The sequence below is a fragment of the Psychroflexus maritimus genome (assembly GCF_011089875.1).
In the GTDB taxonomy this organism is placed as follows: Bacteria; Bacteroidota; Bacteroidia; order Flavobacteriales; family Flavobacteriaceae; genus Psychroflexus; species Psychroflexus maritimus.
Genome location: NZ_JAANAS010000013.1, coordinates 1 through 88,619 on the forward strand (window position 1 = coordinate 1; position 88,619 = coordinate 88,619).

General features: G+C 33.3%; 72 protein-coding genes, 1 tRNA gene, 2 pseudogenes and 1 riboswitch. Of the genes and pseudogenes, 49 read left to right on the plus strand and 26 right to left on the minus strand.

What is annotated here, in order from left to right; translation table 11 throughout:
* Nucleotides 1-29: 29 nt before the first annotated feature.
* Nucleotides 30-1,214: an IS110 family transposase gene (locus G7034_RS01690; protein ID WP_166399234.1), complete on the minus strand. Its 1,185-nt coding sequence runs from the start codon at nucleotides 1,212-1,214 to the stop codon at nucleotides 30-32.
* A gap of 448 nt (nucleotides 1,215-1,662) precedes the next feature.
* On the opposite strand from G7034_RS01690, the gene G7034_RS01695 reads away from it, so the two are divergent.
* The 7 genes and pseudogenes from G7034_RS01695 (at nucleotide 1,663) to tnpA (G7034_RS01725) (ending at nucleotide 7,377) form a co-directional block, all read left to right on the plus strand.
* Nucleotides 1,663-2,736, plus strand: coding sequence for a 2Fe-2S iron-sulfur cluster-binding protein (locus G7034_RS01695; RefSeq protein ID WP_166399235.1), 1,074 nt, complete (start codon nucleotides 1,663-1,665; stop codon nucleotides 2,734-2,736).
* 381 nt (nucleotides 2,737-3,117) lie between these two features.
* Nucleotides 3,118-4,095, plus strand: a complete 978-nt coding sequence (paaA, locus tag G7034_RS01700) for a 1,2-phenylacetyl-CoA epoxidase subunit PaaA (protein ID WP_394351931.1) — start codon at nucleotides 3,118-3,120, stop codon at nucleotides 4,093-4,095.
* Between the two features lie 211 nt (nucleotides 4,096-4,306).
* A complete protein-coding gene (gene paaB, locus G7034_RS01705) occupies nucleotides 4,307-4,591 on the plus strand; it encodes a 1,2-phenylacetyl-CoA epoxidase subunit PaaB (protein WP_166399236.1) in 285 nt (94 codons plus the stop codon).
* Nucleotides 4,592-4,610: 19 nt separating this feature from the next.
* Nucleotides 4,611-5,366 (plus strand): 1,2-phenylacetyl-CoA epoxidase subunit PaaC, encoded by a 756-nt coding sequence (gene paaC / locus G7034_RS01710; RefSeq protein ID WP_166399237.1) that lies wholly within the window; start codon nucleotides 4,611-4,613, stop codon nucleotides 5,364-5,366.
* A gap of 250 nt (nucleotides 5,367-5,616) precedes the next feature.
* Nucleotides 5,617-5,997, plus strand: a complete 381-nt coding sequence (locus tag G7034_RS01715) for a GxxExxY protein (RefSeq protein ID WP_166399238.1) — start codon at nucleotides 5,617-5,619, stop codon at nucleotides 5,995-5,997.
* A 265-nt stretch (nucleotides 5,998-6,262) separates the two neighbouring features.
* Entirely contained in the window at nucleotides 6,263-6,763 is a 501-nt protein-coding gene (paaD, locus tag G7034_RS01720) for a 1,2-phenylacetyl-CoA epoxidase subunit PaaD (RefSeq protein WP_166399239.1), read from the plus strand.
* Nucleotides 6,764-6,945: 182 nt separating this feature from the next.
* Nucleotides 6,946-7,377 (plus strand): annotated as a pseudogene (gene tnpA, locus G7034_RS01725) (IS200/IS605 family transposase).
* Between the two features lie 267 nt (nucleotides 7,378-7,644).
* Here the strand turns inward: tnpA (G7034_RS01725) and G7034_RS01730 are convergent.
* A tRNA-Arg gene (locus G7034_RS01730) sits at nucleotides 7,645-7,718 on the minus strand.
* Nucleotides 7,719-7,779: 61 nt separating this feature from the next.
* On the opposite strand from G7034_RS01730, the gene G7034_RS01735 reads away from it, so the two are divergent.
* Complete coding sequence (locus G7034_RS01735; RefSeq protein WP_166399240.1) at nucleotides 7,780-8,292, plus strand: adenine phosphoribosyltransferase; 513 nt, start codon at nucleotides 7,780-7,782, stop codon at nucleotides 8,290-8,292.
* A gap of 123 nt (nucleotides 8,293-8,415) precedes the next feature.
* Here G7034_RS01735 and pheT read toward each other — a convergent pair whose 3' ends face one another.
* Complete coding sequence (pheT, locus tag G7034_RS01740; RefSeq protein ID WP_166399241.1) at nucleotides 8,416-10,842, minus strand: phenylalanine--tRNA ligase subunit beta; 2,427 nt, start codon at nucleotides 10,840-10,842, stop codon at nucleotides 8,416-8,418.
* A gap of 282 nt (nucleotides 10,843-11,124) precedes the next feature.
* Here pheT and G7034_RS01745 point away from each other — a divergent pair, with 282 nt between their 5' ends.
* Nucleotides 11,125-13,533, plus strand: coding sequence for a TonB-dependent receptor plug domain-containing protein (locus G7034_RS01745; RefSeq protein ID WP_166399242.1), 2,409 nt, complete (start codon nucleotides 11,125-11,127; stop codon nucleotides 13,531-13,533).
* Here G7034_RS01745 and G7034_RS01750 read toward each other — a convergent pair.
* Nucleotides 13,530-15,863, minus strand: coding sequence for a hypothetical protein (locus tag G7034_RS01750; RefSeq protein WP_166399243.1), 2,334 nt, complete (start codon nucleotides 15,861-15,863; stop codon nucleotides 13,530-13,532). The genes G7034_RS01745 and G7034_RS01750 overlap by 4 nt on opposite strands.
* Nucleotides 15,864-16,173: 310 nt before the next feature.
* On the opposite strand from G7034_RS01750, the gene pdxH reads away from it, so the two are divergent.
* The 6 genes from pdxH (at nucleotide 16,174) to G7034_RS01780 (ending at nucleotide 22,532) form a co-directional block, all read left to right on the plus strand.
* Nucleotides 16,174-16,818 carry a pyridoxamine 5'-phosphate oxidase gene (gene pdxH / locus G7034_RS01755; RefSeq protein ID WP_166399244.1) on the plus strand — a complete coding sequence of 215 codons (645 nt, stop codon included), beginning with the start codon at nucleotides 16,174-16,176 and terminating at the stop codon, nucleotides 16,816-16,818.
* Nucleotides 16,819-16,972: 154 nt separating this feature from the next.
* Nucleotides 16,973-17,461: a SixA phosphatase family protein gene (locus G7034_RS01760; RefSeq protein ID WP_166399245.1), complete on the plus strand. Its 489-nt coding sequence runs from the start codon at nucleotides 16,973-16,975 to the stop codon at nucleotides 17,459-17,461.
* Nucleotides 17,462-19,531 (plus strand): polyphosphate kinase 1, encoded by a 2,070-nt coding sequence (gene ppk1 / locus G7034_RS01765; RefSeq protein WP_166399246.1) that lies wholly within the window; start codon nucleotides 17,462-17,464, stop codon nucleotides 19,529-19,531.
* 12 nt (nucleotides 19,532-19,543) lie between these two features.
* Nucleotides 19,544-20,440: a Ppx/GppA phosphatase family protein gene (locus tag G7034_RS01770; protein ID WP_166399247.1), complete on the plus strand. Its 897-nt coding sequence runs from the start codon at nucleotides 19,544-19,546 to the stop codon at nucleotides 20,438-20,440.
* 3 nt (nucleotides 20,441-20,443) lie between these two features.
* Complete coding sequence (locus G7034_RS01775) at nucleotides 20,444-21,028, plus strand: PH domain-containing protein (RefSeq protein ID WP_166399248.1); 585 nt, start codon at nucleotides 20,444-20,446, stop codon at nucleotides 21,026-21,028.
* The gene (locus tag G7034_RS01780) at nucleotides 21,015-22,532 is read left to right on the plus strand and encodes a PH domain-containing protein (protein WP_166399249.1); all 1,518 of its coding nucleotides are present in this window, start codon (nucleotides 21,015-21,017) and stop codon (nucleotides 22,530-22,532) included. Before G7034_RS01775 ends, G7034_RS01780 begins: the two co-directional genes overlap by 14 nt.
* Nucleotides 22,533-22,575: 43 nt before the next feature.
* Here the strand turns inward: G7034_RS01780 and G7034_RS01785 are convergent, their stop codons facing one another.
* The 7 genes from G7034_RS01785 to G7034_RS01815 form a co-directional block, all read right to left on the minus strand.
* Entirely contained in the window at nucleotides 22,576-22,911 is a 336-nt protein-coding gene (locus G7034_RS01785; protein WP_166399250.1) for an acyl-CoA-binding protein, read from the minus strand.
* Between the two features lie 2 nt (nucleotides 22,912-22,913).
* On the minus strand, nucleotides 22,914-23,564 hold the full coding sequence (locus G7034_RS01790) for a phosphatidylserine decarboxylase family protein (RefSeq protein ID WP_166399251.1): 651 nt from the start codon (nucleotides 23,562-23,564) through the stop codon (nucleotides 22,914-22,916).
* The gene (locus tag G7034_RS01795) at nucleotides 23,554-24,372 is read right to left on the minus strand and encodes a phosphatidate cytidylyltransferase (RefSeq protein ID WP_166399252.1); all 819 of its coding nucleotides are present in this window, start codon (nucleotides 24,370-24,372) and stop codon (nucleotides 23,554-23,556) included. The genes G7034_RS01790 and G7034_RS01795 overlap by 11 nt, the downstream gene beginning before the upstream one ends.
* A 1-nt stretch (nucleotide 24,373) precedes the next feature.
* Entirely contained in the window at nucleotides 24,374-24,985 is a 612-nt protein-coding gene (locus G7034_RS01800) for an LUD domain-containing protein (protein ID WP_166399253.1), read from the minus strand.
* Nucleotides 24,986-25,213: 228 nt separating this feature from the next.
* Complete coding sequence (yajC, locus tag G7034_RS01805; protein ID WP_166399254.1) at nucleotides 25,214-25,510, minus strand: preprotein translocase subunit YajC; 297 nt, start codon at nucleotides 25,508-25,510, stop codon at nucleotides 25,214-25,216.
* A 3-nt stretch (nucleotides 25,511-25,513) separates the two neighbouring features.
* The gene (locus tag G7034_RS01810) at nucleotides 25,514-25,996 is read right to left on the minus strand and encodes a DUF1573 domain-containing protein (RefSeq protein ID WP_166399255.1); all 483 of its coding nucleotides are present in this window, start codon (nucleotides 25,994-25,996) and stop codon (nucleotides 25,514-25,516) included.
* A gap of 49 nt (nucleotides 25,997-26,045) precedes the next feature.
* On the minus strand, nucleotides 26,046-26,987 hold the full coding sequence (locus tag G7034_RS01815; protein ID WP_166399256.1) for a transcription antitermination protein NusB: 942 nt from the start codon (nucleotides 26,985-26,987) through the stop codon (nucleotides 26,046-26,048).
* Nucleotides 26,988-27,153: 166 nt separating this feature from the next.
* On the opposite strand from G7034_RS01815, the gene G7034_RS01820 reads away from it, so the two are divergent.
* From G7034_RS01820 to G7034_RS01830, 3 genes are all read left to right on the plus strand, one after another.
* The gene (locus G7034_RS01820) at nucleotides 27,154-28,413 is read left to right on the plus strand and encodes a mechanosensitive ion channel family protein (RefSeq protein WP_166399257.1); all 1,260 of its coding nucleotides are present in this window, start codon (nucleotides 27,154-27,156) and stop codon (nucleotides 28,411-28,413) included.
* 72 nt (nucleotides 28,414-28,485) lie between these two features.
* Nucleotides 28,486-29,916, plus strand: coding sequence for an MltF family protein (locus G7034_RS01825; RefSeq protein WP_246166714.1), 1,431 nt, complete (start codon nucleotides 28,486-28,488; stop codon nucleotides 29,914-29,916).
* Nucleotides 29,885-30,520 carry a hypothetical protein gene (locus G7034_RS01830; protein ID WP_166399258.1) on the plus strand — a complete coding sequence of 212 codons (636 nt, stop codon included), beginning with the start codon at nucleotides 29,885-29,887 and terminating at the stop codon, nucleotides 30,518-30,520. The genes G7034_RS01825 and G7034_RS01830 overlap by 32 nt, the downstream gene beginning before the upstream one ends.
* Here G7034_RS01830 and G7034_RS01835 read toward each other — a convergent pair.
* Both G7034_RS01835 and G7034_RS01840 read right to left on the minus strand, forming a co-directional pair.
* Entirely contained in the window at nucleotides 30,517-31,134 is a 618-nt protein-coding gene (locus G7034_RS01835) for a tetratricopeptide repeat protein (protein WP_166399259.1), read from the minus strand. The genes G7034_RS01830 and G7034_RS01835 overlap by 4 nt on opposite strands.
* Nucleotides 31,135-31,214: 80 nt before the next feature.
* A complete protein-coding gene (locus G7034_RS01840; RefSeq protein WP_166399260.1) occupies nucleotides 31,215-32,135 on the minus strand; it encodes an FKBP-type peptidyl-prolyl cis-trans isomerase in 921 nt (306 codons plus the stop codon).
* Nucleotides 32,136-32,214: 79 nt separating this feature from the next.
* On the opposite strand from G7034_RS01840, the gene G7034_RS01845 reads away from it, so the two are divergent.
* From G7034_RS01845 to G7034_RS01860, 4 genes are all read left to right on the plus strand, one after another.
* On the plus strand, nucleotides 32,215-32,601 hold the full coding sequence (locus G7034_RS01845; RefSeq protein WP_166399261.1) for an RNA-binding S4 domain-containing protein: 387 nt from the start codon (nucleotides 32,215-32,217) through the stop codon (nucleotides 32,599-32,601).
* Entirely contained in the window at nucleotides 32,588-33,175 is a 588-nt protein-coding gene (locus tag G7034_RS01850) for a class I SAM-dependent methyltransferase (protein WP_317163713.1), read from the plus strand. Before G7034_RS01845 ends, G7034_RS01850 begins: the two co-directional genes overlap by 14 nt.
* Entirely contained in the window at nucleotides 33,172-33,666 is a 495-nt protein-coding gene (locus G7034_RS01855; RefSeq protein ID WP_166399263.1) for a phosphoribosyltransferase family protein, read from the plus strand. Before G7034_RS01850 ends, G7034_RS01855 begins: the two co-directional genes overlap by 4 nt.
* 108 nt (nucleotides 33,667-33,774) lie before the next feature.
* Entirely contained in the window at nucleotides 33,775-37,218 is a 3,444-nt protein-coding gene (locus G7034_RS01860) for a methylmalonyl-CoA mutase family protein (protein ID WP_166399264.1), read from the plus strand.
* 291 nt (nucleotides 37,219-37,509) lie between these two features.
* On the opposite strand, the gene G7034_RS01865 is transcribed toward G7034_RS01860, so the two are convergent.
* The 6 genes from G7034_RS01865 to G7034_RS01890 are packed head-to-tail and all read right to left on the minus strand — an operon-like array spanning nucleotide 37,510 to nucleotide 43,637.
* Entirely contained in the window at nucleotides 37,510-38,841 is a 1,332-nt protein-coding gene (locus G7034_RS01865) for a DUF58 domain-containing protein (RefSeq protein ID WP_317163714.1), read from the minus strand.
* Nucleotides 38,841-39,938 (minus strand): AAA family ATPase, encoded by a 1,098-nt coding sequence (locus G7034_RS01870; RefSeq protein WP_166399265.1) that lies wholly within the window; start codon nucleotides 39,936-39,938, stop codon nucleotides 38,841-38,843. Before G7034_RS01870 ends, G7034_RS01865 begins: the two co-directional genes overlap by 1 nt.
* Complete coding sequence (locus tag G7034_RS01875) at nucleotides 39,938-41,113, minus strand: DUF4350 domain-containing protein (protein ID WP_166399266.1); 1,176 nt, start codon at nucleotides 41,111-41,113, stop codon at nucleotides 39,938-39,940. The genes G7034_RS01870 and G7034_RS01875 overlap by 1 nt, the downstream gene beginning before the upstream one ends.
* The gene (locus G7034_RS01880; protein ID WP_166399267.1) at nucleotides 41,106-41,807 is read right to left on the minus strand and encodes a hypothetical protein; all 702 of its coding nucleotides are present in this window, start codon (nucleotides 41,805-41,807) and stop codon (nucleotides 41,106-41,108) included. The genes G7034_RS01875 and G7034_RS01880 overlap by 8 nt, the downstream gene beginning before the upstream one ends.
* Entirely contained in the window at nucleotides 41,807-42,679 is an 873-nt protein-coding gene (locus tag G7034_RS01885; RefSeq protein ID WP_166399268.1) for a hypothetical protein, read from the minus strand. Before G7034_RS01885 ends, G7034_RS01880 begins: the two co-directional genes overlap by 1 nt.
* Nucleotides 42,663-43,637, minus strand: a complete 975-nt coding sequence (locus G7034_RS01890; RefSeq protein WP_166399269.1) for a stage II sporulation protein M — start codon at nucleotides 43,635-43,637, stop codon at nucleotides 42,663-42,665. Before G7034_RS01890 ends, G7034_RS01885 begins: the two co-directional genes overlap by 17 nt.
* 36 nt (nucleotides 43,638-43,673) lie before the next feature.
* Here G7034_RS01890 and G7034_RS01895 point away from each other — a divergent pair, with 36 nt between their 5' ends.
* The 8 genes from G7034_RS01895 (at nucleotide 43,674) to G7034_RS01930 (ending at nucleotide 51,679) form a co-directional block, all read left to right on the plus strand.
* Nucleotides 43,674-44,381, plus strand: a complete 708-nt coding sequence (locus G7034_RS01895) for an RDD family protein (RefSeq protein ID WP_166399270.1) — start codon at nucleotides 43,674-43,676, stop codon at nucleotides 44,379-44,381.
* A gap of 1 nt (nucleotide 44,382) precedes the next feature.
* Entirely contained in the window at nucleotides 44,383-45,003 is a 621-nt protein-coding gene (locus tag G7034_RS01900) for a trimeric intracellular cation channel family protein (protein ID WP_166399271.1), read from the plus strand.
* Nucleotides 45,004-45,126: 123 nt separating this feature from the next.
* Nucleotides 45,127-45,870, plus strand: coding sequence for an autotransporter domain-containing protein (locus G7034_RS01905; RefSeq protein WP_166399272.1), 744 nt, complete (start codon nucleotides 45,127-45,129; stop codon nucleotides 45,868-45,870).
* Nucleotides 45,871-46,204: 334 nt separating this feature from the next.
* Nucleotides 46,205-46,690: an acetyl-CoA carboxylase biotin carboxyl carrier protein subunit gene (locus G7034_RS01910; RefSeq protein ID WP_166399273.1), complete on the plus strand. Its 486-nt coding sequence runs from the start codon at nucleotides 46,205-46,207 to the stop codon at nucleotides 46,688-46,690.
* Nucleotides 46,691-46,714: 24 nt separating this feature from the next.
* Nucleotides 46,715-48,157, plus strand: coding sequence for an acetyl-CoA carboxylase biotin carboxylase subunit (accC, locus tag G7034_RS01915; RefSeq protein WP_166399274.1), 1,443 nt, complete (start codon nucleotides 46,715-46,717; stop codon nucleotides 48,155-48,157).
* A 19-nt stretch (nucleotides 48,158-48,176) separates the two neighbouring features.
* On the plus strand, nucleotides 48,177-49,718 hold the full coding sequence (locus G7034_RS01920) for an acyl-CoA carboxylase subunit beta (RefSeq protein ID WP_166399275.1): 1,542 nt from the start codon (nucleotides 48,177-48,179) through the stop codon (nucleotides 49,716-49,718).
* Nucleotides 49,719-50,037: 319 nt separating this feature from the next.
* Nucleotides 50,038-50,217, plus strand: a complete 180-nt coding sequence (locus G7034_RS12060; protein WP_166399276.1) for a DUF4372 domain-containing protein — start codon at nucleotides 50,038-50,040, stop codon at nucleotides 50,215-50,217.
* A gap of 589 nt (nucleotides 50,218-50,806) precedes the next feature.
* Nucleotides 50,807-51,679, plus strand: coding sequence for a PPK2 family polyphosphate kinase (locus tag G7034_RS01930; RefSeq protein ID WP_166399277.1), 873 nt, complete (start codon nucleotides 50,807-50,809; stop codon nucleotides 51,677-51,679).
* A 219-nt stretch (nucleotides 51,680-51,898) separates the two neighbouring features.
* Here the strand turns inward: G7034_RS01930 and G7034_RS01935 are convergent, their stop codons facing one another.
* On the minus strand, nucleotides 51,899-53,422 hold the full coding sequence (locus G7034_RS01935) for a GH3 family domain-containing protein (RefSeq protein ID WP_166399278.1): 1,524 nt from the start codon (nucleotides 53,420-53,422) through the stop codon (nucleotides 51,899-51,901).
* A gap of 234 nt (nucleotides 53,423-53,656) precedes the next feature.
* Here G7034_RS01935 and trxB point away from each other — a divergent pair, with 234 nt between their 5' ends.
* The 7 genes from trxB (at nucleotide 53,657) to G7034_RS01970 (ending at nucleotide 61,062) form a co-directional block, all read left to right on the plus strand.
* Nucleotides 53,657-54,643 (plus strand): thioredoxin-disulfide reductase, encoded by a 987-nt coding sequence (gene trxB, locus G7034_RS01940; RefSeq protein WP_166399279.1) that lies wholly within the window; start codon nucleotides 53,657-53,659, stop codon nucleotides 54,641-54,643.
* Nucleotides 54,644-55,244: 601 nt separating this feature from the next.
* Complete coding sequence (locus G7034_RS01945) at nucleotides 55,245-56,183, plus strand: CPBP family intramembrane glutamic endopeptidase (protein WP_166399280.1); 939 nt, start codon at nucleotides 55,245-55,247, stop codon at nucleotides 56,181-56,183.
* 55 nt (nucleotides 56,184-56,238) lie between these two features.
* Complete coding sequence (locus G7034_RS01950) at nucleotides 56,239-57,339, plus strand: AMP-binding protein (protein WP_166399281.1); 1,101 nt, start codon at nucleotides 56,239-56,241, stop codon at nucleotides 57,337-57,339.
* A gap of 120 nt (nucleotides 57,340-57,459) precedes the next feature.
* Nucleotides 57,460-58,221: a peroxide stress protein YaaA gene (gene yaaA, locus G7034_RS01955; protein WP_166399282.1), complete on the plus strand. Its 762-nt coding sequence runs from the start codon at nucleotides 57,460-57,462 to the stop codon at nucleotides 58,219-58,221.
* Nucleotides 58,222-59,124, plus strand: a complete 903-nt coding sequence (locus tag G7034_RS01960) for a PAS domain-containing protein (protein WP_166399283.1) — start codon at nucleotides 58,222-58,224, stop codon at nucleotides 59,122-59,124.
* A gap of 205 nt (nucleotides 59,125-59,329) precedes the next feature.
* Complete coding sequence (locus G7034_RS01965; protein WP_166399284.1) at nucleotides 59,330-59,506, plus strand: Lacal_2735 family protein; 177 nt, start codon at nucleotides 59,330-59,332, stop codon at nucleotides 59,504-59,506.
* A gap of 362 nt (nucleotides 59,507-59,868) precedes the next feature.
* Nucleotides 59,869-61,062 (plus strand): hypothetical protein, encoded by a 1,194-nt coding sequence (locus G7034_RS01970; protein ID WP_166399285.1) that lies wholly within the window; start codon nucleotides 59,869-59,871, stop codon nucleotides 61,060-61,062.
* Between the two features lie 446 nt (nucleotides 61,063-61,508).
* On the opposite strand, the gene G7034_RS01975 is transcribed toward G7034_RS01970, so the two are convergent.
* Together G7034_RS01975 and G7034_RS01980 are read right to left on the minus strand one after the other, a co-directional pair.
* Nucleotides 61,509-62,570, minus strand: a complete 1,062-nt coding sequence (locus tag G7034_RS01975; protein ID WP_166399286.1) for a YncE family protein — start codon at nucleotides 62,568-62,570, stop codon at nucleotides 61,509-61,511.
* A gap of 17 nt (nucleotides 62,571-62,587) precedes the next feature.
* Nucleotides 62,588-64,429, minus strand: a complete 1,842-nt coding sequence (locus tag G7034_RS01980) for a TonB-dependent receptor (protein WP_166399287.1) — start codon at nucleotides 64,427-64,429, stop codon at nucleotides 62,588-62,590.
* A 33-nt stretch (nucleotides 64,430-64,462) separates the two neighbouring features.
* Nucleotides 64,463-64,678: riboswitch (cobalamin riboswitch) on the minus strand.
* 476 nt (nucleotides 64,679-65,154) lie between these two features.
* Here G7034_RS01980 and G7034_RS01985 point away from each other — a divergent pair.
* The 5 genes from G7034_RS01985 (at nucleotide 65,155) to G7034_RS02005 (ending at nucleotide 71,458) form a co-directional block, all read left to right on the plus strand.
* The gene (locus G7034_RS01985) at nucleotides 65,155-66,924 is read left to right on the plus strand and encodes a TonB-dependent receptor (RefSeq protein WP_166399288.1); all 1,770 of its coding nucleotides are present in this window, start codon (nucleotides 65,155-65,157) and stop codon (nucleotides 66,922-66,924) included.
* Between the two features lie 80 nt (nucleotides 66,925-67,004).
* Nucleotides 67,005-68,189 (plus strand): hypothetical protein, encoded by a 1,185-nt coding sequence (locus tag G7034_RS01990; protein WP_166399289.1) that lies wholly within the window; start codon nucleotides 67,005-67,007, stop codon nucleotides 68,187-68,189.
* Between the two features lie 79 nt (nucleotides 68,190-68,268).
* Nucleotides 68,269-69,621, plus strand: coding sequence for an oxygen-independent coproporphyrinogen III oxidase (hemN, locus tag G7034_RS01995; protein ID WP_166399290.1), 1,353 nt, complete (start codon nucleotides 68,269-68,271; stop codon nucleotides 69,619-69,621).
* 19 nt (nucleotides 69,622-69,640) lie between these two features.
* On the plus strand, nucleotides 69,641-70,477 hold the full coding sequence (locus tag G7034_RS02000) for a universal stress protein (protein WP_187349847.1): 837 nt from the start codon (nucleotides 69,641-69,643) through the stop codon (nucleotides 70,475-70,477).
* Nucleotides 70,478-70,621: 144 nt separating this feature from the next.
* Nucleotides 70,622-71,458, plus strand: coding sequence for an alpha/beta fold hydrolase (locus G7034_RS02005; RefSeq protein ID WP_166399291.1), 837 nt, complete (start codon nucleotides 70,622-70,624; stop codon nucleotides 71,456-71,458).
* Nucleotides 71,459-71,610: 152 nt separating this feature from the next.
* On the opposite strand, the gene G7034_RS02010 is transcribed toward G7034_RS02005, so the two are convergent.
* The 3 genes from G7034_RS02010 to mnmA are packed head-to-tail and all read right to left on the minus strand — an operon-like array spanning nucleotide 71,611 to nucleotide 74,106.
* Nucleotides 71,611-71,919, minus strand: a complete 309-nt coding sequence (locus G7034_RS02010; protein ID WP_166399292.1) for a YbaB/EbfC family nucleoid-associated protein — start codon at nucleotides 71,917-71,919, stop codon at nucleotides 71,611-71,613.
* A gap of 54 nt (nucleotides 71,920-71,973) precedes the next feature.
* A complete protein-coding gene (locus G7034_RS02015; protein WP_166399293.1) occupies nucleotides 71,974-72,918 on the minus strand; it encodes an NAD(P)H-dependent flavin oxidoreductase in 945 nt (314 codons plus the stop codon).
* Between the two features lie 12 nt (nucleotides 72,919-72,930).
* Nucleotides 72,931-74,106 carry a tRNA 2-thiouridine(34) synthase MnmA gene (gene mnmA / locus G7034_RS02020; RefSeq protein ID WP_166399294.1) on the minus strand — a complete coding sequence of 392 codons (1,176 nt, stop codon included), beginning with the start codon at nucleotides 74,104-74,106 and terminating at the stop codon, nucleotides 72,931-72,933.
* Between the two features lie 273 nt (nucleotides 74,107-74,379).
* Here mnmA and G7034_RS02025 point away from each other — a divergent pair, with 273 nt between their 5' ends.
* From G7034_RS02025 to tnpA (G7034_RS02055), 7 genes and pseudogenes are all read left to right on the plus strand, one after another.
* Nucleotides 74,380-76,257: a DNA topoisomerase IV subunit B gene (locus G7034_RS02025; RefSeq protein ID WP_166399295.1), complete on the plus strand. Its 1,878-nt coding sequence runs from the start codon at nucleotides 74,380-74,382 to the stop codon at nucleotides 76,255-76,257.
* A gap of 137 nt (nucleotides 76,258-76,394) precedes the next feature.
* On the plus strand, nucleotides 76,395-79,004 hold the full coding sequence (locus G7034_RS02030) for a DNA gyrase/topoisomerase IV subunit A (RefSeq protein ID WP_166399296.1): 2,610 nt from the start codon (nucleotides 76,395-76,397) through the stop codon (nucleotides 79,002-79,004).
* Between the two features lie 79 nt (nucleotides 79,005-79,083).
* Entirely contained in the window at nucleotides 79,084-81,996 is a 2,913-nt protein-coding gene (locus tag G7034_RS02035) for an FAD-binding and (Fe-S)-binding domain-containing protein (protein WP_166399297.1), read from the plus strand.
* A gap of 141 nt (nucleotides 81,997-82,137) precedes the next feature.
* Nucleotides 82,138-84,771 (plus strand): valine--tRNA ligase, encoded by a 2,634-nt coding sequence (locus G7034_RS02040; protein ID WP_166399298.1) that lies wholly within the window; start codon nucleotides 82,138-82,140, stop codon nucleotides 84,769-84,771.
* A 59-nt stretch (nucleotides 84,772-84,830) separates the two neighbouring features.
* Complete coding sequence (locus G7034_RS02045; RefSeq protein WP_166399299.1) at nucleotides 84,831-85,172, plus strand: phosphomannose isomerase type II C-terminal cupin domain; 342 nt, start codon at nucleotides 84,831-84,833, stop codon at nucleotides 85,170-85,172.
* A gap of 70 nt (nucleotides 85,173-85,242) precedes the next feature.
* Nucleotides 85,243-87,039, plus strand: a complete 1,797-nt coding sequence (locus G7034_RS02050; RefSeq protein ID WP_166399300.1) for an SLC13 family permease — start codon at nucleotides 85,243-85,245, stop codon at nucleotides 87,037-87,039.
* A 108-nt stretch (nucleotides 87,040-87,147) separates the two neighbouring features.
* Nucleotides 87,148-87,533 (plus strand): annotated as a pseudogene (gene tnpA / locus G7034_RS02055) (IS200/IS605 family transposase).
* Between the two features lie 66 nt (nucleotides 87,534-87,599).
* Here the strand turns inward: tnpA (G7034_RS02055) and G7034_RS12010 are convergent.
* A complete protein-coding gene (locus tag G7034_RS12010; RefSeq protein ID WP_166399301.1) occupies nucleotides 87,600-88,022 on the minus strand; it encodes a DUF6252 family protein in 423 nt (140 codons plus the stop codon).
* Nucleotides 88,023-88,619: the final 597 nt, after the last annotated feature.

An 88,619-nucleotide genomic window follows, 5' to 3' on the forward strand; every position in this document is an offset into this window, starting at 1 on the left:
AGGTACTATCTTTAAATCCAAACATTTTTTTAATTTTCAACCATAATTTTTTTATCTTTGATTTTACCGAGAGGAAGCATACTTTGATCACTCACTGGATGTTTACCTTGTATAGCCAAACTTTTTGTTTGGCTATTTTTTTCGCCTCTTTCAGAGGCGTACCGAGAGGAAAGCTCCTTCTCCTCCTCTTGGATATTTTTATTTCCTTTATTTTGATAATTAATATCAAAGGGTTCGTTTTTTTTCCACAAGTAATAAATTGTTAACAATAATTTTTTTTGAACAGCGACAATACCTTTCATTTTGATGCCTGTTCTTTCATAAACTCTAAGGTAAAGGTTCTTAAAAACTGTCCCTTCTGAACCTATTGCTATTAACGATGGCATGTGTAAAATTCGTCTAATCCTTGAGTTTCCCTTTTTCGATATTTTTGTCTTGCCTTTATGAGAACCTGATTGATTTTCTACAACATCATACCCAGAATAACTCACTAGTTGCTTGTAATTTTTAAACAGATTAAATCCATTTGTTTCTGCTATAACAGTAGCTACAGAAAGTATTGATAATCCTCTAACTGTGCAAATATTCTCTACTTTTAATTTTAGCTCCTCATCACTTTTTATGACTTCTTCGATAGCAATTTCTGTCTTTGTTTTTTGCTTTTCTAAGAAACGTATATGGCTTTTCATTTGCTTAATCACATGCTTGTTTGATAAAGCTGATTGTTCTTCTGCATGTAGCTTATTCTTTTCTACCGTAATCGATTCCTGAATGGATTGATACTGTCGTGTTAAAGACCTTAGGCTTACAAAAACATCTTTAGGTCTAATCCATTGAGATAAATTTTGTTCTGCCCCCATTTGTGCCAAACCTTTAGCGTCTATTTTATCATTCTTACTTTTTAAGCCAATAGATTGTAAATACTTTTTTGCTTTGTTTGGTAAAATAATAGAAACTCTATACCCTGCATCATCTAGATAATAAGCAAGTTCTTCGTGATAAACACCAGTAGCTTCTAAGCTAACAACTATTGGAATAGACTCTTTTTTTGTCCATTTATCAATCCATTTTACTAGCTTTAAAAAGCCTGCTTTTGAATTAGAAACACTACAAGAAGACTTAACCTTCACGCTTTGATTACAGTCTATCGTGCTTATACAAGCATCTACTTTTTTACTTGACACATCAAGACCTACTGAAAATTTTAAATTCATAATAAAAGTATTTTTTGCGTAATAATCATTAAAATTTTTCTCTAAGACTTTGCTCATGTAATACAATATCTATAACTAAATTATAGTATTTAGGTACTATTGAATCTTTAAGAAAAAGACTAGGATAGATTTGCCTTTATCAGCATTATCAATCAATGATTGTAACTAGCCCGCAAACAATTTGCTACCCTAGCTTTAATGATTTAACTGTTTAAAAATACAAAGATATGAGCCCGTAAAGTCTGAGCTTAGTAAAACACAAGCCCCAAAGCGACCGGTAGGAAGCTCTTGGGGTGAAGATGTTTTGCTTAGTGAAGGCTGCGGACTTGTAATGAATAGCGGGTTCTTGGCTCCTGAAATTTCTGCACCGTAAAGTTTAACAGCTTTTTTTTGATTGGTTAACTAACAATTGTTAGTTTTGTAAGTGTAGATTTAAATAAACGACTAAATGGCAAGGTTTTATCCTTTAAAAGTGAAAGATATATATAAAGAAACGGAGGATTGTTCGGTGGTTTCGTTTGAGGTTCCCGAGGAATTAAAAGAGGAGTTTCAATACCATCAAGGGCAACATTTAACTTTGAAAAAGTTGATTAATAACGAGGATGTTCGACGATCGTACTCGCTTTGTTCAAGTCCGGTTGAGGGCGAATGGCGAGTAGGAGTGAAGCAAATTTTTGAAGGAAAGTTTTCTAGTTTTATTAATCAGGAGTTGCAGAAAAACGACTTGTTGGAGGTGATGCCACCCTCTGGTGATTTTGGTGTTGATTTGCAGCCAGAAAATTCAAAAAATTATGTGTTTTTTGCTGCAGGAAGTGGAATTACTCCGGTACTTTCTATGATAAAAACACATTTGGCGAAAGAGCCGATGGCTAATTGTCAGCTGTATTACTTGAATAGAAACGCAAAATCCATTATCTTTAAAGAGGAAATTGAACAGATTAGAAATACGTATTTTGGAAGGTTTGAAGTTAACTACTTTTTAACGCGCGAACAACGTGATATTGAACTATTTAATGGTAGGTTCACGCCTAAAAAAATACAACAATTGGCTTCTACAATTTTAGATGTAGAATCGGTTGACGAATGTTTTATTTGTGGTCCTGAGGAAATGATTTTTATGATTCGTGATGAATTGTCTAAGCTAGGATTGGACAAAGCTAATATTCATTATGAATTATTTGTAACAGGACTATCTGAAGCGGATAAGAAACGAGCAGAAGTGGCCATGGCAAAACGAAAAGATGGTACTAAAATTACTATTTTAGATGGTGGTAAAGAGTTTCATTTTGATATGACCAAGGACTACGACAATATTTTGGATGCGGCCTTAGCCGCTGGCGCTGATTTACCTTTTGCCTGTAAAGGCGGGGTTTGTAGCACCTGTAAGTGCCAGGTTAAAAAGGGTGACGTAGAAATGAAAATTAATTACGCCCTAGAAAAAGATGAGGTAGCCAATGATTTTGTGTTGAGTTGTCAGGCTATTCCTACTTCAGATGATGTGGTGTTGGATTTTGATGTGTAATTAGAATTAAGTATTGCGTACAAACTGTTAAGTTTAGGATATTGAGATATAGTTATCTAGTGATGGGCTTATAGTAGAAGAAATGAGATTATACTTGTTTTTTTATTGTGCTTTGTGTTAATCTTAACCACTTAGCGAGAATATCTAGATGAACTGATAGAAGATGAGAAATTAGAAACTAGAGATTAGAAAGTTGTAGTAACATATTTATAACTCTGTGTTCTTTGCGAATTTCTTAGTGAGCTTTGCGTGAAATAAGTCTTCGTGACTTAGCGAGAAACAGTAATAAAATACAGAAAAGCTTGATAGTTAAAATATTAAATAAAAAATTGAATAAATAAAATATAATTTTGTATATTATTGATTATTAAATAAAAAGCTATGGAAAATCAAGAAAAAATGAATAAAGAGAAGTTGAAGAGCATGGAAGCGATTTTTGAAGCTAAAATTGCTAATGATGAGAAAATAGAGCCTAAAGACTGGATGCCTGAAAAATACAGGAAAACCCATATAAGGCAAATATCTCAGCATGCACATTCTGAAATTGTAGGCATGCTTCCTGAAGGAAATTGGATTACAAGAGCGCCTTCTTTACGAAGAAAAGTGGCTCTTTTAGCTAAAGTTCAAGATGAAGCAGGGCATGGATTATACTTGTATTCGGCTTGTGAAACTTTAGGAATTTCGAGAGAGGAAATGTATGACCAGCTCCACTCTGGAAAAGCTAAATATTCGAGCATTTTTAATTATCCAACGCTTACATGGGCTGATATGGGAGCTATTGGTTGGTTGGTTGATGGTGCCGCAATTATTAATCAGGTGCCATTGTGTAATACTTCATTTGGTCCCTATGCTAGAGCTATGGTGCGTGTATGTAAAGAAGAAAGCTTCCACCAAAGACAAGGTTACGAAATTATGATGACGCTCTGCAACGGCACACAAGAGCAAAAAGATATGGCGCAAGATGCTTTAAATCGATGGTGGTGGCCATCTTTGATGATGTTTGGCCCAACCGATGATGAGTCAACACACACAGAGCAGTCGATGAAATGGAAGTTAAAGCGTAAAACCAATGACGAGTTACGTCAGCAGTTTATTGATCAAACTGTTCCCCAAGCTGATATACTTGGACTAACTGTTCCAGACCTTGATTTAAGATTCAATAACGATACAGGTCACTACGATTTTGGGAAAATTGATTGGGATGAATTTTGGCAAGTAGTGAAAGGTCACGGTAGGTGTAATAAAGAGCGTATTTCGGCAAGAAAAAACGCCTGGGATAACGGAAAGTGGGTACGTGATGCCGCCGTAGCTTATGCCGAAAAGCAATCCGATAAAGAGGAAGTGAAGAAAGCGGTTTAAATTGAATTTATTACGAATTACTAAGAAATGAGATATTAGAGATGAGATTTAAGAAGTTAGAAAATAGAGATTAAATAATCTTTGCGTACGCTGCGACTTTGCTGTAATAAAAGCACAAAGTGCTGAGTACAAAGTATTATAATTTGAATATTATAAATTTCTTAGTGTTCTCTGATTGAAAAATAATGACAATTATTAAAAACAAAATAATATGAATAAAAACTGGCCCCTTTGGGAAGTATTTGTACGAAGTAAAAACGGCTTAGAACATCGGCATTTTGGAAGCTTACGTGCCGCAGATGCAGAAATGGCATTAAACAATGCGCGCGATGTTTACACCCGTAGAAGTGAAGGCGTAAGTATTTGGGTTGTTGAATCTAAAAATATTAAGGCTTCTAATCCAGAGCACAATGGCGAGTTGTTTGAGCCAGCAGCCGATAAAGCCTACAGGCATCCAACCTTTTATAATTTGCCTGATGATATTGAACACATGTAAGTTCGGAAAATAAGAAAAAATGACAAACGAAAATTTAATTCAATACCTCTACGGAATTGCTGATAATTCCTTAATCCTTGGACAACGCTTAGGTGAACTTTGTGGTCACGGTCCAACTTTAGAAACAGATATTGCTTTAACCAATATTTCATTAGACTTATTTGGTCAAGTAAGAAGTTATTTTCAGTATTTAGCTGAATTATCTAAAGATGACTTAACTGAAGATGACCTTGCATTTCTTAGAAAAGAGCGTGAATATAAAAACCTACTTTTAGTAGAGCAACCCAATACTGATTTTGCATACATCATTGTAAGGCAATACTTTTTTGATGTTTTTCACTATATGCTTTTAGAAAAGTTGCAAGATTCTAAAAATGTAAATCTTCAAGGCATAGCTAAAAAAAGCATTAAGGAAGTTGCTTATCACCAACGATTCTCAGGCGATTGGCTTTTGCGTTTAGGTGATGGTACTGAAGAAAGTAAGCAAAAAGTTCAGCAAGCGGTAAGTGACTTGTGGGTGTTTACAGATGAGTTATTCCATGTTACAAAAGATGATGAAGCTGTAATAAAGGCTGGTCATGGAGTTGATGTTCGTTTGTTGAAAGATGATTATTATGCAAAAATCACCAATCAGCTTAAACAAGCTACTCTAGAAGTTCCAGAAACTAAATACTTCCAGAAAGGCGGAAAACAAGGAATTCACTCAGAACACATGGGTTACATTTTAGCAGATATGCAATTCATGCAACGTGCTTATCCTGATATGAAGTGGTAGGTTTTTTAGTATTCGGTACAAAGAATTAAGTACAAAGAAAATGATGGTATAAGAGGATTGAATGGTAAGCCTCTAGTCAGGCAGATAGTTTTGTGGTTATAGTGAATTCACCACAGAGACACGGAGTGCACAGAGTTCAATAGACTTAATAAAGTTAATTTGTATTGTAAAATCTTCGTGTCCTTTGTGCCTTTGTGGTTTTAAAGGAGGTGTTTTAACCACAGAGACACGGAGAAAAAATTAAGTAAAAATGACAGAAAATCAAATTTCATCCGAAATTATAGGAGCAGCCATTGAAGTTCATAAACAGTTAGGACCAGGTTTATTGGAAAGTGCTTATGAAACTTGTTTGGCATTTGAATTACGAAAAAAAGGTTTTAAAGTTGAGCGGCAGCTTGCTTTACCATTAATTTATAAAGATGTAAAATTAGATGCAGGCTACCGAATTGATTTGCTTGTTAATGATAAAGTAATTATTGAAGTGAAAAGTTTGGACGCATTGGCACCAATTCACACAGCTCAAATTCTTACGTATTTAAAACTAAAGGATATAAAACTGGGGCTATTGATTAATTTTAATTCGGTGGTGGTTAAAGATGGGATAAAACGAGTGATAAACGGTTATTTATAAGCATGGAGAAGTAAAATAAGCCTTTGTGGTCTTCGTGTCTTTGTGTTTAAATAGGTTGGTTGAGCACCACAGAGACACAGAGTACACAGAGAAAGAAAAATTACTTTAAAATCGAAGTTATATTGAATTTATACACTAATCTTTGTGCTCTTTGTGCCTTTGTGGTTTTAAAGGAGTTGTTTTAACCACAGAGACACGGAATGCACAGAGAAAGAAAAAGAATCAGATAAATCGTAAAAAATCGAAATTATAAATATCTTGAAAGATGAACACAACACAAGACATAGACCCAAAGATTTATTCTATTTTAAAGGATGTCTCCGATCCGGAGATTCCTGTATTGTCGATTGTTGATATGGGAGTTGTTCGTTCTGCAAAGCTTTTAGAAAATAACCGAGTAAAGGTAGAAATCACACCAACTTACAGCGGTTGCCCCGCCATGGATGTGATTGGTGATGATGTAAAAAAAGCCTTTCAAGATAAAGGTTATCAAGCCGAAGTAAAACTTATTTTATCGCCAGCCTGGACCACCGATTGGATGACCGATGAAGCAAAACAGGCCTTAAAAGAATACGGGATTGCACCACCTATGGATGCTACTTCAGATAAAGAAGCCTTACTTGGAAACAAGAAAATTATTGAATGTCCTCAATGTGGTTCTACAAACACTAAATTAGTAAGTCAGTTTGCATCTACCGCTTGCAAAGCTATGTTTAAATGCGAAGATTGTAAAGAGCCGTTCGATTATTTTAAGTGTTTGATTTAATTATACATTAAATCAATTGCGGTGCACTTAATTTAAACTTGGTTGTTGAATAAATTTTCATCAGCGAAAGCACATCCTGAAATACTGTGGAAATCTGTGCAATTTATTGGTCTCAAAAATAGTTAAAACTAGGGACTTTAGTGCATCTCGGTTTAGCTTCTAAAAACACTTACCTTTGTTATATGAATAATCAATGGGTAAATGGATATATTGTTTCGAGATTAACAGTGCACTTGGTTTGGAGCACCAAGTATTGCTATTCAGTTTTAAATGGAGATATTTAGAAGTGTTGACGTGAGATTCTGATTCAATTTTGTGATGCCGAAAGTATTAGTATATTAAAGGCAGTTGTTAATAAAGATCATATTCACATGCATGTAGAGTATCGCCCCTCGCAAGACATCAGCACTTTAGTAAAAAAGCTAAAAGGCAGAAGCTCAAGAAAACTCCAACAAAAGTTTCCAAAATTACAAAAGCGCTATTGGGGCAGCTATTTTTGGGCAATAGGTTTGGGATGTTAGAGTACGGGCAACATAACTGATGAAATGGTAAGTGAATACTTGGAGCATCATCGGAAATCAGGTAATGACTCAGATAATTTTATACTTGAGTAATCACGTACAGCTGAATTTCAGTCAGGATAAAACCTATGGACTTCAAGTCCAAAGTGGTTTAGTTCCATCCTTCACTTACAAAAGCTTAGCGCTTTTATTTTTAAGCAGGATTAGATATCCTGAAAGAGTTCACTGCTGGAAATACAAAACCACTGCTTTCGCAGTATTGGTTTTTATTTTCATCCTTCACTTACAAAAGCTTAGCGCTTTTGACGTTTGTATGAAAATAAAAACCACACTTTTTCAAGTGTGGTTTTGTGCTTGTCGTGACCTCGGCAGGATTCAAACCTGCAACCTCTTGAGCCGTAATCAAGTGCGCTATTCAGTTGCGCCACGAGGCCTTTTTTTGAGTTGGCAAATATAAGCTAAATTCGTATATTGACAAATTTTAAGCACAGAAATATGAAAGAAATTCAGCATTACATAAGAGAAATTAACGACTTCCCTAAAAAAGGAGTGGTTTACAAAGACATAAGTCCGCTTCTTGGAAACATAGAGGCTATGCGCTTGGCCGTTGATAAGTTAATTGCAAACTTGCCTCACCAAAACATCGATAAAGTGGTAGGGATTGAGTCACGTGGATTTTTCCTTGCTACATTGTTAGCAGACCGGCTTAATGCAGGCTTCGTACCAATCAGAAAACCAGGAAAACTCCCTTACAAAACTTATCAGCAAAAATATGATTTAGAATATGGACATGACCAACTTGAAATTCATCAAGATGCTATTCAGATGGGAGAGAAGGTATTGATTCACGATGATGTGTTAGCAACAGGAGGTACTGCTGAAGCAGCTGTGAAGTTAGTTAATCGTTTTGATGCAGCTATTGTTCAGCTTAATTTTATAATTGAAATACCATTTCTAAACGGGAGAGAAAAAATAAAAAAACAGCAGGTTTTTGTTCTTCAGGATTAAGCCATATAAGTGATGATTAAATTTAGGTACTTGATAAATTTTAAATTTAATTGTAATCAAAAAGGAGAACTAATTGTATAATTAATTCTCCTTGCTATTAAGCGTAATTGATAGGATAACTAATTATCTTAAACTAGCTCCTAACTGTTTTTCAAATTGTTGTTGAAATTTAGACATTAATTTATCTACCTGCTTGTCGGTTAAGGTTTTATTTTCATCTTGGAAAATAAATTTAATGGCATAACTTTTCTTTCCTTCAGGGAGGTTTTTTCCTAAATAAACATCAAACAAATCGACTTTTTTAAGTAGTTTCTTACCTAATTTAAGCGCAATTTCTTCTAATTCATTAAACCTTATATGTTCGTTAAGAAGTAATGCAAAATCTCTTCTAACGGCAGGGTATTTGGGTATTTCTTCAAAAGTAAACTGATTGGTTTTTGATGCTTCTAACATTTCGTCCCAATTAAAATCGGCAAAAAGGACTTCTTGTTCAATGTCAAACTTCTTTAAAATTGATTTTTGAACAGTACCAAAACTCACCAATGCTTTCTTGTTATAGAAAATTGTAATAGCCTCGTTAAATACACTTGATTTGGCAGTTTTAATTGTTGTTGATTTGATGCCTAATCTTTGTAAAATACTTTCAACAATCCCTTTAAAATAGAAGAAATTAGTTTTTTCTATTGCATTAGTCCAAGATTCTGGATTTTTATTACCGGTGACCAGCAAGGATAAATGCTTAGGTTCTTCGTATTTTTCAGTGTATTTGTGATAGGTTTTTCCGAACTCAAAAAATTTGAGATTTTCATTTTTACGATTCAAGTTATAGGCAATGCTTTCTAATCCAGAAAACAGCATGCTTTGTCTCATTACTGCTAAATCTTGACTAAGCGGATTTAGCATTTCTACTTGATTTTCTGCACTAATTGTGTTAGAAAATTCTGTGTATTTAGCTGTGGTTAAAGAGTTAGACATAATTTCAGAAAACCCTTTACCTACCAATTGTTGTGCAGTTATCTGCTGTATTTTATGATCATCAAATTTATTAGTCAATGAAACAGAAACATTAAACTTTTCATTTAATGGAATATTATTATAGCCATAAATTCTTAATATTTCTTCAATAACGTCAACTTCTCGTTGAACGTCAACCCGGTATGCAGGAATGGTTAAACCTAAACCACTTTCAGTTACATTATTCACTTTAATTTCTAAAGAGGATAAAATGTTTTTAATAACATTAGTGTCTATTTCGTGACCAATCAAATCATTGATTTTTTTGAAACTTAAAAACACCTGAAAATCTTCAATTTTTTTAGGGTATAAATCGTCAATATCACTGCTCACTTTTCCGCCAGCAATTTCCTGAATTAATATAACAGCTCTTTTTAAGGCATATTCAGTGATGTTTGGGTCTATACCTCGCTCAAACCTAAATGAAGCATCGGTATTTAATCCGTGTCTTTTAGCTGTTTTTCTTACACTTACGGGGTCAAAATAGGCGCTTTCTAAAAATATAGAGCTGGTATGTTGGGTAACTCCAGAATCTAATCCACCAAAAACACCAGCAATGCAAAGTGGTTTTTCTTCATCGCAAATCATTAAATCATCTTCGTGAAGTTCACGTTCTACTTCGTCAAGAGTAATAAATTTCGTTCCCTTTTTTAAAGTTTGAACAACAATTTTATTTCCTCTTATTTTATCTGCGTCAAAGGCATGAAGTGGTTGCCCTAATTCATGCAAGACGTAATTTGTAGCATCAACTATGTTATTGATTGGTTTTAGACCAATTGCTTTTAATCTATTTTGAAGCCATGTTGGCGAGGCTTTTACGCTAACCCCAGAAATAGTTATTCCAGCGTACCTAGGTGCCAATTTGCTTTCTTTTACTTCTATGGCTATTTTTCTACTCCTTTCTTCTACATGAAAATTACTTATGGCCGGAGTATTGAGCGGTGTATTTTTATCTAATTGAATTAATCCAGCACGCAAATCTCTAGCTACCCCCCAATGACTCATCGCATCAGCGCGGTTTGGAGTTAGTCCAATTTCAAAAACTTGATCAATTTCAACTTCAAAAATATCTTTTAGGGGAGTTCCGGGCTGAAAGTCTTCAGCTAAAACCATAATTCCGTCATGACTTTCCCCAAAGCCTAATTCGTCTTCGGCACAAATCATCCCATGGCTAGCTTCACCTCTTATCTTTCCTTTCTTTATTTTCCAAGCTTCGCCTTTTTCATCATAAAGTGTTGTACCAATAGTAGCTACAGGAACTTTTTGTCCTTCGGCTACATTGGGCGCACCACATACAATCTGAAGCTCTTCGCCCTCACCAATGTTTACTTTAGTAAGTTTCAGCTTGTCGGCATTGGGATGTTTTTTACATTCAGTCACATGACCTACAACAACGCCTTCAAGTCCTCCTTTTACAGACTCAAAATTAGTTACGCCTTCTACTTCTAGCCCTAAATCGGTTAGTAGTGCGTCTGCTTCGTTAGTGCTTAAATCGGTATTGATAAACTGTTTTAACCAGTTGTAAGATATCTTCATAAGTTATTGTAAAATATCTGGCAAATATATAAAACCAAATCAAAAACTAAGTTGGATTCAGGGGTTTTATGTGGTTCAATTTATAGCTTACTTTAGACACTTAATTAAGCTAGTTTTAAAATCTCAATTTTAAATCAGATTATGAAAAGAATTTATAGTTATTCAGTATAATACCTTTACTTTTGTGCGGGATTGGTTGTAGGCATGGATTTTAATTTCAATTAAATGCTTCCCCTTGTTGATTTACTCAACTTAGACACCTAACTATTGTATTATTGATTCATGAGAGTGAAATTTTTTTCTTTCTTCTTTATTTGCTTTAATTTCATCGCTTTTTCTCAAGAAGTGTATGTTGCTGATTTAGGTAATAATAGTCCTATAGAAGGAGTGCAAATTTCTACTCTATCTGGTGATACTTTAACAACCAATGCTGAAGGAAAGATAAATTTGAGCTCCTTGAAAGCTCAAGACGAAATACAATTTAGTCATCCTAACTTCCAATCTTTAAAAACAAGTTATTCAGGTTTAGTCCAATCTGATTTTAAAATTTACTTGATTTCCAGGAATATAGCATTGGATGATGTGGTGGTATCTGGTTCGCGATGGCGACAAGCATCCAATAAAATTCCAGCGAAAGTAACAAGCATTTCAGCAAAGGAAGTCCAACTTTACATGCCTCAAAATGCGGCAGACTTACTTGAAACTTCTGGAAAAGTTTTTGTTCAGAAAAGTCAGCAGGGGGGAGGTAGTCCAATGATCAGAGGTTTTGCGGCTAATCGTTTGCTTTACAGTGTGGATGGTGTACGAATGAACACTGCTATTTTTAGAGGCGGAAATATACAGAATGTAATTAATCTGGATCCTTTTGTAATGGAGAGCACAGAAGTTTTGTTTGGTGCCAATTCTGTGATTTATGGAAGTGACGCCATGGGAGGGGTAATGAGCTTTCAAAGTTTACAACCTGAGTTATTTCTAAGTGACGAAATTAAAGTGAAAGGAAATGCAGTTGTTAGACATTCTACCGCTAACTCAGAAAAGACAGGTCATTTTAATGTTCGTATTGGAGCCAAAAAATGGGCTTTTGTAAGTAGTTTTAGTCGTTGGGAATTTGATGATTTAATACAAGGTAGAAGCGGACCAAAAGATTATTTAAAAACTCAACACGTTAAACGAATAGACGGAGCAGATGTTGTAGTTGAACAAGACAATCCTAGAAAACAAGTACCCTCCGCTTATTCGCAATTCAATACACTCCAAAAAATAAGGTTTAAACCGAATGAAAAATGGGATTTTCAATATGCTTTTCATTTTTCAGAGACTTCCTCATTTGGGAGGTATGACCGACATAACAGATTAAGAAATGGGCTTCCTCAATATGCACAATGGGATTATGGTCCGCAACAGTGGATGATGAATCATTTAAGTTTTTCCTATAAAAACGAAGCCTTGTTTTTTGATCAAATGAATTTTAGTCTAGCTCAACAATCCTTTGAAGAAAGTAGAATTATTAGATTGCTTAACTCAAACACGCAAAGACAACAAGTTGAAAATTTAAACACCTATGCATTGAATATCGATTTTAAAAAGAAACTAGGAACCAAAAACACACTTTATTACGGTACAGAATGGGTGACTAATTTGGTTGATTCTAAAGGCGAATTAACCGATATAAATTCAATGGAAACTGAAACAGGACCTGCTCGATATCCTGAAGCTACGTGGCAATCTGTAGGAATATATGCAAAAAATGAATATGTGTTTTCTAATCAATTATTGTTGTTAGCGGGCTTGCGCTACAACCATTTTAGTATTGATGCAGATTTTTCCAACAACTTAGCTTTTTACCCACTTCCCTTTGACCATGCTCAAGTAAATGATGCTGCACTTACGGCAAGTATAGGAAGTGTTTACACGCCTTCAAATGATTGGGTTTTGAAAGCCAATTTTGGTACAGCTTTTCGATCGCCTAACGTGGATGATTTAGGAAAAGTTTTTGATTCTGAACCCGGAGCAGTCACCGTTCCTAATCCAAATTTAGCTGCTGAATATGCTTATAATATTGATGTAAGCTTAAGTAAAATTATAGGAAAGCATTTAAAAGTGGAGTTGGATGCTTATGCAACATTACTCAATAACGCAATGGTGCGGAGAGATTTTCAGTTGAATGGACTAGATAGTATATCGTTTGAAGGAACCCCTAGTAAAGTTCAAGCCATACAAAATGCATCGAAGGCTAAAATTTACGGTTTTCAACTAGGTATGGAACTTAAAGTCTTAAAGAATTTAATTTTTACATCCGATTTAAATTATCAGATTGGTCGTGAAGAGATGGAAGACGGAAGCACAAGTCCTTCTCGTCATGCACCTCCTTTTTTTGGAGTAAATCGCTTACAGTATAGAAAAGCTAAGTGGACGGTCGAGCTCAATACTTTTTTCCAAGGAGAAATGAGTTTTGAAAACCTTGCTTTAGAAGAGCGTTTAAAGGATGAGATTTATGCCAAAGATGCTAATGGAAATAATTTTTCTCCTGCCTGGTACACACTCAACCTAAAATCATTGTATAAGTTTTCATCTTCTTATGCTGTAAGTTTTGGCGTAGAAAATATAACAGATCAACGCTACAGGCCTTATAGTTCAGGTATATCTGGTGCAGGTTTAAACTTTGTTGCTTCTGTAATGATTAATTTTTAGTCAAACAGATTGCTTTTTAATTGGTAGTTGATTGGCAAGCTAATTAGTTTTCCTTGGTCGGTAATTCCTTCAATAAAAAACTTATAATTTTTAAAATCTAAATTTTTCATTTTGATCACAAAATCTCCGTTATTACTTATTACTTCTGGCTCCCAATGAAGTCCAGCTATCAGTTGAAATTTATTAGAATTTTGATAAATATAAGCAGGAGTATAAAATGCTTTAGGTTTAGTATAACCTTCCTCCATAGTGATTTCGGTTATCCTTTTTTGGTATTTTGCTAAATTACGCATATGTGTAGCAAATTTTAGTCGAATAACACCCCCAGCTCCCCACATTCCCTGACCTAAACCATTTTTGTCAATCTCTATGCTTTCGAAATCGGCTACCAGTCTATTGCTTAAAACACTTAAATCACTTACACGACCACCATTTATTATTACTTGTGGCGGCGGTGTCTGTGGAATATTCGGTCGTATTATAAATTGGCTTCCTGTGTCGGTAACGCGGTAGCCTCTATACCTTAAAAAATCTGATAATAAGGGAAAGCTGTCTGCTAATTCATCAGTTACTTCAACTTTTTTTCCTCTCAATGAACTTAAAAATTCCTTTTTTTCTTCTTTAGTGGCTTTAGCTTTTACAATAACATCTTCTAGCAGCTCGCCATTTTCAAAGGCTTTAATTTCTGTTTGCTGTTGAGTTTTTGGTTTAAAATTGTAATCTGCTTTTTCTGCATGCAGTTTAATTTTCGGAAAATTAATTAGTGTATTTACCTTAAATTTTGGAGCGGGATAATGTTTTCCTTTTTTATCGAAAGTAGAAAAACTATACGTTGTCTCTTTTATGGGGAAAATTTTATTTGTTTCTATTTTTTTTGTTTTATCTAAATCGAAAACCTCGTCCTCATTAATCATGTTTTCAAATATCAAAAAGAAGCGTCTAAAGTTTTTGGTTTTTTGTAAAAAAAATAGTTCCTGATTAATTCCTTGCTCTCTTTTAGAAACATCAATAATTTCATGGTTTAAGATAGCATCCCAATTATACCTGCTCCAGCCTTGATTGAGTAGTAAGAGGTCTAGATTGTATTGTTTTTTAAAATCAATATCTTTAAAATAGGAATTGGGTTTTTCTATGTTTCCTTTGATGTATGGCGATAAAAGTAGTTTGGAAATAATGCTGTGTTTAGGCTGGTTAGCTATAGAGTTTTGATGAAGTACAGAGGCGCTTAGATTGGTATATTTATTTTCTAATTTTTCTATTGAAAAAGAAAATTTGATAGAGTCTAAAGCTTCATTAAATCGATCTTTTATACGAACATCTGCTTTTTTTATGTAGTTGTCTTGATGCCTGAAAATTAAACGTTCTGCAATAGGTTTGTTTTTGTAAAATAAAGTAATTGTATTAACGCCCGTAAATAAATTATTGATAGGAAGTTTAAATTGTAATTCTTGACCTTGTGAATGCTTACTTAAATCAACTTCAAAGTTTTTTCCAGCCTGATGTATTAAAAGGTTAAAATGCTGAAAGCCTTCTTTGTTTAAGTTCTGACTGATTTTAATTATATGGTAATCCTTCTGTATGTGGGTTGAGATAATTCCTCCTTTTTCTTGAATACCTTCAATTTCTCTAACAAATTTTTCTTGATTTTCAGTAGTTATTTCTAGGGTATAATTCTTTCCTTTTTGGGGGGTTAAGTTGAAAGCACCCATTCCAAAATCGTTGCTTTTAAAACTGCTTATTTTTTTTCCTTCTTTAAAGACTTCAGCATTAAAAGCTACACCAATTCCTTGCTCATTGATGGCTTTTACACCGTAACGATGTAAAAAATCGTAAATTCCATAACCTGATTCGGGTAAAATTTGAACGTCGATAGCTGTATAAGTTTTTACAGATTTTTTATTTTCAATTTTTTTAATGATTTCTATAGGAATTTGGTGATTGAGGTGTTGAAGCTTATTTTGGTTATTGTAATTAGTAGAAAAGTACAAATAATATTTTCCTGGTTCAAAATCTTCATCAATTTCAAATTGACCAAAGCTTATACCATTTTTCACATAAAATATGGCTTCCTCTATTTTTTCTTGCTTTTCATTTAATAGTGTTAGATACAAATTTCCTACTTCGTTTTTTAAGAAGTTTGTTTTTCGGTTAATGAGGTAATTTTTAAACCATATAGTTTCCCCTTTAATAAAATGAGTTTTGTTGAGATGTGTAAAGATAACCTCTCCATCATTTTCAAAATAGTTGACTAATTTATTATCAATAAATTTTTGGGCAGTTAAGCTTGTTGAAGTACAACAAATAAGTAAGGCAATAATAATTTTTTTCATAGATGAAGTGTTTTGTCACAAAGATATTATTTAATTAAAAGTTTGCAAATTAAATTTTGTGTTCTATGTTTAAGTCCTAGCCCCGGTAGTAGCGGTTATCTTTTTGTTTTTGTACTTAGCCAGAAACGAGTAAAAAAGCGACCTTAGAAGCTCTTTTTATGAAGATTGATGGCTAGTAATAAACACAAAAAATAAAAGCGAATAACGGGTTCTTGGCTTCAAAATAAACATTTAGATTTGTAAAAGTATTCACACTTATTTGTTTTAAAGTTGTTTTTTAAAGCTTATCTTTATGCTGAAATTTGAGTTTATGAAAGAGAGTTTACATAACTATAGAAAATCTTATGAAAAAGGGGCGCTAACTTTAGAAAATTTAGACGCAAACCCTTTACAACAATTTAGAAAATGGTTTCATGAGATTGATGATAGTGATAGTGTTGATGAAGCCAATGCTTTTAGTTTGAGTACAATTGGAGAGGATGGTTTTCCGAAAACAAGGGTGGTTTTGCTAAAGTCTTATAATGAAAATGGCTTCGTGTTTTACACCAATTACCAAAGTGAAAAGGGAAGAAGTTTACTGATGAATAATAAAGTGTGTTGTTCGTTTTTTTGGCCAGCTGCAGAACGGCAAATCATTATTAAAGGGACTGCAGAAAAATTACCTGCTGCGGTTTCTGACGCTTACTTTGCTTCACGCCCACGCGGTAGTCAGTTAGGTGCTATGGTTTCAAATCAAAGTGAAGTGATTAAAAACCGTTCTGTACTAGAAAATCAATTGAAAGCCTTAGAAGATAAATATGAGGGAAAGGAATTAGAACGACCAAGTTATTGGGGCGGATTTTTAGTAAGGCCCATCAGTATGGAGTTTTGGCAAGGAAGACCTAACCGTTTACACGATCGATTTCGATTTCTGTTGGAAGACTATGATTGGAAAATTGAACGTTTGGCGCCTTAAAATTTTTATGGCAAAGCTATATTAATTGCTGTTTGTAGAAATAAAGTAGGGGAGTTGAGTTCTTTTTAAACAGGCTTTTAAGCTGTGCTGAAATTTTAGTAAACACCTAATGATTTTTTACCTTATTGGTAAGCAAAATTTAATAAAGAGAAGAATGAAAGAACTTATTTTAATAAGACACGGGAAATCTGCATGGGATAATAATTTTCAGGACCACGACCGACCTCTGCAAAAAAGGGCTTATAAGGATGCTGAATTAGTGGCTAAAATTTTGAAAAAGAAAGCTGACTTATCTTCTTATAAAATGATTAGTTCTACTGCAGTAAGGGCTAAAACAAGCGCACAATTACTTGTTGAGCAATTGCGCATTCCAGCTAGTCAATTTTCTTTAGATGAAAAGCTTTATAATTTTGATATGTTTGATGTTTTGCATTTTTTAAAGTTAGTTCCAGATCAAATACAACGCCTTATTTTAGTTGGGCATAATCCAGCTTTTACAGAAGCGGCTAATTTTTTAGGCGATAAGTATTTTTCTTATATACCAACAACAGGCTTAGTAAAATTGCAATTAGATTCAGAAAATTGGTCTAATTTACAACGTGGAACCACAGAATTTTTTATTTTTCCCAAAGATTATAGATAAATGAATCATAAGAAATATACCAACCGAGAATTAAGTTGGCTTCAATTTAATGCACGTGTTTTGCAGGAAGCAGCAGATGTAGAGGTGCCTTTGATAGAGCGCCTTCGATTTTTAGGGATTTTTTCTAACAACTTAGATGAGTTTTTTAGGGTGAGATATGCCGCTATTAAACGCGCTAAACACAGTGATGATGTTTCTAAGAAAAAGTTAGGCGGTTTGAGTGCAAAACGATTGCTTACAGAAATCACCCAAATTGTAATTAAACAACAGGCCGATAGTTTAGAAATTTTAGCAGCTATTCAATCAAAATTAGAGCATCATAATATTTTTATTGTTGATGAAAATCAAATTAAAGGGCATCAAAAGGATTTTGTGAAAGATTTTTTTCTCCAAAAAGTGAGTCCTGCGCTTGTAACCATTATGCTTAATGATTTAAATGAAGTACCTAAATTAAAAGATTCTGCCGCTTACCTAGCCGTGAAGTTAATCGACCAGTCGGCTAAAAAAAGAAAAACCCGTTACATACTCATTGAAATTCCGAATAATGTTGAGCGCTTTATTGTTTTACCTCAGGATGAAGATAAGAAATATGTGATGCTTATTGATGATTTGATTCGTTACAATTTAGACACACTTTTTAATATTTTTGATTACAAAGATTTAAGTGCGCACATGATTAAAATTACTCGTGATGCTCAATTAGATTTGGAGGGTGATTTCAACAAGAGTTATATTGAAAAGATTATTGACGGTGTAAAAGACCGGGTTGACGGTGATCCTGTTCGTTTTGTTTACGACCAAAATATTGATCAAGACACCTTAGATTTTTTGCTTGATAAAATGCAAATTGATGATGCAGATAGCATTATACCTGGTGGGAGATACCACAACCGAAGAGATTATATGAAGTTTCCAGATTTAGGTGCGAAGCATTTGCTTTATGATAAAATTCAACCCTTGCCCATTAACGGATTAAAACTTCATGGTAGTTTGTTTAAGCATATACGTGAAAAAGATTATTTACTTTATGCACCTTACCATACTTTTTCTTATGTGGTAAAGTTTTTAAGGGAAGCTGCTTTAGACCCAAAAGTGAAATTTATAGGAATAACTATTTATCGTTTAGCAGAAGTTTCTCACATTGCAAGCTCGCTTATTAATGCTGCTAAAAACGGCAAGAAAGTAATGGTTTCTATTGAATTACAAGCTCGGTTTGATGAAGCAAACAACATTAAATATGCCGAACGAATGCAACGTGAGGGAATTCAATTAGTATTTGGAGTAACGGGCTTAAAAGTTCATGCTAAAGCTTGTTATATTGAACGTGTAGAGGAGGAGGAAAAGGTTAAACGATATGGGTTTATAAGTACAGGTAATTTTAATGAAAATACAGCAAAAATTTACACCGATTATACTTTATTTACTTCAAACTCTTCCATTCTAAAAGATATTAAAAAAGTGTTTGAATTTTTTGAAGTTAATTATAAAATTAAAAAATACAAGCATCTAATTGTTAGTCCACATTACACTAGAGAGCGTTTTGAAGAGCTAATAGACCATGAAATTGAAAATCAATTGCAGGGTTTACCTGCGGGAATAAAGTTTAAGATGAATTCGCTTTCCGATTATCAAATGATTGACAAACTTTATGAAGCTAGTCAGAAAGGGGTTAAAATTCAATTAATAATCCGTGGAATATGTTGCTTGAAACCTGGCGTTAAAGATTTAAGCGAAACTATTGAAGTAATTAGTGTAGTAGATAAATTTTTAGAACATCCAAGGTTGTACATCTTTGAAAATGGAGGCGCGCCTAAATTTTATATTTCGTCTGCAGATTTAATGACACGAAATTTAGACCACCGTGTAGAAATTTCTTGTCCAATTTATGATGAAGACATTAAAAAAGAACTTTTAGATACTTTTGAAATTTGCTGGAACGAAAATATAAAAGCTAGATTATTTTCTCCTAATAAAGTGAATAAATATAGAAGGAATGGGCAAAAAGAGGTGAGAAGTCAGTTTGCTACTTACCAGTATTACTTAGATAAATTGGAAAAATTGAATTCTTAAGAAAAGAAACACGTGTTAGAAATTCATAAACTTGGCGCCATAGATATTGGATCGAATGCTGTACGACTTCTAGTTTCTACAGTAACAAAGCCAGAACATAAACCAACTAACTTTAAAAAAACTTCACTTGTAAGAATTCCTATTCGGTTAGGAGCCGATGTTTTTATTAATGGCAAAATTTCTGATGAGAATTATGCCAGAATGTTAGAAGCCATGCAAACTTACAAGCACCTTATTAATCTTCATAAAGTTACTAAATTTAGAGCTTGTGCTACTTCTGCTATGCGTGATGCTTCTAATGGAGAAGAGTTAAAAAATGAAGTGTTTCAAAAAACAGGTATTGATATTGAAATAATTAATGGAAAAGATGAAGCAGCTATTATTGCTGCTACCGATTTACATAGTTTAATTAATGATGACTCTACCTACCTATATGTAGATGTTGGAGGAGGAAGTACAGAGTTGACCGTTTTTTCTAAAGGAAAGACAATCTCTTCAAAATCCTTTAAGATAGGTACGGTACGACTGCTTAATAACCTGGTAACTGAAACTGATTGGAACGAGTTTAAGCAGTGGATTCAAAGTCGTTTGTCAGGGTTTACGAAAGTAAATTTAATAGGTTCTGGAGGCAATATCAACAATATTTTTAAAAACAGCGGAAAAAAAGCAGGCAAACCGCTTTCTTATTTTTATTTAAGCTCTTACTATCAATTGCTCAATTCACTTACTTACGAAGAACGAATTTCTGAACTCCAGCTTAACGAAGATCGAGCCGATGTAATTATTCCAGCTACCAAAATTTACCTAACTGCAATGAAGTATAGCAAAGCTAAATCGGTTTACGTTCCAAAAATTGGTTTAGTAGATGGAATTATCAAATCTATTTATAATGAAAATAAGAAATCATAACTAATGGAATTTAGTAACTTAGAAGTTAATTTAGCAGAAATACCCGATTTTAAATCGGTTCAATTACATCCTGTAGCCAAAAAGTACAAAACAGTTCTTTGGTTAGGGTGGCTTGTTCCTTTTTTGATTCTAATGCCAGCTCCAATAATTGTTTATTACTTATGGCCAATTCCTATACTTTACTTGCTTGGTATTTACACTGTATTAAGCTTTATTTTTTTGTTAACAGGAATTGAAATTCATAAAGGTTTTGCCCGAAGAAAATTTGGTTTACGTGAATTGGATATAATTCATCAAAAAGGTTTTTTTGTTTTTACTGAAACCGTGGTTCCTTTTAAGCGAGTACAACATGTAGAAATTAAACAAGGTCCATTGCTTAGATTTTTTCAACTTTATGCCTTGAAATTATATACAGCTGGAGCCTCAACAGGCGATTTAGTAATTAATGGTATTCCGCTAGGAACTGCCGAAAAATTAAAAGCTAAAATTCTTCAGGTGGCAGCTATTGAGGAAGATTTATACACTTCTGAGATAGCTCAGGACGAAGAACAAAAATCTAATATAACCAAGCCTGATGAAAGATTATGATTTTTCAAAAGCACAGCTTCAGGATTTTAGAGGCGTATTTATTATATTTTTTGCCAATGTAGTCCAAAAAATACGTCGTTACTTTTTTGCTTTTTTTGTTCCTTTACTCAATGCAAACTTTAGGGCTTTTATCTTCAATTATTTTATTTTAGCCATTTTTATAGTCGTAGCGTTTTCCTTTGGTTATGCCTATTTGCTATATATAAAGTTCAAATTTCAAATTAAAGGACAATCTTTTCACCTAAATCAAGGGGTGATAAAACGCAGTAGTATTGAAATTCCTTTTGAGCGTATTCAAAATATAAACATTGAACAAAATATTTTTCAACGCTTTTTAAATGTGGTTGGTTTTCAAGTTGAAACAGCGGGAGAAGGAACAGCTGAAATTAACATTAAAGCGCTGCGAAGAGAAAAAGCAGTAGCTTTAAAAAATCAACTTTTAGAAGATGTAAAGAAAGTCAATCCTGAAGTAGAATTAACACACACCCATTCACCTGAAGTTGAATATTCTTCCTCGTCAAAACCTGCTAACGAATTAATGGAATTAGATTTTATTTCTCTCTTTAAGGTGGGGGTAAGCTCTAATTTTTTAAAAGGACTTAGTTTGCTACTTCTCTTTATAAGTACATTGTTTAATTTTTTCTTTGATGTATTATCTCATTTCTTAACTATTGATTTTGAAGAAGATTTTTTCAATCGAATTCCTGAAACACTAACTTTTGCCTTCATTTTTATAGCCTTTTTATTGTTCTTAGGTTTTTTAATAACGGTTTTATCGGTTATGGTTAAGTATTTTGGACTTCGTGTAGTGCGTTTGAGAAATAATTTTGAGGTTGAATACGGATTAATTAAGCGCGTTAATCAAGTAATTAAAAAGAACAAAACCCAAGTGGTAGAGATTGATACTAATCCAATAAAAAAATGGCTTAATATTCAAAACCTATTTGTGAGTCAAGCCTCATCAGTAAGTTTAACTAACGCCCAAAAAATTGGCTTGGTGGGCATAACCCCGTCTCAAACCAATATTTTTTTTGAAGCTATTTTTGATAGGCCACGAAGTCAGTTATTTACTTATATAAGAAGTAGCTTGAGGTATATCATTCGTTTGTTTTGGCGTCAATCTGTAGTATTTACAATTGCTTTTTTAGTAGGGCAATACTTTTTAGGTTGGGTACATTCTAGTATTATTGCTTTTTTCATCGCATTCATTCTAGGAGTGGTAAATTATTTAGCTTACAGAAAATCTTACGTAGGAGTAAGTAAGGATTTAATAAAAATTGGCGGGGGAAGCATCAATACATCTACTAAGTATTTAGCTTTGTATAAAGTTCAATCAGTTTTTATAAAGCGAACTATTTTTCAGCAGTTTAACGCTCATGCAGATTTGGTAATTTATACAGCTTCCGGAAGAGAAGTAATAAATTATTTGCCTTACCAACAAGCCATTCAAATACAAAATTACATTTTATATCGACTAGAGCGAAGTAGTGAGTCTTGGATTTAATAGGTTTTTATTTCTTTTGGTTTTAACTAGAAGAAGCTTAGACTTAGGCTTTTCGTTTCAGTAAGCGCTCAACTTCGTTGGTAATCTCTTTACCAAGATGTTTTTCAGCCAATTCAATATACTTTATTTTCGCATCTTTCTTACTTAAGCCTCTAATTTGGAATAATGCATTAGCTTTGAATGCATTAACTAACTCTTCTCCATTTTCGGGCTGATGGATTATTTTTAAATTACTTTGTTCATTAGCATGTTTGTAATAGGCATAAAAATAGAGTAAGGTATCTTGTTTAAATTTTTTTGATGTACTACTTACTTTTTGAAATGCGATTTCAAAAAGTTGGGTTAAATCATCATCTGTAAGTTGGTATAAATTCTCCATGATTAAATTTTAGAAATGATACTTTCTCCACCACGCATTTTTTGATTAAGTTCAACTTCAATATTAGCATCTAAAGGTAAGAATAAATCTACTCTAGACCCAAATTTTATGAATCCACTATCGTTTCCTTGTTTAATCATTTGCCCTTCAGAAGCATAATTTACAATTCTTTTAGCCAATGCACCAGCAATTTGACGGTAAAGAACATCTCCGTATTTTTTAGAAGAAATAACCACTGTGGTTCGTTCGTTTTCTTCTGAAGATTTAGGGTGCCAAGCCACTAAAAATTTACCAGGGTGGTATTTGCTGTAAGCAACAGTTCCGCTAATTGGATATCGAGTTACATGAACATTTATGGGCGACATAAATATTGAAACTTGAATACGTTTGTCTTTAAAGTATTCTTTTTCTTCAACTTCTTCGATAGCCACTACTTTTCCGTCAACAGGAGAAACGATGTATTCTTCACTTTCATCAACTCCTCTTTTAGGATTTCTAAAAAATTGAGCTACAATTAGAAATAGTAACATACTAACACCAAATACACTGTAAATAAGCAGGTTATTTTGCGAATAATAATTGGTAATTAGGTTGATACCAATTAGTAGTAATATAGCTACTGTAAGAATCTTAAATCCTTCTTTATGAAACATAACTTAATAATATTAAAAATCCATATACAAATGTAATAGAAAAAACGGTACTATCCATCCTATCGTAAATTCCGCCATGTCCAGGGATAATATTTCCGCTGTCTTTTACTTGTGCAATGCGTTTAAATTTAGACTGTACTAAATCGCCAATAGTACCAAATACACTCACTAGGACCGCCATTCCAATCCAAGCGTTTACGCTTAAAGTATGCGTAAAATGATAAAAAACAATTCCTGCAATTCCACACATAATTGCTCCACCTAAAAATCCTTCTATAGTTTTTTTAGGTGAAATTCTTTCAAACAATTTTTTTCTTCCAAAATTTTTACCAAAAACATAAGCAAAGGAATCGTTACACCATACCAAAAGGAAATAACCTATTAAAATCAAAGGTTCAGATTGAGAAGGTTTTCCGCTGATAATACTTATTTCAGGTAAATTGGGCAATAATACAAAAGCAGGTATTATATAAAAGTTAATGACTAAATGCTTGTTCACATTGATTAAGCTTTTACTATTGGAAAATAAGTTTTTGATGAGTACAATACCTACAATTATGAAAACAGGAATTAAAAAAATAAAATACTCTTGGATATAACTGCTTGTTTGATTTAGCAAAATGAGTCCGAACAAAAGAATGTAACTAATTATTGTTTTGTAGTTGAGAAGCCTTTGAACTTCGTATAAACAAATCATCCCAAAAAACAAGAATACAATATGCAAAGCTTCTTTTCCTAAGAGGGCAGAAGCTACAATAAGAAATATATAGATGAGACCGGTAATGGATCTTTTAATAAGTTCTTTCATTCTATAAATCTTCTAAAAGAAGTAAATATAAGTTTTTGCTTGGACTTCCGTAGGTCATAAAATCTTCTTCATCTTCTCCTACTTTAAAGTTTTTAAGCGTTGTTATGTTAGAAGGAATTTGCTTTCTGTTTTTTTGCTTAATAAGTTGTAATCCCTCACCAATTGTTTCTAATAACTGACTAGTGGAGGCAACTACAATAAAATTAAAAGGTAATTCAGCTAGTTTTTTTTCTCCAATTTGATTGGAAGTAACTAAAAGCGCTCCAGTATTAGCAATTAAGTATTCACAGGTGGCTAAAAAATAAGTTGACTTTTCGGTGTTAGTTATTTGGTTTTCAGAAATTTGAAATCTTTTTTGAATCTCTTTGTTAGCACAAAAAACATCAGCTTCTAGCCAGTCATTTTCTTTTAAAATTGAATAAAAACAAGCTTGTAATTCAGCTTCATTTTCACAATACAAAAATTTACCACCATTATTCGTGAACTTTTTTGTGAACATTTCATCAATAGGAAGTTTTGGCTCTGGGGTAAACTTACTTAAATCAGGGTCTTTATTGGTTCTACCAGCCTTTTTTTTCTCTGTTTTACCAAATAGACGTTCAAAAAAATTCATTTGTTTTTATAGGGATTATATGGTTCAAAGATAATAAAATTTAGTAAACGACTACAAAAAATTCAAATTATACTTTTAATTACTAGTATTTTAATTCTTTTTTAGTTGAAAAGTTAGGATTACTGAGAAAATTAAAGAAATTTATGAAGGAGATGTTTTATTACAACAAAAAAAGGAGCAATTTTGATTGCTCCTTTTTAGCTTAAGAAAATAAACAGATTAACTCGTTTATTTTTTCTTTTCTTCTTTTGGTTTATTTAGTGCTTGAGATAATTCGTTTGAAATAGACGATTTATCAAAAGTAAGCTTTCCAGCTCCAGACTCAATGATTACCGCATTTAGTTTTTCACTAAAATCAACAATTTTGCCGTGCATACCGCTCTTGGTAACCACTTTGTCTCCTTTTTTTAGCTCTTCAATAAACTTTTTTTCTTCCTTTTGGCGTTTCATCTGTGGTCTAATCATAAAAAAGTAGAGAACCACAAAAATCAAGAGTAAAGGAAGTAATCCTGTTATTTGTTCCATAATTTATTTTACTGGAGAACCTGCTTTTGCACCTCCTTCTTTTGGATTAACGAATGCTTTAATTCTAATCGTTTCTCTTCCAGATTCAGTGTTAGCTGTAATTCTAACTGTTTTCATTTGTTGGTTAGGTTTTCCTCTTGTGTTAAACTTCACAGTCATATCACCTTGATTACCAGGAGCAATGGCTTCATTCTTTGGATAAGAAGGAACGGTACAACCGCAAGAAGCTTTTGCATTGCTAATGATTAAAGGTGCATCACCAGTATTTGTGAAAGTAAAAGTGTGTTCAACCACATCTCCTTCTTCAACATTTCCAAAATCATGCTCCTTAGTATCAAAACTCAATACTGGAAATTTGTCTTCTTGGGCTGTCTTTTCAGAAGCTTCCGCTACTTTCTTTTCATCTACTTTTTTTGAAGCGTCTTCATTGCAAGAAGTAAAGGATACTAATGCAAATGAAACTAACAATAAAAATACCTTTTTCATTTTAATATGTTTTTAAATTTTGGTTTCAAAAATAAGAAAAAATAAACGATTACATAAGTCCTCTGCCTATTTTATTTATTTCGCCTTTTTCTTTGTATTCTTTTGCCATTTTATCAAGTACTCCATTAATAAAAAAGCTACTTTTTGGTGTGCTGTATTCTTTGGCAATTTCTAGGTATTCATTGATGCTTACTTTTATAGGAATACTTGGAAATTTTTTAAATTCAGCTAAGGCCATACAGATTAAAATTTGGTCAATTTCTGCTATTCTATCTTTTTCCCAACCTGGCGTTTTACCATCTGTATCGGCAAGTAATTCATTATAATTCAAAATTGTTTTTTTAAATAGATCTTTAGCAAAATTTTTATCTTCAAAATTTTTAAACAAAGCAGGTATGTTAATTTCTTCATCCTCCTTTTTAAAATGTTGTAAAAATTTCACAAGACTTGTATTTACTATGGGGAAATCATCTAGCCAAGTAAGTTTATGGTCTTCATAGTATTCATATAAAACTTGATTTGGGGCAAGAATCTTCTTGAAAAATTTTATTATAAAATTCTTATCTTCTTTGTAGCTGGTGTATTCATTTTGTAGATATTCATGGTAAAGATCGCTTTTAAAAAGTTGATCCCAAATTTCCCTTGGAATTTCATCGTCAACAGTCCAATTTTTTAATTTTCTATCTTGAATTAGTTGTTGTAGTTCATCAGATGTTTCTAATTGACTAATAACTTGATTGTTGATGAATCTTAAATTAGGCTTTTTATCTGAAGCTGTAGCCAGGTGTTTTTTTTGTGCTAGCTCGTAATAACGTTGTGCTTGATTTTTTACTTGTATGAGTAAATCTAAATTGAGAATAAATAAATCATACATGTCTTGAATACTCTTATCCAGAAACTTTTCTTCGGTGCTTATTTGATCCCTTTTAGTTTGATTATAAGCATAAATACTTTGCATAACTTTTGTGCGAATATGTCTTCTTGTAAGCATAAGAACTTTTAGTAATTTTGGGCAAAAATAAGTTTTTTAGACACATTACCCCATTTTAATGTACTTATTTAATTGTTTTTATTGAATTAATTTGAGAGCTTAATTTAATTCACCAACTCATCATCTATCTTAGCTTTTTTGTTAGTTTTGCATTAAATTCCAAACCATGAGTGTATTTGAATTATCCCGGTATTTTTACGATTTTTTTATTGAAAAAGGCTACTCTCAACTACTAGCAAGTCGCTTAAACTTAAGTATTAATTTAGTAATAGTCTTAATTTTGGCCTACGTCCTTTTCCGTTTAATGCGCTATATTGCCGAAACACTTGTGGCTAATTTTGCAGCTCAATCAAAAACCAATTTTGACGATTTTTTAGTTAAAAACAAGACCTTTCTTCATCTTTCTAATTTACTAACCATTAATTTTATTTCGTTACTCATACCAGATTTGTTCTATGATTTTTCTAATTTTGAAATTATTGCCGAAAAATTAGTTAGCGTCCTGACTGTGGTTTTTGTAATATGGCTGCTGCGAAGTATTTTACTTACACTTAAAGACTTTTTAAGAACTATTCCAGCTTTTAAAGATAAACCAGTTGATAGCTATATTCAAGTGGTAATGATTGTTTTATGGTTGTTTGCTCTAATTTTTATTTTTGGAATAGTTACAGGGCAATCAGTACTTAAGTTACTTACAGGTTTAGGAGCATTATCGGCAGTTTTGTTATTGGTTTTTAAAGATACAATTTTAGGATTTGTTGCTAGCATTCAGGTAACAGTTAATGATACCGTTCGGATTGGCGACTGGATTACAATGGAAAAGTACAATGCCGATGGAGATGTTTTTGAAATTAACTTAGCTTCCGTTAAAGTGAGGAATTTTGACAATACCATAACTACAATTCCTACCTATTACTTAATTTCAGATTCCTTTAAAAACTGGCGGGGAATGGCGCAATCTGGCGGAAGAAGAATGAAGCGATCCGTTTTGATTAAAAGCCAAAGCATTAAATTTATAACCAATCAAGAAATTGAAAAATATAAAAGTGTTCAACTTATAGCTAATTATGTTACTGAACGAAGTAACGAAATAGAAACTTTTAATTCGAATAATAATGCCGATAAATCAGTTTTAGTTAATGGAAGGAATATGACTAATTTTGGTTTATTTAGACGATATATAGACGCTTATTTGAGAAAACATCCAGGCGTTAATCAGGAAATGATGATTATGTGCAGGCATCTTGCTCCAACACCAAATGGAGTGCCACTAGAAATTTATGCGTTTAGTGCAGATAAAACTTGGGCTAAATATGAAGGAATAATGGCCGATATTTTTGACCATGTCTTCGCTTCAGTACCTTATTTTGATTTAGAAGTTTTTGAATATCCTACAGGAACTGATTTTTCAAATTTCCCTAAGTAACGATTTGGCTACTAACCTAACTACTTTCTTGTTGTTATTCAATTTTTTTGTAAATTGAAAAAAATAATCATTATGATGAAATATTATTACTTAGTATTAATCTTTGTTTGTTTTGCTTGTAAGAATGATTCTAAAAACACTAAAAGTTTATCAGAGAATTTAAAATTGAGCAAGGTTGAAGTTGATCTCCAGGAAATAAAAGAACGAGGAAAACTTCGCGCTATTACTACCTACAGCGGAACTACTTTTTTTCTTTATCGCGGCAGAACCATGGGGTTTGAGTATGAGTTGCTTACGCGTTTGGCAGATTATTTAGAGGTAGAACTAGAAGTTGTAATAGCAAGAAATGAAGATGAGTTGATGGAAATGCTCCTTGCTGGTGAAGGCGATTTGATTGCTTATGGTTACACTATTTTACCTAGCCGAAAAGAATATATAGAATTTACCAATCCTCTTTATTTTTCAAATCAGGTTTTAGTTCAGAGAAAACCTGATAATTGGCGAAGAATGAAATTGCATCAGATCAAAAACCGTTTAATTACTGATCCAATTCAACTTATTGGTGACACGGTTTCAGTAAAAAAGAATTCTTCTTACGCTGAGCGGATGAAGTCCTTAAGCCAGGAAATAGGTGGTGAAATTGTTATCGATACCATTCCAGGAACAAAAACCACAGAAGAAATAATAAAAATGGTGGTGGATGGCAAAATCAAATACACTGTTGTAGATCAGAATATTGCCAATATTAATGCTTCTTATTACCCTATTTTAGATGCCAATACTCAAGTTAGTTTTTCACAACAAATTGGCTGGGGCGTAAGAAAAAATTCTCCTGTATTGCTTGAAGCTGTAAATACCTGGATTGATGAATTTAAAAAAGAAGTCGATTTCCATGTAATTTTTAATAAATATTACAAGAATAAACGCAAATATAAAGCTCGCGTAAAAAGCGAATTCTACAGCATTAATGATGAGAAGATTAGTCCCTATGATGATATGATTAAAAAATACGCTGAAGAAATTGGTTGGGATTGGCGATTATTAGCTTCATTAACTTTTCAAGAATCGAAATTTCAAGCTCAATCAGAATCTTGGGCAGGAGCTAGAGGATTAATGCAAATCATGCCAGAAACTGCCAAAGAACTCAATATTAATCCAAACGACCCATACGAAAGTGTGAAAGGTGGAACCTATTACTTAAAACAGTTATGGGAAAAAAATGATGACATCCAAGATTCCATTCAACGTATTAAATTTACTTTAGCGGCTTACAATTGTGGTTATGCTCATCTTAAAGATGCCCAACGGATAGCTAAATTAAAAGACAGAGATCCTCTTGTTTGGGATGATAATGTAGAATTGTCTATTTTGGATTTATCGCAGCCTGAATATTATAACCTCCCCGAAATGAGGTACGGTTATGTAAGAGGTATTGAACCTTATAATTATGTCAAACAAATCTTTAAACGCTATGAGCATTATAAAAAATTCATTGAAGAATAATATTCTGCCTATTCATAGCAGCGGCTTACTTGCTGTTTTTGTACTTATACATCTTACTTCTTGCGGAAGTAGTATTAAATTAAAGGATGTAGAACTTTCAGAAATCAGCATAGACACTTCTTTTTATTTTGATAATTTTCCTTATATGACTAACCAAACCAATTATAGATTTATCTCATTTTTGGATGCATTAGCTATAACCGATACTCCTACGGGAGCTATCTATATGGATTTTACTGAAGATGAAGACCTGCGTATAAGTTACCAAAATCAACGTGGCAAATTAGTGTCTAAAACCTATACAGGAACATTTGAAAATAATTATTACCAAGTTTATTTTGAACGTAAAAATATAGGTTTACCTCCCTTGTATTGGGAAACTAAAATAGACAGAATGCAGCTAGCTATCAATAAAGAAGGGAGTTTAGTAATCAATCATAAATACAAGCATGGCAAGTATTACTTTTTTGGATTGATTTTCCACAATGTAACTGATGACCTTCTTTATGACCAACAGGTAAGTAGAAACCAACAACAGTTGTTTTTTCGTAAAAAAAATGAATCGGATATGACTTCAGAAGAAGATTTTAGACTTTTCCTTTAGTTAAAATCAGGAAAGATATTTTCTATATAGGTTTCCTTGTTAAAGTCTAACAAGAAACTAATCATTTGTTCATCAGCATCCTCCTCTTCTTCAAGCAAAGTGATATAGGCATCTACTTGTTCAAAGTCTTCTAACAAAATGTATGAAAACACAATCCCCACTAAGCTGTCAAAATTTTCAGATTCTGTTTCCGCGTTAGTTTTTTTCTCAGCTTCTATTCGTTTTTCAAATTTCTCTATACTTGTTCTGTAATGTTCAAAGGCTTTTTCTTGATTTCCTTTTTTTTCTTCAAAAATTCCAGCAAGCACCCAGTTTTCAGCAACTTCTGGAGCTTTTGTGGTAATAAGGTCTATTTCCTTAATCGCTTTATCGTATTCAGAATTGTTCAGGAAAATTTCAACTTTGTTAACATGCGGTTCTTCATAATTACTATCTATGTCAATGGCTTTGTTAAATAAATTTAAGGCTTCATCGTAATTACCGGCCTGCATTTTTATCAGCCCTTCGTTATTTACTTGTTCGGCTTCTTCTTTTATTTCAACACCTTTCTTTTTATCATTTTCACAAGCCAAAGTTAGAATAGCTAGTATAAAAAATATTAGATTTTTTTTCATCGGTTTAATTTTATGAAAATAGAAAATTAAGTCAATTTTAAATGTAAAAAATGACCTGATCTAAATTTTATTGTTTCAATTTAATCTTCAGTAGGCCACGTAGGGTCTAAGTAATCTGGTGTACCGTTTCCATTAGAATCGGGAAAAGGTTGAATCAAATTTCCATCCTCATCAAATTCAACTTCATCTCTGGTTAAGACTCCGTCACCATCATCATCAACATCAATAAAGTTAGGAGAGCCATCATTGTTGCTATCGGTGTCAAGAACATCTCGTGTGTCTTCTAAATCTTCTAACCAACTCGGAATTCCATCTCCATCGTGATCGGTTTCCCTGCTTCGGTACATTTGAAAAGAAAAAATAATTGGTTCATAACTTCGAATTCCGCTTCCTGTAGGTGGAACGGCAAAATAAGCAACTCCAGATGGAACAAAAACAGCGCCATAGCCAAAATCATCATCAAAAAAGAAAGTGCCATCATTGTTTTCTGTAAAATCACCTGCGCCTCTATATTCTACCAAAGCTTCTCTAAGTCCTCTAATGCTTTGCGTGTTATCTAACCAAGTAGGATTTGGAATATCCTCAAAGACTGTTTTCCTAATGGTTTGACCTCTTAGTGTTAAAAATACTGAATCTGCAAAAGTAGGTTTTCTGCGTTCTGAATTACCTTCTCTAATTTTTAAATAATATAAGGTATAATCTACACCTTGTTGAGTTATTACCTTTGATTCTAAAAATTCAGATTCAATAATAGGAGATTCTTCGGTATCTTCATCTAATTCGTGAAAAACCAAATTCCTTAAATTATTATTTGAAGAATTTTCTTCAATTTCATAATAATGTGTTTCTAAGAAATTTTCTATTTCAATTTTGTTTTCGTCTCTTACTTCGGTAGGGTCTCTAACATCTGCAAAATCATTATCGTCATCGTCATCGTCACAAGAAATATTGAAAGCAACAATAAATAGCAATAGAATTAAAGGTAGGTTTTTCAACTTCATTATTTATCTTAAATTTGGGTGCAAGATACGATTTTCTCTTATTTTTGTGAAGTGTAAACGAAAGAGTCTTGAAAAGATTATGCGAATAGACAAATACTTATGGTGTGTACGCTACTTTAAAACAAGAAGCATAGCAACTAAAGCCTGCAAAAATGGGCAAGTAAAAATTAGAGGAGAGGCGGTTAAACCTTCAAGAGAGGTTTTTCCTGAAGATGTTGTTGAACTTAGAAAAAATCAGATTAATTACAGAATAAAAGTTCTTGATTATCCTGATTCTAGGGTGGGAGCAAAGCTAGTTTCCATTTATTGTATGGATATTACGCCAAAAGAAAACCTAGAAAAACTTGACCTATTGAAGTATTCGAAAGAATATTACAGGAAAAAAGGTACAGGAAGACCTACCAAGAAAGACCGAAGAGAAATTGATGACTACTTAGATATTGATAATGAATATGACGAAATCTAACACCCAAATTTTTTGGGAAAAAAAATATAAAAAACAGGATATAGGATGGGATATAGGTCAAGTTTCTCCTCCTTTGAAAGCCTTTTTTGATGGACTAACCGATAAAAATCAGCAAATTTTAATTCCAGGCGCAGGAAATGCTCACGAAGCAGCTTATTTACATCAAAATGATTTTACTAATGTTCATGTATTAGATATATCACATCCTCCTTTAGATAAGTTTAAAAAAAACTATCCGAGTTTTCCTCAAAACCATATTCATCAAGCTAATTTTTTTGATTTTGGAGGTCAGTTTGATATGATTATAGAACAGACCTTTTATTGTGCAATTCCACCAATTAAAAGGGATGAATATGTACATAAGATGTATTCCTTGCTGAAAAATAAAGCTCATTTGGTAGGGCTTTTGTTTGATTTTCCGCTTACCAATGAAGGTCCTCCCTACGGAGGAAGTAAAAAAGAATACCAGCGTAGATTTCAAGATTATTTTAATTTTCAAAAGCTTGAACAGGCTTATAATTCTCATCCTAAAAGACAAGGAAAAGAACTCTTTATTAATTTTCAGAAAAAATGAAAAAAACAAAAATATTAAATCAGCAACAAGTTTATCATAAAGCAAAGCGAATTGCTTTTCAGATTTATGAAGACCATAGTAATGAAAATCAATTAGTCTTAGCAGGAATAGCCAAATCAGGTTTTAAATTTGCAGAACTACTTAAGACTTACCTTGAAGAAATTTCGCCTATTCAGGTAGAATTATGTGAAGTTCATATCAATAAAAAAAATCCTCTAAATTCAGATCATTCTGATTTACAAGTGTCAAGTTACAAAAATAAATCAGTAGTTATTGTAGATGATGTGCTTAACTCTGGAGCTACGTTGATTTACGCTGTTAAAAAATTCCTTGAAGTTCCGTTAAAGCAACTTAAAACAGCTGTTTTAGTAGATAGGAGTCACAAAAAATTCCCTGTAAAAGCAGATTATAAAGGACTTTCGCTATCTACTTCTTTAAACGAAATGATTCAAGTAAGCTTTGATCCAGAAGTTCAAGTGGATTTGTATTGATTACTAATAATTGATAAATTGATTATTTTGAGCCAATTTTGCTAGCTTTTAATGTGAATTTCGTAAATTTACCCTCAATTTCTTATAAAGTTTAAACTTATAAAACTAATGGAACAACAACAACCCTATATACCTAAAAATCAAATTAGAATAGTAACAGCGGCCTCTTTATTTGATGGCCACGATGCTGCCATTAATGTGATGCGTCGAATCATTCAATCTACTGGTGTTGAAGTGATTCATCTTGGTCACGACCGAAGTGTAGAAGAAGTAGTGAACACCGCCATTCAAGAAGATGTGAATGCCATTGCCATGACGTCTTACCAAGGTGGGCATAATGAGTATTTTAAATACATGTACGACTTACTTCAGGAAAAAGGAGCTCCCCATATCAAAATTTTTGGTGGAGGTGGAGGAGTTATCCTTACCGAAGAAATTGAAGAGTTGATGAATTACGGCATCACCCGAATTTACTCGCCAGATGACGGTCGTGAGATGGGATTGCAAGGTATGATTAACGATTTGGTTCAAAAATCTGATTTTCCAACACCATCCCTAAACCTTCCCAAAGGGAAGGAAATAAACGAGGCTTTAATAGATAAAGACGTAAACAACATTGCACGACTTATTTCCATTGCTGAAAATAGACCTGAGGAGTTCAATGAACTTTTCTCCACTCCTTTGGAGGGGTCGGGGGAGGCTTCAGTCCCCGTTTTAGGAATTACAGGAACTGGTGGTTCTGGAAAATCGTCTTTGGTAGATGAACTTGTCAGACGATTTTTAGTCGATTTTGAAGATAAACAAATCGGAATTATTTCGGTTGACCCTTCCAAACGAAAAACTGGTGGAGCTTTGTTAGGCGACCGAATCCGAATGAATGCCATCAATTCACCTCGTGTTTATATGCGTTCGTTGGCTACGCGTCAATCTAATTTAGCCCTTTCAAAATACGTGCAGGAAGCCGTTGAAGTTTTGAAAGCAGCTAGCTACGATTTAATTATTCTTGAAACTTCAGGAATTGGGCAAAGTGATACTGAAATTTTAGACCACTCGGATGTGTCTTTGTATGTTATGACACCAGAATTTGGGGCGGCAACTCAATTGGAAAAAATTGATATGCTTGATTTTGCTGACTTGGTAGCCATCAATAAATTCGATAAGCGTGGAGCTAAAGATGCCTTACGTGATGTGAAAAAACAATACCAACGCAATCATCAATTGTGGGACGCTAAATTGGATACACTTCCCGTTTATGGAACCATCGCTTCGCAATTCAACGATCCAGGAATGAACATTTTGTACAAGCACATCATGGATCAAATGGCTGAAAAAACCAAAGCTGAACTGAAAAGCAATTACCAAATCACGGATGAAATGTCAGAGAAAATTTTTGTCATTCCACCCGCAAGAACGCGTTATTTGTCTGAGATTTCTGAAAATAATCGCGCTTACGATCAAAAAGCAAATCAGCAGGTAGAAGTTGCACAAAAATTATATGGAATTTTCAAAACCTTAGAATCTTCAGCTGAAGCGCAGTTGGCTTTAGACAAAAACGGAATTGATGAAGAAGCTTTAGCCAATGCGACTAATGAGGACAACCAACAATTAATTGGCTTACTCAAAAAAGAATTCGATCGCCTTAAAATGGATTTGAATCCTTACAACTGGGAGAAAATTTTAGCTTGGGATGCCACGGTGAAACGCTATAAAGATCCAATTTACAGCTTCAAGGTTCGCGATAAAGAAATTAAAATTGAAACTCATACTGAGTCGCTTTCTCACCAACAAATTCCAAAAATTGCCTTACCAAAATACCAAGCTTGGGGCGATTTGCTCAAGTGGTTATTGCAGGAAAATGTGCCTGGCGAGTTTCCTTACACCGCTGGTTTATATCCATTTAAACGAACAGGTGAAGACCCAACCCGAATGTTTGCTGGCGAAGGAGGGCCTGAACGTACCAACCGAAGATTTCACTACGTAAGTGCTGGACTACCCGCCAAGCGTTTGTCCACCGCATTCGATTCGGTAACTTTATATGGTAACAATCCCGACCACCGACCAGATATTTACGGAAAAATCGGTAATGCCGGAGTGTCGATTTGTTGTTTAGACGACGCCAAGAAACTGTATTCAGGATTCGATTTGGCGCATCACATGACATCGGTAAGTATGACCATCAACGGTCCTGCGCCCATGTTACTTGGCTTTTTCATGAATGCTGCCATCGATCAACAATGTGAAAAATACATTACAGAAAATGGCTTAGAACAAGAAGTGGAAGCTAAAATCAAACAGATTTACAAAGAAAACGGTTTAGATCGCCCTAAATACAATGGCGATTTACCCGAAGGCAACAATGGTTTAGGTTTGATGCTATTAGGTGTTACTGGCGATCAAGTTTTGCCTGCCGATGTGTATCAAAAAATCAAAATGGATACTATCGCTGTGGTTCGAGGTACTGTACAAGCCGATATTCTTAAAGAAGACCAAGCACAAAACACCTGTATTTTCTCTACTGAATTCGCTTTGCGATTGATGGGTGATGTGCAGGAATATTTCATTGAAAATAAAGTCAGAAATTTCTATTCGGTTTCTATTTCGGGATATCATATTGCAGAAGCAGGTGCCAACCCCATTACCCAATTGGCTTTAACGCTTTCCAACGGTTTCACTTACGTGGAATATTACTTGAGCCGTGGCATGGACATCAACAAATTTGGCCCTAATTTAAGTTTCTTCTTCTCCAACGGAATTGACCCAGAATACGCGGTAATAGGTCGTGTTGCAAGAAGAATTTGGGCGAAAGCCATGCGCGATAAATACGGGGCAAATCCACGTGCACAAATGCTGAAATACCACATTCAAACCTCAGGGCGCTCGCTGCATGCACAAGAAATTGACTTCAACGACATCCGAACCACTTTACAAGCCCTCTATGCCATTTACGATAACTGTAACTCCTTGCATACCAATGCTTACGATGAAGCCATTACCACACCCACCGAAGAATCGGTGCGACGTGCAATGGCAATTCAGTTGATTATCAACAAAGAATTAGGCTTAGCGAAAAATGAAAATCCAATTCAAGGGGCGTTTATTATCGAAGAGCTTACCGACTTAGTTGAAGAAGCTGTTTTAACCGAATTTGATCGTTTAACCGAACGTGGTGGCGTTTTAGGTGCGATGGAAACCATGTATCAACGAAGTAAAATTCAGGAAGAAAGTCTGCATTACGAAACCTTGAAGCACACAGGAGAATTCCCAATTATTGGGGTAAACACCTTTTTAAGTTCAAAAGGCTCGCCGACAGTAAAACCAAGAGAAGTGATTCGCGCCACCGAAGACGAGAAAGAATTTCAAATCAATACGTTGAATAAATTACATCAAGCCTACGAAAGCAAAGCCGCAGAATATTTGGCTAAGATTCAAGACGCAGCCATCAACAACCGAAATATGTTTGAAGAGTTGATGGAAGCCACGAAATATTGTTCGTTAGGTCAAATTACTGAAGCTTTATTTGAAGTAGGTGGGCAGTATAGACGAAACATGTAAGCAGAGAGCCACATTTTGCTTGGCAAAATGTGTGCGAATCGCTTATCCCGAGAGCAATAGCGATTCGGGATGTATTGTAACTCAGGAGATTTTTTTGCAAGCTGATTGCGCTGAAGCATTTGTGCGAATCGCTTATCCCGAGAGCAATAGCGATTCGGGATTTGTTTTCAACCTCAAACTCACTTCATCTTAGAAAAAAATTAAAGCCTCAATTCTTTTAAAGCGTTGTGGTTTTTTGTTCTGCTGAAGATACAATTACCAAGCTATGTATAAGCTATGAGTTAAATCAATTTAAACACTAGTCTTAGCTTTCATTTCTAAGTATTTATTAATGACGTTAATTTGAAGATTTTCTGGTGCGGTAAAAACGACTTGAATTCTGTTTTTTCTAAGTAAGTAGATCATTTCTTGCTTTTGTAAAGCCAAATCCTCTGCAATACTTACATCATAAATTTCGTTGCTACTTTGAGGGGTTTTATGTCTTAATCTTTCTACCTCATTATTTTCAAAAAAAACCAAAATTAATTCGTGTTTTTTATCAATAGCTTTTAAATAAACAAGTTGTCGTTCTAAGGAAATTTTATGTTCAAAATTGGTATATAAGATAAGCAAGCTTCGTTTAGTTACTTTTCTACTCAAGTACGCATACAGCTTTGCAAAATCGGTCATGGCGTAATCGGGTGTGATTTGGTATAGATTTTCCATTATTTTTCTCAACTGAGATTTTTGAGAATTAGCTTTTACAAATCGGCTTACACTTCCTGAAAACTGAAGCATACCTACTTTATCTTTTCGTTTCAGTGCCACATTAGTAAGAGCTAGACAAGAATTAACCGAATAATCTAACAAGCTTAATCCGTTGAAAGGCATTTTCATGTTTTTACCAGCATCAATTAAGCAGTAAATGTCTTGTGATTTTTCATCTTGAAACTGATTGATCATCAGATGTTTTTTCTTCGCTGTGGCTTTCCAGTTAATGGTTCTAATATCGTCGCCAACCACATAATCTTTAATTTGTTCAAATTCTAAGGTGTGTCCAATTTTTCTTACTTTTTTAAATCCAAATAAAGATTTGATGTGGTGCGAGGCGTAAAAATCCATTTCTTTCATTTGCACAAAAGAGGGATAAACCATTACCTTTTTTGCTCCATCAAAGCTAAATCGGCGTTCAAACAAACCGATTTTAGTTTTGGCATAACAGTGTAATTTGCCAAATTCATAGACCCCTCTTTTTTTAGGGATAAGTTGGTAAGTAATATAATTACTTTCGGAGGGTTTTAAACTGATTTGTTTTTTAAAATCCCTTTTTTGAAACTGAAAAGGAATCTCGTCAATCACTTTAATTTTTAAATTGAAATTTGATTTATTTTGAACCTCAATTTTAAGTTCATTTGCATCAGAATTTGAAAATTTGTCAGCCATTGCTCGTGATGCTTCCACATCAACATAAAAAAATAAATTGATGAATTCAATACACAAGATTACAGAAATGGCAATCAAATAATACCAACTAATTAAATAGAACAGAGGAATAAAAAAGGCAATTAAAAAGCTTACTGGAACCGCAAAAATGAGGTAAAACAGCAAAGGACTAATAAAAAGTTGGGTATAAAATTTCTTCACTATCTTGGTACTTCAACAGTTTTACTTATCAAATCAATAACCTGTTCGGTGGTTATTCCTTCCATTTCTTTTTCGGGCGATAAAATCATGCGATGATTGAGTACAGGCTTTAATCCGCGTTTTACATCTTCAGGACTCACAAAATCCCGTCCTTGCATTGCTGCAAAGGTCTTAGAGGTATTTAATAAGGCAATGGAAGCCCTGGGCGAAGCTCCTAAAATCAAGTGCGGATGTTTTCTAGTTTCTTGAATAAGTTGAGCAATGTAGGTTAAAATTTTTGGTTCAACAATTACTTGCTGAATAAGCTTTCGGTATTCAATTAAGTCTTCAACATTTAGCACACTTTCTACATTAGCTGAAAAATCTTGGTTAAGATTTTGATGCTTTTTTTCTAATAGTTTAATTTCAGCTTCTAGACTAGGATAATTTAGTTTGATTTTGAATAAAAACCGGTCTAATTGTGCTTCAGGTAAAGCATAAGTTCCTTCTTGTTCAATAGGGTTTTGGGTTGCTAAAACCATGAATGGTTCTTGCATCTTAAAAACTTCTTGGTCTATACTAATTTGTTTTTCTTCCATTACCTCAAACAAGGAAGATTGTGTTTTTGCCGGAGAACGATTAATTTCATCAATCAAAACTAAGTTGGAAAAGATAGGGCCTTTTTTGAATTCGAAATCTCTTTTTGCTTCATTAAAAATTGAAGTCCCCAAAACATCACTTGGCATTAAATCTGGAGTAAATTGAATTCTACTAAAAGCTGCCGATACACACTTGGCAAAAATTTTAGCCGTTTCTGTTTTTGCAATGCCTGGAACTCCTTCTATTAATACATGACCTTTAGAAAGCAAGGCAGCAATTAGTAAATCTACAAATTCTTCCTGACCAATAATTAGCTGGTTGATTTGTTGGCGAAGCTTTTCTAATGAAGATTGAAGCGCTTCTAATGGAATTCTACTTTTAAACTGATTTGAATTGCTTTCAGTTATTTTTTTTTCTTTGGAAGTTTCATCTGAAGCGATTTCTTCAGAAATTTTATTTTCATTTGAAGAAGTATCATCGTTTGAAATTTTCTCTGGTCTTTTATTTTCGTTTTCCATTACATGTATTTTTTTACAATTCTAATTACTTTCTTTAAATCGCGCTTTTCAATTGTTAATTTATTATTTATTTTTTTAATTTGTTTCAAGTCTTCATCAATTTCATCAAATGTCATTTCTTTCTTTTGAGCCACTAGCATGAGCTCTTCCGTAGAAGGTGGATTACTTACGCCATAATCTAAGTACCATTTTTTATGTAGTTGTTGTATTTTCATTTGTAAAAACTCTTCTTGGGTTTGTTTTTTCTGAAAGACATCAGCTATGGTTTGAATAAATTCTACCGATTTATTTGGATATGCTTGCACAACAGGAATAGCCCGTTGTGTTCTTTTACCCATAAAAATAAGCATTAATAATACACCTATAAGCAAACTGTAAAACATCCATTTTAAAGCCTTATTTTTTAGCATAAATTGTAAAGGAGAGGAAATCACTTGTTTGCCTGATTTAAAATAGGCGTCTAAGTATAAATTTTTATTCACATCAAAGCCTTGCAAAATTTCTTCTACGTAGGCGTGATGAGCTCTTCTTAAGAAATAGAAATTCCCAAAACTTTCCGGATGGGTGTGTAAGTAAATTTCTCCCTTACCTTCTTTAATTTTAATTAAATTAGGATAGGATTCTTCTTCATTTTTTAATTCTGAAACTAAGCCTAAGGTATCTGATTGCACACTGTCTAATTTAATAAAATACCGTTGAGTAACATACTGTCCGGAGGGAAATTCTACATTAGACAAACTGCTAATTTTGGCTTTAAAATAATTTTTACCAAGTTGATTGGTAAAGGTTCTTGTTTCAAATTTATAATCTTCTGTTATAGGATTGGCAAAATATTTATTGGCTATATAGAGGGTATTACCTTTTTGTACCCATTTTTTAATTTTTTCCCATCCAACTTCAGAAATATCAGTATATCCGTTAAAAAAAACTAGCGTACCATCCTCAATTTGATTATCTATAAAAGCTTCGTACACCGATTTGTTAAGGTAATGAATTTCATTAAAGCTCGATTTTTCAATAGCTTCATTAAAAGCTTTACTTCCTAGGGCTTTAACCGAATCATAAGTGTAATCTGGACTAAAATCTAAAGGTTCTGGACTATTTACTTCAAAATACACCATTACAGCAATGGCTATGGCTAGAAAACTCAATATTATTTTTTGCTTTTTATCCATTTTGTTGATTTAGTTGTGTGGTAATGGTATTTAAAGCATTTAAGTAATCTTGATAGGCAAAATGAGTAACTTTGAAATTACCATACCAAGCATTTTCATAATAATAAGTGAGCGTCTTAAAGTCGTCTAAAAAATTCAAATTTTTTAGTTCTTTATAGTATTCGCTGTTGGTTTTATCAGATTTAAATCGAATTAATTTATAATGGTCAAGCTGCATTAAGGTTTTAATGTATTGATAACGGACTAAAAGTTGATAATCATTTTTATTTTTTGCCTTTTCAATAAGTTTATCAATGGCTAACTTACGTTCTTCTTCATTCAGGTTATTTAGTAAAACTTCGTTGGTTTTTGTATTTATTTTCACATGTTTTCTTAGCGGATTATTCTTGAAAAATAGGTAGATTAAGAGGGCTATTACTAAACCAATAACAAGATAGGGGAGGAAGTCAACAAATGTTCCCCACCAATCAGGTTTGCCTATGCCAAATAAAGCATCAAGAATTTTGTTTAACTGCTTACCTATCCAATTCCAGAATTGGTCCCATAGCGATTCAGGAAGATCTACATTTTCTTGGTATTGATAAATGTTTTCGTTTTTTAGTTGCTCAATTACCTTAGTCTCAAACACCTCTTTTTTTCCTTGAAGAAATGGAATAAATGTCAAATTAATAAGGTATTGAAAAGTGAAATTCATTAATAATCACCTATTTGATTAATTTCATCTAAATCAGCTTCACCGTATTTTTGTTCATTTAAGTTGAAATAAATAAGTGCACTTAAAATAATGGCGAGTACATTTAGCAGGTATTGTAAAAATGTGCTTATGGTAGTTATGCTGGCAAGTATAATTTTATCGGTACTTGAAAAACTACTAAAATCTGCATCTACCAAGCCAGAAAGCCACATATACATTGCGGTTGGAATGGTAAATACTAATCCAATAATTGAGATAATAATTCCAAATACTAGCACCACACCAAAAGTAGCCCACCAATTGTCTTTAATTAATCTAAAACATTCATTAATAACTTCACCAACGCCTACTTTTTTAAAGACTAAAACAGGAAAAGCAATAGTAAATACTATTGCAAAATAAATACTAGGTAAAAAGCAAGCAATAAAGCTAACTACAAGAATTAATCCTACTAAAAAGCTTAAGCCTAGGCTGTTTCCAAAGTTAGACTTGATTTGTACAGAAATACTTTCTATAGAAAAGCTACCAGTTTCTTTATAGGATTTGATAGCACCTAAAATGGATAATTCTAACACAATGAAGAGGATAATACTTAAAACTATAGTGGCTATGTTGGCTAATACTAGTCCAGAGCTAAAGGATTCTGTAAAAAAATTTTCTATACTAGCTGGATCGCTAGGATCAAAATTTAAGCTAGAAGTAGCAGAATACTGCGTGTAAAAGCTAAGTAATAAGACAGGGACTAAAAAAGGAATAACAAATTTCAAAAACACTTGCCACAATTCATTGCGAAAGATTTTGGCAAAATTAAAGGTGTCTGAAATTAATTCTCCAAATTCTCGGGTTTTTTCAAGATTAAATTTTGTTTCCATTGGTTTTTAGGTTTTTGTTTAGTTGAATAGGCAAAAATAAGTAATAATATAAGAGTAGGGCTATTGAGCCTCCAATTATTAGAATAGCAATTAAGTCTGGCATATAAGTCATTCTAGTAATGAAGCCCTCTAGAAATCCAGCAATAATAAAAAAAGGAATGGTGCTAATTACAATTTTAAGGGCATCCTTAGCACGCATGGTAAAAGATTTTAAACGCGTATATGTACCAGGAAAAATGATCCCTTTAGCTAAAACCATTCCTGCCGTAATACATATAATAATAACCGAAATCTCAATGGTTCCGTGAATCCAAATTGTCCTTACCGATTCCCATAGTAGGCCTTTTTCATAAAAGAAATATTGAAAAGACCCCAGCATGATAGCATTTTGCATGGCAATAAAAACAGTACCTACACCAAATAAAATTCCGGCGGCAAAAGATAGCAATCCTACGCGAATATTATTAATGGTAATTCCTAAAAACATATCTACTGAATTTGCCTTTTTATAAACAGCCATTGGGTCGCCTTTTTCAATATTATCTAGCGTCATATTTACATAAGCATCCCCCATAATCAAACGCACAAAATCAGCATCTTCAGCAGCAGAATATGCTCCAATGATTGAAAAACCTAAAAACAAACTAAAAGCAATAGCTAATTCTTTAAAGTAAGATTTAAACAACAATGGAAAACTTTTGAAGTAAAAATGGACAAGCTGGTTTTTTGTAGTTCGTTTGTTTTCATTTATTTTTCTGTGTGCCTTTGAAGTAAGCGAATTTAAATAAGTAACAATCGGACTCTCAGGATAAAATGTTTGAGCATAACTTAAATCTTCTGAAATACTTACATAAGCGTTTGTAAGCTCTCTGGGACTTAAATATTTTTTCTTAGAAAGAAAATTTTCAAATTCGTTCCATTTGTCCTTATTTTGCTGAATAAATGAAGCTTCTCTCATAAGCACTTAAAATAAGTTTCAAAGATAAACGAAATTATGAATAATTTTAGCATAGAAACAAGTCAAAATGTAAGTATTCTTCAAAAACCTGCTTACTTAACCGATCGTATATTTGCTTATTTGATTGATGCACTTATTATGGGAGTTTACATTTTCGGTGTGTTTTTTATTGTAACTGGAGTTTCGTCAACTACATTTTCTATGAGTTTGACTGTGGTATTATTGTTACCAGTTATGCTCTATCATTTACTTTTTGAACTTTTTAATAATGGTCAAAGTCCTGGAAAAAATGCGCTGCAAATAAGAGTTATTAAAGAAGATGGTTCTGCCCCAAGCTTAGGTGATTACTTAATGCGTTGGATTTTAAGATTACTAGAAATTACTTCACTTTCTGGAGTAATAGCTATTCTTAGCATTGTTTTTACTAATAAAAGTCAGCGATTGGGAGACTTAGCGGCCAAAACAATCGTAGTTTCAGAAAAAAGAGAAATAAAGCAAAACCTTTTTTTTGATATTCCTGTTGATTATCAGCCAACTTTTGAGCAAGTTATTATCTTTACCGATCAAGATATTCAGCGCATTAAAAATGTTTACTTAAGTGCAAAAAAGAATAGTAATCAGTTTTTGTTAGCGCAATTGCAACAAAAAATAATAGAAAAGCTACGCATTGAAACTTCTCTTTCTCCTAATCAATTTATTTTACTTGTTTTAAAAGATTATTACTTTATAACCAAAAACCAATAATTTGGATTTTATACTCATTTTAGACATACTTGGAGTTGTAGCTTTTTCTATCTCTGGAGCATTAGCAGGAATAAGAAAAAGACTAGACCCTTTTGGAATTTTAATAATTGCTTTTGTCACTTCTGTTGGTGGAGGAACACTTAGAGATGTATTGCTGCAAACGGAGGTGGTTTGGCTTACAAACATGCTCTATGTCTATACCATTTTATTGTTTTCTGTTATTGCAATGTTATTTAGAGAACGACTAAATTTTTTTAGAAAATCTTTGTTTTTATTTGACACTTTGGGCATTGGTCTATACACGGTTGTTGGTGTAGAAAAAGCGCTTCAAGCCGATTTACACCCCATTATATGTATTGCTTTTGGAACAATGAGTGCTTGTTTTGGAGGAGTAATTAGAGATATATTATGCAACGAAATTCCTATAATTTTTAGACAAGAAATTTATGCTACGGCTTGCATCATGGGAGGAGCTTTTTATTTTGGACTTTATTATTTCAACACCCCAAACGGCATTATATTTGTCGTTTCATTTGCTGTGGTAATCATCATAAGACTTCTTGCGGTTGTCTTTAAAATAAGTTTACCGAATATTTATGAATCTAAAACAAAAGATGAGTAGATCAAGCAATTTTGATGTTAAATTATATCATATCATAGAAGAATTAAACTAACATTAAATTTAAATGAAATAAATTGATAACAATGATGTTAGTCCAGAATATAAACAAGAAAGAAATTGCTTATGTATAATTTTTTTAAACTAATTAAAATAACTACATTATTAGTGTTTTTAGTCTTTTCTTATTCTGTTTTTTCTCAAACTAATCCGGTACCTTTTTATGCTAACCTAGAGAGTGATGAGGTGGATAAATGGCGCGCTTTTTACGTCCAGCTTTCGCCTCTTGGGTTTTCAAATTTTAGTATTTTTAGACCAGAGGTTCCTGTAGATGATATTGTTAATTTTAGAGATAATTTATCCGTTGGAAATGCTTATGAAATGAATTTTGGGTTCTACTTCAATTCTAGAATGGGAGTGGGATTCTCTTACACTAACACCAGTTTTTCTGATTCGTTTAGCAGGTTTGGAGAAAAATTTTATAGTAATGAACTAAATACCAGTACCTATAGTGTTAGTATTAACAATTTAGCTACAGGTCTTAGAAAACAAGATTTGTTTTATTTTAATTTAGGCTTTTTTTATTTAGATTTACAACAAGAGTTTGAAAAGCTAGGTGGAAACTATCAACGAAAAGCTTCTGGAAACGGTTTTGGATTAAGAACAGAAATAGGTTATAATTACCACTTATTTGACCAACTTTTCCTTAATTTATCCTCTAACTTTATTATTGGTTCAATAACCTCTATTAGCAGTTTTACCCCTAACGGAAAGTATAAACTTAATGAATTAGATGAAGATACCACATCCTTGTTACAGCTTAATTTTCTTCTAGGATTTACTTATTATTTGCCTTTTTCAGCTAAATAATAGTTGATTCAAAAAAAATAGTCCTGATTGCAATGAAAGCCCAGAGTGAATCAGGCTTAATTTTACTTGTTTTAGCAAAGCGACCGGCAGGAAGCTCTTGATAAAAGCTAGAAAAATTTGCCAGATAAATGAGGACTTGAAATGGAAAGCAGGTCCCTGACTACTGATAAAAAATAATTATTTAGTTCTTATTTTGATTATTTTTTAAAAATCAGGCTATTAATTAGAAATCATCCAATTCTTTAAAATTCATTTCATTCTGATAATCAAACTTTATTTTTAGACTTAAAATTATTCCTATATTTACCATTTATTTAATGTAAACTCAATATATATGCACAATCAACTCAAAGCAAAAGTTGATGAGCAATATGAATTTGAATTTGAACAGGCTGAAATTTCTGATTTAGACGCTGTTCAGATTAATGCGAAAGAATTTCATGTTATTCATCAAAATCAATCTTTTCATGCGCAAATAATTGCTGAAGATTTTCATAATCAAACCTATACAATTAAAGTAAAAAGCAATACTTATCAAGTTAAAATTTCTAACCCCTTAGATTTGTTAATTAATAAGATGGGATTAACGCTAAATACGGGAGTGATAGAAAGCGAAATTAAAGCACCAATGCCCGGTCTTATTTTAGATATTCCTGTGGCTGAAGGCGATACAGTAAAAGTTGGTGATACACTTATTGTACTTGAGGCTATGAAGATGGAAAATGCATTAAGTTCGCCTATGGATGGGGTGGTGAAAGCTATACATGTAAAGTCATCTGATTCGGTAGCTAAAAGTGAATTACTCATTGAATTAGAATAAGTTGAACGTAGAAATAATAATGAAATGAAGAAAATACTCGTTGCTAATCGCGGAGAAATTGCACTTCGTGTAATGAAAACAATAAGAAAAATGGGCATTAAATCGGTAGCCGTTTTTTCTGAAGCCGACCGAAACTCACCCCATGTTAAATTTGCAGATGAAGCCGTTTGCTTAGGTCCAGCACCTTCCAATCAATCCTACTTAAAAGAAGATAAAATTATAAAGGTATGTAAAGAATTAGGGGTAGATGGTATTCATCCAGGTTATGGTTTTTTAAGCGAAAACGCCTCTTTTGCAGAAAAAGCTGAGCAAAATAACATTACTTTTATTGGACCAAAATCTCATGCCATTAGAGTAATGGGAGATAAATTAGCGGCAAAAGAAACCGTTAAAGGCTATAACATTCCTATGGTTCCAGGAATTGATGAAGCCATTACTGATGTAAATAAAGCTAAAAAAATTGCTTCGGAAATTGGTTTTCCTATTTTAATTAAGGCCTCAGCTGGCGGTGGAGGTAAAGGAATGCGCGTAGTTGAAAAGGAAAGTGAATTGGAAAATCAAATGAAAAGAGCTATCTCTGAAGCCGAATCAGCTTTTGGTAATGGAGCTGTTTTTATTGAAAAATACGTAGGCTCACCACGTCATATTGAAATTCAGGTACTAGCCGATCAACACAAAAATGTTATTCATTTATTTGAACGTGAATGTAGTGTTCAACGAAGACACCAAAAAGTAATAGAAGAAGCTCCATCGGTAGTCTTATCTTCATCACTTCGAGAAAAAATGGGAAAAGCAGCCGTTGATGTGGCTAGAGCTTGTGATTATGTGGGTGCAGGTACGGTTGAGTTTTTAATGGACGAACAAAAAAACTTCTACTTTTTAGAAATGAATACTCGTTTGCAAGTAGAACACCCTGTTACAGAATTAATTTCTGGAATTGATTTGGTAGAACAGCAAATTAAAATTGCTCGTGGAGAACAACTTGAATTTCAACAAAGCGATTTAAAAATTGAAGGTCATGCTTTAGAACTAAGAGTATATGCAGAAGATCCTTTAAATGACTTTTTACCTAGCGTAGGCTTACTCTCTAAATACCAAGCACCAACAGGCAATGGAATTAGAGTAGATGACGGATTTGAAGAAGGAATGGAAGTTCCTATTTATTACGATCCTATGATTTCTAAACTGATTACTTACGGAAAAAACAGAAATGAAGCTCTCCAGCTAATGCTTGAAGCAATTAAAAATTACCATGTAGAAGGAGTTTCTACTACACTAGATTTTGGCCGTTTTGTTTTTGAACATCAAGCTTTTAAATCCGGTAATTTTGATACGCATTTTGTGAAGCATTACTATACGCCTGATGCTTTAGAAAATGAAAAAGAAAAAGAAGCCTTTATGGCTGCTTTGTTGGCTTTAAAAAAGTATCAAAACGATCAAAAACAACTTAGAATTCCTAAAGTTTAATAAGTAAAAGCGAAAAGAAATGAGTAAAAATATAGAAGCTTTAAATAAGAAAATCAAAGAAGCACATCTTGGTGGTGGGCAACAACGAATTGATAAACAACACGAAAAGAAAAAATTAACTGCGAGAGAGCGTGTTGATTATTTTTTGGATGAAGGTTCTTTTGAAGAGATTGGTATTTTGGTGACGCATAGAACCACCGATTTTGGCATGGATCAACAGCATTTTTATGGTGATGGCGTAGTCACAGGATATGGAACTGTAAACGGAAGGTTGGTTTATGTATATGCTCAGGATTTTACGGTTTTTGGTGGAGCATTGTCTGAGACCCATGCTGAAAAAATTTGTAAAGTGATGGATCACGCCGTAAAAGTAGGTGCACCAATTATTGGACTGAACGATTCTGGAGGTGCAAGAATTCAGGAAGGTGTTCGTTCTTTAGGAGGATATGCAGATATTTTCTTTAGAAACGTCCAAGCCTCTGGAGTTGTACCTCAAATTTCTGCCATTATGGGTCCCTGTGCTGGTGGTGCAGTTTATTCGCCAGCTATGACCGATTTCACTTTGATGGTTCAAGATACCTCCTACATGTTTGTTACTGGACCTAACGTAGTTAAAACCGTAACTAATGAAGAAGTAACTTCTGAAGAATTAGGAGGGGCAAGTGCTCACTCTACAAAATCTGGAGTTACCCATTGTACGGCTGCAAATGATATTGAATGCCTAGAGCAGTTGAAGAAAATGCTGAGTTATATGCCTCAGAACAATCAAGAAAAACCTGAAAAATTGGCTTTTGAATTAGGTGAAGAATTTAGACCAGAGTTAGATAACTTGGTTCCCGAAAACGCCAATAAACCTTATGATATGCACGAGGTGATTAAGGGAATAATTGATGCCGATTCGTTCTTTGAAATTCATAAAGATTATGCCGATAACATATTAGTTGGTTTTTCAAGAATTGGTGGGAGAAGCGTTGGTGTAGTAGCCAATCAGCCTATGCGATTAGCAGGTGTTTTAGACGTTGATGCTTCTAAGAAGGCGGCTCGTTTTGTTCGCTTTTGCGATGCTTTCAATATACCACTGTTAGTCCTTGTTGATGTACCAGGTTTTTTACCTGGAACAGACCAAGAATGGAATGGGATTATACTTCACGGAGCTAAATTACTTTACGCTTTAAGCGAAGCTACCGTTCCAAGAATTACCGTCATCACTAGAAAAGCTTACGGAGGTGCTTATGATGTAATGAATTCTAAACACATTGGTGCTGATTTAAATTACGCTTGGCCTACAGCAGAAATAGCAGTAATGGGAGCCAAGGGTGCTTCTGAAATTATTTTTAGAAAAGAAATAGCGAATGCCAAAGACCAAGAAGCAAAACTCCTAGAAAAAGAGTCTGAATACGCAGAAAAGTTTGCTAATCCTTTTAAAGCCGCACAGCGAGGCTTTGTTGATGAGGTAATTATGCCAAGAGATACACGAAGAAAATTAATTAAAGCATTTGCGATGCTTGAAAATAAAGAAGTGCTGCGCCCTCAACGAAAACACGGTAATATTCCTTTATAGTATTGAGACTAGAAACAGCTAACCCAGCTTATGTCAAGCTGGGTTTTTGTTTTTTTTTAAAGCTATCCTCAAAACTTTTTAGCCAGTTTCACATAGACTAATTAATAGTTATTGAGACAAAATTAATCTTAGCGTATAATCTGAATTCTCAATATTAAACAAGTTATAGTTTAATAGTACTGTAAAAGAAAATAGCTGCTTCCGAGTAATTTGGGAATGATTTTTTTCTTATTATTAGTTATTAGTGTCCGATAAAAAATCCCCCAAATATTGAGGGGGTTTTCGTATATAGCTGTATTAACTTTCAAATAATTCAGCCATGAGTAAAACTAATCATTTTTTCGGACAGCCCATATTCAGTCAGATGGTAAATTTGATTGATTCTTCTATTGTATCAAATGCTTCAGCCAATCGTAATAGTGACCATTATTGTAAACGTTTTACAACTTTCCAACACTTGATAACAATGCTTTATGGCGTTGTCTCTGGATGCAACTGATTAAGGGAATTATCAGCAGGCATAATAAGTTACGGCTCTAAGTTAAGTCATTGTAAGTTTTATTATACACCAAAACGAAGCACTATTTTTGATGCCAACAAACGAAGAAGCTATCTGGTCTTTGAAGATACCTACATTGCCCTTGTTAAAAAAATGGGGGCTTACTATTTGTAAATCCTAAAAAACAAACGATTTTAATAGGGTTACAAGACATTTTTGTGCTAATTTTGAGTTTTATCGGACAACAATAAATTCTTTGTTTGATAATTCAATAAATGATCAATATTGTTGTCATTAAAATAATTTCTTTGTAAATTTCAACATGTATTACGTGTTGCATCAAAGAAATAGTGTAAATAAAAATATAATACCAATTTTACTATTAAATGTCGTTAATAGAGAGAAATTGCTTTTTTCATATATAACGCTGTGAATAATTTGCATCCCGTAGTACGGGACGGAAATTGTGAACAAGGAAATATATGGGAAAATGAATGAGCTAACTAGCGTCATTTGATGGTAAAATTGGCATAAGTTGCTAACACCGAGGCTTTAGAAATACATAACAACCTATAAACTGATGATAATTATGCAATTCTATAAAAAAGATTTTTTGGTAAAATCAGATTTTCAACTTCGTAAACAGCCTACAACAATAAACACAAATTATAGTTCTAAACAACTAAAAAAAGAGCTTAAGAAAGTAAGAAATGAATTAGGTGAACTTCAAAATATACTCTATGCTCATGCTAAATATGGTGTCTTAATTTGTTTTCAAGGAATGGATTCTTCTGGAAAAGATTCATTAATAAGAGAGGTTTTTAAAGATTTTAATATTCGAGGTGTAGTAGCCCATTCTTTTAAAAAACCTTCAGAAAAAGAATTAAAGCACGATTTTTTATGGAGGCATTATAAAGCATTGCCAGAACAAGGAAAGTTTTCAGTTTTTAATCGTTCTCATTATGAAAATGTACTTATATCTCAAATTCATCCTAAAATTGTGCTTAACGAGAATTTGCCGCATATCAACTCAGTTGAAGATATCACACCTCAGTTTTGGGAAACCAGGATTTCTCAAATAAATAATTTTGAACAAACTATTTCTGAAAATGGAATTATTGTAATGAAGTTTTTTTTGAATATTTCAAAAGACGAACAGCGGCAACGTTTATTGAGGCGTTTAGAAAAACCCAATAAAAATTGGAAGTTTGCACCCGAAGATATTGAGGAAAGAAAGTTGTGGAATCAATATCTTGATGTATATGAAGATGTGATGAGGAAAACTTCTTACCCTCATGCTTCTTGGTATAGTATTCCTTCAGATCAAAAACAATTGTCAAGACTTATTGTAGCTAAAATAATACTAGAAGTTATGAAATCCTATACCGATATTAAAAACCCACCTGTAACACATCGAGTTAAGGAAAATTTGGAAACGTATATGAAAGACCTTCAAGCATAAGGTAATTAAAGCCTTATTAACACATTTAATATTGAGCTTTAATTTATTCGTTTTGCATAAACTTAAGCCAGTAAAAAGAGTGTTCAATCTTTCTTAACACCATTAAATAGCCGACTAATAAGAGGGGGTAGGTCATTATTTGAAGCTTAAGTTCAATTTGATGTTTTGCTTTAATTTCAATTTAATGCTTATGTTGGTATTGGGGGTCTATCTGTAAACCTAGAATTCACCAACAAATTTTTTAAACTCTTCTAATTTATTTTCTTTTAAAACTTTTTCAATTTTCATTTGTCCGCCTTTCTTCTTTGACTTTTCAGCCCAATCATAAAAAACTTGCACAGGCAGACTTTTTAGCTGTATTGATTTTAGTCCTTTTTTCCTAGCTACACTATAGTTTTTGTTAGCATCTTTTAAGTAGCGATCTAAAAATTCTTTAATGGCCTCTTCGTTCTTAACTTTTCCGCCAGCAATAAACCAATGATGTTCAAAGTGGCCATTCATTTTAACTGCACCAACCGAAAACTCAGGAACTTTAATGTTAAATTCTTTTTCTACAGCTTGAATTGCTTCATTCATTTTGTTTACTGAAAGTTGAGAGCCTGCTACGTTTAAAAAGAATTTGGTTCGCCCTGTAATGATTATTTCAGCTTTTTTAAGGTCTGTAAATTGAATAGTATCTCCAATCATGTAACGCCATAAACCTGCACTTGTAGATACTACTAAAACATAATCTTTATTCAATTTCACCTCATTAATGGATAAGGATTTAGCATTTTTGTTTAAGCTACCGTCTTCATTAATATAGGCTGGCTCAAAAGGAACAAATTCAAAATAAATACCTGTATTTAAAGACAATTTCATAGCTTTTGTATCGGGTCTTTGTTGAAAGGCAATAAAACCTTCAGAAGCTAAATAAGTATCAATGACCTCTACAGGTTTACCTAAGAGTTGATGAAAACTTTTTTCATAAGGTTGAAAAGCCACACCTCCTGAAGTATAGACTTTAAAGTTAGGCCAAATTTCGTGAATATGCTTAATTTTGTTATATTCAATTACCTTTTTAAGCATTAACTCTACCCAAGTAGGAATACCTGAAATAGCTCCAATATCCCATTGATTAGCCTTTTTAGCAATACGAAGTACCCGTTCATCCCAATTCTCTATCTGAGCAATTTCCTCACCAGGTTTATAATAACCAGAAAACCAAAAAGGGATATTACTTGCTGAAATCCCACTGATTTCTCCTTCATAGAATTTTTCTTTACTCTGGTTCAATTTTGTTGAGCTTCCTAACATTAAAATTTCTTTTTCAAAAAAATCACTCGGTAAGTTAAAGTTAGCTAAAGCTGCAATTTGTTGAATAGCTGTTTTTCTCAAATCTTCTAGCATGGTATTGGTTACCGGTATTTGTTTACTTTTTGTACCTGTAGTGCCAGAGGTTAGCGCAAAATAACTGGGTATTCCTGGCCATGTAATATCCTCCTTTTGTAAGTGGATTTTATTCCACCATTCATGATTTATTTTTTTGTAATCAAAATAGGGTACATTTTTCTTAAAATTAACTTCAGTATCATCACTCATTAATGTTTTTTCAAAATCATAATGCCTACCAAATTCAGTGTGTTTAGCTTTATTTAAAAGTGATGACAAAGTGCTTTTTTGAAGCTGGATGGGCGCTTCATCATTCTTTACTTTGCTCCCCAAATCGATAATTCCTTTAATTAGTGACCCTATAACAGACATTTTTTTCTACTAAACTACAATTTTTTAATGACGAACTACCTAATGAAAGTTTAATATTCTATTGTTTACTTCGTTCAATCACTAAAAAAAAAGCCATTTTAAATCATTTATATCTTTGGCTGATAAGTTTGGTTTTTGTGATAAGTATTTCTTATAGTCTTTTAAGTTTGTTTATTAGTTAATGTTTATTTGTAGTTTAAAAAAATGTACATTTGTAAGATAAATTATAGAATTATGGCAGAACACTTAGAGAGAATAAAATGTTTGATTATTGGTTCGGGGCCAGCTGGATATACAGCTGCAATTTACGCTGCTAGAGCCGATCTAAACCCTGTTGTCTATACAGGTATGGAACCAGGAGGACAATTAACCACAACTACCGAAGTTGAGAATTTCCCAGGTTATCCGCAAGGAATTGATGGTCCAAAAATGATGACCGAGCTTCAAGAACAAGCAGAGCGTTTTGGTACTGATGTTAGAATTGGTATGGCTACCAAAGTTGAATTGGCTAAACAAGAAGGCGGCCTTCATAAAGTTCAAATAGATAATAAAAAATGGATAGAAGCAGCCTCTGTGATTATTTCAACAGGAGCCTCTGCTAAATATCTAGGCATTGAGAGTGAACAGCGCTTAAGAGGCGGAGGAGTTTCTGCATGTGCCGTTTGCGATGGCTTCTTTTATAAAGGACAGGATGTAGCTATTGTTGGAGGTGGAGATACAGCCGCCGAAGAAGCAACTTATCTTGCAAAAATATGTAACCACGTAACCATGTTAGTTAGAAGAGGTGAGATGCGAGCTTCAAAAGCTATGCAAAATCGCGTTTTTAATACGAAAAACTTAACGGTAAAATTTTATACTGAAGTTGATGAAGTTATAGGCGAGCAAGTGGTTGAAGGTTTACGTATGATTAATAATCAAACCAACGAAACTGAGGAAATTAAAATTACGGGTTTATTTATTGCTATTGGACATAAACCTAATACCGATATCTTTAAAGGTTTTCTTGATATGGATAACACAGGTTATATTATTACTCAAGGAAAAACTACAAAAACTAATATTCCTGGCGTTTTTGCAAGTGGAGATGTTCAAGATAAAGAGTATAGACAAGCTGTTACCGCAGCGGGAACAGGATGTATGGCTGCTTTAGATGCAGAACGCTATCTTGCTAGTTTGGCTCCTGAAGAAGACAAGGTAACTGAAGATGAATTTGTGAATTAACAAGAAAAATTCATTTTAAATAAGGCTAGCCTACTGGATAGCCTTATTTTTTATCTTATACTATTTTTGTTGTTGATTAAGCTTGTGGTATTTTGTAATATCAATATAATCACTAAATATCCGCTATCTAGCTGATTCATTTTCTCCTCTATTTCCTTGTTCAAAATTTTTGTCCTCTGCGTAGGGATGCAAATTAATTAGCACCTTGTCTAGGAAAAAATTGATTTTGCTTTACTAGGGGTGTTCAAAAATCAAATAAGTATAATTTGAAACCTAAGTTTAATTATAGTGTTAACTCTTATGCTTCATGGCTGATTATGAAAAATAGCCCTGATTGTAGTGGAAAACCCGGAATTGAGAAAGCTTAATTTTACTTACTTTAACAAAGCGACCGGCAGGAAGCTCTTGATTAAAGTTAGAAAAATTTGCTTGCTTAATGAGGATTTGAAGAGAAAAGCAGGTTCTTGGCTTCAATAAATTAAAGGTATAATTTTTATAGATTTCTGTAACTTTTTATCCTAAAAACTAATTTGTTACTTATTAGATAAAATATTTTGAATATACAGGATTTTATATAGTATTGCATTTATTAAATATTAAGATGAGAGATTACATAGCTTTAGCTTCAAAATCCTACCACGAATGGTGGCGTTATTTATTTGGAACGTTTTTAATTTTTGTGATTTGGCAAATAGGAATTGTTCCTTTTGCCGTAACTGTTGGAACAAAAAAAGCCATGGAGGAGAGCCTAGATAATATAGGTGACCTATCCGACTATGAAGTTTTAATGAATACGTTAGACTCTAATCTAACTTTTTTCTTGCTATTGCTTTCTTTTGTGTTTGGTTTTTTTGGGGTGTGGTTGGTGGTTCGGTTTTTTCATTCGCAAAAATGGAAAGATTTGCTAACTACCCGTGATAAATTTGATTGGGGGAGAGTGCTAACAGGTTTTAGCATCGTTGCTATTTTTGTTACAGCTTCTACACTTATTGAATATTGGGTTAATCCTGGAGATTATGTGTTTAATTATAAAAGCAAAGAGTTTTTGATTTTAGCTGCTATTGGCATAGTGATGGTGCCGCTGCAAACTACTTTTGAAGAACTTTATTTTAGAGGCTATTTAATGCAAGGTCTAGGAATTGTTTTTAAAAATAGAGCATTACCTCTAATTGTTACTTCGGTTGGTTTTGGCTTGTTGCACTTAGGCAATCCTGAAGTAGCACAACTGGGAACTATTTTAATGGTAAACTACATAGGAACTGGGTTTTTATTAGGTATAATGGTCTTGATGGATGAAGGCTTAGAGCTTTCTATAGGTTATCATGCCGGCAATAACCTAATTACTGCTTTATTAGTAACTGCAGACTGGACGGCTTTTCAAACAGAGTCAGTTTTAAAATCTGTTGCAGAACCAAGCGTTGGTTTTGAAATATTTTTACCAGTTTTAGTTATTTATCCATTATTTCTTGCTTTTTTAGCTAAAAAATACAAATGGCATGGTTGGAAACAAAAATTACTAGGAAAGCTAAATGTTTCATAAAAAAAAATCTTTTTTTAGCTTTGTTTTTACTAACTTTAGCTCATAAAATTAGATTATGAGTAAAAATATAATTCAAGTACATCCTCACTTTAAACTAAATGGTAATCACTTTACAACTAAGGAATTGTATTCGGTTGCTTATTCTTTTATTAAAGAAGGAGAGGACTATGAAGAGCTGATAGGGAATTTTTTATTAGATTGGCTTAATGAGAGTTACGATAAAATTAAGCTGCGAACTTCGGGTACAACTGGTGCGCCAAAACCTATTTTTATTGAGAAAGTAAAAATGAAAGCTTCTGCATTGGCTACACAAAAACGTTTTAAGTTACCTTCAAAAACTAAAGTTCTGCTTTGTATTCCTGCAAATTATGTAGCTGGTAGAATGATGTTGGTTAGAGCGATGGTGTTGGGTTGGGAAATAGATACCGTTAAACCACAATCCAGAGCTTTAGATGACATTAATAAAACTTACGACTTTTGTGCTCTGACCCCTCATCAACTTGCTAATTCTTTACATCAGATTCATTTAATTAGAAAGCTAATTGTTGGTGGAGCTCCCGTAAATAACTCGCTTTTAAATAAACTAAAAAACATTCCTACTAAGGTTTATGAAACTTATGGAATGACTGAAACAGTAACTCATATAGCAACTCGCCGAATTAATTCGCTCAAAAAAACCAAGGATAAACCTTTTAAAGCTATTAGTGAAGTAAGCTTTAGTACAAACAATAAGCATTGTTTAGTTATTAATGCACCAAAAATTTTAAATGAACCTATACTAACTAAAGATGTTGTAGAATTAGTTGACGAAACTAAGTTTTTTTGGAAAGGGAGGCTTGATAATGTAATTAATAGTGGTGGTGTTAAAATTCATCCAGAGGCTTTAGAAAAGAAAATACAAAGCCAATTTGATTTTCCCTTTTTTTTAACAGGAATCAAAGACCAAGAGCTTGGACAAAAATTGATAATGCTTGTTGAATCAGAAAATAAAATTCCTAAAGAAAAGCTCTATAAACAATTGGATTTGGCAGGTTTAAGTAAATTAGAATTACCCAAAGAGATTATTCAAACAAAAGCCTTTAATAAAACAAGAACAGGTAAAATAGATAGAAAATTAACGCTTAATCAGGCTATGAACGACCATACAATAGTTTGATTTTAAAACAATAGTTTGTTGCCCATTTTTTAAAAGCTCTCACAAACTAAATTATTTTGTTTTACTTTAAAAACTAATGATTAATCAAATAAACTTAACACTTAATAATTTATCCTTATAATGAAAATTTTAATATCTCCCGCAAAATCGCTTGATTTAGAACGCGCAATTCCTGTAAATTCATTTACCACTCCAGTTTTCTTAACTACTGCAGTGAAAGTGAACAAAAAATTAGCGACTTGTTCAAAAGACGAACTAAAACGATTAATGGCTATAAGTGAAAAACTAGCTGATTTAAATTACGAGCGATATCAAGATTTTCAAGAAGACCATCACACAGGGAATTCAAGACAAGCAGTTTTCACTTTTAATGGCGATGTTTACGATGGCCTTGATGTTTATAATATAGCCCCTGATAACTACGAAATACTTCAACAAAAACTCCGAATTTTATCAGGTTTATATGGAATCTTAAAGCCATTCGATTTAATACAGCCTTACCGTTTAGAAATGGGAACAAAATTAGCTATTGGAGAAAACAAAAATTTATATGAATTATGGAAAGCTAAAATTACAGAAAACTTAAATGAAGAAATAAAAGAAGATGACTTATTGATTAACTTAGCTAGTAATGAGTATTTTAAGGCAGTAAATAAAAAAGAAATTAAGGCAAAGATTGTTTCTCCTGTTTTTAAAGATTTTAAAAACGGCAAACTTAAAGTAATTAGTTTTTATGCGAAAAAAGCCCGTGGCGCTATGGTAAAATATATTATTGAGCAAAACGCAAAGACAATTGATGATATAAAAAACTTTAATTATATGAATTATAAGTTTAGCGAAAAAGAATCAACAAATCGTTTAACCCCTACTTTTGTTAGATAGATGAAACTACCAGAAATACCAAAAAATGAAACTGAGCGTTTAGCTGCCTTACACAAATATGGAATTTTAGATACCGAATTTGATGAAAAGTTTGATGCTTTAACTCAATTAGCTAGTCAGATTTGTAATACCAAAATAGCTTTAATAAGTTTAATCGATGAAAACAGACAATGGTTTAAATCGGTTATTGGACTAAAAGTAAGGCAAACTGCTAGAGGAATTTCTTTTTGTAGCCACGCCATTAATCAGCCGTTTGAATTATTAGAGGTACAAGACGCTTCTCAAGATGAACGCTTTTTTGACAATCCCTTAGTTATTGGCGATCCCTATATTAGATTTTATGCCGGCTTTCCCGTTCTAGATAAGCAAGGCTTTGCTTTAGGTACCTTATGCGTTATAGATACAGTGCCTAAAAAGCTAACAACCACTCAAAAATCAGCATTAAAACTACTTGCAAAACAGGTTTACCACTTTATTGAATTACATAGCAATACGCAAAGTATTGAAAATGAACGACAAAGTTTTAAACGATTTGCTGCACTATCTCCTTCTATTATCTATAGGCATTCTTCTCATAAGCATTTAATTTACCACAGTCCTAAAGTTGAAGATTTACTAGGTTATACCCAGATTGATTTTAAAAATAATCCTAATTTATGGATGAAATTAATTCATAAAGATGATGTAAATCGGGTTAAAGAAGCATTTAAAAATACTAAAATTAATCAAAAAATAAACCTAACGTATAGGATCCAAACTAAAGATCAATCCTGGCTTTGGGTCAACGATATAGGCATAAGTCTTAAAACTAAAAACAACTATTTTTTTAAAGAAGGAGTGGTTACAAATATTACAGAAACAATAAAAAATAAAGACGTGTTTTTAAAAACTAACAAGTCTTAGTAGTCTGCTAGAAGCATACAATTTCATCAACTTTTCATTTCTTAAAAGAAGCAATTTAATTATCAAGATTAATAGCTACATCTATAAACTAAATGCTTATGATTAGCTTGAATAAATACAATAAAGCATAATTTTTAATTAAATTCATAAATAAAAGTTAGTTTATCGTTTTATGATTTTTACCTTCGAAAAAAAAAAGATAATAATGTTTGGATTATTTAAAAAGAAAAGTGAGTTAGATCAATTAAGAGAACAATATAAAAAACTACAAAAAGAATCTTTTGAACTTTCAAAAACTAATCGCTCCTCAGCCGATAAAAAAGCCGCTGAAGCCGAAGAGGTGTTTAAGAAAATTGAGGCTTTAAAAGAAAAAGAAAAGTAAATTTATCTTTAAGTTAAATTTGGTTTTTTTTTGAAAACTTGAATCCAGCAAATTAAAAAAATTTTTGTTTTGGTTTTCAGTATTTGAAAATTTTAACTTAGTAGATTAACTTCAAACTCTAATTTTTCCATTAGTTTTAACTTAAGAGGAGTTATTTATAAATTAAAGCCTGCTCAAGGAATTTGACTCCCTTATTTCTTGCTATACACCCTTTGTCTATCAAAAGGTTTTGTTTTTTTTTAAAATAAAACAGAAACTTTGTCTTTGTTGACAGATTTACTTAAGAAAAAAATTATTACTTTAGTAATATCATTTAATATTAGCTTCCATTATAAAAGGGCAGTATTAATAAGCAAGAAGCAATGTCTAAAACCTACCAATTTTTAGTTCTGTTATCATTATTTTCATTTTGTAATGCTCAAGAAAAAGATAGTATTTATGGAAATGTAAAATCAATAAGAGAGAAAGTTGAATTCTTAAATGATACTATTCAAAATAGAAAACTATTTAGTTTTGAAGGAGATTATGGGCATAATGGTTTTAATAGCCCTAAGTATAATCAAAGTCGTTTTCATAGTTGGTGGTACACTACTTATTGGACTCATTATATCAATTATTTCAAAGCCTTTGACGAAAGCGGTAAACCCCTAGAGGAAACCTGGTTTTATAAGAATCAAGATACTGTGTATCATGATCAATTTTATTATAATAAGCTTGGTAAGCTTAAAAATCAGATAATAATTGAGTATGGAACAAAATCTAATATAACTTATTCGTACAATGAAAATGCTTATTTGGAATCTGTAAATACGATTAAAGCTGACACTCTTTATGCTTCCAAAAAATATTTTTTTAATGATAAAAATTTAGTTACTGAAATAGAATACTTTAACTCCTTTATTCCAGATAAAACCGAAAAAACACTTAAGTTTTACGACGATGAGGGAAATTTGCTTCGAATGAAAAAAATTGGTTTCTTCAGCTCTAAATTTGGAACTATCTATGAATTTGATAAAAAAGGAAGAAAGTCAAAAGTTTTCAATCAGGTGTCATCAAATTCATTAATTATACCTGACCCTATAACACAAAATAGAGAAGATAAAGGAATAAAACAATTGAGTGAACAATTTTTTTATGACGAAAAAGATAGAATTATTGAAACACATTATTATAAACAAGATTTTAATGATAGGACAAAAGTAGTTTTGTATCGAAAAATCAAGAATATTTACAAGGACGATTTATTAATTAAGATTATTCATTACAAAAATGCAGATTCTATAATAAGCACTAAAACTTATAAATATGATGAAAAAGGCAGGGTAATTAAAAACACTACTTCTTTTTCAAAACATAGTAAAAATAATAGAACACTTCAATACTCTTATGCTAATCATAATTTACCAACAAAATTAATTTATGAAGACGATAGAGGAAAGACAGAGGTTGAATTTGTTCATGAGTTTGATGAAAATAAAAATTGGATCAAACAAACCAAATTTGTTAATGGCGAGAAGTTGTATGTTTGGACAAGAGAAATTACTTATTTCAAATAAATATTTGATCTCTTAGCTGTATTTTCGTTTCTTTTAGGCAGATTTAAAAGAGTTAGTTACTTTTGAATTATGCATGAACATATTTTAAACTTATAAGTTTCTTTTTCTAAGATTAATTCTTGAATTTGATTTTACCTATAGGCAGTTTTGTTTATATCCAATTATTTTCAAGTTGTCGATCATTCTAAAAGAACTCCGAAAGAAATAATTTTGATAACTTTGCAGAAAGAAATTATTAAGGATGATAAAAAAAAGGTTTGCGTATTTTTAAAAAACTTAAATTTAACCCCAATCCCTTCCGACTTATTTAGGAATCGGAAGTGAATTTTAAGTTGCCACTTATGTTATGTGCGTTACCTTACATTCAACAATTTTGAGAATAAAACACGCTTATTCAATAAAAAATAAGCGTGTAAAAACTTTAAAACTGAGGTTTGTTGTAATGTTTAATTTAAGTAAAATCCGTTAGGACCAATCCCTGTTGAAAATTCAGCTTCAACATTCCCCGATAAATCAAAAATGAACACATCTCCATTAGAGGCAAAATCGCCTGCATCAGCAATAAATATTCTACCGTCAGCAACTAAAAATCCATAAAAAACACCAAATTCTGAATCGCTAGTGTAGGAGAGAAGTGGGGTTTCATCAAAAGCTAAATCGCTTAAATTTGCCGTAAATACTTCGTTGGCATTGGTTAAATAGAGTATGCCTTCGCTGATTTGTAAATTAGCACTACCCTGTAGATTTTCATCAAATTCAATTTCAGTAGCTATGCTAAAGTTAGTTAAATCTACTTCAACTAATTTTTCGCTACTCAATGCATAAAGCGATTGCCCAACAATTTCCATAGAATTTAACCCCTCGCCAACTTCAATACTTTGTATAATGCTGTTAGTATTGGGATTCAAAACACTTAATTGATTCCCCATTCCGTAGGAAGCGTTTTGAATAATTAGTTGCCCGTTATGTTCTTCAATAAATTCAACTACAGCTCCTGCATTAATTTCATTTTCAACGGTTAAACTTTCCAAATCAATAACAGCAATGTAGTCGTCATCTGATGTTGAAAAACTTGCTTGATTGGTTACATAAGCTTTTCCATTGTAAATAGTTCCGTAGCGCGGAACGTCTAGGCCATTTTCTAAGCTTCCTTGAAGTTCAAAAGTAAAACGATCTACTACGGTAATCAAGTTACTTCCATTAGCTATGATATAAGCATTTTCTTCATCAAAAAAGATAGATTGAACAAATTGACCTAAGTCTTCACCGTTGTTTACGGCTGAAAAAACACCTTGCTCAATTTCGCTTAAATTATTAGGAATAAAGGAAATGCTCCCTTCACTCCCTCCTTCGTTCACTACAAAAATTCCATTTTCGTAAGGTCTTTCGGTAGTAGGGTCTCCATTATTTGGGTCGTCAGGATCTTCAGCAAGGATAGCGTCATCATCTCCGCTACAAGCCATAAATAATAGACTTAAAAAAACTAATTTCAAAAAATTCGTATTCATTTTCATTGTATTTATAGTTAAAGTTGAATTAAAAATTCGAGGTTAAACATTCTTCCGGGCATGGGTCTAAAATCGGCCGATTGGTACCTGTTGTTAAACACGTTATATACCCTAATTCCAGCTTGCATTACTGGTTTTTTTGCAAAGGTATAATGCGCTAAAAGATGATGTAATTGATAGGTTTCGATAACTCGATCTGCATTGTTATCGGTTTGTGCAAATTGTTCGCCTACGCATACAAATTGATGGGTAAATCGCCAATTATTTATGGCATAAGCCGAGGAGAAATTCGCCTTGTGAATAGGCGTGTATGTTAATTGATTCTTAGTGTCTTGATGAATGGATTTGACCAAAGCATAATTTGCATTCAGCTGAAGCTTGGAGTCCCCAAAATTCAATTGATAGTTTCCTGTAAATTCACCTCCGTAAGTTTTAACGCGATCTACATTTTCGGGTTGCCAGTTTCCATTAGGATTAGGAATCCATCTAATTAATTGATTAATATCATTGTAAAATGCGGTTGCCGAAAAATTCAATTTGCCTAAATGAAAATGATGGCCTAATTCAAACTGTTCCGCTGTCTCCGGTCTTAGTTCTTCGTTGCCTGAGTTTAACCAAAACAAGTCGTTAAACGTGGGTATTCTAAAGTTTTTAGATGCATTAAATTTAAGCTGATAAAAACTTGTAGCCTTCCAGTTTATACCTGCTGAATACAGCAACGGACTATCTTTTAAGTTACTCCATTCTTTTCTTGCAGAAGCTTGAAAAGTAAGTTGTTTATTCATTTCGTATTTAGCAATTAGCGAGGTGGCTAAAACAATTCTTTGGTCTTTATTTAGATTATCTCCTGAAGCTTTGGCGTTTTCGTAATTAATTAAACTATTGAATTTAAAATTTTTCCACCGGTAAGAAAAATCATGCCTAAGGTGAAGAGTTTCGGCTAAATTAGAAGTTTTTCTTTGACGATTTTTATTTTCTTGAAACGAAAAATCCTCGCTTAAATAAGCCAATCGAAGCAGAGAAGAATAATTCTTACCTTTATTTTCCCATTCTATTAAATTCCTAAAATCTAAGTTTTCGTAAGCAGGTCTATTTTCTGAAATCCTTCGGATAGGTAAATCACGCTGACTATCAAAAATCCATAAATAATATTTTAGTAGATTGTGTTTATTAAGCTGATGAGCTGCATCTAAATTGATGTTGAAGTGCTTAAATCTTCCGTTTGTATTGCGGTTTAAGTTTCCAGAAGTTGGAAAATCATTATCGGAGTAATTGTAATTAGTTCCCCACCGAAAGCTCCATTTCTTTGTAGAAAACTGTCCCCGATAACGACTATCTATAGTGTTGAATTCGCCATATAGCAATTGAACTTCATTCGACAAACCCTGATTAAATTGAAGTTCAGTGTCTAAGTGAACACTTCCGCCAATAGCGCCTGTGCCATAAACTACGCTTCCGCCTCCTGGGCGAATAGAAAGTCGATTAAAATTACCGCCTAATAAAGTATTGAAATCGCCTTGCCCATTAAATTGCGAATTAATATTGATGCCATTCCAAACAACGGCTGTTTGTTGTGCAGTTGTCCCTCTAAACGAAGGTGAAGCCACCATTCCATAACCATTTTCACGAATAAAAAATGGGGTGTTAAGTTGAATAAGTTCACTTAATCTAATCGGATTTTTTTGACGTAAGCTATCGTTCAACTTCAAGACGTATTGTCCGGTTGAAAAATCCTTAAGCTGTGGGTTGGTGATGACCACTTCTTCCAAATTTTGAGTTGCATCTAAATCAGCTTTTTGTGCAAAACAAGTGGTATGGATAGTGATCCACCAAAGTAAAATAATTAACTTTTTATACATCGCTCGCTAATTCTCTTATCCCGAGAGAATATGCAATTATTTAAGAAATAGGCAGGTCTCCTGGCTTGCGTCTTACATCCACCTTCCCATCCGCCTAAGGCGTACAGTGGTTTTGAAGTGTCGGATGTAAGCGTACGTTGGTAACGCACTAAGCTTACAGTTGCGGGAACAGCTTTCGATTTGAACGAAATTCCCTTTTAATGATGAACAAAGATGTTTTATTCACCAACCTAATTCAATGACAAAGCTAGGCTTTTTTTATTCCCTAACAAAATATTTTCTATTCAGACATAAACCATAATTCTATAAAAATAGAGTGTTTTTTTTACCTGTAGAGCGCATTATTCAATATCTCTTTTATAGAAAAATAAGATTTCAAGTTCTGTTGCTAATAGATAAAAGGTTCATTTTTGTAGAAGTAATAAGGTCAAATTATATTACATAAAATTGGTTAAAGCTAATCTTTACATCTATTTTCAACTAGTGGCAGTTGATTTGTAAATTACTATGACAAGCTTTATTATTTCAGGTATTTCCAAATAAAACTCAACTTATATTAGATTTATCCTGTTTTAATAATGAAAGAGTGAAATAGACTAGATTAAATTTCATAATTATTTTGTTTTTATGCTATTTTTAATCTTGCTAAGCAAAAGTTTAGTTTCTTTGTAAAATATATAAGAAGAAAAGTAGTTTAATAAACAACCTTTGAAGCATTTAATTTTATGAAATTAAGTCAGTATTTGTCTATTTTTTTTGGACTGAGTTTGTTCTTTACTCAACAAATTTGGTCACAGCAAGAGCAAGATACCATAAAAACAGATCGTTTAATTATAACAAAGCAATACTCACCAACCGTGAATGATGCTTTTAAAATTAAAACCAAACCCGATGTTACCGAGGAAACTACCTTACCTGAGCGGAAGATTAATTACGCATTAATTAGCGTTCCGGTAGCTTCAACATTTCAACCTACTAAAGGTAGAGCAGCCTCGTTAAGGATGAGCAAAGAGCGAGATGAAATTTACAATCATTACGTGCGTTTAGGATTTGGCAATTACACCAATTTTTTAGCAGATTACCTTGGAAGTTTACAGCTTAATGCCAAGCAAAAATTAGGTATTGATTTTTCTCATTTTTCTTCCCAAGGAGGAATTGATGAAGCTTATTTTGATGATGCATTTGCAAGTAATACCTTGGATGTAGATTTTGAATCTGACGAAGGGCGTTGGATTTGGAAAACGAAAGCTGGTTTTGAACACTATTCCCATAATTATTATGGCGAACCTATTTTTCAGGAACCTGGCTTTACTTTTAACCCAAAACATTCACCTATTCAGAATTACCTCGGATTTAATTTTGGAGCATCAGCAGCAATCTATGATTCGTTTTTAGAAGATGTGAAAGTGAATTACAATTACTTTTCAGATGATTTTGACGCGTTAGAACATCAGTTTCAATTGAAATCTAATTTTAATTTTAGTTTAGGAGGAAAGAAAATTCAGAATGAAGTTGGTTTAGATTATTTAAAAGGAGAGTTTTCAGCAGTAAATAACGGATATGCATACGGACAAGAATTAGCTTTCGAAGATAATTATGGACAATTAATAGCTTCTTACGCGCCTTCAGTGTTTATTGAAGAAGACCGCTTTACCTTACAAATTGGAGCAGAAGTAAGCTTTTTTAATGACGCAGAACGCAATGAAAGCAAGGTGTTTATTTATCCAAAGGTAGAGGCTAATTACCGCGTAATTCCTGATAATCTCATTGCGTATGCGGGAGTGGATGGAGGTTTAGATCAAAATTCATTTAGAAGTTTTGTTATGAATAATCCTTTTGTTTCTTCAAATTTGACCATCGTGCCTACCGATCGTCAGTACGAAAGTTTTGTGGGGGCTAAAGGGAGTAGCGGTCAATTTAGCTACAACGCTAGAGCGAGTTACAAAAATGAAGATGCCCGCGCCCTATTTAGAAACAACAATGGCCCTAATCCAGAATTTTTTGAGCAAGCTAATATGATTAGACCTTTTGAAGTTGGTAATTCCTTTGGAGTAGTTTATGATAATTTACAGACCCTAGCTTTTGATGGCGAAGCTAATTATGATTTCTCACAAAATTTTAATTTAGGAATAAACTTTAATTATTCGATTTTTAGTACTGATAATCAAGAAGAAGCATGGAATTTACCTAATTTGTACACCGCTGTGGTAAGTCATCTTCAACTGAATAAAAAATGGTCTTTAGGGGCTAGTTTATTCTATGTTGGCGAACGAAAAGACCTAGAGGTTTTTGGTCCTTCAGATGATTTACAATCTGAAATAATTGACGTAGATGGTTTTCTTGATTTGAGTCTTAATGTAAACTACCGATTAAATAAGCAACTTTCTGTTTTCTTTTTAGGAAATAATTTAGTGGGTGGAAATTATGAACGCTGGAATAACTACCAAGTTCAAGGTTTACAGCTTATGGGCGGTTTGACTTACCAATTTAAATAAGTTATTCTTAACCTTTAGGTAATATAGGCTTTTAATTATTACTTAATTTTGCAATCATAAATTTAAACGAATAGGTTTTAATGGGAAGTAACAAGAATAAAAAGGGCAAAAAAACTATTAAGTATGATCGTTCAGATAGGAGTAAACCTTATTTAAATGTACTTGATTTTTTAGCAGAAGAAAAAACTTTTTTATCTATTGTTTTAGGGGGGTTAATACTAGCAGCTGCTGTTACATTTAACGCTAATGCGGCCATGTGGTTAGGTTTCTTTTTTGCCGCTTATGCAGCCGTTGCCAATGATAGCATACAATCTTTAGGTACTTTTATAGAAAGCAATAAAGCCAGGCAGTGGTGGATTTTATGGCTTTATATTGGTGGTATTTTTGTGGTGACCGTAACTGTTAGCTTTATTCTTTACGATGGAGATGTGACCTTTCAACGTTTAATGACCTTAAATGAAGATGGTACCAAGGCATTCCCCCATCCAGTAGAAGATTTAGGACAAAGCTTTAGTTTCTTTCAAATTATAGCGCCGTTGGTACTTTTGATTCTTACGCGTTTAAAAATGCCAGTTTCTACTACCTTTTTATTGCTTTCTGTTTTTAGTGCAACTTCTTCTGGAATAACTGAAGTTGTTGTAAAAAGTTTAAAGGGGTACGGAATTGCATTTATATTATCATTCGCTATTTGGTACTTTTCTTACAACCTCATACGAAAGCACTTTAAAAGCAGAAAACATCATAAAGCTTGGTCTGCTGTTCAATGGATTGTGAGTGGTTCCTTATGGGCGGTTTGGGTGATGCAAGACGGTGCCAATATTGCGGTTTATTTACCTAGACAATTAAATGTTACACAGTTTTTAATTTTTACACTAACCATTTTTGCAGGATTAGGATTATTGTTTTACTTAAGAGGGGACAAAATTCAAGAGGTAGTAAGTAAAAAGTCCCGTATTTCTGATATTAGAGCCGCTACTTTAGTCGATTTTTCTTATGTTATTCTATTAATTTACAAACTCTTTATTTCAACAGTTCCACTTAGTACAACATGGGTTTTTTTAGGAATAATTGGTGGCCGGGAAATAGCTATCAGTTTAGCTCGTCATAAGAAAGGCAAGAAGCACAAGAAAAAAGCCGGTAAACTTATATTATCCGACTTTAGTAAAGCAATGGCAGGTTTAATTATTTCAGTGGCACTAGCAGCCGCAGCTAACAAAGGAATTAGAGAAGATATTTTCCAAAGTATTTTGAGCCTTTTTAACTAATTTTATGTGATTTAAGCTGATTTTTATCATTTATAAATCAATGTAATACAGTTATTTTTGAATTAAAATTAGGATTTTAATGCAAAGTTTAATTCAAAAATACAATGTGCCAGGGCCAAGATACACCAGCTATCCTACCGTTCCTTTTTGGGATGAAGCTAGTTTTTCTGTACAGAAATGGATAAAGAGTCTTAATCATCCTGCTTATAAAAATGACCCCATAAGTCTTTATATTCATTTACCTTTCTGTGAAAGTTTGTGCACTTTTTGTGCGTGTAATAAACGCATAACCAAACAACACAGTGTTGAGCAACCTTATATTGAAGCGGTTTTAAAGGAATGGAAAATGTACGTTTCAATTTTGGGTGAAATTCCTGTAATTGAAGAAATTCACCTTGGTGGCGGAACACCTACTTTTTTTTCTTCAGAACATTTAAAAATGCTTATTGAAGGTATTTTTGAACATGCCACTAAAGCAGAAAACCACGAGTTTAGTTTTGAAGGTCATCCAAATAACACCACAAAAGAACAATTACAAACACTTTATAGCTTAGGATTTAGAAGAGTTAGCTTTGGTATTCAAGATTATAATTTTAAGGTTCAAAAAGCCATTCATCGAATTCAGCCTTTTGAAAATGTTGAAAAAGTTACAAGTTGGGCTAGAAACATTGGCTATACGTCTATTGGTCATGATTTAATTTTTGGTTTGCCTTTTCAAGGTTTAGAAGATGTTGATTATACCATAAAACAAACCAATTATCTTCAGCCTGACCGCATAGCTTTTTACAGTTATGCTCACACACCGTGGATTAAAGGAAATGGACAACGCGGCTTTGATGAAGCAGATTTACCTTCAGCAGAATTAAAAAGAAAGCAATACGAGTTAGGGAAAAACGCCCTTGAAAATGCAGGCTATGAAGAAGTAGGAATGGACCACTTTGCCTTGAAAAGCGACCAATTAATCCATAGCCAAAAAAAAGGTGATTTGCATAGAAATTTTATGGGTTATACCACTACAAAAGCAAAAAAAATGATAGGACTTGGTGTGTCTTCTATTAGCGATTCTTGGTTTGGTTTCGCACAAAATGAAAAAGAGTTAAACTTGTATTATCAGCGAATAAGTCAAGGGCAATTACCTGTATTTCGAGGACATGATTTAACGGAAGAAGATTTAATTATTAGACAACATATTCTTAATTTGATGTGTAATTTTGAAACTACTTGGAGTGAAGATGAAAATTACGTTTCAGATTTAAAGAATATTTTAATAGAATTATCTGAAATGGCTAACGATAATTTAGTAATTTTAAGCAAAAATAATATTAAAGTAACCACTAAAGGAAAAGCCTTTATAAGAAATATTTGTATGGCATTTGATTTACGATTAAAAGCAAACAAACCTGAACAACGCTTATTTTCAATGACCATTTAACCTTTAAAAACTATATAAGATGATTAAGAATATTTTAGTTCCCGTAGATTTTTCAAAGCCCGCAGAAAATGCGCTTAAAGTGGCTGTACAATTAGCTAAAAAAAATGATGCTAAAATTACTGTTTTGCACGTTATTGAATTAGCAGAATCTCTTTTTGGTACAGAACAATTTAATGTTGATGATGAGCAGATTCTGTTTTTTATGAAAGTGGCAAAGAAAAAATTTGATAAGTTCTTGCAAAAAGATTACCTAGAAGGCGTAGATTTTATTGATGTTGTTGATGTTGGACCAGCCTCTTATGTAATTAGTGAAAACATTGAAAAACAAAATGCAGATTTAGTTTTGATGGGGTCAACAGGCGCAAGCGGTTTACAAGAAGTCTTGATTGGTTCTAACACTGAAAAGATTGTGAGAAGGTCTGAGGTTCCTGTTTTAGTTGTGAAAAAGGAAATGAAGGAATTTGCTATCAAAAACGTCATTTTTGCTTCAAACTTTGAAATGGAAAGTATAGAAGCTTTTAAAAAAGCTAAAGTATTTGCTGATAGTTTTGATGCCAAAATGGAACTTTTATATGTAAACTTACCAGGTAATCAGTTTTATAGCACAGAAGAAATTAGAGAACAAATGAGGTCTTTCTTAAATGAAGTGCAAGTTCCTTTTAGCCGTGATCATATAATTATTCATAACGATTACACCATAGAATTAGGTGTCCTAAATGCTGCTAAAGATGCTAAGTCGGATTTAATAGCTATGCCAACTCATGGAAGAAGAGGCCTTTCTCATTTCTTTAATGGAAGCATAGGCGAGGATGTGGTGAATCATTCTACATTACCCGTAATCACTTTTAAGATTTAGTAATTTCAATTTAATTATATAAACCAGGGCTTAACAAGCTTTGGTTTATTTTTTTAATTTATACAACCAAATAAATTGATTAATTCTGCAACAGAACTAACTAATCTTAACTAAATTGTTGAAATTTGAATAAAATATTGAAGTATGAACTATATCACAACTAAAGATTTCCAAAAAGGTAATCCAATTAAATTAGCTTATCAAGATTTTGGTGAAGGCCAACCCCTTGTTTTTATTCATGGCTGGCCATTAAGTCAAAGAATGTGGGAATATCAAATTCCTTTTTTTGTGAATAAATCTTATCGCGTTATTACCTATGATAGAAGAGGTTTTGGGCAATCTGATCAACCTTGGAAAGGCTACGATTACAACAAAATGGCTTCCGATTTAAATGAACTTTTGGAGCAATTAGATTTATCTAACGTAATTCTTGTTGGTTTTTCTATGGGTGGAGGAGAAGTAACTCGCTTTATTAGTAATTACGGCAGTAAACGTATAGCTAAAGCGGTATTGATGTCTTCTATAGCTCCATTTTTACTCGAAACAGATACTAATCCTAATGGTGTAGATGCATCAGTTTTTGAGGGAATGAAGCAAGGAATTAGTAAGGATCGAGCCGATTTCTTTAAAGGTTTTGGAAGAAATTTTGTTAACCTTGAAAAGAATAAAGACCGTGTTAGCGAAGCACAAGTTGAATTGAATTGGAACATCGCTCTTTCGGCTTCTAGAAAAGCAACTCTAGATTGTGTGGATGCTTTTGGAAAAACTGATTTACGAAAGGATTGCCAATCAATAGGTATTCCAACGCTTATCCTTCATGGTGATGACGACGCTATTGTGCCTTTTGAAGTTGCTGGTAAAAAGGCTCATCAACTAATTGAAGGTGCAGAATTAAAAATTATAAAAGGCGCTCCTCACGGACTTACTTTTACGCATCATGAAGAAGTAAATGAGGCGCTACTTAGCTTTATTAAAAAATAAGCCCAGTTTAAAACTAAAAAAGTCCCCACTCAAAAATACAATTTGAACTGAGGACTTTTTTGTATTAACGCCAGATTTTTTGTAAAAGTGAACAGGCTCAAAAGTGCTTATTTTTAAAATTCATGCACTAAGTTTCCTGAACTCACAAGCACTTAAAATGGCATGTTTGGCATGCCTTCTTTGGCAATAGCTCCTAATTCTGCCTCTTGAGTTTCAGTAGCTCTTTTGATGGCTTTGTTTAGTGTTAAAATCAAATAGTCTTCTAATTGTTCTTTGTCTTCTAAGAGTTGATCACTAATTTCAATCGATTTGATTTCTCGATTGGCAGTAATGTTTACTTTTAACAAATCGTCATTCGATTTCTCTTCTAAACTTACATGGTCTAGTTGCTTTTTGGCTTCTTCAACTTTAGCTTGGGTTTCTTTGATTTTATTCATCATACCCATCATATCTCCAAACATATTTTTTGTTTTAATTAAAATTTCGATTTATTTAATTTGAAAAAATCAGTATTATTACAATTTACTAACTTGCTTTTTAGCTTCTTCAAATTCCTTTAAAATACTTTTTACTATATCTTCAGCTGGCAAAATATCATCAATAAGTCCAGATATTTGGCCAATTTCAAGCTCACCTTGTTCAAGATCACCTTCAAACATTCCTTTTTTTGCTCTTGCTCTTCCTAAGAGTTCTTTTAATTCTTCAACACTTGGCGCTTTTTGATAAAGTGTTTCAATATCTTGATAAAATTTATTTTTCAATAAGCGAACTGGAGCCAATTCTTTTAGGGTTAGCTTAGTATCACCTTCCTTAGCTTTAATAACTTCATTTTTAAAATTTATATGTGATGAAGCCTCTTTAGAGGCCACAAATCGCGTACCTATTTGAACCGCTTCAGCTCCTAATATCATCGCTGCTAGCATAGCTTTTCCTGTAGCAATGCCTCCCGCTGCAATCAGAGGGATTTTAAGTTCTTTAGCTACCATAGGGATTAAAGTTAGGCTGGTGGTTTCTTCCCTACCGTTGTGTCCACCAGCTTCAAACCCTTCGGCAACCACTGCATCAACTCCTGCCGCTTGTGCTTTTAAAGCAAATTTTACACTACTTATCACATGTACAACTTTTATTCCATGCGATTTTAAGTGGGAAGTCCATGTTTTTGGATTACCAGCTGAGGTAAAAACGATAGGTACTTTTTCATCAATGATAATTTTCATAATCTCATCAAGGTCTGGATAAAGCATGGGAACGTTAACAGCGAAGGGTTTTGAGCTTGCTTTTTTACATTTTTGAAGGTGTTCTTTCAAAATATCAGGATACATTGAGCCTGCGCCAATAATACCAAGTCCGCCAGCATTAGAAACGGCGCTTGCTAATTTCCAACCACTAGCCCAAATCATTCCTGCTTGAATGAGCGGATATTCTATACCAAATAATTCTGTAATTCTATTTTTACTCATGAGTTAAATTTTTTACGCAATTACTCCAGAACCTAAAAGCTCATCGTCATCATACCAAGCTACAAATTGTCCTTCGGCAATAGCATTTTGCGGATTTTCAAAAATAACATACAATCCTTGATGCGTTAGATGAAGCTCGGCATGTTCTAATTTTTGCCGGTACCTAATTCTAGCGGCCACTTTCATTTTTTCGCCTATAGCTAGCGCTAAGTCTGTTCTTACCCAGTGAACTTCATGTGGTTTTACTAATAAACCTCTTCGTTTAAGTCCTGGGTGTTGTTTGCTTTGACCAACATAAATAGTATTGGTCTCAACATCCGTATCAATAACAAATAGAGGCAAAGGAGTTCCACCAACAGCCAGTCCTTTTCTTTGTCCTTTAGTAAAAAAATGTGCTCCGTTGTGTTCGCCTACTTTTTTTCCATCCGCTGCTTGGTAGTTATACTTATGGCTTAATTTTTCCAATTCAGAATTAGCTTCTATAGGTTTTTTGTATATTGATGAGTTCGCATCAATTTCAATAATATCTCCCTGCTTGGGCTGTAACTTTTGTTGAAGAAAATCTGGAAGCCTAACTTTTCCAATAAAGCATAAACCTTGAGAATCTTTTTTATTTGCTGTAATTAAATTTTGTTCAGTTGCAATTCTTCTTACATCCTCTTTCTGAAGATTACCTACCGGGAATAAGATTTTAGCTAGTTGATTTTGAGAAACTTGACATAGAAAATAAGATTGATCTTTGTTGTTATCTAAGCCAGCTTTTAGTTGATAAATTGTTTTTCCTTCTTTTTCAAAAGAAGATTTTCTGCAATAATGCCCAGTGGCTACGTAATCGGCTCCCAGGTTTTCAGCAATTTTCAGAAAAACATCAAATTTAATTTCGCGATTGCAGAGTACATCAGGATTAGGTGTTCTTCCTTCTTGATATTCATTAAACATATAATCTACAATTTTTTCTTTGTAGGCTTTGCTTAAATCTACAGTTTGAAAAGGAATGCCTAGTTTTTCTGCAACTAACATAGCATCGTTAGAATCTTCAAGCCAAGGACATTCATCACTAATGGTTACCGAGTCATCGTGCCAATTCTTCATGAATAGTCCAATAACGTCATACCCCATTTCTTTACACAAATAAGCGGTAACACTGGAGTCAACCCCTCCGCTTAATCCCACTACAACTCGTTTCATTAATTCTTTCAATTTAACTGCAAAAATAAGCTTTTTCTTAGGTTTTGTAAATTGTTTTTAAGTTCGATTTATGTTTCTTACCTATGCTGAAATAAGAATTGTTGATAAGGTAAATCTTGAAAAAGTAGTCTAAATTAGAAAGCTACTTTAGACTTTTAATCATAATTTTAACTCGATTAAACGATAGAAAATCTAGTTACAACTTTGTTTTAAAAACGAAAGAAAATTAGTATTTTTGATTAAAATTAGTATCTTTCCGCATCATTTAAATTTATGGCAGAACAAACAAAGTACACTGAAGATAATATCAAGTCATTAGACTGGAAAGAGCATATTAGAATGCGACCAGGAATGTATATTGGTAAGCTTGGCGATGGTTCTAGTGCCGATGATGGCATTTATATTTTGTTAAAAGAAGTCCTTGATAATTCTATTGATGAATTTGTGATGGGGGCTGGTAAAACCATTGAGATTTCTATTCAAAATAACCGAGTAATTGTTCGTGATTATGGTAGAGGCATTCCGTTAGGAAAAGTAGTTGATGTTGTTTCTAAGATGAATACTGGAGGAAAATATGATACCAAAGCCTTTAAAAAATCGGTAGGTTTAAACGGAGTAGGTACCAAGGCAGTAAATGCTTTGTCTAATTATTTTAGGGTAGAATCTACTCGTGACGGTAAATCGGTTGCTGCAGAATTTGAAATGGGCAATCTTGTGAATGAAGAAAAGCTAGATGAAACTTCACGAAGAAAAGGAACCAAAGTAACTTTTACCCCAGATGAGGTCATCTTTAAAAAGTACAAGTTCCGAATGGAATACATTGAACGTATGATTAAAAACTACGTTTATTTGAATCCAGGATTAACCATTATGCTGAATGGTGAAAAATTTTATTCGGAAGAAGGGCTGAAAGATTTGTTGGGTGATGGAATTAATGAGGAAGACCGACTTTTCCCAATTATTCACTTAAGAGGCGATGATATTGAAGTGGCTTTAACCTATAGTAAATCGCAATATTCAGAAGAATATCATTCTTTTGTTAATGGACAACATACCACGCAAGGAGGAACTCATTTAACGGCTTTTAAAGAGGCTATTGTAAAAACTGTTCGAGAATTTTTTGGTAAGAATTACGAGCCTAGCGATATTCGGAAGTCTATTTCTTCCGCAATTTCCATCAAAGTAATGGAGCCAGTTTTTGAAAGTCAGACTAAAACCAAACTTGGATCTACCGATATGGGGGGAGATAAGCCCACAGTTAGAACCTTTATCCTTGATTTTGTAAAGCGTAACCTTGATAATTACTTACATAAAAACACAGAAACCGCAGCAAAGCTTCAGCGAAAAATATTACAAGCAGAACGCGAGCGTAAAGATTTATCGGGCATCCGAAAATTAGCAAGAGAGCGCGCTAAAAAAGCAAGCCTACACAATAAAAAACTCCGAGATTGTAGGATTCATTTAGGCGATGTTAAAAAGGAAGCTTACTTAGATACCACCCTTTTTATTACCGAGGGAGATTCAGCTAGCGGTAGTATTACAAAATCTAGAAATGTTAATACTCAAGCTGTTTTTAGCTTAAAAGGTAAACCCCTAAATTCATTTGGATTAAGTAAGAAAATAGTTTATGAAAACGAAGAGTTTAATCTTTTGCAAGCCGCCTTAAATATTGAAGATTCATTAGAAGACCTTCGTTATAATAATATTGTAATTGCCACCGATGCCGATGTAGATGGTATGCATATTCGACTTTTAATAATTACGTTTTTTCTTCAGTTTTTTCCTGAATTGATTAGAAATGGACATTTATATATTCTTCAAACCCCTTTGTTTAGGGTAAGAAATAAAAAAGAAACTATTTATTGTTATTCTGAAGAAGAACGAAGAAATGCAATAAAAAAACTTACTGGAAAACCAGAAATTACCCGATTTAAAGGATTAGGTGAAATTTCACCAGACGAATTTAAACACTTTATTGGTGATGATATTCGGCTTGACCCTGTAATGCTAGATAAAGAAAAAACCATAGAGGAGTTACTTACTTTTTATATGGGAAAAAATACCCCAGACCGACAAGAATTTATTATTGATAATTTAAGGCTAGAGGTTGATTTAGTAGAAGAGATAGAAGATGAGATTAACAAATCATAATGTAGTTAAAGCAATTACTTGTTTTTGTTTGCATACAAGGAAAATAGCTAGTACCTAGTACTTTTGTAAAACCTAAAAAAACAAATTTTACCAAGCAATCATTAAAAATAATTCAAGAAAATAAGCAGTCATAATTTATGAGCGAAGAACAAACACCAGAAGAAAATTCTACTCCTAATGATGAATTAATCAAGGTAACTGGCATGTACCAAGATTGGTTTTTGGATTATGCTTCTTATGTAATTATGGAAAGAGCCGTTCCTGCGCTAGAAGACGGTTTTAAACCCGTACAACGTAGGATTCTTCATTCCATGAAGGATTTAGATGATGGTAGATACAACAAAGTAGCCAATATTGTTGGACATACCATGCAATACCACCCGCATGGAGATGCCAGTATTGCGGATGCTATTGTTCAATTAGGACAAAAAGACTTGCTAATTGACGCGCAAGGAAACTGGGGAAATACCTTAACAGGCGACCGTGCAGCGGCTTCAAGATACATTGAAGCTAGGTTGTCAAAATTTGCCTTAGATGTTGTCTTTAATCCCAAAACTACGCAATGGCAATTATCTTACGACGGTAGAAAGAAAGAGCCCGTAAATTTACCGGTTAAATTTCCTATGATTTTAGCGCAAGGCGCTGAAGGTATTGCCGTAGGTTTAAGTACACGAATCTTACCGCATAACTTTAATGAACTTATTGATGCTTCAATAAAACACTTAGAAGGTAAAAAATTCACTTTATATCCTGACTTCCCAAGTGCTGGAGTTATGGATGTGGCAGAATACAACGATGGGATGCGAGGGGGTAAAATTAGACTTCGAGCAAAAATTGAAGTTTTAGACAAAAAAACCTTAGTCATTAACGAAATTCCCTACGGCACCAATACAGGTACAATTATCGATTCTATTTTAAAAGCAAATGATAAGGGAAAAATAAAAGTTAAAAAAATTGAAGATAATACCTCTTCACAAGTAGAGATTTTAGTTCATCTTCCTAATAATATTTCGCCCGATAAAACCATTGATGCTCTGTTTGCATTCACCCAATGCGAGACTTCAATTTCACCATTAGCTTGTGTTATTTACGAAGATAAACCACAGTTTTTACCGGTTTCTGAATTACTGAGAAAAAGTACAGACCATACCGTTCATCTCCTTAAAAGAGAGTTGGAAATTGAATTGGATGAACTAGAAGAAAAATGGCACTTTGCTTCATTAGAACGTATTTTTATTGAAAATAGAATCTACCGAGATATTGAAGATAAGGAAACCTGGGAAGAAGTTCTAAAAGCTATTGATGATGGATTAAAACCTCATATTTCACACCTAAAAAGAGCAGTTACCCAAGAGGATTTAATTCGGTTAACAGAAATTAAAATTAAGCGAATTTCAAAATTTGACTTAGATAAGGCTCAACAAAAAATTGAAACTTTAGAGGCTGATATTGAACAAGTAAAACATCATTTAAATCACTTAGTAGAATATTCTATTGCTCATTTTGAACGACTAAAAGCAACCTATGGAAAAGGGCGTGAGCGTAAAACAGAAATTCGACCTTTTGAGGATATTGAAGCTACAAAAGTAGTGATTAGAAATGCTAAACTATACGTGAATAGAAAGGAAGGTTTTATTGGAACTTCCTTGAAAAAAGAAGAATATGTAACCGATTGTTCTGATATAGATGATGTGATTTGCTTTACAGAAGATGGAACAATGATGGTTACCAAGGTGGATACCAAAACTTTCATTGGAAAAAATATCCTGTACCTAGGAATCTTCAAAAAGAAAGATAAACGCACTATTTACAATCTAATTTATAGAGATGGTAAAAAAGGACATAATTTCATGAAACGCTTTGCTGTAACTTCAATGACTAGAAATAGAGCATACAATGTTGGTCAAGGTAAACCCGGTACCAAAGTGCTCTATTTTTCTGCTAATCCTAATGGAGAAGCAGAGTTGGTAGGCATTTACCTCAAACAAATTAAAGGCGTCAGGAAAGTAAAATTTGATTTAGATTTTTCCGATTTAAAAATTAAAGGTCGTGGGGTAAAAGGAAACCTAGTAACCAAGCAATCCATTAAAAAAATTGAGCTGAAAGAAAAAGGTGTTTCTACTTTAAAACCAAGAAAAATTTGGTTTGATGAAACTGTAAAACGACTAAATGTTGATGAGCGTGGAGAACTTTTGGGCGCATTTAGAGGAGAAGATCGAATCTTAATCATCACGCAAGCGGGGATGGTTAAAACCATTAGACCTGAACTAACTACTCACTTTGAAAATAACATTATTGTTATGGAAAAGTGGAATCCTAAAAAACCGATTTCTGCTGTTTATTTTGAAGGCGAAAAAGAGCGTTTCTATGTTAAACGATTCTTTGTAGAAAATGAAGAAAAGGAAGAAAATATTCTTACCGATCATAAAGATTCTTACTTAGAGGTAGTAAGTACTGATTGGATTCCTCAAATTGATGTTCAATTCACCAAACAACGCGGTAAGGAAAGACGACCCAATGAAGTGCTTAATTTGAAAGAGTTTATTTCGGTTAAAGGAATTAATGCTATGGGAAATCAACTTACCCCTGAAAAGGTAAATGCTATTGATTTGATTGCTCCTATTCCTTTTGAACCCGAAGAAAATCAACCCGCAAACGATGTTGATGTAGTTGACGAGGAAGAAGTTAAGTCGAATGGAAATGCACAATCGCCTAGTTTGTTTGATGAAATGGAAGAGGAAGATTAATTTGCTTACATATTAACGATAGCCCTATTAATTTTTACTAAATTATAAGTTGGCTAAACTTTTTGATAACTATGCACACATGCAGAAGGCATTAAATAAATTGAAGAATTGCCTGGAAGGCGAATTATACGATTCGCCTTTGTATCAATCGATGTATGCAACAGATGCTTCTATTTATCGTTCTTTGCCAATGGCGGTAGCTTATCCTAAAAGCACCAAAGACCTTCAGCAATTAATACATTTTGCTCAACAAGAAAAAACCTCTTTAATCCCTAGGTCTGGCGGGACTTCTCTAGCTGGTCAATGTGTTGGAGAGGGAATTGTGGTAGATGTATCTAAACACCTCAATCAAATTCTAAGTTTTTCAGCAGAAAAAAAACAAATCACTGTTCAACCAGGAATTATTCGTGACCAACTAAATAATTTCTTAAAACCCTACGGCTTATTTTTTGGCCCAAATACCTCCACCTCAAACCGATGTACAATTGGTGGAATGTTTGGTAATAATTCTAGCGGAACAACCTCTATTAAATACGGCGTAACCAGAGACCATGTTGTTAGTTGTAAATTATTAACCTACTCAGGTAAAGAGGTTTACATTAAGCCACTCTCAAAAAATGAATTTGAAGAAGCCATCAAAAAGCCAACACCTCTAGGGAAAGTACTACAAGATTTGCACAAGTTTTTGCATAATGAAAGGCTTCAACACTTAGTTGATAATCATTTTCCTTCGCCTAATATTCATCGTAGAAATACGGGGTATGCGCTAGACGAGTTATTAAATTCTGAAATTTATAAATCCAACTCAAATTTACCATTCAATTTATGCAAATTGTTAGCAGGAAGCGAAGGAACATTAGGCTTAGTAACTGAAATCACACTGCAATTACAAGCGCTTCCTCCCCAAAAAAACATATTGCTTGCTTGTCATTTTGACTCCATAAAAGCTAGTTTGGAAGCTGTGAATATTGCCATGAAACATTCGCTTTTTACTTGCGAATTAATGGATAAAGCTATTTTAGATTGCACAAAAAATCAGCTGAAATACAAAGATTACCGCTTTTTTATTCAAGGTGACCCTGAAGCTATTTTAATGTTGGAACTTCGGTCTGATGAGGATGAAGATTTAAATCAACAGACTTCAGCTTTAATTCAGCATCTAAAAAATGAAACAAAGGTGTATGCCATTTCTAAGCTAATTGATGAGCAAATTTCAATGGCGATGGAACTACGCTCTGCAGGTTTGGGGCTATTAGGAAACATGAATGGAGACGAAAAACCTGTAGCTTGCATTGAAGACACGGCTGTTGCTTTAGAAGATTTACCAAATTATATAGAAGAATTTTCTGAATTAATGAACAAGCACCAACAAAAAACTGTGTATTATGCACATGCTGGCGCTGGCGAATTACACCTTAGGCCTATTTTAAATCTCAAAACTGAAGTTGGTAAAAAACAACTAAAAGCAATTAGTAAAGAAGTCGCTTTTCTAGTAAAAAAATACAAAGGTTCTTTAAGCGGAGAGCACGGCGACGGAAGGGTAAGGGCTTCTTATTTACCCCTCATGTTAGGCGAAGAATTATACAGCCAATTGAAACAATTGAAGTTAATTTTTGATCCTCATCAAATTTTTAACCCCCATAAAATAATAGATGCTTTACCCATAGATGAAGATTTGCGTTTTCTTGAGAATACTCCTCAGTCTTCTAGTGTAATGCAATTTCAAAAAGAAGGTGGACTTTATCAAGCCACAGAAAAGTGTAATGGTTCTGGTGAGTGCCGGCAAGTTTTTACGGGTAATGAAACTATGTGCCCCAGTTATCATGTGACTAAAAATGAAGTTGACTCTACACGTGCACGTGCTAATGCGTTAAGAGAATTTTTGAATTCAAAAGAGAATGAAAGAGGTTTAGAAATCAATGACTTAGAAGAAACTTTTGATTTGTGTGTTTCTTGTAAAGCCTGCAAAAGAGAATGTCCTAGTTCGGTAGATGTGAGTGCGTTTAAGGCAGAGTATCTTCAACAGAAAATGGATAAAAATGGAATCTCCTTAAGCGATTGGGTTTTTGGACATATTCATCTAGTCAATGCATTAGGAACAAAAATCTCTTCCTTATATAATTTTTCAGTTCAAAATAACTATTTATCTAAGATAACTAAGTCCCTTATAGGCGTTCATCATCAACGAAGTTTACCCAAATTACCTGCTAAATCACTGCTTCAACAGGTAAAAGCATTTCAACTGAAGTTTAATCAGCTTGAAAACCCTATTAAAGAAGTATATTTCTTTATCGATGAATTCACTAACTATTTTGATTCTGCTATTGGAAAAGAATGTTTCGATTTACTTTACCAATTGAATTATAAAGTCAATTTTGTGACTCATGAAATTAGTGGGAGGGCTTTAATTTCAAAGGGATTTTTGAGAAAAGCAAAAACTATTGCAAACAAAAATATTGCTATTTTTAGTTCGTTAATTAGCGACGAAAAACCTCTTATTGGTCTTGAACCTTCTGCCATACTTTCCTTTAGAGATGAATACATTGGCCTTTCTGAGAATATTCAACAAGCTGAAGAAGTAAGTACTAATGTTTTTTTAATAGAAGAGTTTTTATTGAAAGAGGCGAAACGAGGAGCTATTGATTTTTCTAAATTTAAGGCAACTAAAAAGCAGATAAAAATTCATGTACATTGCCACCAAAAAGCTATGGGAACAGCAAAAACAACCTTCGATTTACTCAACTATATTCCAGCATGGCAAGTCACACTTATACCAACCGCTTGCTGTGGAATGGCAGGAAGTTTTGGATATGAAAAAAAACATTATGAGGTGAGCCAAGCTATGGCCAATCAATCCTTGATTCCAAGCATAAAGAAGGCAAATCAAAACGTGATTATTGTAGCCAACGGGACAAGCTGCCGCCATCAAATTAAAGATGCTTCTAATAAAGTGGCCTTACATCCTGTTCAACTTCTTTATCAAGCTTTGTAATAACTTGATTTTAATTTGTTTAAAACAGTTTTGAGAAAGTGAGAATAATGGAACTCAGGTTATAAGCATAAAGCTTTGCCCATAAAATTGTACAATCCAACGCTAATTGGTATTTTTGCAACTTCAAAAAATAGAATTTTAATGGCTTTAGCAACAAAATATAACGCAAAAGAAGTAGAAGATAAGTGGTATCAATTCTGGTTAGACCAAGGTTTTTTCAATTCTGAAGTCAACGACAAACCAGCTTATACCATTGTCATCCCACCACCAAATGTAACGGGAATACTTCACATGGGGCACATGTTAAACAACACCATTCAAGATGTGTTGATAAGAAGAGCGCGTTTACAAGGTTTCAATGCTTGTTGGGTTCCAGGAACCGATCATGCTTCTATTGCTACTGAGGCTAAGGTAGTTGCTAAATTAAAAGCCGAAGGAATTGATAAATCTTCTATTTCAAGAGATGAATTTTTAAAACATGCTTGGGATTGGACACACAATTATGGAGGAAAAATCCTTGATCAACTTAAGAAATTAGGAGCCTCTTGCGATTGGAATCGGGTGAAGTTTACTATGGATGAGGATTTATACACTTCAGTAATTCATTCATTTGTTGATTTATACGAAAAAGGAAAAATTTATCGGGGTCACCGTATGGTTAATTGGGATCCTGAGGCTAAAACAACACTTTCTGACGAAGAGATTATTTACCAAGAAAAAAACGGAAATCTATATTATATCAATTATCCTATAGAAGGTTCAGAAGAATGTTTAACCATTGCCACTACACGCCCAGAGACTATTTTTGGAGATACCGCAATTTGTATTCATCCAGAAGATGAACGCTATCAACATTTAAAAGGAAAACATGCCGTAGTCCCTGTGGTAGGCAGAAAAATTCCGATTATTCAAGATGAATATGTGGACCTTGAATTTGGAACAGGTTGCTTAAAAGTTACCCCAGCGCATGATGAAAATGATAAAAATTTGGGTGATAAACATCAACTAGAGGTCATTGATATTTTTAATGAAGATGCTAGTTTAAACGCTTTTGGATTACATTATCAAGGACAAGACCGTTTTGAAGCAAGAAAAGCCTTTGCCAACGAATTAAAAGAAAAAGGGTTTTTGGTAAAAACTGAAAATCACTTGAATAAAGTAGGAACATCAGAACGTACAGGTGCTGTGATTGAACCGCGATTATCAGATCAATGGTTCTTAACCATGCAAGATTTAGCTCAACCAGCTATTGATGCTGTATTGAAAGATGAAACAATCAAACTTTTTCCTAAAAAATTTGAAAATACCTACAAACATTGGATGGAAAATATAAGAGATTGGAATATCTCTAGACAACTATGGTGGGGACACAGAATACCTGCTTGGTACATAGGAGAAGGTAAAAATGAGTTTGTGGTTGCTAAAAATGAAGAAGAAGCCTTAGCAAAGGCTATTGAAAAAACAGGAAATTCGTCGCTCAGTTTAGCCGAACTTCACCAAGAAGAGGATGTTTTAGACACATGGTTTTCTTCTTGGTTATGGCCAATGAGTGTTTTTAATGGAATTAATGAACCTGAAAACGAAGAGTTTAAGTATTACTATCCTACTAAAGACTTAGTTACTGGGCCAGATATTTTGTTTTTCTGGGTAGCTCGTATGATTATGGCCGGTTATGAATATACAGAACAAAAACCTTTTGAAAATGTATATTTAACTGGTTTAGTAAGAGATAAACAAGGTCGTAAAATGTCTAAGTCGTTGGGTAACTCGCCAGACGCTTTACAATTAATTGAAGATTTTGGAGCCGATGGTGTACGCGTAGGTCTTTTATTAAGTAATGCCGCCGGAAACGACTTGCTTTTTGATGAAGCGCTTTGCCAACAAGGTAAAGGTTTTGCCAATAAAATCTGGAACGCCTTTAGGCTGATTAAAGGATGGGAAGTAGATGAAAACCTATCAACGCCAAGTTATGCTAAAGCAGGCTTAGATTGGTATGCATCAAGATTTCAACAAGTACTGGAAGAAGTTGATGACCATTTTTCAAAATACAGAATTTCAGATGCATTGATGGCTTCTTATAAATTAGTTTGGGACGATTTCTGTTCATGGTTGTTGGAAATTATCAAACCAAATTATGGAGAGAAAATAGATGCTATCACTTTACAACAAGTTATTTCACTTTTTGAAGATAACCTTAAATTGTTACACCCATTCATGCCTTTTGTTACTGAAGAAATTTGGCAACATATTGCTGAAAGAAACCAAGAAGAGGCTTTGGTTGTGAATCAATGGCCAGTGAAAAAATCTTATCAGAAAGCAAAAACTAAAACTTTTGATTTTATGAAAGAAGTAGTTTCAGGCATAAGAAACGTTCGAAAAGAAAAGAATATTTCATTTAAAGATAGCATTGATTTATTTGTAATTAACAATGAAAATCAAACTAAAGAATTAGATGATTTGATTAAAAAATTAGGCAACATTACCAAGTTAACCTATTCTGATACTTCGGTTGAAGGTGCTTTATCGTATAGGGTAGGAGCCAATGAATATTTTATTCCTTTAAAAGGCGCTATTAACATAGAAGAAGAAATTGAAAAAATTAATGAAGAAATTAAATACTTAAAAGGCTTTTTAAATTCAGTAGAAAAAAAATTAGGTAACGAGCGGTTTGTCAATAATGCACCAGAGCAAGTTGTAGCTTTAGAAAAAAAGAAAAAATCTGATGCTTTAGCTAAGCTAAAAACCCTTGAAATAAGCTTAAAAAGTTTAGCTTAAGTTTTGAATTTTTTTGAATTTTTTATTTAATTTCGTTTGCTCGCATTAACTTTAAATTTATGGAAGTAGGAGAAAGACCTTGGGGAAAGTATTATGTCTTAGAAGACAAGAAAACTCATAAAGTTAAACGCATTGAGGTAAACCCTAATCAACGTTTATCGTATCAATATCACAATCATCGGTCTGAAGTTTGGACTATTATTAGTGGTGAAGCCCTAGTAATTTTAGATGATGAAGAACATTTGCTCTATCCAGGTGAGGTGATTAAAATCCCACAAGGAGCTAAACACCGAATTAAAAACCCAGGACAAGAGATTCTTACTTTTGTAGAAGTACAATACGGCTCCTATTTTGGAGAAGACGATATTATTAGAATTCAAGACGATTATGCAAGAGAATAAAAAAAATCGATGATTCGATTTTTTTTACATTTAATCTCTACTAATTTGATAGACTTTATATATTTGTAAAATGATTTCAGCAAGTTTTATTACGGTAGCAATAATAATTTTGGCCATCATACTTTTTGCCACAGAAAAAATTCCTGTTGACTTAAGTGCCATTATTATCATGCTTTTGCTTGTTTTTACAGGAGTAATCTCAGCAGAAGAGGGAGTAGCAGGGTTTAGTAATAAAGCCACTATTACTGTTGCTTTTATGTTTATTTTAAGCGAAGCCTTGTTAAAAACTGGCGCGCTTCAAGTGCTTACACAACGCTTGTCTAAAAAATTTAAAAACAATAGCAATGTTGGTTTAATATTAATGATGATTTTTATCGCTGTTATTTCAGCTTTTATTAATAATACCCCAGTTGTAGCTATGTTTATTCCTGTAGTAATTCAGCTTGGTCACCGTTCAAATATAGATCCCTCCAAAATGTTAATCCCCCTATCATTTGCCTCTATCTTTGGTGGAATGTGTACCTTAATTGGAACATCAACTAATATTTTGGTAAGTGGTATAGCTGAAAAAGAAGGACTGCCTTCTATAGGAATGTTTGAAATGTCAAAAATTGGTGTAATTCTTCTTGTTGTGGGTATTTTATACATGAGCTTAATAGGTAAAAAACTCTTACCAGAACGCAATCAAAAAAGCAATTTTTCACCTTCCAATAACAACCGTACTTACATCACACAAATCCAAATTCTAGAAAATTCTTCCATAATAGGTCAACCGATTATGGATACCGATTTAGTGAAAGATTTAGATATTGATGTTATTGAAGTGCGTAGAGAGCAAACTAAAATTGATCAACCTTCAGGAGATTTTGTTTTGTTTGAAGGCGATTTACTGAAGCTAAGATGTGATGTGGACAAAATTAAAGCCTTAAAAGACGAAGTGAAAATTTTGGTGAAGGATGTTATTCAGATAGGTGATTCTAATTTTAAAGACAACAAAACTTCAATTGTAGAATTAGTGATAACCTCTAATTCTCCTATTCTAGAACAAACCCTTAAGAAAGTTGATTTTAGAAGACGCTACAGGGCGATTCCGCTAGCTATAAAACATCGAGATGAAATTGTAGATCAGGATTTGTATGAAGTTGATTTAAAGGCGGGTGACGTAATTCTTGCTGAAGTGAAATCGCATTACTTAGACCAATTAAAAGCCTATGAAACTCAGAAAAACGCTCCCTTTTTATTGCTTTCTGAAGATCCTATAACCAGTTTTAATCAAAAAAACTTTTGGATTGTCCTTGGTTTGCTTTTACTTATGGTTACTTCGGCAAGTTTTGGGTGGATAGATATCATGATTGGAGCCATTTCTTCAGTTGCAATTTTAGCCTTGCTTAAAGTGATGAAGATGAAGGAAATCTATCAATCTGTAAATTGGAGTATTGTTTTTCTTTTAGCTTGTGCATTAAGTTTAGGAACGGCCATGAATAATACTGGTTTAGCAACTAAAATAGGCGAATTTATTATTCATAGTTTAGGTAATTGGGGCTTAGTTGCAGTAATTTCTGGTTTGTATTTAGCCACTTCTTTGCTCACCGAGTTAATGTCTAATAACGCTTCAGCAGCTTTAATGACACCCATAGCCATTGCCGTAGCTTCTAGTTTAGGTATGGATGCGCTTCCATTTTTAATCACTGTTATGATTGCTGCTTCAGCAACTTTCATGACTCCTATTGGCTATCAAACTAATACCATGGTTTATGCTTCGGGGAATTATAAATTTAAGGATTTTTTGAAAGTTGGAGTGGGGTTAAATTTGATCTTTTGGGTCTTAACTTCACTACTAATTCCTTTTTTTTATTGGTCTCAATAATAGTTAAAACTAGGCACTTGAGTGCATTTCGCTTTAGCTTCTAAAAATACTTACCTTTGTTATATGAATAATCAATGGGCAAATGGACATCCTGTTTCGAGATAAACTGTGCACTTGGTTTGGAGCACCAAGTATTGCTATTCAGTTTTAAATGGAGATATTTAGAAGCGTTGTCGTGAGATTCTGATTCAAGTTTCTGATGCCGAAAGTATTAGTATATTAAAGGGAGTTGTAAGTAAAGATCATATTCACATGCCTGTAGAGTATTGACCCTCGCAATATATCAGCACTTTAGTAAAAAAGCTAAAAGGCAGAAGCTCAAGAAAACTCAACAAGAGTTTCCAAAATTGCAAAAGTGCTATTGGGGCAGCTATTTTTGGGCAATAGGTTTTGGATGTTGGAGTACAGGCAAAATAACTGATGAAATGGTAAATGAATACTTGGAGCATCATCGGAAATCAGGTAATGACTCAGATAATTTTATACTTGAGTAATCACGTACAGCTGACTTTCAGTCAAGATAAAACCTATGGACTTCAAGTCCAAAGTGGTTTAGTTTATTAGTATGTTACATCAAAACGACCTTCTCTAATTTCAACTATTTCACCCTCTTCATTGACAGCATCAAACCAAAATGTACCAGAAATTATTGAGCTAGAAAGGTCTAGTCTTGTTATTGTTAATTCTCCTGTATTATTTGTATTCGTATAAAAATTATATGAATTACTTAAATTATAACTCCCACCACCACCAGTGAAGTTACCATTATCATGATTATTTTTATTTAAAACATATACTTGTCCTGCTTCAAGGTTTATTTTTAAAACTCCAATATGTATACTTTTAACTCCAACTCCTCTTTGGTCTTTAAATGAAAGTGAAAAATAATAATCTCCCTCAAAAAATTGATAATTTACGACAACTGTAGGATTAATCCCTTCATGTTTAGGTAAAAAGACCTTTCCATCTACTAAACATCCCACAGTGTTAGCTCCAGTTGTGTGTCCTGAGTTGCGTTAGGATACGAAGATAATAATTAGTTCTTTGAAAACGCAACAAAACTTTATTAGAGATGATAGACTTTAATATTAGGTAAGAAACGAGCTAACCCCTTTAAAATAGGTAAAGTTAGAAGTCTCACACACAGCTATATTAAAGAATTGGACTATCGGATAGGACTTTCAGGAGTCGTTTCCAAACCGCCTTGAGGTGCTGAATTTAAGAGATTTGGTATTGAGCGTCAAGGTTAAAGCAAGTTCATAATCGTTTGTAGGATTAGTGATTGTATGGTGTGGTTATAGGAGTTGAACGCAAGTGAACCCTTATGGAGGTGTCGAAAATAACATTTACTGTGTCAAAATCAATGGGGTCAGCGACCTAAAGAGACAAAAGTGTAGCGGAGAACCTGATTACTGGCTACACGACACACGGCATAAAGAGGGCAAGACCTATAACTAGGCTCTAATAAGGAACAGGAGAACCAAATTCAAGATGTCAAGCAAGAACGCTAACAATCCCAGAGTGGAAAAGGCAAAGAGTAGCGAAGCTTGAGTTTGGGGCGGATGAAGTCGTAGTAGCGA

What these genes read in the sequence shown, in the direction of transcription:
- G7034_RS01985 (WP_166399288.1), top strand. Translation starts at nt 65,155, where the DNA reads ATGAAATTAAGTCAGTATTTGTCTATTTTTTTTGGACTGAGTTTGTTC.
- G7034_RS01875 (WP_166399266.1), bottom strand. Translation starts at nt 41,113, where the DNA reads ATGGATAAAAAGCAAAAAATAATATTGAGTTTTCTAGCCATAGCCATT.
- G7034_RS01885 (WP_166399268.1), bottom strand. Translation starts at nt 42,679, where the DNA reads ATGGAAACAAAATTTAATCTTGAAAAAACCCGAGAATTTGGAGAATTA.
- G7034_RS01870 (WP_166399265.1), bottom strand. Translation starts at nt 39,938, where the DNA reads ATGGAAAACGAAAATAAAAGACCAGAGAAAATTTCAAACGATGATACT.
- G7034_RS01695 (WP_166399235.1), top strand. Translation starts at nt 1,663, where the DNA reads ATGGCAAGGTTTTATCCTTTAAAAGTGAAAGATATATATAAAGAAACG.
- G7034_RS01820 (WP_166399257.1), top strand. Translation starts at nt 27,154, where the DNA reads ATGAGTGTATTTGAATTATCCCGGTATTTTTACGATTTTTTTATTGAA.
- G7034_RS01855 (WP_166399263.1), top strand. Translation starts at nt 33,172, where the DNA reads ATGAAAAAAACAAAAATATTAAATCAGCAACAAGTTTATCATAAAGCA.
- paaD (WP_166399239.1), top strand. Translation starts at nt 6,263, where the DNA reads ATGAACACAACACAAGACATAGACCCAAAGATTTATTCTATTTTAAAG.
- G7034_RS01970 (WP_166399285.1), top strand. Translation starts at nt 59,869, where the DNA reads ATGTCTAAAACCTACCAATTTTTAGTTCTGTTATCATTATTTTCATTT.
- G7034_RS01690 (WP_166399234.1), bottom strand. Translation starts at nt 1,214, where the DNA reads ATGAATTTAAAATTTTCAGTAGGTCTTGATGTGTCAAGTAAAAAAGTA.
- G7034_RS01965 (WP_166399284.1), top strand. Translation starts at nt 59,330, where the DNA reads ATGTTTGGATTATTTAAAAAGAAAAGTGAGTTAGATCAATTAAGAGAA.
- G7034_RS01910 (WP_166399273.1), top strand. Translation starts at nt 46,205, where the DNA reads ATGCACAATCAACTCAAAGCAAAAGTTGATGAGCAATATGAATTTGAA.
- G7034_RS01760 (WP_166399245.1), top strand. Translation starts at nt 16,973, where the DNA reads ATGAAAGAACTTATTTTAATAAGACACGGGAAATCTGCATGGGATAAT.
- yajC (WP_166399254.1), bottom strand. Translation starts at nt 25,510, where the DNA reads ATGGAACAAATAACAGGATTACTTCCTTTACTCTTGATTTTTGTGGTT.
- G7034_RS12060 (WP_166399276.1), top strand. Translation starts at nt 50,038, where the DNA reads ATGAGTAAAACTAATCATTTTTTCGGACAGCCCATATTCAGTCAGATG.
- G7034_RS01825 (WP_246166714.1), top strand. Translation starts at nt 28,486, where the DNA reads ATGATGAAATATTATTACTTAGTATTAATCTTTGTTTGTTTTGCTTGT.
- G7034_RS01920 (WP_166399275.1), top strand. Translation starts at nt 48,177, where the DNA reads ATGAGTAAAAATATAGAAGCTTTAAATAAGAAAATCAAAGAAGCACAT.
- G7034_RS01745 (WP_166399242.1), top strand. Translation starts at nt 11,125, where the DNA reads ATGAGAGTGAAATTTTTTTCTTTCTTCTTTATTTGCTTTAATTTCATC.
- G7034_RS01780 (WP_166399249.1), top strand. Translation starts at nt 21,015, where the DNA reads ATGAAAGATTATGATTTTTCAAAAGCACAGCTTCAGGATTTTAGAGGC.
- G7034_RS02045 (WP_166399299.1), top strand. Translation starts at nt 84,831, where the DNA reads ATGGAAGTAGGAGAAAGACCTTGGGGAAAGTATTATGTCTTAGAAGAC.
- G7034_RS01735 (WP_166399240.1), top strand. Translation starts at nt 7,780, where the DNA reads ATGAAAGAAATTCAGCATTACATAAGAGAAATTAACGACTTCCCTAAA.
- accC (WP_166399274.1), top strand. Translation starts at nt 46,715, where the DNA reads ATGAAGAAAATACTCGTTGCTAATCGCGGAGAAATTGCACTTCGTGTA.
- G7034_RS02035 (WP_166399297.1), top strand. Translation starts at nt 79,084, where the DNA reads ATGCAGAAGGCATTAAATAAATTGAAGAATTGCCTGGAAGGCGAATTA.
- G7034_RS01810 (WP_166399255.1), bottom strand. Translation starts at nt 25,996, where the DNA reads ATGAAAAAGGTATTTTTATTGTTAGTTTCATTTGCATTAGTATCCTTT.
- G7034_RS01800 (WP_166399253.1), bottom strand. Translation starts at nt 24,985, where the DNA reads ATGAATTTTTTTGAACGTCTATTTGGTAAAACAGAGAAAAAAAAGGCT.
- paaA (WP_394351931.1), top strand. Translation starts at nt 3,118, where the DNA reads ATGGAAAATCAAGAAAAAATGAATAAAGAGAAGTTGAAGAGCATGGAA.
- G7034_RS01960 (WP_166399283.1), top strand. Translation starts at nt 58,222, where the DNA reads ATGAAACTACCAGAAATACCAAAAAATGAAACTGAGCGTTTAGCTGCC.
- G7034_RS01715 (WP_166399238.1), top strand. Translation starts at nt 5,617, where the DNA reads ATGACAGAAAATCAAATTTCATCCGAAATTATAGGAGCAGCCATTGAA.
- G7034_RS01935 (WP_166399278.1), bottom strand. Translation starts at nt 53,422, where the DNA reads ATGTCTGTTATAGGGTCACTAATTAAAGGAATTATCGATTTGGGGAGC.
- G7034_RS02025 (WP_166399295.1), top strand. Translation starts at nt 74,380, where the DNA reads ATGGCAGAACAAACAAAGTACACTGAAGATAATATCAAGTCATTAGAC.
- G7034_RS01905 (WP_166399272.1), top strand. Translation starts at nt 45,127, where the DNA reads ATGTATAATTTTTTTAAACTAATTAAAATAACTACATTATTAGTGTTT.
- G7034_RS01975 (WP_166399286.1), bottom strand. Translation starts at nt 62,570, where the DNA reads ATGAATACGAATTTTTTGAAATTAGTTTTTTTAAGTCTATTATTTATG.
- pdxH (WP_166399244.1), top strand. Translation starts at nt 16,174, where the DNA reads ATGAAAGAGAGTTTACATAACTATAGAAAATCTTATGAAAAAGGGGCG.
- G7034_RS01840 (WP_166399260.1), bottom strand. Translation starts at nt 32,135, where the DNA reads ATGAAGTTGAAAAACCTACCTTTAATTCTATTGCTATTTATTGTTGCT.
- G7034_RS01785 (WP_166399250.1), bottom strand. Translation starts at nt 22,911, where the DNA reads ATGGAGAATTTATACCAACTTACAGATGATGATTTAACCCAACTTTTT.
- G7034_RS01945 (WP_166399280.1), top strand. Translation starts at nt 55,245, where the DNA reads ATGAGAGATTACATAGCTTTAGCTTCAAAATCCTACCACGAATGGTGG.
- mnmA (WP_166399294.1), bottom strand. Translation starts at nt 74,106, where the DNA reads ATGAAACGAGTTGTAGTGGGATTAAGCGGAGGGGTTGACTCCAGTGTT.
- G7034_RS01930 (WP_166399277.1), top strand. Translation starts at nt 50,807, where the DNA reads ATGCAATTCTATAAAAAAGATTTTTTGGTAAAATCAGATTTTCAACTT.
- G7034_RS01860 (WP_166399264.1), top strand. Translation starts at nt 33,775, where the DNA reads ATGGAACAACAACAACCCTATATACCTAAAAATCAAATTAGAATAGTA.
- G7034_RS02005 (WP_166399291.1), top strand. Translation starts at nt 70,622, where the DNA reads ATGAACTATATCACAACTAAAGATTTCCAAAAAGGTAATCCAATTAAA.
- G7034_RS02000 (WP_187349847.1), top strand. Translation starts at nt 69,641, where the DNA reads ATGATTAAGAATATTTTAGTTCCCGTAGATTTTTCAAAGCCCGCAGAA.
- ppk1 (WP_166399246.1), top strand. Translation starts at nt 17,462, where the DNA reads ATGAATCATAAGAAATATACCAACCGAGAATTAAGTTGGCTTCAATTT.
- trxB (WP_166399279.1), top strand. Translation starts at nt 53,657, where the DNA reads ATGGCAGAACACTTAGAGAGAATAAAATGTTTGATTATTGGTTCGGGG.
- G7034_RS01880 (WP_166399267.1), bottom strand. Translation starts at nt 41,807, where the DNA reads ATGAATTTCACTTTTCAATACCTTATTAATTTGACATTTATTCCATTT.
- G7034_RS01895 (WP_166399270.1), top strand. Translation starts at nt 43,674, where the DNA reads ATGAATAATTTTAGCATAGAAACAAGTCAAAATGTAAGTATTCTTCAA.
- G7034_RS01850 (WP_317163713.1), top strand. Translation starts at nt 32,588, where the DNA reads ATGACGAAATCTAACACCCAAATTTTTTGGGAAAAAAAATATAAAAAA.
- yaaA (WP_166399282.1), top strand. Translation starts at nt 57,460, where the DNA reads ATGAAAATTTTAATATCTCCCGCAAAATCGCTTGATTTAGAACGCGCA.
- G7034_RS02030 (WP_166399296.1), top strand. Translation starts at nt 76,395, where the DNA reads ATGAGCGAAGAACAAACACCAGAAGAAAATTCTACTCCTAATGATGAA.
- G7034_RS01795 (WP_166399252.1), bottom strand. Translation starts at nt 24,372, where the DNA reads ATGAAAGAACTTATTAAAAGATCCATTACCGGTCTCATCTATATATTT.
- G7034_RS01775 (WP_166399248.1), top strand. Translation starts at nt 20,444, where the DNA reads ATGGAATTTAGTAACTTAGAAGTTAATTTAGCAGAAATACCCGATTTT.
- hemN (WP_166399290.1), top strand. Translation starts at nt 68,269, where the DNA reads ATGCAAAGTTTAATTCAAAAATACAATGTGCCAGGGCCAAGATACACC.
- pheT (WP_166399241.1), bottom strand. Translation starts at nt 10,842, where the DNA reads ATGAAGATATCTTACAACTGGTTAAAACAGTTTATCAATACCGATTTA.
- G7034_RS02040 (WP_166399298.1), top strand. Translation starts at nt 82,138, where the DNA reads ATGGCTTTAGCAACAAAATATAACGCAAAAGAAGTAGAAGATAAGTGG.
- G7034_RS01980 (WP_166399287.1), bottom strand. Translation starts at nt 64,429, where the DNA reads ATGTATAAAAAGTTAATTATTTTACTTTGGTGGATCACTATCCATACC.
- G7034_RS02015 (WP_166399293.1), bottom strand. Translation starts at nt 72,918, where the DNA reads ATGAGTAAAAATAGAATTACAGAATTATTTGGTATAGAATATCCGCTC.
- G7034_RS01830 (WP_166399258.1), top strand. Translation starts at nt 29,885, where the DNA reads ATGAGCATTATAAAAAATTCATTGAAGAATAATATTCTGCCTATTCAT.
- G7034_RS01835 (WP_166399259.1), bottom strand. Translation starts at nt 31,134, where the DNA reads ATGAAAAAAAATCTAATATTTTTTATACTAGCTATTCTAACTTTGGCT.
- G7034_RS01815 (WP_166399256.1), bottom strand. Translation starts at nt 26,987, where the DNA reads ATGCTTACAAGAAGACATATTCGCACAAAAGTTATGCAAAGTATTTAT.
- G7034_RS01990 (WP_166399289.1), top strand. Translation starts at nt 67,005, where the DNA reads ATGGGAAGTAACAAGAATAAAAAGGGCAAAAAAACTATTAAGTATGAT.
- paaB (WP_166399236.1), top strand. Translation starts at nt 4,307, where the DNA reads ATGAATAAAAACTGGCCCCTTTGGGAAGTATTTGTACGAAGTAAAAAC.
- G7034_RS02050 (WP_166399300.1), top strand. Translation starts at nt 85,243, where the DNA reads ATGATTTCAGCAAGTTTTATTACGGTAGCAATAATAATTTTGGCCATC.
- G7034_RS01750 (WP_166399243.1), bottom strand. Translation starts at nt 15,863, where the DNA reads ATGAAAAAAATTATTATTGCCTTACTTATTTGTTGTACTTCAACAAGC.
- G7034_RS01845 (WP_166399261.1), top strand. Translation starts at nt 32,215, where the DNA reads ATGCGAATAGACAAATACTTATGGTGTGTACGCTACTTTAAAACAAGA.
- paaC (WP_166399237.1), top strand. Translation starts at nt 4,611, where the DNA reads ATGACAAACGAAAATTTAATTCAATACCTCTACGGAATTGCTGATAAT.
- G7034_RS01890 (WP_166399269.1), bottom strand. Translation starts at nt 43,637, where the DNA reads ATGAGAGAAGCTTCATTTATTCAGCAAAATAAGGACAAATGGAACGAA.
- G7034_RS01950 (WP_166399281.1), top strand. Translation starts at nt 56,239, where the DNA reads ATGAGTAAAAATATAATTCAAGTACATCCTCACTTTAAACTAAATGGT.
- G7034_RS02010 (WP_166399292.1), bottom strand. Translation starts at nt 71,919, where the DNA reads ATGTTTGGAGATATGATGGGTATGATGAATAAAATCAAAGAAACCCAA.
- G7034_RS01790 (WP_166399251.1), bottom strand. Translation starts at nt 23,564, where the DNA reads ATGTTTCATAAAGAAGGATTTAAGATTCTTACAGTAGCTATATTACTA.